The 115,343-nt window shown below is 70.9% G+C and carries 91 protein-coding genes, 5 tRNA genes and 2 pseudogenes (2 of these 98 only partly in view); 68 read left to right on the plus strand and 30 right to left on the minus strand.

The annotated features are described in order from the left end of the window. Positions 1 to 2,148 carry the 5' portion of a beta-N-acetylglucosaminidase domain-containing protein gene (locus OHT01_RS25920; RefSeq protein ID WP_328555519.1) on the minus strand. It extends 1,140 nt beyond the left edge of the window, so 2,148 of the gene's 3,288 nt are visible here — the first part of the coding sequence; the start codon lies at positions 2,146 to 2,148; the stop codon falls past the left edge of the window. 296 nt (positions 2,149 to 2,444) lie between these two features. Between OHT01_RS25920 and OHT01_RS25925 the strand changes: the two genes are divergently transcribed. From OHT01_RS25925 to OHT01_RS25935, 3 genes are read left to right on the plus strand one after another with little or no spacing between them, the layout of a single operon-like run. After that, the gene (locus tag OHT01_RS25925; protein ID WP_328555520.1) at positions 2,445 to 2,714 is read left to right on the plus strand and encodes a hypothetical protein; all 270 of its coding nucleotides are present in this window, start codon (positions 2,445 to 2,447) and stop codon (positions 2,712 to 2,714) included. Next, the gene (malQ, locus tag OHT01_RS25930; RefSeq protein WP_328555521.1) at positions 2,714 to 4,861 is read left to right on the plus strand and encodes a 4-alpha-glucanotransferase; all 2,148 of its coding nucleotides are present in this window, start codon (positions 2,714 to 2,716) and stop codon (positions 4,859 to 4,861) included. The genes OHT01_RS25925 and malQ overlap by 1 nt, the downstream gene beginning before the upstream one ends. A gap of 57 nt (positions 4,862 to 4,918) precedes the next feature. Continuing rightward, on the plus strand, positions 4,919 to 5,158 hold the full coding sequence (locus tag OHT01_RS25935; protein ID WP_328555522.1) for a hypothetical protein: 240 nt from the start codon (positions 4,919 to 4,921) through the stop codon (positions 5,156 to 5,158). Positions 5,159 to 5,271: 113 nt separating this feature from the next. On the opposite strand, the gene OHT01_RS25940 is transcribed toward OHT01_RS25935, so the two are convergent. Continuing rightward, positions 5,272 to 5,901 (minus strand): TetR/AcrR family transcriptional regulator, encoded by a 630-nt coding sequence (locus OHT01_RS25940; protein WP_328555523.1) that lies wholly within the window; start codon positions 5,899 to 5,901, stop codon positions 5,272 to 5,274. A 130-nt stretch (positions 5,902 to 6,031) separates the two neighbouring features. Between OHT01_RS25940 and OHT01_RS25945 the strand changes: the two genes are divergently transcribed. After that, positions 6,032 to 7,543 carry an FAD-dependent monooxygenase gene (locus OHT01_RS25945; protein WP_328555524.1) on the plus strand — a complete coding sequence of 504 codons (1,512 nt, stop codon included), beginning with the start codon at positions 6,032 to 6,034 and terminating at the stop codon, positions 7,541 to 7,543. Here the strand turns inward: OHT01_RS25945 and OHT01_RS25950 are convergent. Then, complete coding sequence (locus OHT01_RS25950) at positions 7,540 to 8,037, minus strand: MarR family winged helix-turn-helix transcriptional regulator (protein ID WP_328555525.1); 498 nt, start codon at positions 8,035 to 8,037, stop codon at positions 7,540 to 7,542. The two genes, OHT01_RS25945 and OHT01_RS25950, sit on opposite strands and share 4 nt — an antisense overlap. Before the next feature lie 123 nt (positions 8,038 to 8,160). On the opposite strand from OHT01_RS25950, the pseudogene OHT01_RS25955 reads away from it, so the two are divergent. Further along, positions 8,161 to 9,060: pseudogene (locus tag OHT01_RS25955) on the plus strand (EamA family transporter); the annotation flags it as partial. On the opposite strand, the gene OHT01_RS40185 reads toward OHT01_RS25955, so the two are convergent. Continuing rightward, entirely contained in the window at positions 9,030 to 9,560 is a 531-nt protein-coding gene (locus OHT01_RS40185) for a DUF1203 domain-containing protein (protein WP_405917115.1), read from the minus strand. The pseudogene OHT01_RS25955 and the gene OHT01_RS40185 overlap by 31 nt on opposite strands. Positions 9,561 to 9,672: 112 nt before the next feature. Here OHT01_RS40185 and pepN (OHT01_RS25970) point away from each other — a divergent pair, with 112 nt between their 5' ends. After that, on the plus strand, positions 9,673 to 12,261 hold the full coding sequence (pepN, locus tag OHT01_RS25970; protein WP_328555527.1) for an aminopeptidase N: 2,589 nt from the start codon (positions 9,673 to 9,675) through the stop codon (positions 12,259 to 12,261). Between the two features lie 138 nt (positions 12,262 to 12,399). Here pepN (OHT01_RS25970) and OHT01_RS25975 read toward each other — a convergent pair whose 3' ends face one another. From OHT01_RS25975 to OHT01_RS25985, 3 genes are all read right to left on the minus strand, one after another. Further along, positions 12,400 to 13,176 carry an SDR family NAD(P)-dependent oxidoreductase gene (locus OHT01_RS25975; RefSeq protein ID WP_328558264.1) on the minus strand — a complete coding sequence of 259 codons (777 nt, stop codon included), beginning with the start codon at positions 13,174 to 13,176 and terminating at the stop codon, positions 12,400 to 12,402. Between the two features lie 147 nt (positions 13,177 to 13,323). Further along, positions 13,324 to 14,823, minus strand: a complete 1,500-nt coding sequence (locus OHT01_RS25980; protein WP_443043549.1) for a sigma-70 family RNA polymerase sigma factor — start codon at positions 14,821 to 14,823, stop codon at positions 13,324 to 13,326. Between the two features lie 166 nt (positions 14,824 to 14,989). Further along, positions 14,990 to 16,006 (minus strand): aspartate-semialdehyde dehydrogenase, encoded by a 1,017-nt coding sequence (locus OHT01_RS25985; protein WP_328555529.1) that lies wholly within the window; start codon positions 16,004 to 16,006, stop codon positions 14,990 to 14,992. A 310-nt stretch (positions 16,007 to 16,316) separates the two neighbouring features. Here OHT01_RS25985 and OHT01_RS25990 point away from each other — a divergent pair, with 310 nt between their 5' ends. Then, on the plus strand, positions 16,317 to 16,838 hold the full coding sequence (locus tag OHT01_RS25990) for a sigma-70 family RNA polymerase sigma factor (protein WP_328555530.1): 522 nt from the start codon (positions 16,317 to 16,319) through the stop codon (positions 16,836 to 16,838). Position 16,839: 1 nt separating this feature from the next. Then, positions 16,840 to 17,688 carry a hypothetical protein gene (locus tag OHT01_RS25995; RefSeq protein ID WP_328555531.1) on the plus strand — a complete coding sequence of 283 codons (849 nt, stop codon included), beginning with the start codon at positions 16,840 to 16,842 and terminating at the stop codon, positions 17,686 to 17,688. A gap of 72 nt (positions 17,689 to 17,760) precedes the next feature. Here OHT01_RS25995 and OHT01_RS26000 read toward each other — a convergent pair whose 3' ends face one another. Both OHT01_RS26000 and OHT01_RS26005 read right to left on the minus strand, forming a co-directional pair. Next, positions 17,761 to 21,084: a S8 family serine peptidase gene (locus OHT01_RS26000; RefSeq protein ID WP_328555532.1), complete on the minus strand. Its 3,324-nt coding sequence runs from the start codon at positions 21,082 to 21,084 to the stop codon at positions 17,761 to 17,763. 246 nt (positions 21,085 to 21,330) lie between these two features. Then, a complete protein-coding gene (locus tag OHT01_RS26005; RefSeq protein ID WP_328555533.1) occupies positions 21,331 to 21,966 on the minus strand; it encodes a CGNR zinc finger domain-containing protein in 636 nt (211 codons plus the stop codon). A gap of 243 nt (positions 21,967 to 22,209) precedes the next feature. On the opposite strand from OHT01_RS26005, the gene OHT01_RS26010 reads away from it, so the two are divergent. The 3 genes from OHT01_RS26010 (at position 22,210) to OHT01_RS26020 (ending at position 26,407) form a co-directional block, all read left to right on the plus strand. Then, the gene (locus OHT01_RS26010; RefSeq protein WP_328555534.1) at positions 22,210 to 23,082 is read left to right on the plus strand and encodes a pyridoxamine 5'-phosphate oxidase family protein; all 873 of its coding nucleotides are present in this window, start codon (positions 22,210 to 22,212) and stop codon (positions 23,080 to 23,082) included. 258 nt (positions 23,083 to 23,340) lie between these two features. Then, positions 23,341 to 25,125, plus strand: coding sequence for a TIGR03767 family metallophosphoesterase (locus tag OHT01_RS26015; protein WP_328555535.1), 1,785 nt, complete (start codon positions 23,341 to 23,343; stop codon positions 25,123 to 25,125). 91 nt (positions 25,126 to 25,216) lie between these two features. Beyond that, the gene (locus OHT01_RS26020; protein ID WP_328555536.1) at positions 25,217 to 26,407 is read left to right on the plus strand and encodes a serine hydrolase domain-containing protein; all 1,191 of its coding nucleotides are present in this window, start codon (positions 25,217 to 25,219) and stop codon (positions 26,405 to 26,407) included. 31 nt (positions 26,408 to 26,438) lie between these two features. On the opposite strand, the gene OHT01_RS26025 is transcribed toward OHT01_RS26020, so the two are convergent. The 3 genes from OHT01_RS26025 to pepN (OHT01_RS26035) all read right to left on the minus strand — a co-directional run bounded on the left by OHT01_RS26025 (position 26,439) and on the right by pepN (OHT01_RS26035) (position 31,106). Next, positions 26,439 to 27,005 (minus strand): isochorismatase family protein, encoded by a 567-nt coding sequence (locus OHT01_RS26025; protein ID WP_328558265.1) that lies wholly within the window; start codon positions 27,003 to 27,005, stop codon positions 26,439 to 26,441. Between the two features lie 169 nt (positions 27,006 to 27,174). Further along, positions 27,175 to 28,215 carry a hypothetical protein gene (locus OHT01_RS26030; RefSeq protein ID WP_328555537.1) on the minus strand — a complete coding sequence of 347 codons (1,041 nt, stop codon included), beginning with the start codon at positions 28,213 to 28,215 and terminating at the stop codon, positions 27,175 to 27,177. Between the two features lie 284 nt (positions 28,216 to 28,499). After that, entirely contained in the window at positions 28,500 to 31,106 is a 2,607-nt protein-coding gene (gene pepN / locus OHT01_RS26035; RefSeq protein ID WP_328555538.1) for an aminopeptidase N, read from the minus strand. Positions 31,107 to 31,298: 192 nt separating this feature from the next. On the opposite strand from pepN (OHT01_RS26035), the gene OHT01_RS26040 reads away from it, so the two are divergent. After that, positions 31,299 to 31,967: a mycothiol-dependent nitroreductase Rv2466c family protein gene (locus tag OHT01_RS26040; RefSeq protein WP_328555539.1), complete on the plus strand. Its 669-nt coding sequence runs from the start codon at positions 31,299 to 31,301 to the stop codon at positions 31,965 to 31,967. Here OHT01_RS26040 and OHT01_RS26045 read toward each other — a convergent pair whose 3' ends face one another. Then, positions 31,968 to 32,171 (minus strand): hypothetical protein, encoded by a 204-nt coding sequence (locus OHT01_RS26045; RefSeq protein WP_328555540.1) that lies wholly within the window; start codon positions 32,169 to 32,171, stop codon positions 31,968 to 31,970. It lies immediately after the preceding gene. Positions 32,172 to 32,405: 234 nt separating this feature from the next. Here OHT01_RS26045 and OHT01_RS26050 point away from each other — a divergent pair, with 234 nt between their 5' ends. Next, complete coding sequence (locus tag OHT01_RS26050) at positions 32,406 to 33,032, plus strand: histidine phosphatase family protein (protein ID WP_328555541.1); 627 nt, start codon at positions 32,406 to 32,408, stop codon at positions 33,030 to 33,032. Between the two features lie 64 nt (positions 33,033 to 33,096). Here the strand turns inward: OHT01_RS26050 and OHT01_RS26055 are convergent, their stop codons facing one another. The 6 genes from OHT01_RS26055 to OHT01_RS26080 all read right to left on the minus strand — a co-directional run bounded on the left by OHT01_RS26055 (position 33,097) and on the right by OHT01_RS26080 (position 40,340). Further along, positions 33,097 to 33,987 (minus strand): TauD/TfdA dioxygenase family protein, encoded by an 891-nt coding sequence (locus tag OHT01_RS26055; protein WP_328555542.1) that lies wholly within the window; start codon positions 33,985 to 33,987, stop codon positions 33,097 to 33,099. Positions 33,988 to 34,080: 93 nt separating this feature from the next. Beyond that, positions 34,081 to 35,505 carry an LLM class flavin-dependent oxidoreductase gene (locus OHT01_RS26060; protein ID WP_328555543.1) on the minus strand — a complete coding sequence of 475 codons (1,425 nt, stop codon included), beginning with the start codon at positions 35,503 to 35,505 and terminating at the stop codon, positions 34,081 to 34,083. Further along, positions 35,502 to 36,359: an ABC transporter ATP-binding protein gene (locus OHT01_RS26065; protein WP_328555544.1), complete on the minus strand. Its 858-nt coding sequence runs from the start codon at positions 36,357 to 36,359 to the stop codon at positions 35,502 to 35,504. Before OHT01_RS26065 ends, OHT01_RS26060 begins: the two co-directional genes overlap by 4 nt. Then, on the minus strand, positions 36,335 to 37,210 hold the full coding sequence (locus tag OHT01_RS26070) for an ABC transporter permease (RefSeq protein ID WP_328558266.1): 876 nt from the start codon (positions 37,208 to 37,210) through the stop codon (positions 36,335 to 36,337). Before OHT01_RS26070 ends, OHT01_RS26065 begins: the two co-directional genes overlap by 25 nt. Positions 37,211 to 37,434: 224 nt before the next feature. Next, on the minus strand, positions 37,435 to 38,535 hold the full coding sequence (locus tag OHT01_RS26075; RefSeq protein WP_328555545.1) for an ABC transporter substrate-binding protein: 1,101 nt from the start codon (positions 38,533 to 38,535) through the stop codon (positions 37,435 to 37,437). Positions 38,536 to 39,143: 608 nt separating this feature from the next. After that, positions 39,144 to 40,340, minus strand: a complete 1,197-nt coding sequence (locus OHT01_RS26080) for an ROK family transcriptional regulator (RefSeq protein ID WP_328555546.1) — start codon at positions 40,338 to 40,340, stop codon at positions 39,144 to 39,146. Between the two features lie 603 nt (positions 40,341 to 40,943). On the opposite strand from OHT01_RS26080, the gene OHT01_RS26085 reads away from it, so the two are divergent. Next, complete coding sequence (locus OHT01_RS26085) at positions 40,944 to 41,528, plus strand: biotin transporter BioY (RefSeq protein WP_328555547.1); 585 nt, start codon at positions 40,944 to 40,946, stop codon at positions 41,526 to 41,528. A gap of 142 nt (positions 41,529 to 41,670) precedes the next feature. On the opposite strand, the gene OHT01_RS26090 is transcribed toward OHT01_RS26085, so the two are convergent. Further along, entirely contained in the window at positions 41,671 to 42,390 is a 720-nt protein-coding gene (locus tag OHT01_RS26090; RefSeq protein ID WP_328558267.1) for an LPXTG cell wall anchor domain-containing protein, read from the minus strand. Between the two features lie 231 nt (positions 42,391 to 42,621). Between OHT01_RS26090 and OHT01_RS26095 the strand changes: the two genes are divergently transcribed. Continuing rightward, entirely contained in the window at positions 42,622 to 45,243 is a 2,622-nt protein-coding gene (locus tag OHT01_RS26095; protein ID WP_328555548.1) for a serine/threonine-protein kinase, read from the plus strand. Between the two features lie 143 nt (positions 45,244 to 45,386). Here the strand turns inward: OHT01_RS26095 and OHT01_RS26100 are convergent, their stop codons facing one another. Then, positions 45,387 to 46,889, minus strand: a complete 1,503-nt coding sequence (locus tag OHT01_RS26100; protein WP_328555549.1) for an amino acid permease — start codon at positions 46,887 to 46,889, stop codon at positions 45,387 to 45,389. Positions 46,890 to 47,148: 259 nt separating this feature from the next. Here OHT01_RS26100 and OHT01_RS26105 point away from each other — a divergent pair, with 259 nt between their 5' ends. Next, on the plus strand, positions 47,149 to 47,637 hold the full coding sequence (locus tag OHT01_RS26105; protein ID WP_328555550.1) for a ribose-5-phosphate isomerase: 489 nt from the start codon (positions 47,149 to 47,151) through the stop codon (positions 47,635 to 47,637). Positions 47,638 to 47,691: 54 nt separating this feature from the next. Continuing rightward, positions 47,692 to 48,501 carry an Fpg/Nei family DNA glycosylase gene (locus OHT01_RS26110; protein ID WP_328555551.1) on the plus strand — a complete coding sequence of 270 codons (810 nt, stop codon included), beginning with the start codon at positions 47,692 to 47,694 and terminating at the stop codon, positions 48,499 to 48,501. Positions 48,502 to 48,604: 103 nt separating this feature from the next. Here OHT01_RS26110 and OHT01_RS26115 read toward each other — a convergent pair whose 3' ends face one another. Then, positions 48,605 to 49,834 (minus strand): GNAT family N-acetyltransferase, encoded by a 1,230-nt coding sequence (locus tag OHT01_RS26115; RefSeq protein ID WP_328555552.1) that lies wholly within the window; start codon positions 49,832 to 49,834, stop codon positions 48,605 to 48,607. Between the two features lie 171 nt (positions 49,835 to 50,005). On the opposite strand from OHT01_RS26115, the gene OHT01_RS26120 reads away from it, so the two are divergent. Together OHT01_RS26120 and OHT01_RS26125 are read left to right on the plus strand one after the other, a co-directional pair. Continuing rightward, positions 50,006 to 51,178 (plus strand): PP2C family protein-serine/threonine phosphatase, encoded by a 1,173-nt coding sequence (locus OHT01_RS26120; protein WP_328555553.1) that lies wholly within the window; start codon positions 50,006 to 50,008, stop codon positions 51,176 to 51,178. Between the two features lie 62 nt (positions 51,179 to 51,240). Further along, a complete protein-coding gene (locus tag OHT01_RS26125; protein ID WP_328555554.1) occupies positions 51,241 to 51,696 on the plus strand; it encodes an HD domain-containing protein in 456 nt (151 codons plus the stop codon). Between the two features lie 132 nt (positions 51,697 to 51,828). On the opposite strand, the gene OHT01_RS26130 is transcribed toward OHT01_RS26125, so the two are convergent. Then, positions 51,829 to 53,016: an acyltransferase family protein gene (locus OHT01_RS26130; protein ID WP_328555555.1), complete on the minus strand. Its 1,188-nt coding sequence runs from the start codon at positions 53,014 to 53,016 to the stop codon at positions 51,829 to 51,831. A 647-nt stretch (positions 53,017 to 53,663) separates the two neighbouring features. Here OHT01_RS26130 and OHT01_RS26135 point away from each other — a divergent pair. Continuing rightward, positions 53,664 to 53,858: a hypothetical protein gene (locus tag OHT01_RS26135; protein WP_328555556.1), complete on the plus strand. Its 195-nt coding sequence runs from the start codon at positions 53,664 to 53,666 to the stop codon at positions 53,856 to 53,858. Positions 53,859 to 54,294: 436 nt separating this feature from the next. Here OHT01_RS26135 and OHT01_RS26140 read toward each other — a convergent pair. Continuing rightward, a tRNA-Gly gene (locus OHT01_RS26140) sits at positions 54,295 to 54,368 on the minus strand. A 151-nt stretch (positions 54,369 to 54,519) separates the two neighbouring features. Between OHT01_RS26140 and OHT01_RS26145 the strand changes: the two genes are divergently transcribed. The 5 genes from OHT01_RS26145 to clpX all read left to right on the plus strand — a co-directional run bounded on the left by OHT01_RS26145 (position 54,520) and on the right by clpX (position 59,485). Beyond that, positions 54,520 to 54,596: transfer RNA gene (locus OHT01_RS26145), tRNA-Pro, on the plus strand. Between the two features lie 199 nt (positions 54,597 to 54,795). Continuing rightward, the gene (gene tig, locus OHT01_RS26150) at positions 54,796 to 56,175 is read left to right on the plus strand and encodes a trigger factor (RefSeq protein ID WP_328555557.1); all 1,380 of its coding nucleotides are present in this window, start codon (positions 54,796 to 54,798) and stop codon (positions 56,173 to 56,175) included. Positions 56,176 to 56,635: 460 nt separating this feature from the next. Continuing rightward, entirely contained in the window at positions 56,636 to 57,241 is a 606-nt protein-coding gene (locus OHT01_RS26155) for an ATP-dependent Clp protease proteolytic subunit (protein WP_328558268.1), read from the plus strand. A gap of 116 nt (positions 57,242 to 57,357) precedes the next feature. Next, entirely contained in the window at positions 57,358 to 58,038 is a 681-nt protein-coding gene (locus tag OHT01_RS26160; RefSeq protein WP_328555558.1) for an ATP-dependent Clp protease proteolytic subunit, read from the plus strand. Between the two features lie 160 nt (positions 58,039 to 58,198). Beyond that, complete coding sequence (clpX, locus tag OHT01_RS26165) at positions 58,199 to 59,485, plus strand: ATP-dependent Clp protease ATP-binding subunit ClpX (protein WP_328555559.1); 1,287 nt, start codon at positions 58,199 to 58,201, stop codon at positions 59,483 to 59,485. A gap of 86 nt (positions 59,486 to 59,571) precedes the next feature. On the opposite strand, the gene OHT01_RS26170 is transcribed toward clpX, so the two are convergent. Continuing rightward, positions 59,572 to 60,537, minus strand: a complete 966-nt coding sequence (locus tag OHT01_RS26170) for a hypothetical protein (RefSeq protein ID WP_328555560.1) — start codon at positions 60,535 to 60,537, stop codon at positions 59,572 to 59,574. Between the two features lie 136 nt (positions 60,538 to 60,673). On the opposite strand from OHT01_RS26170, the gene OHT01_RS26175 reads away from it, so the two are divergent. The 12 genes from OHT01_RS26175 (at position 60,674) to OHT01_RS26230 (ending at position 77,473) form a co-directional block, all read left to right on the plus strand. Further along, complete coding sequence (locus tag OHT01_RS26175; protein WP_328555561.1) at positions 60,674 to 63,325, plus strand: valine--tRNA ligase; 2,652 nt, start codon at positions 60,674 to 60,676, stop codon at positions 63,323 to 63,325. A gap of 311 nt (positions 63,326 to 63,636) precedes the next feature. Continuing rightward, on the plus strand, positions 63,637 to 65,175 hold the full coding sequence (folC, locus tag OHT01_RS26180; protein WP_328555562.1) for a bifunctional tetrahydrofolate synthase/dihydrofolate synthase: 1,539 nt from the start codon (positions 63,637 to 63,639) through the stop codon (positions 65,173 to 65,175). A 5-nt stretch (positions 65,176 to 65,180) separates the two neighbouring features. Continuing rightward, complete coding sequence (locus OHT01_RS26185; protein ID WP_328555563.1) at positions 65,181 to 65,558, plus strand: DUF4233 domain-containing protein; 378 nt, start codon at positions 65,181 to 65,183, stop codon at positions 65,556 to 65,558. Between the two features lie 255 nt (positions 65,559 to 65,813). Next, a complete protein-coding gene (gene ndk, locus OHT01_RS26190) occupies positions 65,814 to 66,227 on the plus strand; it encodes a nucleoside-diphosphate kinase (protein WP_059205347.1) in 414 nt (137 codons plus the stop codon). A gap of 440 nt (positions 66,228 to 66,667) precedes the next feature. Next, positions 66,668 to 67,687 carry a rod shape-determining protein gene (locus tag OHT01_RS26195; protein WP_328555564.1) on the plus strand — a complete coding sequence of 340 codons (1,020 nt, stop codon included), beginning with the start codon at positions 66,668 to 66,670 and terminating at the stop codon, positions 67,685 to 67,687. A gap of 216 nt (positions 67,688 to 67,903) precedes the next feature. Continuing rightward, complete coding sequence (gene mreC / locus OHT01_RS26200) at positions 67,904 to 68,842, plus strand: rod shape-determining protein MreC (RefSeq protein WP_328555565.1); 939 nt, start codon at positions 67,904 to 67,906, stop codon at positions 68,840 to 68,842. An 18-nt stretch (positions 68,843 to 68,860) separates the two neighbouring features. Continuing rightward, positions 68,861 to 69,535, plus strand: a complete 675-nt coding sequence (gene mreD, locus OHT01_RS26205) for a rod shape-determining protein MreD (protein ID WP_328555566.1) — start codon at positions 68,861 to 68,863, stop codon at positions 69,533 to 69,535. Between the two features lie 193 nt (positions 69,536 to 69,728). After that, positions 69,729 to 71,987: a penicillin-binding protein 2 gene (gene mrdA, locus OHT01_RS26210; protein WP_328555567.1), complete on the plus strand. Its 2,259-nt coding sequence runs from the start codon at positions 69,729 to 69,731 to the stop codon at positions 71,985 to 71,987. A gap of 34 nt (positions 71,988 to 72,021) precedes the next feature. Further along, a complete protein-coding gene (gene rodA, locus OHT01_RS26215) occupies positions 72,022 to 73,218 on the plus strand; it encodes a rod shape-determining protein RodA (RefSeq protein ID WP_328555568.1) in 1,197 nt (398 codons plus the stop codon). A gap of 138 nt (positions 73,219 to 73,356) precedes the next feature. Then, complete coding sequence (locus OHT01_RS26220) at positions 73,357 to 74,892, plus strand: CYTH and CHAD domain-containing protein (RefSeq protein WP_328555569.1); 1,536 nt, start codon at positions 73,357 to 73,359, stop codon at positions 74,890 to 74,892. 155 nt (positions 74,893 to 75,047) lie between these two features. Further along, positions 75,048 to 77,018 carry a TIGR03960 family B12-binding radical SAM protein gene (locus tag OHT01_RS26225; protein WP_328555570.1) on the plus strand — a complete coding sequence of 657 codons (1,971 nt, stop codon included), beginning with the start codon at positions 75,048 to 75,050 and terminating at the stop codon, positions 77,016 to 77,018. Between the two features lie 323 nt (positions 77,019 to 77,341). After that, positions 77,342 to 77,473, plus strand: a complete 132-nt coding sequence (locus OHT01_RS26230) for a hypothetical protein (RefSeq protein ID WP_328555571.1) — start codon at positions 77,342 to 77,344, stop codon at positions 77,471 to 77,473. Between the two features lie 118 nt (positions 77,474 to 77,591). Here OHT01_RS26230 and OHT01_RS26235 read toward each other — a convergent pair whose 3' ends face one another. Together OHT01_RS26235 and OHT01_RS26240 are read right to left on the minus strand one after the other, a co-directional pair. Next, positions 77,592 to 78,062: a VOC family protein gene (locus tag OHT01_RS26235; RefSeq protein ID WP_328555572.1), complete on the minus strand. Its 471-nt coding sequence runs from the start codon at positions 78,060 to 78,062 to the stop codon at positions 77,592 to 77,594. Positions 78,063 to 78,434: 372 nt separating this feature from the next. Next, the gene (locus OHT01_RS26240; protein ID WP_328555573.1) at positions 78,435 to 78,770 is read right to left on the minus strand and encodes a YnfA family protein; all 336 of its coding nucleotides are present in this window, start codon (positions 78,768 to 78,770) and stop codon (positions 78,435 to 78,437) included. A 500-nt stretch (positions 78,771 to 79,270) separates the two neighbouring features. Here OHT01_RS26240 and OHT01_RS26245 point away from each other — a divergent pair, with 500 nt between their 5' ends. From OHT01_RS26245 to OHT01_RS26255, 3 genes are all read left to right on the plus strand, one after another. Beyond that, entirely contained in the window at positions 79,271 to 80,263 is a 993-nt protein-coding gene (locus tag OHT01_RS26245) for a phospholipase D-like domain-containing protein (RefSeq protein WP_328555574.1), read from the plus strand. A gap of 89 nt (positions 80,264 to 80,352) precedes the next feature. Next, positions 80,353 to 80,444, plus strand: a tRNA-Ser gene (locus OHT01_RS26250). Between the two features lie 232 nt (positions 80,445 to 80,676). Continuing rightward, positions 80,677 to 81,129 (plus strand): barstar family protein, encoded by a 453-nt coding sequence (locus OHT01_RS26255; RefSeq protein ID WP_328555575.1) that lies wholly within the window; start codon positions 80,677 to 80,679, stop codon positions 81,127 to 81,129. 97 nt (positions 81,130 to 81,226) lie between these two features. Here the strand turns inward: OHT01_RS26255 and OHT01_RS26260 are convergent, their stop codons facing one another. Then, positions 81,227 to 82,102, minus strand: coding sequence for a hypothetical protein (locus tag OHT01_RS26260; protein WP_328555576.1), 876 nt, complete (start codon positions 82,100 to 82,102; stop codon positions 81,227 to 81,229). A gap of 575 nt (positions 82,103 to 82,677) precedes the next feature. Here OHT01_RS26260 and OHT01_RS26265 point away from each other — a divergent pair. The 17 genes from OHT01_RS26265 (at position 82,678) to OHT01_RS26345 (ending at position 107,179) form a co-directional block, all read left to right on the plus strand. Next, the gene (locus OHT01_RS26265; protein ID WP_328555577.1) at positions 82,678 to 83,793 is read left to right on the plus strand and encodes a tetratricopeptide repeat-containing glycosyltransferase; all 1,116 of its coding nucleotides are present in this window, start codon (positions 82,678 to 82,680) and stop codon (positions 83,791 to 83,793) included. 105 nt (positions 83,794 to 83,898) lie between these two features. After that, the gene (locus tag OHT01_RS26270; RefSeq protein ID WP_328555578.1) at positions 83,899 to 85,095 is read left to right on the plus strand and encodes a hypothetical protein; all 1,197 of its coding nucleotides are present in this window, start codon (positions 83,899 to 83,901) and stop codon (positions 85,093 to 85,095) included. A 48-nt stretch (positions 85,096 to 85,143) separates the two neighbouring features. Further along, positions 85,144 to 85,932 carry a TIGR03936 family radical SAM-associated protein gene (locus OHT01_RS26275; protein ID WP_328555579.1) on the plus strand — a complete coding sequence of 263 codons (789 nt, stop codon included), beginning with the start codon at positions 85,144 to 85,146 and terminating at the stop codon, positions 85,930 to 85,932. 261 nt (positions 85,933 to 86,193) lie between these two features. After that, a complete protein-coding gene (locus OHT01_RS26280) occupies positions 86,194 to 90,210 on the plus strand; it encodes an Rne/Rng family ribonuclease (RefSeq protein ID WP_328555580.1) in 4,017 nt (1,338 codons plus the stop codon). Between the two features lie 265 nt (positions 90,211 to 90,475). After that, positions 90,476 to 90,796 carry a 50S ribosomal protein L21 gene (gene rplU, locus OHT01_RS26285; RefSeq protein ID WP_164320786.1) on the plus strand — a complete coding sequence of 107 codons (321 nt, stop codon included), beginning with the start codon at positions 90,476 to 90,478 and terminating at the stop codon, positions 90,794 to 90,796. 16 nt (positions 90,797 to 90,812) lie between these two features. Then, entirely contained in the window at positions 90,813 to 91,067 is a 255-nt protein-coding gene (gene rpmA, locus OHT01_RS26290) for a 50S ribosomal protein L27 (RefSeq protein ID WP_037618784.1), read from the plus strand. Positions 91,068 to 91,292: 225 nt separating this feature from the next. Continuing rightward, the gene (gene obgE / locus OHT01_RS26295; RefSeq protein WP_328555581.1) at positions 91,293 to 92,729 is read left to right on the plus strand and encodes a GTPase ObgE; all 1,437 of its coding nucleotides are present in this window, start codon (positions 91,293 to 91,295) and stop codon (positions 92,727 to 92,729) included. A 329-nt stretch (positions 92,730 to 93,058) separates the two neighbouring features. Then, a complete protein-coding gene (locus tag OHT01_RS26300; protein WP_328555582.1) occupies positions 93,059 to 94,609 on the plus strand; it encodes an alkaline phosphatase D family protein in 1,551 nt (516 codons plus the stop codon). 189 nt (positions 94,610 to 94,798) lie between these two features. Beyond that, positions 94,799 to 95,986, plus strand: a complete 1,188-nt coding sequence (locus tag OHT01_RS26305) for a hypothetical protein (RefSeq protein ID WP_328555583.1) — start codon at positions 94,799 to 94,801, stop codon at positions 95,984 to 95,986. A 193-nt stretch (positions 95,987 to 96,179) separates the two neighbouring features. Then, a complete protein-coding gene (locus tag OHT01_RS26310) occupies positions 96,180 to 97,679 on the plus strand; it encodes a bifunctional cytidylyltransferase/SDR family oxidoreductase (RefSeq protein ID WP_328555584.1) in 1,500 nt (499 codons plus the stop codon). 168 nt (positions 97,680 to 97,847) lie between these two features. Further along, positions 97,848 to 99,950 carry a hypothetical protein gene (locus OHT01_RS26315; RefSeq protein WP_328555585.1) on the plus strand — a complete coding sequence of 701 codons (2,103 nt, stop codon included), beginning with the start codon at positions 97,848 to 97,850 and terminating at the stop codon, positions 99,948 to 99,950. 300 nt (positions 99,951 to 100,250) lie between these two features. Continuing rightward, complete coding sequence (locus OHT01_RS26320; protein WP_328558269.1) at positions 100,251 to 101,387, plus strand: glycosyltransferase family 2 protein; 1,137 nt, start codon at positions 100,251 to 100,253, stop codon at positions 101,385 to 101,387. 511 nt (positions 101,388 to 101,898) lie between these two features. Beyond that, positions 101,899 to 103,005: a glutamate 5-kinase gene (gene proB, locus OHT01_RS26325; protein ID WP_328555586.1), complete on the plus strand. Its 1,107-nt coding sequence runs from the start codon at positions 101,899 to 101,901 to the stop codon at positions 103,003 to 103,005. Between the two features lie 298 nt (positions 103,006 to 103,303). Next, complete coding sequence (locus tag OHT01_RS26330) at positions 103,304 to 103,759, plus strand: hypothetical protein (RefSeq protein ID WP_328558270.1); 456 nt, start codon at positions 103,304 to 103,306, stop codon at positions 103,757 to 103,759. Between the two features lie 61 nt (positions 103,760 to 103,820). Next, on the plus strand, positions 103,821 to 105,107 hold the full coding sequence (locus OHT01_RS26335) for a glutamate-5-semialdehyde dehydrogenase (protein ID WP_328555587.1): 1,287 nt from the start codon (positions 103,821 to 103,823) through the stop codon (positions 105,105 to 105,107). Positions 105,108 to 105,384: 277 nt separating this feature from the next. After that, entirely contained in the window at positions 105,385 to 105,987 is a 603-nt protein-coding gene (locus tag OHT01_RS26340) for an SCO2584 family spore wall biosynthesis protein (protein ID WP_443043441.1), read from the plus strand. Between the two features lie 124 nt (positions 105,988 to 106,111). Next, positions 106,112 to 107,179: an SCO2583 family membrane protein gene (locus OHT01_RS26345; protein WP_328555589.1), complete on the plus strand. Its 1,068-nt coding sequence runs from the start codon at positions 106,112 to 106,114 to the stop codon at positions 107,177 to 107,179. A 101-nt stretch (positions 107,180 to 107,280) separates the two neighbouring features. On the opposite strand, the gene OHT01_RS26350 is transcribed toward OHT01_RS26345, so the two are convergent. Next, positions 107,281 to 108,420 carry a M48 family metallopeptidase gene (locus OHT01_RS26350; protein ID WP_328555590.1) on the minus strand — a complete coding sequence of 380 codons (1,140 nt, stop codon included), beginning with the start codon at positions 108,418 to 108,420 and terminating at the stop codon, positions 107,281 to 107,283. Positions 108,421 to 108,490: 70 nt separating this feature from the next. On the opposite strand from OHT01_RS26350, the gene OHT01_RS26355 reads away from it, so the two are divergent. From OHT01_RS26355 to OHT01_RS26405, 11 genes and pseudogenes are all read left to right on the plus strand, one after another. Next, positions 108,491 to 108,682 (plus strand): hypothetical protein, encoded by a 192-nt coding sequence (locus OHT01_RS26355; protein WP_328558437.1) that lies wholly within the window; start codon positions 108,491 to 108,493, stop codon positions 108,680 to 108,682. A 244-nt stretch (positions 108,683 to 108,926) separates the two neighbouring features. After that, positions 108,927 to 109,088: a hypothetical protein gene (locus OHT01_RS26360; protein WP_261702681.1), complete on the plus strand. Its 162-nt coding sequence runs from the start codon at positions 108,927 to 108,929 to the stop codon at positions 109,086 to 109,088. Between the two features lie 69 nt (positions 109,089 to 109,157). After that, positions 109,158 to 109,886 (plus strand): nicotinate-nucleotide adenylyltransferase, encoded by a 729-nt coding sequence (gene nadD, locus OHT01_RS26365; RefSeq protein ID WP_328555591.1) that lies wholly within the window; start codon positions 109,158 to 109,160, stop codon positions 109,884 to 109,886. A 17-nt stretch (positions 109,887 to 109,903) separates the two neighbouring features. Then, positions 109,904 to 111,736 (plus strand): LCP family protein, encoded by a 1,833-nt coding sequence (locus OHT01_RS26370; protein WP_328555592.1) that lies wholly within the window; start codon positions 109,904 to 109,906, stop codon positions 111,734 to 111,736. Between the two features lie 112 nt (positions 111,737 to 111,848). Next, positions 111,849 to 112,292, plus strand: coding sequence for a ribosome silencing factor (gene rsfS, locus OHT01_RS26375; protein ID WP_328555593.1), 444 nt, complete (start codon positions 111,849 to 111,851; stop codon positions 112,290 to 112,292). After that, complete coding sequence (locus tag OHT01_RS26380) at positions 112,289 to 112,975, plus strand: histidine phosphatase family protein (RefSeq protein WP_328555594.1); 687 nt, start codon at positions 112,289 to 112,291, stop codon at positions 112,973 to 112,975. The genes rsfS and OHT01_RS26380 overlap by 4 nt, the downstream gene beginning before the upstream one ends. A gap of 117 nt (positions 112,976 to 113,092) precedes the next feature. After that, positions 113,093 to 113,165 (plus strand) — tRNA-Ala (locus OHT01_RS26385). Positions 113,166 to 113,401: 236 nt separating this feature from the next. Further along, positions 113,402 to 113,561, plus strand: a pseudogene (locus OHT01_RS26390) (MFS transporter); the annotation flags it as partial. Positions 113,562 to 113,630: 69 nt separating this feature from the next. Then, positions 113,631 to 113,804, plus strand: a complete 174-nt coding sequence (locus OHT01_RS26395; RefSeq protein WP_261702676.1) for a hypothetical protein — start codon at positions 113,631 to 113,633, stop codon at positions 113,802 to 113,804. Between the two features lie 3 nt (positions 113,805 to 113,807). After that, positions 113,808 to 114,041 (plus strand): hypothetical protein, encoded by a 234-nt coding sequence (locus OHT01_RS26400; protein WP_037618755.1) that lies wholly within the window; start codon positions 113,808 to 113,810, stop codon positions 114,039 to 114,041. Between the two features lie 432 nt (positions 114,042 to 114,473). After that, a tRNA-Ala gene (locus OHT01_RS26405) sits at positions 114,474 to 114,546 on the plus strand. A gap of 113 nt (positions 114,547 to 114,659) precedes the next feature. On the opposite strand, the gene OHT01_RS26410 is transcribed toward OHT01_RS26405, so the two are convergent. Then, positions 114,660 to 115,343 carry the end of an NADH-ubiquinone oxidoreductase-F iron-sulfur binding region domain-containing protein gene (locus OHT01_RS26410; RefSeq protein WP_328555595.1) on the minus strand. Its footprint extends 933 nt past the window's final position, so 684 of the gene's 1,617 nt are visible here — the last part of the coding sequence; its start codon lies beyond the right edge, outside the window — the gene reads right to left on this strand; the stop codon is at positions 114,660 to 114,662.

Here is a 115,343-nt window from a genome sequence, read left to right on the forward strand (position 1 = left end):
CCGGCCCGTGGACGGCTCGTTGTCGAGGCCCGCCCACTTCTGGTACGCCGTGCGGGCCCGCGTCAGGAACGGGTCGAGCACGCCCTCGCCGACCGTCACCCCGCTCGCCGCGAGTTCGGTGCGCAGCCGGTTCAGCGTGCGGTACGCCGTCCACGCCGTCGTCGCGTCACCGCTCGACTGGGCGTTCAGCAGCGCCACGGCCGTCTCGCCGGCCTCGCCGTAGCGCGCCAACTGCGTGATCCAGGGCTCCACTTCGGTGGCGATCGGATGCCCCGCCAACCGCTTCGGCGTCTCGCGCATCACGGTGAACGCGGCGCGCAGCCGCTGGGCCGCGCTCTCGTTCGCGGCCCGGTCCGTGGTCGTCCGCGCCTGCCAGAACGCCTCGATGAGCGGACGCAGATACGCCGACTCCTGGCCGCCCAGGACCGAGGACGCGTCGTTCCCGGCCAGCGCGCGCAGCGCGTCCGCGCTCCGCGCGTCGCCGTCCGCGAGGTCCTCGATCGCGGCCCCCCAGGACTCCTGGGGCCGGTAGTCCCGCGGGTTCCAGGCGTAGTCGGCCGCCGTGAACAGCGGGATGCGGGAGGCCTCGGGCTGCGGCATCGCGTTCGCCAGCAGCGCCGCCGAGCCGGTGGCCACCGCCGGTTCACGCCCCTGGTAGGGGCCGAGGAACACCCGGTCCTGCGCGTAGTCGTTGACGGGGTAGTTGTCCATCGTGACGAGCGGGTGGCTGCCGAACACCTCGCGGGTGCGCGCCAGTTCGCCGCCCGTGATCGTCTTCGGCACGACACCGACGCCCGTCCACGCGACCTCGACGCGCTCGTCCAGGGCGCTCGCCAACCGCCGCCGGTAGTCGGTCGAACCGTCCTCGTAGTACTCCGTCGGCATCAGGGAGAGCGCGGCCACCTCCGGGTGGCGGGCGGCGAGATGCCGGGCCACGGCGTTCGCCACCCGCGCCTGCGCCTTCGCCGCCGCCTCCGAGCCGGAGCCGAACGCGTCCGCGTCCGCCCCGCAGTGCCACTCGGTGTAGCTGACGTCCTGGAACTGCAGCTGGAACGCCCGGAAGCCCAGCGCCCACATGGCGTCGAGCTTGCGCGTCAGCGCCTTCACATCGGCGTCCGAGGAGAAGCACATCGCCTGCCCGGGAGCCACCGTCCAGGTCAGCGTGACGTGATTGCGGCGCGCCCGCTCCGCCAGGTCCCGGAAGTGCGCGCGCTCACCGGCCGGGTACGGCTCACGCCAGCGGGCCTGCCGGAAGAGGTCGTCGCCGGGCGCGTAGACGTAGCGGTTCTGCTTGGTCCGGCCCATGAAGTCGAGCTGCGCGAGGCGCTGTTCGGGGGTCCAGGGGCTCCCGTAGAACCCCTCGGTGATGCCGCGCACGGCGGTGCCGGGCCAGTCCCGGACGACGGCGCCGGCGATCCGGCCGTCGGCACCGAGAAGCTGACGCAGCGTCTGCACCGCGTGGTACAGCCCGTCCTCGCCTACTCCCGCGAGGGCGACGGTGTCGCGGCCGTCGGTACGGCCCACGGCCAGCCGGTAGCCGCCGGAGGGCAGATCGGCGCGGGGCGCGGCGCCGAGCGAGGTGAGCGCCCGTTCCAGGGAGCCCGACGCGACGCGCGCGCCGGAGAACGAACCCGCGCCCTGCCGACCGCTGTTCGCCGGATCCGTGCCCACCCGCACCACCAGCGCGTGCGCCGGTAGCGCGTCACCGTCGCGCGCCGTCGTGATCGTACGGGCGCCGGCTTGTCGGAGCAGTGCGCGCAACGCTTCGAGCGCGTACGGGTCGGGCGCGCTGTCCGGGGTGTCCGCGTCGACGCTCACGCCGGGGGCGTACGGGGTCACGGGTGTGCCGGGAGCGTACGAGCCGGCCGCGGAGGCGGAACGCGCGCCGCCGAACGGTCCGGGCGAGCCGGATGCCGCCGTACCGGTGACCAGGACGACCTCGTCCGTGACCGCGACCGGGGTGCCGGTCGCGCGCAGCGACTGCGGGCGGGGCCAGACGGCGGGTACCGCGCCGGTGGCGGGCTCCACGTCGTCCGCGGAGGCTGCCGGACCGTGCGGCGCCGCGACGGCCGCGGGAGCCGTGGCGAACGCGCTCGCGACCATGGCGAACGCGAGTACGGTCGCTCCTTTTCCACGCCCGAGTCGCACGGTTCCCCCTCGTAGCCGCCACCCCGGCTGCGGCGTCGGGGTGGCGTCGAGCCCACCATTCGGGTGGTGAAGGTGTCAACGAGAGTGGCCGATGTGCCGGGATTACCCCAGCCTGGAGGGGCGGCCCGGAGGTGTGGGACGGCGACAGAATGTGACCAGAAGCACGTTGTTCGTCCGTGTGCGTCTGCCGTCGCGCCCACGGGGTAGGGCTGCGGTGACCGCCAGGGCACCCGTTTCCGGCACGATCTGCCGGAATGCCCTCGGCCGCCGTACCCGACCTCGACAAGGAGGCCCCCGTGGCCGCATCGGCACACCTTCTCCTCTCGGCCCTGACCGAACGCGGGGCGGAGCCGTCCTTTCCCTCCCAGCGTGCGGGCCTGGCGTCCGTCGAGCCCGAGGGCGCCCGCCTGTCTCCGCTCGGCTCGGAAGGCGCCGCCGCCGAGGTGCCGCTGACCAGCGAGCCCCCGCTGCCCGACGCCGAACCGCTGACCAGTGAGCCGCCGCTCGCGGACGCCGCGCATCTGACGAGCGAGCCCACCTCGACCGGCGCCGCGTCGGGGGTCTGATGGCACCCAGTGGGCCCGCCGACCCGCCGCGGACGGCAGCGGAGCCGGCACCGCGGACACCCCTGTCCCGGCTCGCCGAACTGCACGGAGTCGCCTCCGCCTACAACCCGTCCCCGGACCGCACGGTCTCGGCCCCGGACGCCTCGCTCGTCGCGATCCTGGCGGCGCTCGGTGTCGACGCCGGCACCCCGGACGCCGTACGCGCAGCCCTCGCGCGCCACGAGGCCGGGACGGCCGGGCGGCTGCTGCCGGCGACCCTGGTGTGCTGGGGCGGCCTCGTCCCCGCGGAGCTCACCGCACTGCCGGAGGCCACCCGGCTGGTGATCACCACCGAGCAGGGCGAGACCCGGGACTCCGCGGACCACCTCCCGCCCGGCGTCCACACGCTGCACGCCACCGCCCCCGACGGGCGCGGCGCCGACGCGCACCTCGTCGTCGCCCCCACCCGGCTGCCCGCGCCACCCGGACGCACGTACGGCCTGCTCGTCCAGCTCTACTCCCTGCTCTCCCGGCATTCCTGGGGCATGGGCGACCTCGGCGACCTCGCCGAGCTGACCGCCTGGGCGGGCCGGGCGCTCGGCGCCGGATTCGTCCAGGTCAACCCGTTGCACGCGGCGGTGCCCGGTGACCCCACCGACCCCTCCCCGTACCGGCCCTCCTCCCGCCGCTTCCCCGACCCGGTGCACCTGCGCGTGGAGGACATCCCCGAGTACCCGTACACCGAGGACCGCGAACGGCTGCGTACGGTGCTGGAACGCGCCGACCGGTTGCGCGAATCCGTCCTGGACAAGGGCGCGTTGATCGACCGCGACGCCGTGTGGGAGCTCAAGCGCGAGGCGCTCGAATCGGTCCGCGCGGTGCCCCTCGGTCCCGGCCGGCAGGCCGCCTACGCCGACTTCCTCGCCGAGGAGGGGCAGGCGCTGGAGGACCACGCCACCTGGTGCGCGCTCGCCGAGGTGCACGGCTCCGACTGGCGGAGCTGGCCCGAGGCCCTGCGCGACCCCCGTTCGCCCGGGACGGCCCGGGCGCGCGGCGAACTGATGGACCGCGTCGACTTCCACAGCAGGCTCGCCTGGCTCACCGACGCCCAGCTCGCGCGCGCCCAGCGCTCCGCGCGCGACGCCGGCATGAGCGTCGGACTCGTGCACGACCTCGCCGTCGGCGTCCACCCCGACGGGGCCGACGCCTGGGCCCAGCAGGAGTACTTCGCGGCCGGCATGTCCGTCGGCGCGCCCCCCGACGCCTTCAACGCGCGCGGCCAGGACTGGGGCCTGCCGCCCTGGCGGCCCGACCGGCTCGCCGCCTCCGGGTACGCCCCCTACCGCCGCCTGCTGCGCGCGCTCCTGCGGCATGCGGGCGCCCTGCGCATCGACCACGTCATGGGCCTGTTCAGGCTCTGGTGGATCCCCGAGGGACAGCCGCCCACCGAGGGCTCGTACGTCCGCTACGACGCCGAGGCGATGCTCGCGATCCTGGTCCTGGAGGCCTCGCGGGCCGGCGCGCTGGTGATCGGCGAGGACCTCGGCACGGTCGGACCCGGTGTGCGCGAGACGCTCCAGGAACGCGGAGTGCTGGGCACCTCGGTGCTGTGGTTCGAACGGGACTGGGAGGGCGACGGCATGCCCCTGCCGCCCGAGAGCTGGCGAGCCGACTGCCTGGCCACCGCCACCACCCACGACCTGCCGCCCACCGCGTCCCGGCTCACCGGCGAACACGTCGAACTCCGCGACCGGCTCGGCCTGTTGACGGGCTCCCTCGACGAGGAGCGGGGGGCGGCCGCCGCCGACACCCGGGAGTGGCTGGCGCTGCTCTCCCGGCTCGGCCTGCTGCGCGGAGCGAACGGCGGAGGCCCCGCCCGGGCGGAGGAGGCCGAGATCCAGGCCGTGCACCGCTTCCTGCTGCGCACCCCGGCCCACCTGGTCGGTGTCTGGCTCCCGGACGCCGTCGGCGACCGCCGTCCGCAGAACCTCCCCGGCACCTGGGACCAGTACCCCAACTGGCGCCTGCCGGTCGCCGACGACGAGGGCCGCCCGGTGACCCTGGAGGAGCTGGCCGCCTCACCCCGGCTGCACGCCCTGATCGACGTGATGCGGGCGGAGAGCGGCCGGGCCGGAGCACCCGGAAGCCCCCCGCGCCGTGCCCCGTGACCTCCGTACGGCACCCCCGGGCGCGCGGCCCGCTCGGGGGTTCGCTACGTTTGCACCGTGGACAAGAAGAACGCTCTGCGCGCCGGTGCCCTGGCCGCCGGTACGACGCTGATGATGCTGCTCATGTCGTCCCCCGCGCTCGCGCTGACCCGCGACGACGGTGACGACCCCGGCTCCGGCCTGAGCGTGATCGAGACGCTCGGCCTCTATGTCGTGACGCCGATCGTGCTGTTCCTGGTCATCGCCGGCCTCGTGATGGTCCTGGACAAGTCCCACAAGCAGCCGAAGCAGGGCTGAGCCCCGCCTTCGCGCCAACTCTCCGTCGAGGGAGTCCCCGCACCCACCGGTGCGCGGACTCCCTCGACGCGTTTCCGAGTCCGCCGAGTCCGCCGCGTTCTCGCGGACGGGGGCTACGGGTGGGGCGCCGTCAGATACCGCTGCACCGTCGGGCCGAGCCACGCCACGATCTCCTCGCGGTGCAGCGCGACGGCCGGGGCCAGCCGCAGGATGTAGCGGGCGAGCGCGAGCCCGAGCAGCTGTGAGGCGCAGAGCGCGGCGCGGGCCGGAGCCTGTTCGGGGTCCGGGCAGGCGCGCCGGGCCACCGGCGCGAGCTGGTCCCTGAAGATGTTCTGCATCCGTTCGGCGCCGGCCTGGTTGGTCACGCCGACCCGGAGCATCGCGGTGAGGACCTCGTTCTCCTCCCACAGGTCGAGGAAGTGGCCCACCAGAACGTGTCCCACGTCGGCCGGGTCGAGAGCCGACGGATCGGGCAGCCGCAGATCGACGTCGAGCACGGCCGCGAACAGCCCCTCCTTCGAGCCGTAGTAGCGCATGACCATCGACGGGTCGATGCGCGCGTCCTTTGCGATGGCCCGGATCGTGGCACGCTCGTAGCCGTCCGCCGCGAAGCGCTCGCGGGCGGCGGTGAGGATCGCGCCGCGGGTGGCGTCGGAGCGGCGGGGCGCCACCGCGGGTGCCGCGCCGGACTCCGGGGGCGTGCCGGAGCCGGGGTGGGACTCGTGCTGTTCCTTGACTGGCATGCCAACGACCGTAGGCCAACACCTGTTGACAGTCCAGTGACACCCTCCTATGTTGGCAAACAGGCGTTGGCAAACAAGTGTTGGCCAACGAGCGTTGGCAACCAGGCGTTGGTGTCAAGAGGAGGCCGTCATGACCGGCAACACGCACGCGCACACGTCCGCCACCACCCCCCGCCAGGTCGTCGTGGTCGGCTCGGGCCCGACCGGCCTGCTGCTGGCCGGCGATCTCGCCGCCGCCGGTGTCCCGGTCGTCCTCGTCGAGAAGCGCCCCCGCGGCATCAGCAATCTCTCCCGCGCCTTCGTCCTGCACGCGCGCACCCTGGAGCAGCTCGACGCCCGCGGACTCGCCGACGGTCTGGAGAGCAAGGGGCGGGCCCTCGACCGTATTCGGCTCTTCGGCGGGCTGACGCTCGCACTGGACACGCTGCCCTCCCGTTTCAACCACCTGCTGGTGATTCCGCAGTACGAGGTGGAGGAGGCCTTGCAGCACCGGGCGGAGAAGGCCGGGGTGCGGTTCGTCTACGAGACGGAGGTGACCGGACTGCGGCAGGACGCGGACGGCGTGACGCTCGAAGTGCGGGGACCGGGCGGCGCGGCGGGTGAACTGGCGGCCGACTACGTCGTCGGGACGGACGGGATGCGCAGCGCGGTGCGGGAGGCGATCGGGCTGACCTTCCCCGGCAGGTCGGTCATCCGGTCCGTCGTGCTCGCGGACGTCCGGCTCGACGAGGAGCCGGAGTCGGTGCTGACCGCCAACGCCGTCGGTGACGCCTTCGCCTTCATCGCGCCCTTCGGTGACGGCTACTACCGCGTCATCGGCTGGCACCGCGGCCGAGACATCCCGGACAGCGAGCCGGTCGGACTCGACGAGGTCAAGGAGATCGCCCGGCTCGCCCTCGGGCACGACTACGGGATGCGCGACGCCCGCTGGATGTCCCGGTTCCACAGCGACGAACGCCAGGCGCCCGCCTACCGGGTGGGCCGTGTCTTCCTGGCGGGCGACGCCGCGCATGTGCACACCCCGGCCGGCGGTCAGGGCATGAACACCGGGCTCCAGGACGCGGCGAACCTCGGCTGGAAGCTGGCGGCCGTGTTCAACGGATGGTCCGGAGCAGCTCTGTTGGACACCTATCAGGCCGAACGCCACCCGGTCGGCGCGTCCGTGCTGCGCAGCAGCGGAGGCATCGTACGGCTCGCCATGGCCAAGCGTCCCTGGACCCGGGCGCTGCGCGCGGGAATCACCACGGTGCTCGGTCATGTCGGCCCCGCCCGTCGCCGGGCGGCCGGCCGCATCACGGGCATCGGGTACGCGTACGGGGCGCCGCGCGGCGCGCACCCCTTGACCGGCAACCGCGCCCCCGACCTCGCTCTGAGGAGCGGTCGGCTCTACGAGGCCCTGCGGGCCGGGAGGTTCGTCCTGATTGCCCCGGGGCCGTCCGGGACCGGGCAGGCAGGCCAGGCAGAGCAGGCAGAGCGGGCAGAGCGGGCGGGGGAGCGTGCGGGCCGTCTCACCGTGGAGCGCTGGGCGGGCGAGCGGCGCACGACGCTCCTGGTGCGGCCCGACGGATATGTGGCCTGGGCCGCCGAGTCCCCGGACCCGGCCGCGGTCGAGGCGGCCCTCACCGCCGCCGTGGGTTCTTAGGAGGCGGTGGCGGCCAGCAGCGGGCGCAGCAGGTCGGCCAGTTGGGCGGCCTGCTCGCCGTCGAGGGCCGAGAGCGCGGCCGTCTGGACGGCGAGCCCTGCCTCGACGGCCTCGTCGATCAGCCTCAGCCCCTCGTCCGTCAGGGTGACTCGGAGGCCGCGCCGGTCGTGCGGATCGGGGGAGCGGCGGAGCAGCCCGGCGCGCTCCAGCCTGTCCAGGCGCCCGGTCATCCCGCCCGTGGTCAGCATGAGCGTGGCCGAGAGTTCGCGGGGCGGGAGCGTGTACGGGGCGTCGGAGCGGCGCAGTGTCGCCAGCACGTCGAATTCCCCGCGCGAGATCCCGTATCGCGCGTACGCCTTCTCCATCCGGTCGCCCATGGTGCGCGCGAGCCGGAAGACGCGCCCGAAGACCTCCATCGCCGCGGTGTCGAGGTCCGGCCGGACGGCGGCCCACTGCTCGACGATCGCGTCGACGGGGTCCTCGGGGTTGCTCATGGGGGCGAGTATCCGCCGCGCCGCAGGTCGGTCGCAAGAAAGTGGCTCGGAGGGAAGCGGGTCGCCAGAAAGAGGCTTGACGATAAGTAGCTTATAGCTAAGCTACTTATCGCTGACCTACTCATGTCCGGCCTCCTCGAAACCGGGTGTCCCGTGGACGCGAAACGACCCGCCCTCATAGCCCTCACGGCGCTCGCCCCCATCTCCTGGGGCAGCACCTACGCCGTTACCACCGAGTTCCTCCCGCCCGACCGGCCGCTGCTCACGGCCGTGCTGCGCGCCCTGCCCGCCGGGCTGCTGCTCCTCGCGCTCGCGCGAGTGCTGCCGCGCGGAGTGTGGTGGGGGAAGGCGGCCGTGCTGGGCGCGCTGAACATCGGCGCGTTCTTCCCGCTGCTGTTCCTCTCCGCGTACCGGCTGCCCGGCGGAGCGGCGGCCGTGGTCGGGTCCACCGGGCCGTTGTTCGTGGCGGGTCTCTCGGTGGCGCTGCTCGGCGACCGGCCGACCCTCCGTACGCTCCTCACCGGTGTCACCGCGGCCCTCGGCGTCAGCCTCGTCGTCCTGAAGGCGGCGGGCGCCCTCGACCCCGTGGGTGTTCTCGCGGCGCTCGCCTCCACCGCGTCGATGTCCACCGGCACGGTGCTCACCCAGCGGTGGGGGCGGCCGGACGGAGTCGGTCCGCTGGCGCTGACGGCCTGGCAGCTCACCGCCGGAGGACTGCTGATCGCTCCGGTCGCACTTGTGGTCGAGGGTGCGCCGCCCGTGCTGGACGGCCGGGCGATCGGCGGCTACCTGTACCTCGCGCTGGCCAACACGGCGGTCGCGTACTGGCTGTGGTTCCGGGGCATCGGCCGGCTCACCGCCACCCAGGTGACGTTCCTCGGCCCGCTCTCGCCGCTGACCGCGGCCGTCATCGGCTGGGCCGCGCTGGGGCAGGCGCTGACACCGGTGCAGTCGGCGGGCATGGCGCTCGCGTTCGGGGCGACCGTGTCCGGTCAGTTCGGAGCCCGTACGGCCGCCGCCGGTCCCGCCCCGGCCTCGCGCGCGAACCCGCTCCGCCGCACCTCGTACAGGAAGCAGCCGTACTCCACCGCCCGTACATGGACCAGGGCCACCTCCGGGTCGTCGAACGCCGCGGTGAAGGCCTCGTCGAACACGGCCGGTTCGCCGACCAGTTGCCCGCCCAGGATGTGCCCCTCGGCCGAGTAGCGGCGGACCACGCGGTGGGCGTTCGTGAACGGGAGGGCGTCCGTGGCCGGGCCCGCGCATTCGTCCGCGTGGATGAAGACCGGGCCCTGCTCGTCGTACGCGCCCGGCTCGACGCCCCTCGCGGCGGCCCAGCGGCGCAGCGGGGCGTACGAGACCAGGGCGACGCGCTCGCCGGGCTCGCCGCGGCGCAGGCAACAGCGCAGCGGGGCGCCGCCCACCTCGTCGGTCAGCGGGGCGAGCGGACGGCCCGCGTCGTCGGTGGCGCGGAGCTCTTTCAGGACGTCCGGGGCAATGGGGTGTGCGGTGTACGTCGTCATACGTCCAGGCTCGTGCCCGCGCCCGCCCGGCACCGGCGGGAAACGGACATCGCGCTGTGCGAGGGTCCCGTGGAAGGATGACGCAACCCACACATAACGAGGAGATGACCGCGTGCCTGGCACAAACCTGACCCGCGAAGAGGCGCAGCAGCGCGCGAAACTGCTCACCGTTGACTCGTACGAGGTCGAACTCGACCTCTCCGGCGCGCAGGAGGGCGGCACCTACCGGTCCGTGACCACGGTGCGCTTCGACTCCGCCGAGACCGGCGCGGAGACGTTCATCGACCTGGTGGCCCCGGCCGTCCACGAGGTCACTCTCAACGGCGACCCGCTCGACGCGGCCGAGGTCTTCGAGGACTCGCGGATCGCGCTGTCCGGGCTCCTGGAGGGGCGCAACATCGTCCGTGTCGTCGCGGACTGCGCGTACACCAACACCGGTGAGGGACTGCACCGGTTCGTCGACCCCGTCGACCAGCAGGCCTACCTCTACACCCAGTTCGAGGTGCCGGACGCGCGCCGCGTCTTCGCGTCCTTCGAACAGCCCGACCTGAAGGCCACCTTCCAGTTCACCGTGAAGGCGCCGTCCGGCTGGACGGTCATCTCCAACTCGCCGACCCCGGAGCCCAAGGACGACGTCTGGGTCTTCGAGCCGACGCCGCGGATCTCCACGTACATCACCGCGCTGATCGTCGGCCCGTACCACTCGGTGCACAGCGTGTACGAGAAGGACGGACGGACCGTCCCGCTCGGCATCTACTGTCGCCCCTCGCTCGCCGAGTTCCTCGACTCGGACGCGATCTTCGAGGTCACCCGGCAGGGCTTCGACTGGTTCCAGGAGAAGTTCGACTACGCGTACCCGTTCGAGAAGTACGACCAGCTCTTCGTGCCCGAGTTCAACGCGGGCGCGATGGAGAACGCGGGCGCGGTCACCATCCGCGACCAGTACGTCTTCCGCTCCAAGGTCACCGACGCCGCCTACGAGCTGCGCGCCGAGACGATCCTGCACGAGCTGGCCCACATGTGGTTCGGCGACCTCGTGACGATGGAGTGGTGGAACGACCTCTGGCTGAACGAGTCGTTCGCCACCTACACCTCCATCGCCTGCCAGGCCTACCACCCCGACAGCCGGTGGCCGCACTCCTGGACCACCTTCGCCAACTCCATGAAGACCTGGGCGTACCGGCAGGACCAGCTCCCCTCCACCCACCCGATCATGGCCGAGATCCGCGACCTCGACGACGTGCTCGTCAACTTCGACGGCATCACGTACGCCAAGGGCGCCTCCGTCCTCAAGCAGCTCGTCGCCTATGTCGGCATGGACGAGTTCTTCAGCGGCGTCCAGGCCTACTTCAAGGCCCACGCGTTCGGGAACACCCAGCTTTCCGACCTGCTCGGCGCCCTGGAGGAGACCTCCGGACGCGACCTCGGGACCTGGGCGCAGAAGTGGCTCCAGACCGCCGGGATCAACATCCTGCGCCCGGAGATCGAGACCGACGCCGACGGTGTCATCACCTCCTTCGCCATCCGCCAGGAGGCCCCGGCCCTGCCCGCCGGCGCCCAGGGCGAGCCGACGCTGCGCCCGCACCGCATCGCGGTCGGCCTGTACGACTTCGACGGCGCCGAGGGCGGCAGCGGCAAGCTGGTGCGTGACGAGCGCCTCGAACTGGACGTGGACGGGGAGCTGACCGCCGTACCGGAGCTCGTCGGCAGGCGCCGCCCCGACGTGGTCCTGCTCAACGACGACGACCTGTCGTACGCCAAGGTCCGCCTCGACGAGGACTCGCTCGCGTTCGTCACCGAGCACCTCGGCGACTTCGAGTCCTCCCTGCCGCGCGCCCTGTGCTGGGCCTCGGCCTGGGACATGACCCGCGACGCCGAGCTCGCCACCCGCGACTACCTGGCGCTGGTGCTGTCCGGCATCGGCAAGGAGTCCGACATCGGTGTCGTGCAGTCACTGCACCGGCAGGTGAAGCTGGCGATCGAGCTGTACGCCGACCCGACCGCCCGCGAGGCCCTGCTGACCCGCTGGACCGACGCGACCCTCGCCCACCTGCGCTCGGCCGAGGCCGGCGGCGACCACCAGCTCGCCTGGGCGCGCGCCTTCGCGGCGACCGCGCGCACGCCGGAGCAGCTCGACCTCCTGGAGGCGCTGCTCGAAGGCCGCGAGACCATCGAGGGCCTGGCCGTCGACACCGAACTGCGCTGGGCGTTCGTGCAGCGGCTCGCGGCCGTCGGACGCTTCGACGACGCGGAGATCGCCGCCGAGTACGAGCGCGACAAGACGGCCGCCGGTGAGCGGCACGCGGCCACCGCCCGCGCCGCCCGTCCCACCGAGGAGGCGAAGGCGGAGGCATGGGCCGCGGTCGTCGAGTCCGACAAGCTCCCGAACGCCGTGCAGGAAGCGGTCATCGCGGGCTTCGTCCAGTCCGACCAGCGTGAGCTGCTCGCCCCGTACACGGACAAGTACTTCGCCGTGGTCAAGGAGATCTGGGACGCCCGCTCGCACGAGATCGCGCAGCAGATCGCGACCGGTCTCTACCCGGGCGTCCACGTCGCCGAGGAGACCCTCGCCAAGACGGACGCGTGGCTGGCCACGGCCGAGCCGAACGCCGCTCTGCGACGACTCGTCTCGGAGTCCCGCTCGGGTGTGGAGCGGGCCCTGAAGGCCCAGGCCGCGGACGCGCAGGCGCCGACGGCGTAGTCCCCTCACCCGGGTGAGGGGGCATCGTCCGGGCGCCGGCCTTCGTGCCGGCGCCCGGACCGTGGGCGGGACACCGGTTCGGTGTCCCGCCCACTGCCGTACGCCGTGGTTCCGCGCGTTCGGCCGTGTGCCCCGGGCTCAGTGGGGGACCATTCCGCCCGTCACGTTGACGAACGTGCCGGTGATGCCGCCCGCCAGGTCGGAGGCGAGGAACGCGGCGGTGGCGGCGATCTCGGCCAGGGTGGGGTTGCGGCGGGTCATGCGCATCCCCGCGAGGTTCGCGAGCAGCCCCTGGAGTGCCGCTTCGTCGAGGTCCATGGCGCTGTCGACCGCGAGCAGCTTCTCCCGGGTCAGGGTCTCGGGCACCCCCGCCGCCCACAGGCCCACCACCCGCAGTCCGCGCGGTCCCAGCTCCGCCGCCAGGTTCCGCACCAGCGTGTCGATCGCCGCGTCCGCGGGTCCGGTGCCGCCCATCATCGGACTGCCGTGCGCGGAGCCGCTGTCGAGCGTGAGCACCACGCCCGAGCCCGCCTCGGCCATGCGACGGGCGGCGGCGCGGGCGGTGATGAAGTTGGTGCGGACACCGGTCTCGACGGGCCGTACGAAGTCCTCGACCGGCAGGTCGAGCAGGGGAACGCCCTGCACATCGCCGCGCGTGACGAGGTTGAAGGAGACGTCGACGGCGTCCAGGGAGGCGATGTGCGTGGTGACCGCCGTCTCGTCCAGCGCGTCGAGCACCGCGGTCTCGGCGTGCCCGCCCGCCGCCGCGATGTCCGAGGCCACCGCGTCCAGTGTCTTCGCCGTGCGCCCCACCAGGTGCACCCGGGCACCCTCACGGGCGAAGGTGCGGGCGACGGCACCGCCGATGGATCCGCCGGCGCCGTAGATGACCGCGGTCTTGTCGGTGAGCAGCATGATGATCTCTCCTGAGGGTGTCCGGCCGTACGTGTCGGTCATGCAGACGTACAGGCCCGCCCCGACTCATCGGTCGGCCGCGTCGGCCCGGTTCGATCGGCCCGGTTCGATAGGCCTGGTTCGATCGGCCTGGTCCATCGGCCCGGCTCATCGGTCGGCCGGGAGCCGCAGCGGCAGTCCGAACGCCGGGAACAGGTGCGGTTCGAACGAGGTGATCTCCACGATGCGATCGCCCTCGACGCGCAGTACGTCGAGCACCTGGGCGCGGTACACGGTCGTACCCGGGCGGCGCACATAGCCCCCGGCCGCGAGTCCGCCGTTGGCGCGGGCGGGAAGGTGGCGCCAGTGGCCGAGGAACAGCGGGGACGCGGGGTCGAGGCTGATCCGCAGGAACTCGGTGATCGCGTCACGTCCGACGAACCAGAACGGGTTCGGCGGCATGGTGAGCTTGATGTCCTCGCTGAGCAGGCCGGTGAACGCGTCGAGGTCCAGGCGTTCGGCGGCGGCCATGTACCGCCCGAGGATCTCGCGCTCGCGCTCGTCCGGCTCGGCGGTCCAGTCCGTGCGGCGGGCGGGCAGGCGGTCGCGCAGGGTGGGCCGGGCGCGCTGCAGGGCGCTGTTGACCGAGGCGACCGTCATCTCCAGGGACTCGGCGGTCTCGGCGGCGGAGAACCCGAGAACGTCGCGCAGGACCAGGACGGCGCGCTGGCGGGCCGGCAGATGCTGGATGGCGGCCAGGAAGACGAGCTCCAGGGTCTCGCGGGAGACGGCAAGGGCGTCCGGCTGCTCCTCGGCCGAGGGCAGGTCCTCGTCGGGGTACGGCTGGAGCCAGGTGACGCGGGCCGGGGGTTCGGCCGTGCCGTGGTTCATGCCGGGGAGCGGCTCGTAGCGCTGGGGGCGGCGGGCCGTGCGCCGCTGGAAGTCCAGACAGGTGTTGGTGGCGATCCGGTACAGCCAGGTCCGCAGGCTCGCCCGCCCCGCGTAGCCCTCCCGCGCCCGCCAGGCCCGCAGGAAGGTCTCCTGGACGAGATCCTCGGCGTCGTCGTACGAGCCCGCCATGCGGTAGCAGTGCACGCGCAGCTCACGCCGGTACGGCTCGACGAGCGCGGCGAAGTCGCTCTCACCGAGCGAGGGGCGCGCCGCGGTGGAGTCCTCGGTGGCCGCTTCCCCGGCCGCGGTGGAGCCCGGCGGGGCCGCTACCCCGGCCGCGCCGGAGGTCGCCCCGGTGGCCGCTGCGGTGGCCGCTGCGTGGCCGCCGGTGGAGCCGCCTGGGGCCGCCGCCGGGTCGCCGGTGCGGTCCGCGGTGCCGCCTTCGGCGGCGGGAGCCGGTGCGCCCGCCGCTTTCGTCACGGCGGCGCGGGTGACGTAATCGTCCTTCGCGGTGTCCCGGGCGACCCGGGCGACGCGGCGCAGCCGTCCGACCGAGGAGGCCAGTTCGCTCACGCCGGAGTAGAAGACGGACGGCGGCTGCGGCACCAGCGCCTCGACCTGGCGCCCGACCTCCTCGATCAGCCCGCGCACGGTGTCGGCCGGCGCCGTCCGGCGGTCCCGGTACGCCTTCTGCCGGCAGGCGGCGGAGCAGTACAGGGAACTGCGCCCCGTACGCCCGGCCCGCTCGGGCAGCGGTTTTCCGCAACTGCGGCACACGGCATCGACGACCACGGGGACCTCCGGACTTTCGTCACGCGGGTACGACGTGACGCTATCCGCTGTCTCCCCCGGGACGCCGCCGAAGCGCCGCACCGGCCGAAACCCGAGGGGGCGGGGCACCGGCCGGTGCCCCGCCCCCTCGGACGCGCGGTGGATCCTGGCGTCAGCCCTTGAGCTCGGCCGCCACCAGCTCCGCGATCTGCACCGCGTTCAGCGCGGCGCCCTTGCGGAGGTTGTCGTTGGAGATGAACAGCGCGAGGCCGTTGTCGGCGGTCTCGTCCGGCCGGATGCGGCCGACGTACGAGGCGTCCTTGCCGGCGGCCTGGAGCGGGGTCGGGATGTCGGAGAGGGCGACGCCCGGGGCACCCGCGAGGAGCTCGGTGGCGCGCTCGGCGGAGAGCGGACGCGCGAAGCGGGCGTTCACCTGGAGGGAGTGTCCGGAGAAGACCGGGACACGCACGCAGGTGCCGGAGACCTTGAGGGCCGGGATCTCCAGGATCTTGCGGGACTCGTTGCGCAGCTTCTGCTCCTCGTCGGTCTCGTTCAGACCGTCGTCGACGATCGAGCCCGCGAGGGGGAGCACGTTGAAGGCGATGGGGCGCTTGTAGACCTGCGGCTCGGGGAAGTCGACCGCGTCGCCGTCGTGGGTCAGCTTGTCGGCGTCGCCGACGACCTTCAGTGCCTGGCCGTGCAGCTCCGCCACACCGGCGACACCCGAGCCGGACACCGCCTGGTAGGTGGCCACGACCAGTGCCTCCAGGCCCGCCTCCTCGTGCAGCGGCTTCAGGACCGGCATCGCGGCCATCGTCGTGCAGTTCGGGTTGGCGATGATGCCCTTGGGGCGGTCGGCGATCGCGTGCGGGTTCACCTCGGAGACGACGAGGGGGACCTCGGGGTCCTTGCGCCAGGCGGAGGAGTTGTCGATCACGACCGCGCCCTGCGAGGCGACCTTCTCGGCCAGCGCCTTGGAGGTGGCGCCGCCCGCGGAGAACAGCACGATGTCCAGGCCCGAGTAGTCCGCCGTGGAAGCGTCCTCCACCGTGACACCGTCGACGACCGTCCCCGCCGAACGGGCCGAGGCGAACAGGCGCAGCTCCTCGACCGGGAAGGCCCGCTCGACGAGGATCCTGCGCATGGCTGTGCCGACCATCCCGGTGGCTCCGACGATTCCGACCCTCACGGCGACTCCCTTAGCGTGCGTTTTACGTGGTCCAGCGCTTCCATCATGCGTCTGACCCGGGTCCGCGTGTCCAATCCTTTCGCCGAGCCGCTCGAAGCGTGGGACGCCGGGACCCGCACGGCCGGGCCCGATCCTGCGGTCGCCGGGCGCTCCCGTACGAAGAAATCGCCCGGTGACGGAGGGGCACCGCAAGCCGTACGGTGTGGGCGCCGTCAGGGATTCGGGCCGGTGTGACGTACGACTCGGCACGGGCCGAACGTTTTGACCCGCACCGGCGTCCTAGGGGAGACGCGGGAGGGGAGGGGGGGCTGTGCTGCGCAGAAAGCCACGTCGGGCGCCGGGGGTGGACGATCCCCTGGACGCGACTCAGGAACGCCGGGTGCGGGCCGTGCTCGCGCTCGGCGGCGTACCGCAGGCGGACCTGCCGGACGGGGTACAGCAGGTCCGGCTGCGGTTGCTGGAGCGTGCCGCCAAGGGGGACGAGGCGCCGCGCGATGTGTCGGCCTGGGCTGCGGTCGTCGCCTCGAACCTGGCGATGGACTGGCACCGGGCCAAGCGCCGGCAGGAGCGGCTGGGCGAACGCCTGGCCTCGCTGCGGCAGTTGGAGCAACCCTCCGACGAGGAGGCCAGCGTGCTCTCGCTGGCCGTCGCCCAGGGGCTGGACGAACTGCCCGACTCCCAGCGCCAGGTCCTCGTCCTGCGGTTCTACGCCGACCTGCCCGTGCGTGACATCGCCGACGAACTCGGCATACCCGAGGGCACGGTCAAGAGCAGGCTGCACACGGCGGTCCGCGCGCTGCGCGCCCGCCTGCACGAGGACGAGGTGGTGTGACGTGGCCGAGTACGAGGGTATCGACGCGCTGATGGCCGCGATCACGGACACCGCGCTGCCCGAAGGCGCCCGCGACGACATCGTGTTCATGGCCGAACACCGGTCGGCCGTCGCGGACGCGGACGTGCTCCGGGAGCAACTGATCATCATCGGCGACGCGCTGGCGGACGCCGGAGGGTCGACCGAGCCGGCCCGCGCGACCCGGAAGCCCGACGGGTCCAAGCAGGCCAAGGGGTTCAAGAGGCTCACGGAGTCCGGGCAGCACCAGCGGGCGCGGGGATCGCGGGCGTCCGGGGGCGGGCGTCCTGGGGGCGTCCCGAGGAAGCGCTCCCGGCGCCCCGGCGCCTTCGCCGTCGGCACCCTTGCGGCCGCCGGGGTGGCCGCGCTGGTCGTGGGGATGGGCTGGCTGGTCGCGCACGGCGGGGCGGGCCGCACGGACGTCTCGGGCTCCGCCGACGCCAAGGGGGCCCGCACCGGCGAGAGTTCGCAGAGTGCTCCCTCCCGCCCCGGCGAGGGTTCGCAGAGTGCACCCGGCTATATCGCCTGCTCCCGGCTCATCGCGGAGGGCACGGTCACCGAGGTGGCCGCCGTCCACGGCACCACCCAGGACCGGATCACCCTCGACGTCTACCACTACTACAAGCCGGCCACGGGCGCGAAGGAGGTCAGCTTCCTGATGGACAGGGACGTCGAACCGCGCCTGAGCCGGGGCGACGAGGTGCTGGTCGGCATCCCGCGGCACGCCACGACGCCCGACATCTGGTCCACGGGGGAGCGGGACATCGCCCGCGACCGGTCCTGGATCGTCAAGGCGCTGCCCGAGTCCCGGTCGACGAAGTGCGCGAGCTGACGAGGGCGGGCGTCCGTGTCCGGACGCCCGCCCCGTTCACCCGGACCGCTCGCGCGGCCGGCGGTCACACCGCTACGGCGTGACCTTCTCGATCTTCACGCTGCCGAGGCCCGCGACCGTGCCGCGCGCGTTCACCAGCTGGACCTGACCGAAGAACTCGCGTCCCTCGGGTGCCGCCGCGGCGGCGGTGACCGACCCGGACACCGTGGCCGAGGCGCCGGTGGCGAGCTTCACCGGGGTGGAGTCGTCGACCGAGACCGTGCCGAGCGCGGTCGAGAAGAACACGTCCCGGTAGTCGTACGCGGTCGAGCCCGACGGGACCGAGTAGCCGGCGACCTCGATGGTGTACGTCCCGGCGGCGGGGGAGGCGATGGAGACGGCCTCCTCGGAGTCGCCGTCCGCGGACTGTCCGACGACGGCCCCGGCGGCGTTGTACACCGTCAGGTCGAGGTCGGCCGCGGTGTCCGAGACGTTGCCGATGGCCACGTCGAGCGAGGCGGCGCCGGCGGGCACGTCGACCGTGGTGGTCTGCGTGACGCCCTCGGTGATGGTCGGCCGCGCGTTCTTGGAGGAACCGAGCGGGCCGCCCTTCAGCTTGCCGTCCAGCGCGGCGAAGTTGTTCGTCACCTTCCACGAGGCGGTGGCCGGGGTGCCGACCTTGGCCTCGGGGACGGTCACGACGGCCGGGTCGAAGGCCGCGCCGAGCACGGCGACATCGAGCTTGTACGGGTTGTCGAGCAGCGGCGACGTACGGCGCGCCTCGACCTCGACCTCCCAGACACCGGGCTGCGGGTCCGCGTACGAACGCACGTCGGGCTTGCAGCCGTTGCCGTCGAGGTAGTTGTTGTAGCAGTACGGGGTACCGGTGTTGTCGACCGGGACGCCGTACGGGTGGATCGCGATGAACCGGGTCTGGCTCTTGTCCTTCAGCCCGCCGATCGCGACCTCCAGGGACTTGGCGCCCTCGGGGACCGTGACGAAGTACGAGGTGGTGCTGTTGCGCTGCACCGAACCCGACGCGGCGTAGGTGTACTTGAGGGGAGCCGAGACCACGACGGTCGACAGGATCTGCTTGTCGACGCCGACGGTCCGCGGGTCGTCGACCTCCAGGATCGCGCTCTTGAGGCCGGCCGACTTCGGCGCGGCCTGGACCTTGACGGTCACCGGCTGGTTGAGCGGGAGGTTCACCTCGTCCTTGCCGAGGATCCGGAAGGTGTCGGAGGCGTTGTTCTCGAAGTACAGCTCGTGCCGGACCGGCCGGTCCGGGCCCGAGGTACGCGTGATGGTGACGTCGTACGTCTTGCGCTCGCCCGCCTTGAGACCGCCCTCGCGGTCGTACAGGCCGGTGCCGAAGCCCGGGGTCTTCAGCGCGTAGTCGATCGCGGTGTCGACGGGGGCCTTCACGGTGTAGTCGGCAGACGCGGCGTCGTGGCGGGCGGCGCCGTCCTTGATGGCGTCCCAGGCGTCACCGATGTTGATGAGGCCCGCACCCTCCTCGTACGCCTGGACGCCCTTGATGTGGTCGGCGGTCGACGTCAGCGCGGTGCGCAGCGTGGCCGGGCTGAGGGCGATGCCCTTCTGCTTGGCCGCGCTCAGCAGCAGCGCCGAGGCGCCCGCGGCCTGCGGGGACGCCATCGAGGTGCCCTGGAGCATCGAGTAGCCGGCCGGAAGGGTGTAGCCCGCCTCGGCGACCGGGGAGCCCGGCATCCAGGTCTGGGTGGAGTTGATGGACGCGCCGGGCGCGCTCAGTGTCGGCGTGAAGCCGCCGTCCTCACGCGGGCCGCGCGAGGAGAAGGGCAGCATCTGGTACTTCTTCTCCACCTGTGAGCCGTAGTTGGAGGCCCAGGTCTGCTTGGAGATGGTCGCGCCGACCGAGATGACCTTGTCGGCCAGGCCCGGGTCGCCGATGGTGTTCGCGCCGGGGCCGGAGTTGCCCGCGGAGATCACCAGTTGGACGCCGTAGGTGTCGATGAGACGCGTGTAGAGCTCGGAGCGCGCGTTGTTGCCGTCGTTGAGCGCGGGCAGACCGCCGATGGACATGTTGACGATGTCGACGCCGCGGTTGGCGACGAGGTCGATCATGCCCTCGGTGAGCGCGACGTTGGTGCAGCCGCCGGTCCAGGTGCAGGCGCGCGAGGAGACGATCTTCGCGCCGGGCGCGGCACCGCTCATCTTGCCGCCGAACAGGCCGTTCGCGGCGGTGATGCCCGCGACGTGGGTGCCGTGCTCGGCCTCGATGACGCCGATGTTGACGAAGTCGGCCTTCTTGCCGATCCAGGACCCGCCGTACGGGTCCATCGGCACGTCCTTGCGGATCTCGACGACGAACGGCTGCCGCTCGACGACGTCGGTCGCCGGGTTGTCGGTACCGAAGTAGCCGATCTGGAAGCCGTCCTTGTACGGCTTCATCGGCTTGTCGTCGGTGAAGTCGTTGTTGTTGTTCAGGTCCACGGTGACCGTGCCGGCCGCCGGGTCGTAGAGAACGCCCCAGGCGTCGGTGGTGTCACCGTCGCGGTTCGCGTCGCCCGCGGCGTCACCGCCCGCCGTCGCCGACTCCTTGAACGTGCTGATCTCGTACGAACCCGCGGGCGCCGTCCACGTCTTGCCGCTGTACGTGAAGGTGGGCCCGGCCACGGGGGTGATCATCGGACGCCAGGTGGCGTCGCTGTCGAGGATCGGGTCGGTCGAGGTGACCCAGTCGACGATCTTGCGCTCGCCGGTGGTGGTCTTCTGCAGCGCGGGGTGGCCCAGGTCGACACCGGAGTCCAGGATGCCGATGGTGACGCCCCGGCCGTCCGCCTTCGGGTGGTCCTTGACGAAGTCGACGGCGCCCGTCTCGAAGGACGGGTTGTAGGGGTTCTCGGCGGGGGTGTTCTTGCCGGGACCCGGGTAAGTGGCCGCCGTGGTCGCGTTGTTGCCGTGCTTGGCGGTGTCGGCGCTCGGGGTGGGGTCGTCCAGCGCGATCTCCTGGCGCAGGTCGATCCCGTGCACCGAGGGAAGCTTCACGGCGGCGGCGATGGCCGAGTCCGCCCTGCTCGTCGGGACGGTGGCCCGGACGTAGCCCAGCTTGTCGTAACTGCGGCCCACCGAGCCGCCCTTGACCGCGTCGAGCTCCTTGGCGACCTGCTCGGTCTGGCCGGGAGCCGTCGCGATCATCATCGTGACGTTCTTGTCGCCGTTGGCCTTGGCCTCGGCGAGGAGGTCGGCGTCGGTCGAACCGAGCTTGGCGGCGGCGGACTTGGTGCCGGGGTCGGCCGTGGGCGCGCCCGCGTCCGAGGAGAAGGCCATGGGTATCGGCCCGGCCGCGGAGAGCGCGGCCACCAGGCCCGCCGCCACGGCTATGCGGGCCACGCGTCTCGCGCCCGATATCGGGGCGCGCTGAGGGTCGGAGGTCATCTGCATCCCTTGTAGGTAAAGGAACGAGCGTGGAACAGCCGGTTCCGAAAACGGTTGATAACGGAACGGTCGTGTCAGTCCGATATGTGAACCCGGATGACCGCTCAGCTTTACCCAAGGGGCAGTTGTTTGGGGAGAGTTGACCGAGGCGGGATAGAGCCATGGCGTACTTCCGCCATGTGCCATGTCGGCGATGAAGCGCTATGAGCGGATATCCCGGACGGAGCGGATGTCTCTCTTGGTCGTTCAGCTCTCTTTTGTGCGCGCGTAGTGGCGGGACGCCTTCGCGCGGTTACCGCAGGCGGCCATCGAGCACCAGCGGCGGGTGCCGTTCCGTGAGGTGTCGAAGAAATGCAGGACGCACGCCTCGTGGGCGCAGCGGCGGATGCGGTCCGGAGCGTTGTCCAGCAGCTCCAGGTAGTCGCGCGCGGCGAGCCAGGCCGGCCCCCAGGAGGGGTCGTCGAACTCGGGTGTCGCGCCCGGCCCCCGGGCGGTCAGGGTCAGCCGGACGCGCCCGTGCGCGAGGACGGCGTCGACGCGGGCGGCGGCCTCCGCGGCGAACCGGGACCCGGCACGCGCCGGACCGTCGCCGCCTTCGGTGGTCCCGTGCCGCCCGTCGGTGTCCGGGGCGCCGTCCGGTCCGCCGGCCGGCCCGGGAGGTGTGTCGACCACGGCGCGCAGGGCGTCGCGGGCTTCGAGGGTGTGCCGCAGGACGGTGTCGTCGGCCGGGAAGGCGAGCCCGTTGCCCGCCAGCCATACGGCGAGGCCCTCGGTGTCGGCCAGCAGGTCCCGCACCGCGCCGTCCTGGATCCAGCGGGTGTTGAGCAGGTCCAGCGAGACCGGCTCGCCGGTGAGGGGGCGGGGGTCGGGGCGGGTGGGCATGGGTGGATCTCCCTTCGCTGCTAACCGCTCAAGAGTAGGTCACCGGTTGACCCTATGGGGTCTAACCCTTAATGTGAACTACACGGGTTATGTTGGCAAGGGTCGACTCCTTCTGGAGACGGCCGACGGCACCCGTCCGGAGATCCTCGCGGCGACCTGCGCCGAGGAGGCGCCGGTACCGGGCGTGTCCGCGCCGACCTGCGGTTTCTTCCGGCACTCTGCTTCCGGCACTGAGGAGCGGTCATGACGTATCACTCGGGCTCGCGGGCCGTCCAGGACCGCGTCGGCGTCCGCGACCTCGCCGACCACGTGGGCCGGGCGATCGGCTCGGGCATCCGCCCGGTGGTCGCCGCGTTCCTCGAACAGCAGCCGATGCTGGTCGTCGGCGCCGCGGTCCCGGCGGGCGGACCCGTGTGGGCCTCGCTGCTCACCGGGAGACCCGGCTTCGTGCGTGCCACCGGGCCCCGGCAGGTCTCGGTCGCGGGCGGGCTCCCCGCCGGCGATCCGCTCACGGCCGCGCTCGCCACCGCGGGCACTCCCGTCGGAGCCGTCGCGCTCGACCCGCGCACCCGCCGCCGTATGCGCCTGGGCGGCCTGGTCCGGCCGACCCCGCGCGGCTTCGCGGTCGAGGCCGACCGGGTCTTCGCCAACTGCCCCAAGTACCTCCAGAAGCGGGAGGCGTACGAAACGGTGGCGGACCGCGTGCCGGGCGCTCCCCGGCACGGCGGCGGACTCACGCCATCCCAGCGGGAGTTCGTCCGGGCCGCCGACACGTTCTTCCTCGCCACGGTCCACGCGCACGGCGCCGACGCGAGCCATCGCGGTGGCAACCCCGGTTTCGTGCACGTCGATCCGGACGGCGGACTGAACTGGCGCGACTATCCCGGGAACTCCATGTTCCTGAGCCTCGGCAACCTCGCCACCGACCCGCGCGCCGGTCTGCTCTTCCTGGACTGGACCTCGGGAGCGGTACTCCAGCTGACCGGCACGGCCCGCACGGAGTTCGCCCCCGACGGGGAACGGACCCTCCGGTTCACCCCGGCCGAAGCCGTCGAGACGCCCGCCGCCAGCCCCCTGCGCTGGTCCCCGCCCGCGTACTCGCCTGCCAACCCCTGAACAGGCGGGCGCCGGGCCCGGAACACCTCCCCTACCCCGCGAGATGAACACGGAGTGACCGCCCACCGGCCGTTCGGACAGGACTCCATGGACGCCCAGGGTGCGCCAAGATCCACGTACGGTGATCGGCGTCGCCCGTTGCCGTCCAGTTAACGTGCAGGTCATCCCCAATGCCAACGATCCAGTATGAGCGGGGAGTTCGCGTGTCGAGCGCCCCGCGGCCACTGTCGACGCGTTCGTACTCGGGGAGACCGCGCCATGCCGCGCACACGCTCTGTCGCCGCCGTACCCGCCCTCAACCGCCGCACCCTGCTGGCCGCCACCGGAGCGGTGTCCCTCTCCGCGGGGATCGGCCTCGCCCTGCGCCCGCAGTCCCCGGCGCACGCCGTGACGCCGGGCCAGGCGCCCGTCGCCGACTCCGTCGCCCACTCCCAGGACCGGTCGGCCGCCACCGGTCTCAAGGGCCCGGCCACGGCCGCCCCCTACACCCGCGGCACGACACTGAGCAGCGTCGCCGCCCCGCACTCCGGCTCCGCCGGGTACCGCCGGCTCGGCGACGGCGCCGGCTGGAAGCGGGTCGTGCGCGACGAACTGGCCGCGGGCAGAACGGGCCGCGCCGACCGGCGCACCGCGCTCGCCGCCTTCGTACAGCTCACCGACCTGCATCTGACCGACGCCCAGCACCCGCTGCGCCTGGAGTACCTGCGCGCCCAGAACAAGAGCGCCTGGCGTCCCCAGGAGACGCTGACCGTCGCGGGCGCCGTCTCGCTGGTCGAGCGCGTCAACTCCCTCCACGGGGCCCCCGTCACCGGCTCGCCGCTGCACTTCGTCATGACCACCGGGGACAACACCGACAACAACTCCAAGACCGAACTGGAGTGGTTCCTGAAGGTGATGAGCGGAGGGCGCATCACCCCCAACAGCGGTGACCCGCGGCACTACGAGGGCGTCCAGGCCAGCGCCCTGAAGACCTACTGGCAGCCCGACGCCGCCCTGCGCGACGCCGACAAGCAGCTCGGCTTCCCGCGCATCCAGGGCTTCCTGGAGGCCGCGATCAGCGAAGTGCGCAGCCCCGGCCTGAGCCTGCCCTGGTACTCCACCGTCGGCAACCACGACGCGCTTCCGCTCGGCTGCTACGGATCGCGCGGCGACTCCTACCTCACCGAGTTCGCCGTCGGCGGCAAGAAGCTGATGTCCCTGGGCTCCGCGGAGTGCGTCGCGCTCGCCAAGACCATCAAGGACGGCAGCAGCCCCAAGGGCGCCGCCTTCCACGACCTGCTCAAGGCGCACACCCGGCAGATGCGCTCGGTCACGCCCGACGAGAAGCGCGCCCCCTTCACGCCCGCCGAGTACGTCAAGGCGCACCTCGACCCGGCCTACACCGGACCGGGCCCGATCGGGCACGGCTACTCCTCCGCGAACCTCTCCGCGGGCACGCAGTACTACACGTTCCGCATCGCCGAGGACGTCATCGGCGTCAGCCTCGACACCACCGACCCCGGCGGCCACTACGAAGGCTCCATCGGCACCGCGCAACTGCGCTGGCTGGAGAAGACGCTGCGCGAGAACAAGGACTCGTACGTCGTCGTCTTCAGCCACCACACCAGCAAGACGATGCGCAACACCCACGCCGATCCCGCCCACCCGGCCGAGAAGCGGCACGGCGGGAGCGAGGTCGTCGCCCTCCTCGCGAGCTTCGCCAACACCCTGGCCTGGGTGAACGGCCACACCCACAAGAACGAGATCGTCCCGCACGCCGCATCCGGCAACCGGTCCTTCTGGGAGATCAGCACCGCCTCCCACGTCGACTTCCCCCAACTCGCCCGTGTCATCGAGCTGGTGGACAACAAGGACGGCACGCTCTCCCTGTTCACCACCCTCGTCGAGTCCGCGGCCCCGCACGCCACCGACTTCTCCGACCTCACCCAGACGGGCCTCGCGGCGCTCTACCGCGAGCTCTCCTTCAACGCGCCCGGCGCCCGGACCGACCTCTCCGGCACCTCGCGCGACCGCAACACCGAGCTGATCCTGAAGAAGGGCTGAAAACGGCCCAACCCGCACTGTCCGGGCAACCCGGCGATGTGCCCTCGTGTCCGTCCCGTTGACCGAGTCCAACGGGTGAGATGGGGAAGACATGAGGGTACGTACGGGACTGGTGGGGGCGACCGCCGTGGCGGTCGCGGTGACGCTGGCGGGACCCGCCGCGGCGGCGCCCGCGAGGAGCGACCACTCGCCGACCCGGCAGGCCATGGAGGCGGCCGTCCGCGACGGTGTGCCCGGGGTGACGGCGACCGCCGTGGACCGGCACGGGGCGTGGTCCGCCACGACGGGCGTCGGCGACCTGCGGACCGGCGCCCCGCGCTCCGCGGCCGACCGCTACCGCGTCGGCAGCATCACCAAGACCTTCGTCTCCACCGTCCTGCTCCAACTGGAGGCGGAGGGACGGCTGTCACTGGACGACACGGTGGACCACTGGCTGCCCGGGGTGGTGCGGGGCAACGGCAACGACGGCACCCGGATCACCGTCCGCCAGCTCCTCAACCACACCAGCGGGCTCTTCAACTACACGACCGACGAGGACTTCCTCGCCACCCACTTCTTCAAGGACGGATTCCTCCGGCACCGCTACGACACGGTGACTCCCGAACAGATCCTCGCCGTCGCCCTGTCCCACAAGCCGGACTTCGCACCCGGCACGTCCTGGAACTACTCGAACACGAACTACGTCGTGGCCGGCATGGTGATCGAGAAGGTCACCGGCCGCTCCTACGCCTCGGAGATCCGCGACCGGATCATCAAACCCCTTGATCTGGGCGCCACTTCGGTCCCCGGTACCCGGGTGACCGTTCCGCGGCCCAGCAGCAGGGCGTACTCCAAGCTGGCCGCGACGGCGACGGGACCGACGTACGACGTCACCGCGCTGAACCCCTCCATGGCCTCCTCCGCGGGGGAGATGATCTCCGACAGCGCCGACCTGAACCGCTTCTACTCGGCTCTCCTGCGAGGCAGGCTGCTGCCGCGCAAGCAGCTCACGGAGATGCGGACGACGGTCGGCATCGACGGTGCCCCGGACATGCGCTACGGGCTCGGCCTCCTGGAGCTGAAGCTGAGCTGCGGCGTCCAGGTCTGGGGCCACGACGGCGGCATCCACGGCTCGTCGTCCTTCGCGGTCACCACGGCGGACGGCCGCCACTCCCTCGCCCTCAACTTCAACGGGGACTGGACCGGGGACAGCGAAGCGGTGGTGGAGGCGGAGTTCTGCGGGAAGTCGCCGGCCCAGCCCCTGGACGTGCCGCCCCCGCCGTCCACGGCCGGCCGACTCTAGGCGCCTCCGCCGGAATCGACCGGGGAGGCCGTCAGTCCGCGGCTCTCGCCGCGAAGCTCACCTTCGCCGTCTCGACGGTGTCCCCGCGCCGGCCGGGCGCGCTCTGCCACTTCCAGTACAGGTTGGTGTGGGCGATGACCTCGGCCGGTGTGGGGGCGCCGTACGCCGTCAGGTCCTCCGTGGTGTGGGCGTCCCCGACCAGGGTCACGTCGTACCCGCGGGTGAAGGCGCCGTGCAGGGTGGAGCGGACACAGGCGTCGGTCTGGGCACCGGTGACCAGCACATGGCCGACGGCGCGCTCGGCGAGCAGGTCCTCCAGCTCGGTGGCCTCGAAGGAGTCGCCGTAGTTCTTGTGGACGAGGGGCTCCGCGTCCTGGCGGACCAGCTCCGGCACGTACTGCCAGGACGCGCTGTCCCGCTTCATCGCGTCGTCGGAGTGCTGCACCCAGATCACCGGCACCGCCTCGGCGCGCGCCCGGGCGACGAGCGTGTCGATGTTCGCGATCACACCGGGGAGGTCATGGGCGCCGTCCACGGCTCCGTGCTGCATGTCGATCACCAGCAGCGCGGTGTTCGGGCGATCGGGCAGGGTCGTCATCAGGGTCTCCTGTCTCTCGTCCTGCTCGTCACGGCAGGCGCGTCCGGTCACGGGTCCTCCAGCTCGCCCCACAGTAGATCGGGGCACTGACAACGCCACCGGAACAACGGGAGGGGGCCACCGGAACGCCCCGTGGACCCCCTCCCTCCCCCTGGCACCACCCGGTCCGTCACGACCGGGGCAGCACCATGACGTACGCCGCCGGATCGCGGTCGTTCGAGGCCATCAGCGCGGTGCGCACGACCGCGGCCTGCTGTTCCATAGCGTCCCGGAGCCCCCGCGGGGTGACGCGCACGACCGTGATGCCCAGCCGCTCCAGATGCTCGCGCTTGCGGGCGTACTCGGAGCGGGCGGCGTCCGCGTCCTGACACGGGGCGCGGGTGTCCAGCTCGACCGCCACCGCCTGCCCGGGCCAGTACGCGTCCACACCGCCGAGGTGGGGACCGCCCGGCAGCCGCAGGTCGACGTTCCAGACCGGGTCGGGCAGTCCGTGCTCGTAGACCATCCGGTACAGGCGGTTCTCCGCCGTCGTCCTGCCCGCCGCCACCAGTGAGTCCACGGCGTCCGCCACGTGCGGGCGGCCGAGCAGCCGTGCCGCCGTCAGCTCCTCCACGACCGAGCGCGGTTCGCAGTGACCGCGGCGCACCGCCTCCGCCAGCAGTTCGCGCACGGCCGCGGCGTCGCCCAGCTCCGCGACGGCGTCGGCCAGCGCGCGGGCCACGGGCGCGACCGGGACACCGGCCACGAACGTGGGGTCCGGCAGCGTGGTGGTGCGCACGATACGGACGCAGCCGGTCGAACGGAGCCGCCGCAGCCGGGGGACCAGTACGTCGATCGTGTCGAGGGAGACCAGCGGCGGGGCGGAGCCGAAGCCGTGCAGGGCCAGCGCCGCCAGGCCGGTGATCAGGGCGTCCGTCGGGGGCCGGGAGGCGCGCGGTACGCCGGAGCCCGGCTGGGCGGGGATGCCGGCCGTCGTGCGGGCGGTGTAGAGCAGCGCCGCGTGCAGCCGTTCCTCGGGCGTGGGCGGCCCGGGACGCAGGAGGATGACGCCCGGAAGGATCCGCTGCCAGGGCCCGTCGGGCCGGCACCGCTCGGTGGTGTCCGCCGTGGTCACGCCGTGACCGCGCAACTGGGCGGTGGTCAGGACCCGGTGCCGTACGGGGGACAGGTGGCCGAGGAGGCGCGGGGAGAGCGGGGTGCTGTGGTTCATGAACCGGGGTTTCCCGCCGGGGAGCCGTCTTCTAACCGCTGTTACCCGCCCGTGGGCAAATCGGGACAAGCGGACCCCGAGGTACGGGCGTTCGGGCACCGGAAGACGCTGGTCCGAAGGGTGGTTAATAGGGGTTACGGCTCTGAATACCTGCATTTCGTAACCGACGCGCGCAGGTGATCGGTTCACCGGCTCGCGTATCGGATCAGCCCACCGCGGAGAGGGCACCGGCCGCGGACGGCGCCGGTGCCCTCTGGGGTGGTCCGCGTGGAGGCGGGCGGCTGTCAGCCCGCCGCGGCGATGTCGCAGGCCTGCCCGCGCAGCGCCCGCGCCAGATCGTCCCGCGCCTCCAGCACCAGCCGGCGCAGCGCGGGCGGCGCGTCCTCGTGCGCCGCCAGCCAGGCGTCCGTCGCCTCCAAGGTGTCCGGGGAGTCCTGGAGCAAGGGGAACAGGCCGCTGACCACGTCCATGCCGATCTGGATGGACCGCTCGTCCCAGACGCGGCCGATCACGGCGAAGTACTTGGCGGTGTACGGCGCGAGCAGGTCCCGCCGGGACGGCTGGGCGAAACCGGCGATGGTCGCCTCGACCAGGGCGTTGGACAGCGCGTCGGACTCCACGACGGCCGCCCAGGCCTGGGCCTTGACCGCCGCCGAGGGGCGGGCGGCGAGACAGCGGACCTGGTGCCGCTTGCCGGACGCCGTGTCGTCGCGGGCGAGTTCGGCCGCGAGGACGGACTCGTCGGCGGCCCCCCGAGCGGCCAGCGGCTCCAGGAACGCCCAGCGCAGCTCCTGGTCGACCTCCAGTCCGTCGATCTTGGCCGTTCCCTCCAACAGGCCCTGGAGGAGCTGGAGATCGGCCTCTGTGGTGGCGACATGGGCGAAGAAGCGGGCCCAGGCGAGCTGGTGCTGGCCGCCCGGCTCGGCGAGCCGGAGCTCCTTCAGCGCGCCCTCGGCGAGCAGTCGTCCGCCCTGCGCGCGCCACTCGGGGGCCACGTAGTGGACGAGCGCGGAGTTCGCCCAGGCGTGCAGCATCTGGAGCACGCCGATGTCGGACTCGCGGCCCGCGAAACGCAGCACCAGACCGATGAAGTCCCGGGCCGGCACGATCGCGTCGCGCGTCAGATTCCACAGCGCGGACCAGCACAGGGCGCGGGCGAGCGGGTCGGCCATCTCGCCGAGCGCCTCCCGCAGCGTGGCCAGCGAGCCCTCGTCGAAGCGGATCTTGCAGTACGTCAGGTCGTCGTCGTTGACGAGGACGAGCTCGGGGGCCTCCGCGCCGACGAGTTCGGCGACGACCGTGCGCGGCCCGTCCACGTCCACCTCGGCGCGCGCGTAGCGGACGAGCGAGCCGTCCCCTCCCTCGCCCAGCGTCCGGCGCCGGTACAGGCCCACGGCCACCCGGTGCGGGCGCAGTTCGGGATGGGACTCGGCGGCCTCCTGGACGACCGCCAACTCGGTGACGCGTCCTTCGGAGCTCAGGATCACCTGCGGGGTGAGGGAGTTGACGCCCGCCGTCTCCAGCCAGGACCGGGACCAGGCGGCCATGTCCCGGCCGCTGGTCTCCGCCAGCACCGAAAGGAGGTCGTCCAGGCGCGTGTTGCCGTACGCGTTCCGCTTGAAGTAGCGGCGGGCGCCCTCCAGGAAGGCGTCCTGTCCGACGTAGGCCACCAACTGCTTCAGGACGGAGGCGCCCTTGGCGTAGGTGATGCCGTCGAAGTTCAGCTTGGCGTCCTGCAGATCGCGGATGTCGGCCGTGATCGGGTGCGTGGACGGCAGCTGGTCCGCGCGGTACGCCCAGGCCTTGCGGCGGTTGGCGAAGGTGATCCAGGCGTCGGTGAAGCGGGTCGCGCCGACGTTCGCGAACGTGCCCATGAAGTCGGCGAAGGACTCCTTGAGCCACAGGTCGTCCCACCACACCATGGTGACCAGGTCGCCGAACCACATGTGCGCCATCTCGTGCAGGATGACGTTCGCCCGCGCCTCGTACGACGTCTGCGTCACCTTGCCGCGGAAGATGTACTCCTCGCGGAAGGTGACCAGCCCCGGGTTCTCCATCGCGCCGAGGTTGTACTCGGGCACGAACGCCTGGTCGTACTTCCCGAACGGGTACGGGTAGTCGAAGTGGTCGTGGAAGAAGTCCAGGCCCTGCTTGGTCACCAGGAACACGTCGTCGGCGTCGAAGTGGGGGGCCAGGCCCTTGCGGCACATCGCGCCGAGCGGGATCTCCAGCTTCGTACCGTCGTCGAAGGTGCGGGAGTAGGAGTCCGTCACGTAGTGGTACGGGCCCGCCACGACCGCCGTGATGTACGTCGGGATCGGCTTCGTCTCGGCGAACCTCCAGACACCGTCCGTGAGCTCACCGGCGCCGTTGCTCCAGGCCGTCCAGCCCTCGGGGGCCTGCACCTCGAAGCGGTACGGCGCCTTGAGGTCGGGCTGCTCGAAGTTCGCGAAGACGCGGCGGGCGTCGGCGGGCTCGTACTGCGTGTACAGATACACCTCGCCGTCCTCCGGGTCGACGAAGCGGTGCATGCCCTCGCCGGTGCGGGAGTACGCGCACTGGGCGTCCACCACGAGCTCGTTCTCGGCCGCGAGGTCCTCCAGCCGGATCCGGGAGCCGTCGAAGACCTCGCCCGGGTCGAGGTCCCGGCCGTTGAGTGAGACGGCCGTCACACGCGGGGCGATCAGGTCGGCGAAGCTCGCCGCGCCCGGCTCGGCGCAGCGGAAGCGGAGCGTGGTGACCGAGCGGAAGGTGCGGGGCTCGCCGGCCGCCCGGCCGGGCTCCGTCTCCCCGACGGCCGAGCGCAGGTCGAGGAAGACGTCGTAGCTGTCGACGGACAGCAGTGCCGCCCGCTCCTGGGCCTCGTCGCGGGACAGGTTCTCACCGGGCACGGCGGCACTCCCTCATGGCGTCATAGACATGTGCGAACAGGGCCGATCCTGCCATGTGCTCCTTACGGCGGGCGCTGCGACGGCGCAGACACAGGGGAATCCCTCGGACCCGCCGGAATCGCACGGACACGCGGGAATGACGCGGGCGCGTGCCGGTGTTGCCACGGGAAACACCGCGTTCCGAGGAGAGCCATGCCCGAGCAGACCGCTCAGACCAGTTCCGGCAAGACCCCCGTCGACTTCTGGTTCGACCCGCTGTGCCCCTGGGCCTGGATGACCTCGCGATGGGTGCTGGAAGTGGAGAAGGTCCGCGACATCGAGGTCCGCTGGCACATCATGAGCCTCGCCGTACTGAACGAGCCCAAGCTGGACGAGCTTCCCGACCACTACCGCGAGATGCTCGCGACCACGGCGTGGCAGTCCGTCCGGGTGGTCACCGCCGCCTGGCAGAAGCACGGCGACGACGTCCTCGGCCCGCTGTACACCGCGCTCGGCACCCGCTTCCACAACGACGGCGCGGGCCCGACCAAGGAGGCGATAGCCGGCGCCCTCGAAGAGGTCGGCCTGCCCGCCGACCTGATCGACTACGCCGACCAGGACGACTTCGAGTTCGACGCCGAGCTGCGCGCCTCCCACAAGGAGGGCATCGAGAAGGTCGGCCAGGACGTCGGCACCCCGGTCATCGCCGTCCCCGGCGCCGACGGCGAGCAGCTCGCGTTCTTCGGCCCGGTCGTCACCCCGGCCCCCAAGGGCGAGGAGGCCGCCAAACTCTGGGACGGCACGCTCCTGGTCGCCTCGGTGCCGGGCTTCTACGAGATCAAGCGCACGCGTACGGCGGGACCGGACTTCAGCAACCTGTAGTCACGTGGCCTTGGGCTCGGGGAAGTTGTCGCCGTCGCGCCAGTTGCTCCAGCGCTGGAAGCGGCGGCATCCCGGACGGGTGCAGCGGTGGTAGGCGGCCGGGTCGTCCACCCGCCTGATCCGTCGCACCAGGTCCTTCTCGTCCTTGGTGAGCTTGCGGAACGTCTGCAATGGTCCTCCGCAGTTCGGGCAGCGCACATCCACGGCGACACCTCCGTGTGAGAACGGTCCGCGCGAGCACGGACGGGACAGGGCGAGAAGCATCCGGGTGCCGAACGCCGGCCCCGCGAGCGTATGCGCTCACGGGGCCGGCGGTGGGCGGGAAACGGTCACCGGCCCGTACGCCCGGTTCTTCGGCGAACCGGAGCGGCGCGGCCTGCTCCCGGGTCCGCTCGCGGCGCACACACGGGCCCGCCTCGACCTGGATACTGCGGCGTCATGAGTACAACGAGCCGCAGTACGACCCTCCTCCTGGCCCGGCACGGCCAGACCGTCCGGCACGCGGAGAACCGCTACGCCGGCGTGAGCGACATCTCCCTCACCGACGAGGGCCGAGCCCAGGCGGAAGCCCTCGGCCGCTGGATCGTCGCGCACCCGGTCGACGCGATCTGGACCTCGACCATGACCCGTGCCGTCGCCACCGCCGAACCCGCGTGCCGCGCCCTCGGACTCGCCGCACAGCGTGAACCAGCCCTGCGCGAATGCGACTTCGGGGTACTGGAGGGCCGTACGCTCGCCGAGTTCGAGGCCGAGAACCCCGCCCGCGCCAAGGCGTACCGGGCCGATCCGGTGTCGTACCCCTTCCCGGAGGCGGAGGACCCGCGCACCGCCGCGGCCCGGGGAACGCGCGCCCTGCGCCGCATCGCCGCGGCCCACCGGGGCGAACGGGTGCTGGTCGTCGCGCACAACACCCTGCTGCGCCTCGTGCTCTGCTCCATGCTGTCCGTACCGCTGGGCGAGTACCGCCGGGTCCTGCCGAGCCTGCCCAACGCGGCGATCACCGAACTCCGGCTGGAGGACGGATCGGCCGCCCTGCTCTCGCTCAACGTGCCGTGCGCGCCGTGACGGGAGGGCCCCCGCGCGTGCCGCGCGGGGGCCCTCCTCGTGACGCCGTGCGTCACACGAGCGGTCAGGCCACCGAGGTGTAGTGCGAGGCGTCGCCCGTGATCGAGTGGCTCTCCTTGCCCTCGATCCCGACCGGCACGTCACCGGCGACCGTCACACGGTGCAGACGGCGCGGCAGTCCGTCGTAGTTGTCGATCGCGTAGTGCTGGGTGATCCGGTTGTCGAACAGGACCAGCTGGTTCGGGGACCAGCGCCAGCGCAGGACGTTCTCGGGCCGGGTGACGTACGCCTGCAGCAGGTCCAGGATCTTGCGGGACTCGCCCACCGACAGCCCGGCGATCCGCTGCGCGAACCCGCCGATGAACAGGCCGCGTTCACCGGTCAGCGGATGGACCCGGACGACCGGGTGGACGGTGCGGAACTTGATGGACGTGAACTGGGCACGCTGCGCGGCCTGTTCCTCGTCGATGCTCTCGTCCGGCACCGCGTAGTCGTAGTCGTTGGTGTGCTCGGCCCAGAGGGTGTCGGCGAGCGCGCGGAGCGGCTCGGGCAGATCGCGGTAGGCGGCCGCGGAGTTGGCGATGAGCGTCTCCCCGCCGTACGGCGGGACGGTGATGCTGCGCAGGGTGCTGGCCTGCGGCGGGTTGAGCACGAAGGTCACGTCGGTGTGCCAGTGATTGGCGCGGCCCCGCTCGCTGTCGACGGGCAGTACGTTCGGGGCGCCGTCCACGGCGGGCACGGTCGGGTGCGCGGTGGTGAGGTCACCGAAGTGGCGGGCGAAGGCCTGCTGGCCCTCGTCGTCCAGGTCGACGTCGTCGAAGACCAGCGCCTTGTGCTGGTTGAGGGCGGTACGCAGTGCGCCGGCGGTGATGTCGTCGAGGGGCTTGGAGATGTCGACGCCGGAGACACGGGCACCGATGTGCGCGGTGACCTTCTGGATCTCGATGTCTGCCATGGGGTGCGGGTCCTTTCGGATCGGCTGATCGGGCAGGGAACAGGTGCAGGTGCAGGTGCAGGAGCTGGTTGCGGGAAAGTGGTGGGCGCGGGTTCAGGCGAGGGCGGATACGGACGCGGACGCGGGTTCGGGTTTCGGGCCGGACCCGGCCTCTGGTCCGGAGGCGAAGGCGGGCGCGGAGTCAGGAGACGGGATCGCGTACTGGTTGGCCGGGCGCGGAAGGCCGTAGCGCTCCCGCAGGGTCTGCCGGGGCCCGTACTCCCGGCGGAGCAGACCGCGGTCGCGCAGGATCGGCACCACGTGGTCCACGAAGAGGTCGAGGCCGGACGGCAGCACGGCGGGCATGATGTTGAAGCCGTCGGCGGCGCCCTGCCGGAACCACTCCTCGATCGCGTCGGCGACCTGTTCGGGCGTGCCGGCGAAGGTCAGATGGCCCCGCCCGCCGCCGAGCCGGCCGATCAGCTCGCGGACGGTGAGCCGCTCGCGCCGGGCGAGCTCCACCACGAGGGTGTAGCGGCTCTTGGCCCCCTCGATCGCGCTCTCCGGCGGCAGGTCGGCGGGCAGCCGCGCGTCGAGGCGGAGAGTCCCCGGCTCCAGATGGAGCAGGTGCTCCAGCCGGTTCACCCCGTGCTCGTACACGATGTGGTCCTCCAGGACCCGTTCGTTGGCGCGTGCCTCCGCCTCGGTCGAGCCGATGACCGGGACGATGCCGGGCAGGACCTTGATGTGGTCCGGGTCCCGGCCGGCCCGCGCGGTACGGGACTTGAGGTCGGCGTAGAAGTCCTGGGCGTCCGCGAGGGTCTGCTGGGCGGTGAACACGGCCTCCGCGTAACGGGCCGCGAACCGCTTGCCGTCCTCCGACGAGCCCGCCTGCACGAGGAGCGGGTAACCCTGCGGTGTGCGGGGCACGTTGAGAGGGCCCTCCACACTGAAGTACGTCCCCTTGTGGCGCGCGGGATGGATCTTGCCGGGGTCGCCCCAGACACCGGCCGCCTTGTCGGCGACGACCAGGTCGTCCTCCCAGCTGTCCCAGAGCTTGAGCGCCACGTCCAGGAACTCGGCGGCGCGCTCGTAGCGGGTGGCGTGCGCCGGCTCCTCGTCGAGACCGAAGTTGCGGGCGGCCTCCGCCCCCGCGGTGGTGACGATGTTCCAGCCCGCGCGGCCGCCGCTGATGTGGTCGAGGGAGGCGAACCTGCGGGCCAGGTTGTAGGGGGAGTTGTAGGACGTGGAGGCGGTGGCGATCAGGCCGATGTGTTCGGTGGCGGTGGCCAGCGCGGTGAGCAGGGTGATGGGTTCGAGGGATCCGGACGGGCGTTGGCCCACGCTGTTGAACAGGACCGGGCCGTCCGCGAGGAAGAGGGAGTCGAAGGTGCCGCGTTCGGCGATCCGGGCGAGGCGGACGTAGTGGGCCGTCTCGACATGGGCGTACGGGTCGCTCTCCGGCAGCCGCCAGGAGGCCTCGTGGTGGCCGGTGTTCATCAGGAAGGCGTTGAGATGGAGTCGGCGCGGGCTGGTCACGGGTGCTTCTCCTCCTGGCGCGCGGGCAGGTCGGTTCCGGCGGCACCGGTCACCGCGGCGTCCGCCTCCGCGGCGGGGTGTGCCGCCGGCCGGCCGGGCTCCGCCGTTTCCGGTGTCCCTGTCACGTCCTCGGTCACCCCGAGGGCGCTCAGCAGACGTTCGCGGTACTCGCCGAGCAGCGGATCGCGGTACGAGCGGGGATGCGGGCGGTCGATGGCCAGGTCGAGGCCGATGCGGCCGTGTTCGAGCACGAGCACCCGGTCGGCCAGCACGATCGCCTCGTCCACGTCGTGCGTCACCAGCAGCACGGACGGCCGGTGGCGTTCCCACAGTTCGCGCAGCAGCACATGCATCCGGATCCGGGTGAGCGCGTCCAGGGCCCCGAACGGCTCGTCGGCGAGGAGCAGTTCGGGCTCCCGCACGAGCGACCGGGCCAGGGCGGCACGTTGCGCCTCCCCGCCGGACAGCTCGTTGGGCCAGGCCCGTTCGCGGCCCGCGAGTCCCACCTCGGCGAGGGCGGAGCGACCCTTCCCGGCCGCCTCCCGGCCCTCCGTACCGAGCAGGACGTTGTCGAGGACGCGGCGCCAGGGCAGCAGCCGGGAGTCCTGGAAGACGACGGACACCCGCTCCGGGGCGGTGAGCCGCCCGCTCCCGGCGACGCCGTGATCCAGGCCGGCGATGGCACGGAGCAGTGTGCTCTTCCCGGAGCCGCTGTGCCCGAGCAGGGCGGTGAACTGGCCCGCCGGGAGGTCGAGATCGATGCCGTCGAGGACCGTACGGCCCTCGAACGAGCGGGTGAGACCGCGTAGTTGCACCGCATGGCGGTCGGTCAGTTGCTGAGTGAGCGTCGCCACGACAGCACCTTTCGCTCGATGAGACGAACCGCGCTGTCGGAGATGAGCCCGAAGATGCCGTAGATCAGCAGGCCGACGAGGATGATGTCGGTCCGGCCGTAGTTCTGGGCCTGGAACATCATGTAGCCGAGGCCGCTGGTGGCGTTGATCTGCTCCAGGACGACCAGCGAGAGCCAGGAGCCGGTCACCCCGAGCCGCAGTCCCACGAAGAAGCCGGGCAGCGCGCCGGGGATCACGATCTCCCGCACGAAACGGATCCTCGACAGGCCCTGGACCTCGGCGAGTTCCACGTACCGGTGGTCGATGCCGGACAGGGCGGAGTGCAGGTTCAGGTAGATCGGGATGTAGACGACGATCGCGATGATGGCGATCTTGAACGTCTCGCCGATACCGAGCCAGAGGATGAACAGCGGGATCAGACCGAGGGTCGGGATCGCCCTGTTGAGCTGCACGGTCCCGTCGATCAGCGCCTCCCCGACCCGGCTGAGCCCGGACGCCAGCGCGAGGACGACGCCGGCGGTCAGGCCGAGCGCGAACCCGTATCCCGCGCGCTCCAGGGAGGTCAGCACATCGGTGGGCAGGGTGCCGTCGGTCCACAGATGGCCGGTCGTCCGCAGGACCGTCCAGGGCGCGGGAATCGCGCCGGGATCCAGTTGTCCGGCGGCGGACGCGACGGCCCACAGGGCGAAGAACAGCGCCGGACCGATGAGCCGCGAGGCGGGCAGCCGCTTACCGGGCGCGAGACTCCGGCGCCGGGGCCGCGGACGCCCGCGGGCCTTGCGGCCCTCCGCCCCGCCCTCGGCCGCTCCGGTCCCGACGGCGCCGTCCTCGACAGCCGCGGTTCCGGCCACCCCGGCCCCGGCCGGCACGGTCGGTGCCGGCTCGGTGCCGGTTTCGGCCGCGATCCCGGTGTCGATCCCGGTGTCGATCCCGGCCGTGACCCCGGCGTCGCCGGTCGAGGTGGGGGGCGTGCCGGTCGCGGTGTCGGCCCCGGTGGCGGCCGAAGCAGTGGGGGAGGGCGCGGCCCCGGTGGAGGCCGTCCTGTCAGCGGTCGTGGTCCTGGTCGTCATGGCCGTCACCTCCGGTATTCCGCGGGTACGGACCTGGCCGCGATGGCCTCGAAACGCCGGTCGAAGAGCGAGTCGACCTTGAACCCCTTCACGAAGCCGCCCGCCGCCAGCAGATCGGCGGTCTCCTGCTCCCACTTGACGGCCTCGTCCCAACTCGGCGGGAACAACGGCTTGTTGGCGAGTTCGGTGATCGACTTGGCCTGCGCGAGCGTCAGGTTCTGCGTCTTGACGTAGAACTCCTCGTTCCAGGCGTCGGGGTGCTCGTACGCCCACACCTGGCCCTTGGCCCAGCGCGGGATGTACGCGGCGACCGCGGCCGCCTTCGCGCGGTCGGCAAGCACCGAGGTGGGCGCCCACAGCAGGTTGAGCAGGTCCACCACGTCGGTGGCGATGGTGTGGGCGCCCTTGGACCCGTACTGCTTGAGGTAGGCCGGGCTCTGGCTGTTGGCGAGCGGGGCGATGTCCACCTGGCCCGCCTGGAGCGCGGTGAGGAACTGGTTGCTGGTCAGCGGTACGAGGGTCACGTCGCCGTAGGCGATCCCGGCCTGCTTGAGGGCGCGCAGCAGGACGACACCCTGTGCCTGGCCCTGCGAGAAGGCCAGCTTCTTGCCCTTGAAGTCCCCCACGTTCCGGATGTCGCTGCCCGGCTTGGTGGCGAACAGGTAGTTGGGCTTGCGGGTGATGTTGATCGCGACGATCTTCGCGTCGAAGCCCTGGAAGTGCGCCTGGATCGGCGGGATGCCCGCATTGTTCCCGACGTCCAGGGACTTGGCGCGGAAGGCGTTGATGACATCGGGACCCGCGCCGATGTTCACCCAGTCGGAGACGGTGAACGGCAGCCCGCCCAGCCCCGCCAGCTTGAGCTGGAGTTCCTGGACTCCCTGGTACGAGGCGATCGAGAGCTTGGTGCCCCGCGGCACCTTGCCGGAGAGGGGCGTCGATATGTCCGCGCCCGACTGGGCGTCGGCCGTACTGGCGCCGGCGCAACCGCTCAGCCCGGCCGCGGCGGCCGCACCGAGCAGGGAGGACAGGAACACGCGCCGGTCGACACCGGACCCGGTGGCGGGCGAGGAGGACAAGCCGGGCAAGGAGGAGAGAGGTGGCATGGAAGGACTCCGGGGATTCCAAGTGGCGGGAGGGCGCGCGGAGTTCCGGGCAGGGCGAAGCCGGAAGGAAGAGGACACGCGCCGAAAGAGCGGGACACACACGCCGGGGGCGTGGCTGAAGGGAAGATCCGGCCAGGGGCGACGGCCGCCGGGCGGCCGGGTGACGACCCGGCGCCCCGACGAACAGAGGCCCCGGCGACCTGACGGCACCACCGCGCGACGGCACGACCACGTGACGGCGCACCGGCGGCCGAGTCACCTCGGCGCGAACGTCCACCGAGTGGCCCTCGGCGCGAACGGCTGCCGAGTGGCCTCGGCGCGAAAGCCGCCGGGTGGACCCCAGTGCGAAAGCTGCCGGGCGGACCTCAGCGTCCCGACGGGCGGGCGTTCCAGCGGGGCCGGTGAAAAAGTGTCAGCAACAACGTGTGCGTGCGACCCGCATCAGGTCGACCACACGGCACTTGGTGAGGGGAATCTGCACCCGCGCGCTGCTCATGCCCTTGATGCTCCTGTCCGGGAACGAGGCCTGTCAACATTCCGACTTTCTGAATTAATTCGCTCCCGGTGGGGAGCCCGGACGGCGGGAGCGGACCGCCGGCCGAGGGCGTTCACCGGGCGGTCAAGCACGCGGAACCCAGCGGATCGCGGTACAGGACGTCGAGCGCCACCGACCCGCCCGCCACGGCCAGCACCGAGTCCGGGAAGCTGGTGGGGAGGACCGCGGACGCCCGCTCCGGGCCCACCGCCTCGCGCAGCGCTCCGAGGCAGTCCTCCCGGTACACGGCACCGATCTCGGTGACGACGACGGTCTCCGGATTGAGCACGTCGAGCAGCAGCCGTACCGCCCGCCCGGTCATCCGGGAGCGCTCCATCAGCAGCCGTACGGCCGCCGGGTCGCCCTCGGCCGCGACGGTGAGCACATGCTGGGGGTTCGAGCCGTCGATGACACCCAGCTCCCGGGCCCGCCGGCACAGGGTCCGTTCGCTCAGTTCGGCCTGGAGGCACCCGGTCCGTCCGCACTCGCAGCGCTCCGATCCGCCTGTCAGGGGGAGATGGGCGATGGCACCGGCCTGCGAGCGGGGCCCGTAGTGCACCTGGTCGTGCGTGGCGAAGGCGGCGTCCACCACGTTGCCGGCGAAGAGATGCAGCACGCTCCGGCTTCCCCGGGCCCGGCCGAACAGCCGCTCCCCGTTGACCAACGCCCGTGCGTGGCCGTCCACATGGACCGGCAGCCCCGTGCGCGCCCCGACGGCCTCCCGGACGGCGACGTCGCGCCAGCCCAGCAGCGTGTGCTCCACGATCGTGCCGGAGTCCGGGTCGACCCAGCCGCCGGCCGCCACCCCGATGCCCAGGGGTGTCCGGCCGCGGGCTCCGGCGAGGAGGGCGGCGATCCCGTCCGCGGCGTTCGCGAGGACGAGGCCCGGCTCGGTGCGGTCGTGCCGCAGCCGCTTCTCGGCGAGGACACGCCCGCGCAGGTCCAGCAGCGCGACGGTCGTGTACGGCACGGCCACGTGTACCCCGCCGACCACGAACCGGGAGTGGTCCAGGTCGATCGGGAGATGCGGCCGCCCGACCCCGCCCGACCTGTGGGGCGCGGCGGCCTCCCGGATCAGGCCGCGTTCGGTGAACCGGGCGCAGTAGTCGGTCACCGACGCCGGGGAGAGCCCGGTCAGCCGGGAGATGGTGCTGCGGGCGACCGGCCCGTGCTCCAGCACCGACCGCAGGATCACGCTGGCGCTGGCCCGGCGCCGGTCGAGTACGGGGGAGGGCGGGGACGTCGAAGGGGGTGCCACGGTACTGGCCATGGGGTTCTTCCTCGGGAGCTGGTCCGGTACTGCGCCGTCACGTACGCCACGTCACCTCGGGTGGGACGAGCGTCTGGTGTGGTCCGCTGTGGTCGCGTCTCGGCGAGCCGGATCCGCTCCGCCCCGCCTCAGGACGGACGGCGACAGGTGGCAGTGCCCTGGCGTCGCAGGTCGACATAGCGACGCGACGAGAAGTTCAGGGCCTGGGGAACCATGGGGTGAAGGGTAGGGGTTGGCCGGACGGCCTGCCAGGTACGCCCAAGGACCGGACAGCCCTGGCCCGTTCCCCTTCCGGCCCGCCTCCGGCCCGGCCCGTACCGCTTGGCGGAGGCCGGGCGCCGCGAAACGCTCTTTGGTGAGTTTCCACAGTCCGGCCCCGAACCGCCCCGTAGCGGAAACGACTTCACCTCAGTGACCAGCATCACCTTCGGGCGGGTGTACCGGGCACTCTTTGTAAGGAGCCCACCAAGCTCGTGATCCGCGCTTTGTCGAGCACTGACGGTGATCGCCCGTATCCCCCTGGGATAGCGTCGCCGTGTCCCGACCTGTCCTCCCCCGAGCTCCCCGCGAGCCAAGGGGGTAACCCCGTTCGCCGGAGTCCTCATGAGCACCGCTGTCGCCACGCCCTCCCGACCCGGCGAGGTCCTCGCCGACCTTCTTCCGGCTTCCCGCGTCCGCGACGCAGCCCTCGTGCTCGGCGGTGCCGCGCTCACCGGCCTCGCCGCCCAGATCTCGCTGCCCGTCCCGGGTTCCCCGGTGCCGGTGACCGGCCAGACCTTCGCCGCGCTGCTCGTCGGCACGGCGCTCGGCGCGCGTCGGGGCTTCCTGTCGCTCGCGGTGTACGCGCTGGTCGGCATGGTCGGCGTCCCGTGGTTCGCGGACGGCGGCTCCGGTGCCGCGGCACCGTCCTTCGGCTACATCCTCGGCATGCTGCTCGCGTCCACCGTCGTGGGCGCCCTGGCCCGCCGCGGCGCCGACCGCTCCGTCCTGCGCATGGCGGGCACGATGCTGCTCGGCGAGGCGATCGTCTACGCGGTCGGCGTTCCGTACCTGGCCCTGGCCACCGGCATGTCGGCGAGCGCGGCCGTCGCGGCCGGCCTCACCCCGTTCCTGATAGGTGACGTCCTCAAGGCCGCCCTGGCGATGGGCGTCCTGCCCACGGCGTGGAAGCTCGTCGACAAGAAGTGACACCCACGTCGCCGACGTGACCGGGCCGGCGGCCCGATGACACTCGCGTCCGTGCCGTTGTCGTTCCGTGCGAGAGGCTCGCCCGGTCGTGTTCCGACCGGGCGAGCCTCTTCGTTCTCCGGACCGCTGTCGCGTCCCGCGGTCAGCGTTCCTGCCGGGGCCTGCGGCTGACCCACCACAGTCCTGCCGCCCCGGCCGACATCAGTGCGGCGCCCGCCATGCCGAGCGGCAGGGCGTCGGTTCCGGCCCCGGTCTTCGGCAACTGGTCGCCGCCCGGTGCCACGGGTTTGTTGTCCGTGCCCAGCAGCAGTGGGGTGGCCGGGGCGTCCGGCGACGGGTTCGTCGTACCGAACGGAACGGGACCCTGCTGCCAGTACGTCTTCTTCCCGTCGCTCGTCTGGACCGGAAGGCAGATCTTTCCGGTCCTGCTCGGATCGAACGTCGCGTCGACGTCGTACGATTTCGACTTGCCCGCCGCGAGATTCCCGGTGGAACAGATGAAACCGCTGTTCGATCCCGTGGGGAGATCCTTTTCCGCCATGGCGGCGCAGCCTTTGACGTTCTTGACCTTCAGGCCGTCGAAGCCGACCACCAGCAGCCTGATATCGCCGCTTTCCTTGGTCCCTTCGTTCTTTACCGTGGCGGTAATCGCCGTCTTCTGAGTACTGTTGTCCACCGAGATTTTCTCCGGCAGCAGCGTGGTCACCCGCACGCCCGCCGGCGGCTTGTCCATCGCCTTTCCGCCCTTGCCGCTCCCCGGTCCCTGGTCGTCCGCGACGGCGGTGTGGGAAAGGATCATCACGGTCGAGAAGCAGGCCGTGAGCAGCGATCCCGTAATGGTCGTCGTCCGACGAGAACTCATGTTCGCCCCCCTTGGCTGCGCCTGAATTCGCAGTACTTGAAGAGGTACCACAAGATTTCTCCGCACTATGCTGGTACGGCCTGAAGTGTGACCATTGTGTTTCCGCTGTGACGGACGAATGTGGCTGATGTTGAGGGGGTGCAGAGATTGTCGGCGAACGTACAGGGCGGTGTTCCGGGACTATTGGTGACCGGACGTTATCGACTGGTCGAGAGTATTGGTCAGGGGGGAATGGGGCGGGTGTGGCGAGCCGCCGACGAAATGCTCGACCGGCAGGTCGCGGTCAAGGAAATGCGCATAGACGGACTCGATCCCGAGGACACCCGCACGCGCCGGGAACGCACGCTGCGCGAGGCGAGGGCGACGGCGCGGATCGACCATCCCCATGTCGTCCGCATCTACGACGTGGTGGACGCGGGCGAGCGGCTGTGGATCGTCATGGAGCTCGTCGCGGGCCGCTCCCTCGAACGGATCGTGGTCGAGGACGGGCCGCTGGACGTGCGCGAGGCGGCCCGGGTCGGACTCGAACTGGTCGGGGCGCTGCGCCAGGTGCATGCCCAGGGAGTGCTGCACCGCGACATCAAGCCGGGCAACGTCCTGGTCGAGCGCGCCGCACGCCGGCGTGTGGTCCTCACCGACTTCGGGATCGCCGCGCTCCAGGACGCCGAGGCGCTCACGATGGCCGGGATGCTCGTCGGGTCCCCCGACTACATGGCGCCCGAGCGGATCTCCGGCCGCCCGCAGGGCCCGCCCTCCGACGTGTGGTCCCTCGGCGCCACGCTCTGCGCGGCCCTCGGCGGCCGCTCCCCGTTCTCCCGCTCCACCACCCTCGCGACCCTGCACGCGGTTCTCTACGAGGAGCCTGAACTCCCGTCTGGCGCAGGTGAGTTACGAGAGATACTGGCCGCCCTCCTGGAGAAGGACCCGACCACGCGACCCGATCTGGAGGAACTCGAGGCGGGACTTGGGGAACTCGTCGGTCCGCCGGTGAGGAGCACCCGGAGTCCCGCCGGACCGGCGACCGGCGGGTCCGCGTACGAGGTCGCCGCCCGGGTCGAGTCCGAGACCGTGCGTGAGCCCCTTCCCGGGGGTCCCGCGCACCCACCCGTCCCAGAACCCGAGCACGCGCCGCGGCCCACCCCGGAGCAGGGCCACGCTCCGGGCCGAGTTCCGGCCCAGGACCCGGGCCTCGCTCCGGGCCAGGATCCGGGCCGTATTCCGGGCCAGGACCCGGTCCTCGCTCCGGGCCACGCTCCGGGCCGTGTTCCGGGCCAGGATCCGGTCCTCGCTCCGGACTGTGTTCCGGCCCGGGACCCGGCCCAGGACCCGGGCCAGGACCTGGCCCAGGATCCGGGCCCCCTTCCGGACCAGGATCCGGGCCCCCTTCCGGACCGTGAGGCAGACAGCGAGCCGGATCCCGGGCAGCGGTCCGGGAGCGCGTCCGAGCGGACCCCCGCGTCCGATCCTGCTCCGGCGCACGGTCCGACCCCGGTGCGCGAGCCCGTCGCCGCCCGCGATCCGCGACGGCCGGGACCGGCACCTTTCGCCGACCGCCGACCCGAGCCCGCCCCCGATCCCCAACCTCGGCCCGAGCCCGCCCCCGATCCCGAGCGCCGGCCGCGACCCCAGCCCGAGCCCGAACCTGCCTCCGATCCCCAACCTCGGCCCGAGCCCCAAGCTCGACCCCAACCCCAACCCCAGCCTCAAGCTCGACGCCAACCCCAATCCCAACCCGAGCCCGACCCGGAACCCGACCCGGAACCCCACCCGGAATCCCGCCCGGAACCCCGCCCCGACCTCGAAGTCCGCCCCGAACCCGGAATCGAGCCGGAGTACTACTCCGTGCACGACGCCGTTCCGGTCCGGCGTACTTCGCCCCGGAAGAGCCCGCCCGACTTCCGGATGGACTCTCGGGCGCGCTCCCCGGAGTACTCCGGGGGCTCCGGACCCGAAGCCGCCGCCCGGGGTTCCGAGGCGTCGTCGACAGCCAACGCCTCCACCGAAGTCCCCTCCGAGGCGCGCACGGAGCCCGGCTCGCGGACCCCGTCCGAACCGCGGGCGGAGTCCGGCTCGCGTCTCGCCTCTCAACTGCCCACGGCACCCGTGCCCGTAGCCCCGCCCCCAGGTGAACTCCCGGGCCCCGCCGTACCGTCCGGCTCCGAGAACGGGCGGAGCGCGAGCGAGGGCGGGCGGAAGAGGCGGGGCCGGAACGAGGGCCGGAGGCGGGGCCGGGACGGACGGCGTATCGGATTCGCCGCCGCCGGGGTCGTCGCGGCGGGAGCGGTCGCCTGGATCGTCGTCGCGACGACCGGCGGATCGCCCGGCGGCAGTACCGGGGCCGCCGCGGGGCCGTCCGCGTCGAAGACCGCCACCACCGGCGGCCTCTCGTCCGCGTCACCCACCGTCGAGGGCACCTCACGCCCGCCCAGCCTGCCCCCGGGTGCGCACCGGGAGGCCGGCGGATACGCGTGGGTGACGCCCAGGGGCTGGCGGAGAGATCTGCAGACCGGCTCCGAGGTGCACTACACCGCGCCGGACGGGGCCCAGGAACTCGTGGCCAAGTCCTCCCTCGCCAAGGGGAATCTGATGGACACCTGGACGACCTCCGAGCAGAACGCCCACCAGGGGCAGGACTACCGGAAGATCCGGCTGGAGGAGACGACGTTCCGGGGCCGGACCGCGATCGTCTGGGAGTACACCTTCACGCTCAAGGGGGTGCACTGGCACGCACGGCTGCTCGGCTTCGACGCCGAGGGAACGTCGTACCAGATCAACACCTGGTACCACCAGGACACCGAGGGCCAGGCGCTCAAGGTCTACGACCGGGTCGAGAACAGCTTCACCGTGCTGTGAGCCGCCGGCCGCCGTCCCGGCTCACCGGAAGGCGGGGTGAAGCAGGGGTGGAGCAGGGGGAAGCAGGGGGGAAGCAGGGGTACGGAGAGGGGCCCGGGGCGGACACGCCACGGGCCCCTCCTCGCTCAGGCTTCGGCGGCGGGTCAGGCGCCGACCTCGGCCTGGGTCCTGTCGTCGCGCTCCTCGTCGCGAGCCCCGCTCGCGAGTGGCCGCGCCGACGGCCGGGCGCCCGCCCCGGTCTTCTGCCGGACGAACGCGATGACCAGCACGATCGCCGCGACGAGCAGCGAGAGCAGTACGGTCTCCCGGCCGTCGTGCTCGGTGTCGGTCAGCATGTAGCCGAGCACGAAGACGATCATCGCGGCGGTCGCCCAGGTCAGGTACGGGTAGAGCCACATCCGCACCACGAGCTTCTCCGGCGCCTCACGCTGGATGATCTTCCGCATCCGGAGCTGCGAGAAGCAGATGGCGAGCCACACGAACAGGGCGACCGCACCGGAGGAGTTGACCAGGAAGAGGAAGACCGAGTCCGGGAACTTGTAGTTGAAGAAGACGGCCACGAAGCCGAACACGACCGAGACGACGATGGCGGTCATCGGCACACCGCGCCGCGTGGTCCTGGCGAACGCCTTCGGCGCGTCGCCGCGCTGACCGAGCGAGAAGGCCATCCGGGAGGCGGTGTAGAGGCCGGAGTTGAGGCAGGACAGCACGGACGTCAGCACGATGACGTTCATGATCTGACCGGCGTGCGCGATGCCGAGGGAGTCAAGGGCGGCGACGTACGAGCCCTTGTCCTTGATGGACGGGTCGTTCCACGGCAGCAGGGCGACGACGACGAGGATCGAGCCCAGGTAGAAGACGGCGATACGCCAGATGATGCTGTTCGTCGACTTGGTGACGGCCCGCTGCGGGTCCTCGGACTCGCCTGCCGCGAGGGTCGCGATCTCGCTGCCCATGAAGGAGAAGACGACCAGCAGCACACCGGTGAGGATCGTGCCGGGACCGTGCGGCAGGAAGCCGCCGTGGTCGGTCAGATTGCCCAGGCCCGCCTTCGGGGCGTCCACACCCGGCAGCACCCCGAAGATCGCGAGTGCGCCGACCAGGATGAACGCGCCGATCGCCACGACCTTGATCCCGGCGAACCAGAACTCGAACTCGCCGTACGAGCCGACCGATACCAGGTTGGTGGCCGTGAGCACCACCATCACGATGAGCGCCCAGCCCCACTGCGGTACGCCGGGCATCCACCCTTCGAGGATCTTGGCGCCGGCGGTGGCCTCCACGGCCAGCACCACCACCCAGAAGAACCAGTACAGCCAGCCGATCGAGAAGCCGGCCCAGCGGCCGAGCGCCCGGTCGGCGTGCGCGGAGAACGAGCCCGACGTCGGGTTGGCGGCGGACATCTCGCCGAGCATCCGCATCACCAGCACCACGAGCGTGCCGACGAGCGCGTACGAGAGAAGGATGCCGGGGCCCGCCGTGGCGATGCCGGTACTGGAGCCGACGAAGAGCCCGGCGCCGATGACGCCGCCGATCGCGATCATCGACAGATGACGGTTCTTGAGCCCGGCCTGGAGGCCGCCACCGGGTTCTCCGGGGCCTCCGGGGGCCTGTGCGGCCTTCGTGGGGGTCGGCTGCGAGGTCATGAGGGGGATTCCTTTGCGCCGGATGAGCAGATTCCCGTACAGAGCGCCCAACCCGTACGAGCGGTGTACGGGGCGCGCTCTGATCCATCGTGTGGACCGGCGTACGAGTTGGTCCAGTGAAACGGAGGCAAAGGAATTCGTGAACCTTTGAATCCAGATCGTTACTTGAGGTTTCCTTGAGGTTCTATAGGATTGCTCGTGTTTTTCCAGCGCCTGCCCCGGCGAGGCCGATCGGAAACCGTCGTGTCACACTCGAACCATGCGCGTGTATCTCGGCTCCGATCATGCCGGTCTCGAACTGAAGAACCACCTCGTCGAGTGGCTCAAGGCCGCCGGCCACGAGCCCGTCGACTGCGGGCCCCACATCTATGACGCCCAGGACGACTACCCGCCGTTCTGCCTCCGCGCGGCGGAGCGCACCGTGGCCGACCCGGACGCCCTCGGCGTCGTGATCGGCGGCTCGGGCAACGGCGAGCAGATCGCCGCGAACAAGGTCGCCGGCGTACGGGCCGTACTCGCCTGGAGCGAGGAGACCGCGGCGCTGGGCCGCGAGCACAACAACGCCAACGTCATCTCCGTGGGCGCCCGTATGCACACCCAGGAGGAGGCGACGAAGTTCGTCGAGACCTTCCTCGGCACTCCCTTCACCGGCGAGGAGCGCCACGTCCGCCGCATCGAGATGCTCGCGGACTACGAGAAGACTCGGGAACTCCCGCCGATCCCCGCCCATCACCCGCAGCAGCCGTAGGCGACGGCACCGCCCGTCCGACTGGTCGTCGGACGACAGACAGCAGGAGGAGCGGTGCCCGAGGGGCACACCATTCACCGGCTCGCGGAGGACTGCCTCGCCGCGTTCGGTGGCCGCGGCGTCCGTGTCACCAGCCCCCAGGGCAAGTTCGGTGACGCCGCGGCCCTCCTCGACGGATCGGTGCTGACGGCGGCCCAGGCCCACGGCAAGCACCTGTTCCTCGGTTTCCGCCCGTCGCAGTGGATCCACATCCACCTGGGCCTCTTCGGCAAGGTCGGCTTCGGCGGCATGCCCGCCCCGCCGCCCACCGACACCGTCCGCCTGCGCCTCGCGAACGACACCGCGTACGTCGATCTGCGCGGCCCCACCACCTGCGCCCTGATCACGGACGACGAGAAGCGCGCGGTACACGACCGCCTCGGCCCGGACCCGCTGCGCCCGGACGCGGACCCCTCGGCGGCTTACCGCCGGGTCTCCCGCAGCCGTACGACCATCGCCGCGCTGCTCATGGACCAGAAGGTCATCGCGGGCGTGGGCAATGTCTACCGCGCGGAGGTCCTCTTCCGGCACGGCATCGATCCGTACCGCACCGGAAGGGAACTCGGCGCGAGGGAGTGGGACGCGATCTGGTCCGACCTCGTGGATCTCATGCGTGAGGGCGTCCGCAACAACCGCATCGACACGGTCCGTCCGGAACACACCCCGGAGGCGATGGGCCGCCCGCCGCGCGTGGACGACCACGGCGGCGAGGTCTACGTGTACCGCAGGGCCGATCTGCCCTGTCACATCTGTGGCGGCGAGATCCGCACCGCCGATCTCGCCGCCCGCAACCTCTTCTGGTGCCCGACCTGCCAGCAGGCCTGAGCAACGGGCTGCCAACAGGCCTGGGTCCGGGCCGAGTCGGGACCGCCGCGGGCGGGACGGCCATCCCGTTCCGGAACCCGGCGGGCGGGACGGCCACCCGGTCCTAGAACCCGTGCGGCAGCCAGGGGGCGACCGTCGAGGCGAACGCCGACGAAGCCTCCGCCAGCGCGCCCTGCCGCAGTTCACGCACCAGGCCGCCCGCCGCGAGCGAGGCCAGCGACACCCCGCCGAGATAGACGACGCCCAACTCCCGTACGGACAGGGCGAGATCCGGGGAGTCCTCGGTCCGGACGCACGACGCCCCCTTCGCGTCGCCGGTGAGCCGCCAACGCCCCTCGTTCCAGGGGCAGAAGGAGTCCTCGACCTCGAACACCACGTCCACCGGGGTCTGGTAGGTACGTGCCTCCAGCGCGGCCCCGACGTCGACGAGCCGTACGTGCAGCGCGTCCTTCATCTGCAGCCGGCAGCGGCGGATGTCGGAGACCATGTGCTGCCAGGCCTCGTCCACGGGGCGGCCCCGCGTCTGCAGAGTGGTCGTCAGGTCGATGTCGAAGAGGAACCGCCACAGCGCGGCCCGCGCCGCCGGGTCCACTCCCTCCAGATCCACCATCATCACCGCCCCGTTGTGCCCGGACGGGCCCCAGTCCGGCTTCACCCGGAAACGCGTGTATCCGACGACCTCGCCGTCCCGCTCCGCCACCACGCACTGCAGAGGTGACGCGCCGTTCCGCTCGGCCTCCGGGTCGAGCGTCCCGAGCCGCTGCCATCCGGGCTGCCGGGCCAGCATCCCGGGACGCTCGGGGACGAGCCGCGCGTACACCGCCTCGCACGCGTCCAGCACCTCCTCGGGCACCGCGTAGCGCAGCCGTACGTCGTCGGTCCCGGGCGGCACGGACAGACGCACGCGGCTCGTGTCGATCTCCGCGCGGATCTGCAGGGTCCCGATGCCGTAGCCGAACCGCCCGTAGATCGCCGGTTCCGACGCGGTGAGGACGGCGAGCGGCTCGCTCCAGGCACGGATGTCGTCCAGTTGCCGGCGCATCATCGCGGTGAGCACCCCGCGCCGCCGGTGGGTGGCCGCGACGCTCACCGCGGTGATCCCGGCCGCCGGTACCGACGCGCCGCCCGGGACCGTGACACGGAAGGAGAAGGCCCCCGCGGTACCCACACACTCCTCGCCGTCCCACACCCCGAGCGAACGGTCGTACTCTGTGAGCGCGTTCCACAGTTCGCGTTCCTCGGACGACTCCGCCACACCTCCGAACGCGCGGATCAGGTTGTCGTACCACTTGTCCCAGTCGGCCTGCCGCAGCACCCGAACGTCAGTCGTCATAGCCCATCCCTACCAGGGCAATGCGGTACGAGCGAAGGATTTTCGCCCGGCCGCCACGGCCCCGGACCGGAACGTGCCTGTGCAGTTCTCTGTGAAGTTGAGCGCTCGGAGGGGGGACAAGTGGGACCTCCCGTGCCAAGCACCTGGTCCGATGGATAGGGTCCCGAACTAATGGCAGCAGGACGACAGCGGCGCGCGGAAGCCGACACGTTCACGGCCCGGTTGAAGAAGCAGTGGCACCGGGCCCGAACAGGGCTGCGCAGATCCGCCGTCGACTACTTCCGCGGGGACGGTTCGGACTGGATCGCGCTGGCCGGACTGCTGATCACGATCCCGGTGATCGCCTCCACGACCCTGGTGAACTCGGTGTGGTGCTCGCCCTCCGCCCTGGTCCTGCCGATCGTGGCCGGCGGCCTGCTGCTCCGGCCCGCCAGCCTGCTCGGGCTGTACGCGGCCGCCGCCACCGCGCTGATAGTGGAGTCCGTGAAGCTCGGCCCGTACACGGAGGGTCCGTCCCGGGTCACCCCGGGCGTGGTCCTCGTGGTCGCGGCCTGCGGCTTCTTCGGACTGCTGATCGCACAGTTCCGCAGCCGGGTGGGCGTGCCCTGGCGGCGCGGCGGCACCATGCTCTTCGACCTGCGCGAACGTATCCGGGTGCAGAGCAAGCTGCCGAAGCTCCCGCTCGGCTGGCACCGTGAGATGGCGCTGCGCCCGGCGGGCGGGCAGTCCTTCTCCGGGGACTTCGTCGTGGCCGCGCGGACGAACGGCGGCCGGACCCTCGAAGTCGTCCTCACCGACGTGTCCGGCAAGGGGATGGACGCGGGTTCACGCGCCCTGCTGCTGTCCGGAGCCTTCGGCGGCCTCCTCGGTTCACTGCCGCCGCACGCCTTCCTGCCCGCCGCGAACGGCTATCTGCTGCGCCAGGACTGGGACGAGGGCTTCGCCACCTCGATCCATCTGGTGCTCGACCTCGACTCGGGCGACTACGAACTCTTCTCCGCCGGACACCCGCCGGGCCTTCAGCTCAGCGCGGGCAGCGGCCGCTGGGAGGAGAAGGCGGCGGAAGGTCCCCTGCTGGGCGTGTACGACGGAGCCCAGTTCGACCCGGTCAAGGGCTCGCTGCGGCCCGGAGACGTGCTGATGCTCTTCACGGACGGTCTGGTCGAAACCGCCGACCGGGACATCGTCGAGGGCATCGACCGGCTCACCGGCGAGGCCGACCGCTATGTCGCCGGCGGCTTCCACGGCGCCGCCTGGCATCTCATCGAGGCGGTGGCCAGGGACGTCAACGACGACCGGGCCCTGCTGCTCATCTGCCGCGAGGGTCTGACACCGGTACGCTGACCGCGCCCCACGGATTTCGGCAACGCGGCGGCAGCGGCTCGTACCGAGGAGACACTGATCGCGTGACGCAACCTCTCCTGACCCTGGCCGAAGTCGAGGCGCTCGCCCGCACGGCGCACGCCGCCCAGACCGACAAGGCCGGCCGGCCGTACACCGAGCACCTGCAAGCCGTGGCGGACGGCGTCCGCGAACGCGGCGGTGACGACGACCAGATAGCGGCGGCCTGGCTGCACGACGCCGTCGAGGACGACGCCCTCTCCGAGGACTGGCTGAACGAAGCCGCGCTGACCGCCGGTACGAAGGACATCGTGCTGGCACTCACCAAACAGGACGGCGAGTCCCCGGAGTCGTACGCGCGGCGCATCCGCACCACCCGGGGCGCCCTGCTGGTCAAGGCGTCCGACCTGGCGCACAACGCCGACCCGAGCCGACTCGCGGTCCTCGACGAGCACACCCGGGCCCGCCTGACCAAGAAGTACGCGACGATGCGCACCCTGCTGGGACTGCCGCCGAGCTGAACACCGGTGGCAGTCCGCCGCCAGGGGCCCCTACGGTCACGGCCATACGTAAGGGGCGGCCCCGGATATCCGGGCCCGCCCCTTATTTCATCCTGCTTCGTCCTGCTTCTTGCGTCCGCACCGGTCGGCCGGTCAGGCGTTGGCCTTCGCCCGATCCCGGGCGATGTCCGCGGCGTCCCGTTTGAACGCCCACGCCATCTTCGGTTCCATCGCGAAGTGGAAGAGCCGCTGGACGGGCCGCGTGCACAGGACGGTGACGAGCGCGGCGGCGGCGACCGTCACGAAGAGCTCACCGAGCGGCTTGTGCAGCCACCCGTGGTCGAACCAGCCCCAGTAGTCGGACCCCTTGACCACGAAGCCGTGCAGCAGATAGCCGTACAGCGTGCCCGCGCCCAGCGCCGTGAACCAGAACGTGCGCCGCGGCACCCAGGCGAAGAAGCACGCGGTGAGCACCAGGGAGCAGCCGTAGAGCGCGAGCGTCATGACGACACCGGCCCACCAGGGGGCGCCCAACTCCTGCGCGCTGTCGCGGTGGTAGAACCAGGCGGTGTTCATCCGGGGCACCGCCCAGTAGCCCACGGCCAGCGCCGCGGCGAGGACCGGCACCGACAGGATGCGCACCTCGCGGCGGCGCACCAGCTGGAAGTGCTCGGGCTTCATGCACAGGCCGAGGACGAAGAACGGCAGGAACTGCAGCACCCGCTGGAGGTCCAGGTCGTCACCGATGTCGGGTGAGACGGACGCGAGCAGCGCGCAGCACAGGGCCACCGGAAGGGGCCAGCGGACCAGCTTCCACAGGGGGGTCGTCAGCCGCCAGACGAAGAGCGCGACCAGGAACCAGGTCAGGTACCAGGGATCGAGCAGGCTGATGTCCTGGCCGGAGTCGCCTCCGACCCAGCGGTCGAAGAGGGAGTACGCCGTCTCGAACAGGACATACGGGACGGCGACGCCGGTGACCAGTCGCTTCAGGCGGTCGGGGCGCATGTCGAAACTGCGGGAGAAGTAGCCGGAGATGATGATGAAGGCCGGCATGTGGAAGGTGTACACGACCGTGTACAGCGCTTCCAGGACGCGGCTCTGGCCCTTCAGCGGCTCCCACGAGTGCCCCATGGCCACGAGCACGATCGCCAGGTACTTGGCGTTGTCGAAGAAGGCGTCGCGCCGCTGGGCGGGCTTGTCGCCCGGCGCGGCGCCGGCGGTGTCGGCGGTGGCAACCGCGGAGGTCCGGGGCGGGCGAGGGGCCGGTACCCCGTCCGCCGGCTGCTGTGCCGGCGGGAGCGGTGATCTGTGGTGGCCCTGGGCTCGGAGCGAGTTGGTCACAGGCCCTCCCGCCAAGAACTCCGGGAGACGGTCCTGGACCTCGCTGCGCGTACGGGGGGCGTGGCGGCGTGGAACATCTGAGGCACCCTAGCGTCGTCTGTGCGTTCTCGTAAAACGCGCGATCTCATATCTTCTTATCGCCTGCGCCTACCCTCGATTTGGAGATGTGTGCCTGCCGGTCCGCAAGAGTTTCCGTATATCGATTCGCTTACTGGCTACGGTCGTTCTGTCCTACTTCATACTGACTAAGCGGTGCATAACGCCCGCGGGCGACACCTACACTATGTCCGGTTGAATGGGCTTTGGTCACCAGTGTTCCATGCCCGCCGTGTGACCTGTGACAACAATTCGAATTACCTGCGAACGGGATGTGTGGACATGGCAACGGTCGCCATGAATTCACTGTGCGGGCACACCCTCCAATTGCGTTACGGGGCGCCGCGGTTGACGTGTTCCGCGGGGCCGGGGGAGGGGTGTGCCGTGTCGTGCCGGTCGGTCCCCGGTCGGTTCACGGGTCCGGTCCTGCCCGACGATGCGTCACCTGTCGCATACGAGTGGCCGGTTGGTGGCACGATGGTTCTGGCGGGGGTGTGCGGGGCTGCACCTCCGGGCCGGGAGAGCGGACCGACCGTAGGGTGTGATCAGTTGTGGCCATTTCGCTGTCAGTGGTGCTGCTGTTGGCGATCATCCTCGTGGTACTGATCCGAGGAGGATCGATCAAGGCGGGACCTGCCATCGTCGCGGTGCTCTTCGGCTTCTTCCTCGCGTCGACCGGCATGGCGCCGTCCATCAGCCGGTTCCTCGACTCGATAGCGCAGACCATCAACTCGATCAGCTTCTGAACGGGACGCGGCGAGCGCCGCCCACCGCCGGATCGAGGACGTGCGCGGGGGCGCGCTCCGCCCTGCGCCGAACGCCCGCCACCGCCTCGACGCGCCGGTCACGGAGATCTGGGCGCCCGGAGCCTCGGGGTGCCCGCACGGGTATGCCGGGGCCCGGAGCGGCCGAGGGGCGACGCCGGCCGCGTCCGAATCGTCCGCCGGGCCGTCCGCGTCACCAGGACTCGGCCCGCAGGAACAGCGTGATCACCTCCGCGAGGAACCAGACGGAGAACACCAGACACGCAAGCCACAGTCCCCACAGGACCCAGCGGACCTCTCGTCGTGTACGCACGGCCGGATCATCCCCCGTACGGCGGCCCGGGCCCAGAGGTGGAACCCCCGGAAAACGACAAGGGCCAGGCGGAGGAATTAACCTCCGGCCTGGCCCTACGTCATATGGAGCGGGCGACGGGAATCGAACCCGCGTAGCTAGTTTGGAAGACTAGTGCTCTACCATTGAGCTACGCCCGCACAGGACGCGCCGCAGGTCAGTGACCCCGGCACAGAATGCATCGTAGCGGGTCGACCGCCCACATCGCACACCCCGTTCCCGCCCGCGTCGGCGCTCCCGAAATGCGGCCGCCGTGCCGCCTGCGGGCATGTACCCTACGTGTCGCACCGACGGGGTGTGGCGCAGCTTGGTAGCGCGTCCGCTTTGGGAGCGGAAGGCCGTGGGTTCAAATCCCGCCACCCCGACCACCGGCAGGACCCTCAGGGCTCGGCCCGGACAAGATCACCTTTTGGGGCGTGTACCGCCTGCGGTTACTATGCAAGCTGCGTGCCCGTATGTCTGCAGTCGTTACGTCTCTCAAGGGCCGCGAATCCGCCCAGGCTCTGCCCGACCGGCAGCAGCACGCAGCAGAACCCCCCAAGAAGTCAGCCACAAGGAGACCGAACCGTGAAGAGCGCCGTGGAGACCCTGAACCCGACTCGGGTTCGGCTCACTGTCGAGGTGCCCTTCGAGGAGCTCAAGGACAGCCTCGACGCGGCGTACAAGAAGATCAACCAGCAGGTCACGGTGAAGGGGTTCCGGAAGGGCAAGATCCCGGCGCGCATCATCGACCAGCGGTTCGGTCGAGGCGCCGTGCTCGAAGAGGCCGTCAACGACGCGCTCCCGAAGTTCTACACCGAAGCGGTCAACGAGGCTGAGCTGAATGTCCTCGGACAGCCTGAGGTCGACATCACCGAGCTGAAGGACGGCGAGACGCTGAACTTCACCGCCGAGGTCGACATCCGTCCGGCCATCGAGATCCCGGACTACTCCGGCATCGAGGTCGAGGTCGACGCCATCGAGGTCAGCGACGAGGACGTCGAGAAGGCCGTTTCCGACCTGCGCGAGCGCTTCGCCTCGACCTCCCCGGTCGAGCGCGCGGCCCAGGACGACGACGTCGTCACCCTCGACCTCGAGGCCAAGGTCGACGGCGAGATCCTGGAGGACGGTGTCGCCAGCGGTGTCTCGTACACCATCGGCTCGGGCGAACTGCTCGACGGCATCGACGAGGCCGTGAAGGGCCTGGAGGCCGGTGGCGAGGCCACCTTCACCTCCGAGCTCAAGGGCGGCTCCGCCACGGGCAAGGAGGCCGAGGTCACCGTCAAGGTCACCCAGGTCGCCGCTCGTGAACTGCCCGAGCTGGACGACGAGTTCGCGCAGCTCGCCTCCGAGTTCGACACCCTCGACGAGCTCAAGGCGGACAGCCGCAAGCGCCTCGAGAACATGAAGCAGTTCGACCAGGCCACGCAGGCCCAGGAGCGCGTCCTGGAGAAGCTGCTGGAGCTCGTCGAGGTGCCCGTCCCCGAGAAGCTGCTCGAGGACGAGATCAACACCCGTAAGCACAACCTCGAGCACCACCAGCTCGGCCAGATGGGTCTCGACCTCGCGAAGTACCTGGAGATCCAGGGCAAGACCGAGGAAGAGTTCGACGCCGAGACCAAGGAAGCCGCGGTCAAGGGCATCAAGACGCAGTTCGTCCTCGACGAGCTCGTCAACAAGGAGAAGCTGAACGTCAACCAGGAGGAGCTCACCGAGCACCTCATGCGGCGCGCGGCCTCCTCCGGCATGTCCCCCGACCAGTTCGCCCAGGCCGTCGTCGAGGGCGGCCAGGTCCCGATGCTGGTCGGCGAGGTCGCCCGCGGCAAGGCCCTCGCGGTCGTCGTCGAGGCCGCCACGGTCAAGGACACCAACGGCGAGGTCGTCGACCTCGACGACGAGGAGGACGAGACGGCCGCGACCGCCGGCGACTCCGAGGCCGCCGAGGCCGAGGAGACCCCCGAGGCCTGATCGCCTCGCTTGTACGCCTGACGGGCCCCTGGGGATTTCATGTCTCCGGGGGCCCGTCCGCTTTGGGGGCGCGAGGAACCGCGCGAGCAGCCGCCACCCGGCCGCGGTCGCGTTCCTGGGCCCCCGGTACCCCATGGGGCGGCGTTTCGGGGGTGCGCGGCACCGGCCCGCGCCGGTGACGCGGCCGGCTCCGGCGGGCCGGGCACAGAGGCGCCCAGCCCCTTGAGGAGCGGCCCCGGGAGCCCGGTCGGGCCCGCGCGGCACATGCGCTCACAGCGAACAGTTCCCTCTGCGGGATTCCCCGGAGGGACCCGCGCGTTAGGGTCCATGAATACGAGGGCAGGGGAGTCTCCGGACGCCGTCGAGAGGCGGCGCGGAACCCGGGGTCCCAGGCCCTGCAGAAGACGTGAGACGGCCCGGCGCCGTCGCAAGACGAGCAGGTGGATACGTGACGAATCTGATGCCCACAGCTGCCGGCGACCCTATCGGTGGTGGCCTCGGCGACCAGGTCTACAACCGACTGCTCGGCGAGCGGATCATCTTCCTCGGCCAGGCGGTCGACGATGACATCGCCAACAAGATCACGGCGCAGCTGCTGCTCCTTGCCGCCGACCCGGACAAGGACATCTACCTCTACATCAACAGCCCCGGCGGATCGATCACGGCCGGCATGGCGATCTACGACACCATGCAGTTCATCAAGAACGACGTGGTGACGATCGCCATGGGCATGGCGGCCTCGATGGGTCAGTTCCTGCTCAGCGCGGGCACCCCCGGCAAGCGCTTCGCCCTGCCGAACGCCGAGATCCTGATCCACCAGCCCTCCGCGGGTCTCGCGGGCTCCGCGTCGGACATCAAGATCCACGCCGAGCGGCTGCTGCACACCAAGAAGCGGATGGCCGAGCTGACCTCGTTCCACACCGGTCAGACGGTCGAGCAGATCACTCGTGACTCGGACCGCGACCGTTGGTTCGACCCGATCGAGGCCAAGGAGTACGGCCTCATCGACGACATCGTGCCCACCGCTGCCGGTATGCCGGGCGGTGGCGGCACCGGGGCGTCGTAAGCCCCTCCAGCGCCCCCGAGGGCGACGCGGGGCCCCTTCCCGCCCCCGGGTGGCACCGGGCCCCCAGCGTGCTCTCAGCCGACCGCTCAGCCCTTTCAGGTTTTTCAGGAGACACAGTGAACGACTTCCCCGGCAGCGGCCTCTTCGCCCGCACGCAGGCCGAGTACACCGGTCCTCGCGCGGAGTCCCGCTACGTCATCCCGCGCTTCGTCGAGCGCACCTCGCAGGGCGTGCGTGAGTACGACCCGTACGCGAAGCTGTTCGAGGAGCGCGTGATCTTCCTCGGCGTGCAGATCGACGACGCCTCCGCCAACGACGTCATGGCGCAGCTGCTGTGCCTGGAGTCGATGGACCCAGACCGTGACATCTCGGTCTACATCAACAGCCCCGGTGGCTCGTTCACGGCCCTCACGGCCATTTACGACACGATGCAGTTCGTGAAGCCGGACGTTCAGACGGTCTGCATGGGTCAGGCCGCCTCGGCCGCCGCGATCCTGCTGGCCGCCGGCACACCGGGGAAGCGCATGGCACTTCCGAACGCCCGTGTGCTGATCCACCAGCCGTACAGCGAGACCGGCCGCGGGCAGGTCTCGGACCTCGAGATCGCGGCGAACGAAATCCTCCGGATGCGCGCGCAGCTGGAAGACATGCTGGCCAAGCACTCGACCACGCCGATCGAGAAGATCCGCGAGGACATCGAGCGCGACAAGATCCTCACGGCCGAGGACGCCCTCGCGTACGGCCTGATCGACCAGATCATTTCCACTCGGAAAATGAACAACTCCTCGGTCGTGTGACGTATCGCTGTATCGTCTGCCGCTCCTTGGCTCGGTCCACGACAAAGTGAACCGCGCCAAGGGGGGCCCGGACGAGGGGCTCGGCAAGGTACCGTCGGACATAAGGCAGCACCAGGAGCCGCTGGACCTAGGCGTCTCCCAGGCGAAGGGGAAGCACACCGTGGCACGCATCGGTGACGGCGGCGATCTGCTCAAGTGCTCGTTCTGTGGCAAGAGCCAGAAGCAGGTCAAGAAGCTCATCGCAGGCCCCGGTGTGTACATCTGCGACGAGTGCATCGATCTCTGCAACGAGATCATCGAGGAAGAACTCGCGGAGACGAGCGAGGTGCGCTGGGAGGAACTCCCCAAGCCCCGCGAGATCTACGAGTTCCTCGAGGGGTACGTGGTCGGGCAGGAGTCGGCCAAGAAGGCCCTCTCGGTCGCGGTGTACAACCACTACAAGCGCGTCCAGGCCGGTGAGAACAGCACGGGCCAGAACCGCGAGGACGCCATCGAGTTGGCGAAGTCCAACATCCTCCTGCTGGGCCCCACGGGCTCCGGCAAGACGCTCCTCGCCCAGACCCTCGCGCGCATGCTGAACGTTCCGTTCGCCATCGCCGACGCGACGGCGCTGACGGAGGCGGGGTACGTCGGCGAGGACGTCGAGAACATCCTGCTGAAGCTGATCCAGGCCGCCGACTACGACGTCAAGAAGGCCGAGACCGGGATCATCTACATCGACGAGATCGACAAGGTCGCCCGTAAGAGCGAGAACCCGTCGATCACGCGCGATGTGTCCGGCGAGGGTGTGCAGCAGGCGCTCCTGAAGATCCTCGAGGGCACGACGGCCTCGGTGCCGCCCCAGGGCGGACGCAAGCACCCGCACCAGGAGTTCATCCAGATCGACACGACGAACGTCCTGTTCATCGTGGGCGGCGCCTTCTCCGGTCTGGAGAAGCTCATCGAGTCCCGGGCCGGCGCGAAGGGCATCGGCTTCGGCGCGACGATCCGCTCGAAGCGGGAGCTGGAGTCCAAGGACCAGTTCGCGGCCGTCATGCCGGAGGACCTGGTCAAGTTCGGCATGATCCCCGAGTTCATCGGCCGTCTCCCGGTCATCACCTCGGTCCACAACCTGGACCGCGAGGCGCTCCTCCAGATCCTGGTCGAGCCGCGCAACGCCCTGGTGAAGCAGTACCAGCGCCTCTTCGAACTCGACGGCGTGGAGCTGGACTTCGAGCGCGAGGCCCTGGAGGCCATCGCCGACCAGGCCATCCTCCGCCAGACCGGCGCCCGTGGCCTGCGCGCCATCATGGAGGAAGTCCTCCAGGCCGTGATGTACGAGGTCCCGTCCCGCAAGGACGTCGCCCGCGTGGTCATCACCGCCGACGTGGTCCTGCGCAACGTCAACCCGACCCTGATCCCGCGCGACGCCCGGGGCCGGGGGCCGGGGGAGCAGAAGACGGCGTAGCGACACCCACAGGACGAAGGGGCGCCCGGCGAGCAATCGCCGGGCGCCCCTTGTCTTCCGTGTTCACCGCAGACGGTCGGCTCAGGTCAGGAGACCGGGACCCGGACGTCCTTGCGGAGCTTCGCGGCGATCTCGGCAGCCGCCTCGGGGGTGCTGCCCTTGCCGGCCATCATGCCGGCGAGGTCGATCGGCATCACGAATCCGAGCGTGCTGTGGTCGCCCCAGATGCAGACCGGCATCGTGAGCGACTTGGGGCCCGCGCCGCTCTTGATCTTGACTTCCTGGCACTTGAGGACGGCACCGTCGAGCGCGCTCGGCGTGTACGCCTTCGGGCTGCCGATGAGCTCGCCGTCCTTGGTGCCTTCCTTCTCCTGGTTCGTCTTCATGTCGGCGAACATGTTGTCGACGGCCGTCGCCGGGTCGCCGATGGTTCCCCAGACGCCGCCGAAGGAGATCTGCTTCGCCGTCAGCGGGTTGCTCGCGTCGCCCGACTGGTACGTCGCGTTGACGTCCTTGGGGTTCTTCACGCCCCAGCCCTCGGCGTCCTGCAGGTCCTTCTTGGTCATGCCGCCACCGGTGTCGCCCGCCTGGGTGGACTTCTTGTACTCGCCGCCGAGAACCGTCGCCGGCGTAGTCAGCTTGTGGGGGCCGTCGTCGGCGACGGTGCTTGTGGTGCTGGCGCCGAACAGGAGGTACGCCCCCACCGCGATGGCCGCCACCACGGCGACGGCGCCGACTATCAGGGCCGTCCGCTTCTTGCCGCCGGACGGTTCGGGCGGCATCGGGACGGTGCCGTAAGGGGGTTGCTGGCCGTACGGCGGCTGGCCGTAGGCGGGCGGCTGGCCGTACGGGGGAGTCTGCGGCGGGACACCCTGGGGAGCCTGCTGGGGGTAGCCGTAGCCGGGCTGCGCGGGGGGAGCCTGGGGCGGGTAACCGTAACCGGGCTGCGGGGCCGGCGGCTGCTGCCCGTAAGGGCCCGGCTGGCCCGGCTGACCGTACGGTCCGGGCTGCTCGGGCTGCCCGCCGTACGGGCCCGGCTGGTTGTAGCTCATTTCTGGGTTCCCCTCCAGATACTTATGTGTTCCGAACATCCTGGCGCACAGGTCACGCCCCCAAGCCGCCGGGGGCCGCACCGTTACGAAGTAATCGCGTTTCGGGACAGGGGCGTGACGCCTCTAAACTGACCCCGTGACCGAAAACGCTCAGCAGCAGCCACCAGAGCCCAACCCCGAACTGCCGACCCAGTACGCGCCGGCCGATGTAGAGGGGCCGCTGTACGAGCGCTGGGTAGAACGCGGTTACTTCGAGGCGGACGCGAAGAGCGAGAAGCCTCCGTTCACGGTCGTCATCCCGCCCCCGAACGTCACGGGCAGCCTGCACCTCGGGCACGCCTTCGAGCACACCCTCATCGACGCCCTCACCCGCCGCAAGCGCATGCAGGGCTTCGAGACGCTCTGGCAGCCGGGCATGGACCACGCCGGCATCGCCACCCAGAACGTCGTCGAGCGGGAGCTGGGCAAGGAGGGCAAGTCGCGGCACGACCTCGGCCGTGAGGCGTTCGTCGAGCGCGTCTGGCAGTGGAAGGACGAGTCCGGCGGGCAGATCTCCGGCCAGATGCGCCGCCTCGGCGACGGCGTCGCCTGGTCGCGTGAGCGCTTCACCATGGACGAGGGCCTGTCCCAGTCCGTCCAGACCATCTTCAAGAAGCTCTACGGCGACGAGCTGATCTACCGCGCCGAGCGCATCATCAACTGGTGCCCGCGCTGCCTCACCGCGATCTCCGACATCGAGGTCGAGTACCAGGACGACGACGGCGAACTGGTCTCCATGAAGTACGGGGAGGGGGACGAGTCCATCGTCGTCGCCACCACCCGTGCCGAGACGATGCTCGGCGACACCGCCGTCGCCGTCCACCCGGAGGACGAGCGCTACAAGCACCTCGTCGGCAAGCTCATCAGGCTGCCGCTGACCGACCGTTCCATCCCGGTCGTCGCGGACGAGCACGTCGACCCCGAGTTCGGCACCGGCGCCGTCAAGGTGACGCCCGCCCATGACCCGAACGACTTCGAGATCGGGCAGCGCCACAACCTGCCCAACATCGCCGTCATGGACGAGCACGCGGTCATCACGGTCCCGGGCCCCTTCCAGGGCCTGGACCGTCTGGAGGCCCGTTCCGCCATCGTCGGCGCCCTGCGCGCCGAGGGCCGGATCGTCGCCGAGAAGCGGCCCTACAGCCACTCCGTCGGCCACTGCTCGCGCTGCAAGACCACCATCGAGCCGCGCCTGTCGATGCAGTGGTGGGTCAAGGTCGGTCCGCTGGCGAAGGCCGCGGGCGACGCCGTCCGCGACGGCCGCGTCAAGATCCACCCGCAGGAGATGGAGAAGCGGTACTTCGACTGGGTCGACAACCTCCACGACTGGTGCATCTCGCGGCAGTTGTGGTGGGGTCACCGCATCCCGGTCTGGTACGGCCCGAACGGCGAGATCGTCTGTGTCGGTCCCGACGACGAGGCCCCGACGGGCGAGGGCTGGCACCAGGACACCGACGTCCTCGACACCTGGTTCTCCTCCGGCCTGTGGCCGTTCTCCACGCTCGGCTGGCCCGAACAGACCGAGAGCCTCGCGAAGTTCTACCCGAACTCCGTCCTGGTCACCGGCTACGACATCCTCTTCTTCTGGGTCGCCCGGATGATGATGTTCGGCCTGTACGCGATGGACGGCACCCCGCCGTTCCACACCGTCGCCCTGCACGGCATGGTCCGCGACCAGTTCGGCAAGAAGATGTCCAAGTCCTTCGGGAACGCGGTCGATCCGCTGGACTGGATGGACAAGTACGGCAGTGACGCCCTGCGGTTCACGCTCGCGCGCGGTGCCAACCCCGGTGTCGACGTGCCGATCGGCGAGGACTGGGTCCAGGGTTCGCGCAACTTCGCCAACAAGATCTGGAACGCCACCCGTTTCGCGCTGATGAACGGCGCGACGGTCGACGGCGACCTCCCGCCCGTCGAGGAGCTGTCGGCCACCGACCGCTGGATCCTGTCCCGGCTGAACGCCACGGTCGCCGAAGTCGACGCCCTGTACGACGACTTCCAGTTCGCCAAGCTGTCGGACGCGCTGTTCCACTTCGCGTGGGACGAGGTCTTCGACTGGTACGTCGAGCTGTCCAAGACGACGTTCATGGCGGGCGGCGAACCCGCGAAGGTCTCCGGCCGGGTCCTCGGCGAGGTCCTGGACGTGACGCTGCGACTGCTGCACCCGATCGTCCCGTTCGTGACGGAGACCCTCTGGACCACCCTCACGGGCGGCGAGTCGGTCGTCATCGCGGACTGGCCGAAGGCCGTCTCCGTCCCCGGCGCCGACGCGGCGGGCGGCTTCCGTGACACCGGCGCCGAGCAGGAGATCGAGAAGCTCCAGCAGGTCATCACGGAGGTCCGCCGCTTCCGTGCCGACCAGGGCCTCCAGCCGGGCCAGCGGGTCCCGGCCCGGCTGACCCTCGACGGGACCGCGCTGGCCCCCCACGAGGCGGCCATCCGCCAGCTCCTGCGTCTCCAGCCGGAGGGCGAGAGCTTCTCGGCCACGGCGACGCTGCCGGTCGCCGGCGCCACGGTCGCGCTCGACCTGTCGGGCACGATCGACATCGCCGCGGAGCGCAAGCGTCTGGCCAAGGACCTCGCCGCCGCCGAGAAGGAGAAGGCCCAGGCGAACGGCAAGCTCGGCAACGAGGCGTTCCTCGCCAAGGCTCCGGACAACGTCGTGGACAAGATCCGCGGCCGGCTCGCCAAGGCGGACGAGGACATCGCCCGCATCCAGGAGCAACTGGAGCGGCTGCCGGAGGCGTAGCTCCCGCCCCAGCGAAAGCGAAGGCCCCCGGACCCCACGGTCCGGGGGCCTTCGGCGGTACACGGCCGGCTTCCCGTCCCGTCACGGGGGCGCTGCCCCCGGCCCCCGCTCCTCGATCGCCGGAGGGGCTGAATCCCTCCGTCCGGCGCTGGAGAGTTCCAGCCCGTCCGGCGCCTGAGGACGAGGCCGTCAGGCCGGAGCGGGCGTTGGGGGGCGGAGCCCCGGGTACGGGACGGGTAGGGGCGGAGGGGGCGAAACCCCCACACGGCCCCACACGCCCGCACACCCCGCCGTCTCCGTAGACTGGCCCCGTGAGTGACCTCCCCCCGCACGACAGCAGCGCGTCCGACGACTCGGAACACCCCGACCCGCACGGCCTCTTCGACGAGATCGTGGCGAACGAGACCGAACGCGACCCCGACCTCGCGGTGATCGAGGCCGGCAGCCGCACCCTGCGGACCCAGGGCACCGGCGGCCCGGAGGCCGACGTCCCCGGGCGCCCCTCCGACCCCGAGGTCGACAAGGCGCTGCGCGAGGTGGAGGCCGAGCTCGCCACCCGCTGGGGCGAGACCAAGCTGGAGCCCTCCGTCACCCGGATCGCGGCGCTGATGGACGTCCTGGGGGAGCCGCAGCGCGCGTACCCCTCGATCCACATCACGGGCACGAACGGCAAGACCTCCACCGCCCGCATGATCGAGGCGCTCCTCGGCGCCTTCGACCTGCGGACCGGGCGCTACACCAGCCCCCACGTGCAGTCGATCACCGAGCGGATCAGCCTGGACGGGGCGCCGGTCTCCGCCGAGCGGTTCATCGAGACGTACAACGACATCAAGCCCTACGTCGAGATGATCGACGGGCAGCAGGAGTACCGGCTGTCCTTCTTCGAGGTGCTCACCGCGATGGCGTACGCCGCCTTCGCCGACGCGCCCGTGGACGTGGCCGTCGTCGAGGTCGGGATGGGCGGTAGCTGGGACGCCACCAACGTGATCGACGGGGACGTCGCCGTGGTGACCCCCATCGACCTCGACCACACCGACCGGCTCGGCGGGACGCCGGGCGAGATCGCCGTCGAGAAGGCGGGCATCGTCAAGCAGGACGCCACCGTCATCCTCGCCCAGCAGCCGGTCGACGCGGCCCAGGTGCTGCTGAAGAAGGCCGTCGAGGTCGACGCGACGGTGGCCCGCGAGGGACTCGAATTCGGTGTCGTGGGGCGCCAGATCGCCGTCGGCGGGCAACTGCTCACGCTGCGCGGCCTCGGCGGCGAGTACGAAGAGGTCTTCCTGCCGCTGCACGGCGCCTACCAGGCGCACAACGCCGCCGTGGCGCTCGCCGCGGTCGAGGCGTTCTTCGGGGTCGGCTCGGCACACACCCAGCGGCTCGACATCGACACCGTGCGCAAGGCGTTCGCCGCGGTCACCTCGCCGGGCCGCCTGGAGATCGTGCGGCGCTCGCCCACGGTCGTGCTCGACGCCGCGCACAACCCGGCGGGCGCCCGTGCCACCGCCGAGGCGGTCAGCGAGGTGTTCGACTTCAGTCGGCTCATCGGGGTGGTCGGCGCGAGCGGCGACAAGAACGTACGGGGGCTGCTCGAGGCCTTCGAGCCGATCTTCGCCGAGGTCGTCGTCACCCAGAACTCCAGCCATCGCGCGATGGACACGGACGAACTGGCCGGGATCGCCGTCGAGGTCTTCGGCGAGGACCGGGTCCAGGTCGAGCCGCGGCTCGACGACGCGCTGGAGGCCGCGATCACGCTCGCCGAGGAAGAGGGCGAGTACGCGGGCGGGGGCGTGCTGGTCACCGGATCCGTCATCACGGTCGGCGAGGTCCGGCTGCTTCTGGGGAGGGGCTGACTCTCGTGCGTACGCTCTGTGCTTCCACGCTGATCGGCGAGTTCTTCGTCATCGGCTTCGCCGGACTCGTCGCCATGAAGGAACCCGATCTGTCCACGGCCACGGTCTGGACGGTCTGCGGGGTCCTGATGGCGCTGAGCGTGCTGCTGTGCGGCATGATCACGCGGCCCGGCGGGGTCCAGCTCGGCTGGGCGCTGCAGATCCTGCTGATCGCCGGCGGTTTCGTCGTTCCGTCGATGTTCGTCCTGGGCGTGGCGTTCGCCGCCCTGTGGTGGGCCTCGGTCCACTACGGCCGGAAGATCGACGAGGCCAAGGCCAGGTTCGCCACCCAGGCGCAACAGCAGTCCCCGACCGTCCCCGAGCCGGGCGGCAACCCGGCCTAGCCCCGCCGTCGCCCCGAGCCGGGCGGCAACCCGGCCTGGACCGGACCCGGCGCGGACGTCCGGGGCAGTGCCGCGCCGTGCCATGCCGTGCGAGGCCTGGCACGGCTCCCGGCAGTCCGGGCCGGGGCCCGTGTCCATGCCCCGTGTCGGCGGACGGAGGCGCGTGCCGCTATCACCTGACACTGTGTGACGGCCACCCGGACACGCCCTGTAACCTCGGTCATCCGCACAAGTGTGACCCGAAGGAGCCATCCCGTGAGCCAGCGCACCCTCGTCCTTCTCAAGCCCGACGCCGTCCGTCGCGGCCTGACCGGCGAGATCATCAGCCGTATCGAGCGCAAGGCCGGCTGGCAGATCACCGCGCTGGAACTGCGGACCCTGGACCAGGACACGCTGGAGCAGCACTACGGCGAGCACAAGGGCAAGCCCTTCTACGAGCCGCTGGTGGAGTTCATGGCCTCCGGCCCGGTCGTGGCGCTGATCGTCGAGGGCGAGCGGGTCATCGAGGGCGTGCGCGCCCTGGCCGGCCCGACCGACCCGATCGCCGCCGCCCCCGGTTCCATCCGCGGTGACTTCGGCGTCATCGTCCGCGAGAACCTGATCCACGCCTCCGACTCCGAGGAGTCCGCCGAGCGTGAGGTGAAGATCTTCTTCCCCGGCCGCGCCTGACCGTACGGACGGCGCCCCCGCGTGCGCGCCCCCGCGCACACGGACGGTCACCGGTCCGCGTACGGACGGTCGCGCCCGAGGTCGCGCGCGGTCCCGGTGCGGCCGACCGGGCGATCCGGGAGAGTCGTCGGGCAGCGCATTTCAAAGAAATTTTCTGAGACGGCGTCAGAGCCGCTCCGACAGTCTGACCTGGGACGGCCGTGAAAAATCCGGCCGTCCCGTGGCATATGCGTGCTGATCGGGGGAACGCGTGACCCCGATGGCCCGTCTCCACAAGCGAGTCGGCTCGTCATCTGCTGACAATGGCGAAGACCCTCGCGCAGTGTTCGTGCAGGCGCGTCTACGATGGAAGCGTTCACGTCGCTGCACCAACCTCGCCGTCCTAAAAAGCCGTCAAAGCTCCACTTGGGAAGGCCAGACGAATCCTGATGGGGAACTCAATGTCGTTCATCGGCCGTGACATGGCTGTCGACCTCGGGACCGCCAACACGCTGGTGTACGTCAGGGGTCGCGGGATCGTACTCAACGAGCCGTCCGTCGTCGCGATCAACACCAACACCGGCGGGATCCTCGCGGTGGGCGCGGAAGCCAAGAAGATGATCGGGCGGACGCCGGGCAACATCGTCGCCGTGCGCCCCATGAAGGACGGCGTCATCGCCGACTTCGAGATCACCGAGCGCATGCTCCGCTACTTCATCCTGAAGATCCACAAGCGGCGCTACCTCGCCCGCCCCCGTGTCGTCGTCTGCGTGCCCTCCGGTATCACGGGTGTCGAGCGCCGTGCCGTCATCGAGGCGTCGTCCCAGGCCGGCGCCCGCCAGGTGCACATCATCGAGGAGCCGATGGCCGCGGCCATCGGAGCCGGCCTGCCGGTCCACGAGGCCACGGGCAACATGGTGGTGGACATCGGCGGCGGCACCACGGAGGTCGCGGTCATCTCGCTCGGCGGCATCGTCACCGCCCAGTCCATCCGCGTCGCGGGCGACGAACTGGACAACGCGATCATCCAGTACATCAAGAAGGAGTACAGCCTCCTCCTCGGTGAGCGGACGGCCGAGCAGATCAAGCTCACGATCGGTTCCGCGTACCAGCTCGACACCGAGGAACACACCGAGATCCGCGGCCGGGACCTGGTCTCCGGACTGCCCAAGACGGTCGTCATCTCGGCGTCGGAGGTCCGCAAGGCGATCGAGGAGCCGGTCAACGCGATCGTCGACGCCGTGAAGACGACGCTCGACAAGTGCCCGCCCGAGCTCTCCGGTGACGTGATGGACCGCGGAATCGTCCTGACCGGTGGCGGAGCCCTGCTGCGCGGCCTGGACGAGCGACTGCGCCGTGAGACCGGCATGCCGATCCACATCGCGGAGGACCCGCTGGACAGCGTGGCGCTCGGCTCCGGCAAGTGCGTCGAGGAGTTCGAGGCGCTCCAGCAGGTTCTGGACGCCCAGCCCCGCAGATGAAGTAACACTTCGATTCCGCCGTACGAGATCACCCCTCCTCGTGCGGCGGATCGTTGGTATGGAGGCATAAACTCCTGCGACATAGAGCCACAACCTCCCCCATAACAGTCAGCCCGCCACACCCCCCACCCCAGCCTCATCGCACCGTGGGCATCCGTTCGGCCCAGGGTGCGCCCCTGTTGACCCAATACGACGAGGAAGGCACGGCCGCCGCACGTGAGGGACACACGAGAGAGCCGGCTGCTCCTGGTGCTGCTGATCGCCATCGCGTTCGCACTGATCACGGTGGACATCCGCGGCGGGCAGGACTCACCGGTCGACGGTGCCCGCCAGGCCGCCGCGACGGTCTTCGGCCCGATCGAGAACGGGGTGTCGTCCGCGGTCGACCCCGTCGGCAACGCGATCTCCGCGGTCCGCGACTCGGGCGGACGGCATGACCGGATCGCCCAACTGGAGCACGACAACGCGGCGTTGAAGGCGAGGCTCGGCAGCGGCGACCGCAACCGCAGCCGGCTCAAGCAGCTCGACAAGATGATCAAGGTGGCGGGTGAGGGCCAGTACGGCATCAAGGGCGCCGAAGTGATCGCCATAGGAGCGGCCCAGGGCTTCTCCTGGACCGTCACCATCGACGTGGGCGCCCGGGACGGCATCCAGCGCGACATGACCGTCCTGAACGGCGCCGGGCTGGTCGGCCGGGTCACCACCGTCGGCCCGGACACCGCGACCGTGCTGCTCGCCAACGACCCCGACTTCACCGTCGGCACCCGCATGGAGTCGACCGACGAACTCGGCTTCGCCTCGGGGCAGGGCGACCGCCCGCTGCGCGTCGAACTCCTCAACGCCAAGGCGAAGATCAAGAAGGGCGACCGGCTGGTCACCTTCGGCTCGCAGGCCGACAAGCCGTTCGTGCCCGGCGTGCCCGTCGGTGTCGTCTCCCGGGTCGACCCGTCCGGCGGCGACCTGACCCGCACGGTCTACGTCACGCCGTTCGTCTCGTTCACCAGACTCGACATCGTCGGTGTCGTCGTCTCGGCTCCCAAGCACGACCCACGTGACACCGTGCTGCCGCCGAAACCCAGACCGACGCCCACGCCGACCGTGACCGTGACGGTCACCCCCTCGGCCAGCGCCCCCGTTCTCGGCCAGCAGCAGTAGCAGGAGGAGCCGAATCCCATGCGTTTCAACCGGATGCTGCTCTCCGTCACCCTGGTGGTCGTCGCCCTGGTGATCCAGGTGAGCGTTCTTGCCCGACTCCATCTCCCGGGCGCCGTCCCGGACCTGGTGCTGCTGACCGTGCTCGCCCTCGCCATGGTCTACGGCCATGTCGGCGGCGCGCTCATCGGCTTCGGCGCCGGTCTGCTCTCCGACCTCGCCCCGCCCGCCGACCACGCCGCCGGGCGCTACGCCCTCGTGCTCTGCGTCATCGGCTATCTCGCGGGCCTGGCCAAACCGGAGAACGGCCGGCTCAAGTCGGCCACCGGACCCATGGCCGTCGTCGTCGCCGCCGCGATCGGCTCCACCCTGCTGTACGCGAGCGTCGGCGCCCTCGTCGGCGACACCGCCGCCCGGCAGGTCGGGCTCTCCAGCCTGCTCTTCACCGCCGCCCTCTACGACCTGCTGCTCGCGCCCTTCGTCGTCCCGGTGCTGATGGCGCTGGCCCGGCGTGCCGAGAACGATCCGCTCGCCGACGGCGGTTCGGCGTCCAAGACGGCCGACGTCGCCTCGGGCTGGCTGTCCTCCGGCGGCACCGGACTGCGCATCGGCAGCCAGCGCGGCGGACTGCGGGTGAAGGCGGCCAAGGCACGCGTCGCCCGCGCCGGACGCATCAAGGGGGTCAAGCGGCTGTGACGACAACGACGAGCACCGTCCGGCGGACACCTCAAGCGCCGCACGGGTCAAGTGACTTGACCGACCGTGGGGGCACCGCGCACAGGTTCGCCGTGTACTCGTATGACTCGTACACACACTGAGAGGGGGAGGCAGCTCCAGTGACCGCCCACCCGTCGCCCACCACCAGCCTTCCAGCGGACGGGCCGCGCCCATGACCAATATTCCCGAGACCGGCCGGACCCCACGGGTCCAGATCCGGCTCGTCGTCATCCAGATTCTCGTGCTCTCCCTCCTCGGCACCCTCGGCGGACGCCTCTGGTTCCTCCAGATCCGCAACGGCCAGCAGTACGCCAAGGAAGCCTCCGGCAACCACGTCCAGCAGGTCGTCCAGCCCGCCGTGCGCGGCTCGATCCTCGACGCGCGGGGCGTTCCGATCGCCGACAACGAGACCCGGCTCGTGGTCTCCGCCTCGCGCACCGACCTGCTGAAGATGCCGGACGACGGGAAGGCCGTCCTCACCAAGCTCGCCGGCGTGCTGGGCCTCAAGCCCCAGGACGTCATCCAGAAGGTCCGCCTCTGCGACGCCAAGACGCCGCAGCCGTGCTGGAACGGCTCGCCCTACCAGCCGATCCCCATCACCGACAAGGCCACCGCGCGCCAGGCACTGCAGATCCGCGAACGCTCCGAGGACTTCCCCGGCATCACCGCCGAGCCGGAGGCCGTGCGCCGCTACGCCGCCCCCGGCAAGTCCAACGCCGCGCAGGTGCTCGGCTACCTCTCGCCCGTCACCGACGACGAGATCACCAAGGCCAAGGACACCGACTCGCCCTACCTCCGCTCCGACCAGGTAGGCCGCTCCGGCCTGGAGCGCGAGTACGACAAGGCGCTGCGCGGCAAGGCCGGCGTGACCCGCTACGAGGTCGACAACCTCGGCCGCGTCATCGGCAAGGCCAAGAGCGACAAGGCCGAGCCCGGCGCCAACCTCGTCACCAGCATCGACGCCCGCGTCCAGCGTGTCGCCGAGTACGAACTGAACGACGCGATGAAGGTCGCCCGGACCCAGTTCGACAAGATCACCGGCGAGAACTACAAGGCCGACTCCGGCGCGGTCGTGGTGATGGAGGCCAAGACCGGCCGCGTCGTCGCCATGGCGTCCCAGCCGACGTACGACCCGAACGCCTGGGTCGGCGGCATCTCCGGCAAGGACTACACCGCGCTCACCGGCAAGAAGTCCAACTACCCGCTGCTGAACCGCGCCATACAGGGTCAGTCGGCGCCCGGTTCGACGTTCAAGGTGGTCTCCACCGCCGCCGCGGTCCAGGCCGGTTACGCCTTCGACGGCCACTACCCCTGCACCAGCTCCTACTCCGTCGGCAGCCAGGTCTTCAAGAACTTCGAGGGGGAGAGCTTCGGCCCCATCTCGCTCGGCCGGGCCCTGGAGGTCTCCTGCGACACCGTCTTCTACGGACTCGCCGACAACGAGTGGAAGAAGGACGGCGGCATCAACCCGAAGAAGACCCCCAAGGACTACTTCTATAAGACCGCCCACCAGTTCGGACTCGGCAAGGCGACCGGCATCGACCTCCCCAACGAGGTCACCGGCCGCATCCCGGACCGCCAGTGGAAGCTGAACTACTGGAAGGCCAACAAGGTCGCCTGGTGCAAGAGCGGCAAGAAGGGCGGCACCTACGTCCAGCGGATCGAGTACGAGAACTGCCTCGAAGGCAACAAGATGCGCGAGGGCGACTCGATCAACTACTCCATCGGACAGGGTGACACCCTCCTCACCCCGATCCAGGAAGCCGCCATGTACTCCGCGGTCTCCAACGGCGGCACCCTGTACGCCCCGACCATCGGCAAGGCCATCGTCAGCGCCGACGGCAGGACCGTCCAGGACATCAAGCCGAAGGTGAACGGCAGGCTCCCGGTCAGCAAGGCGACGCTCAAGGGCATGAACGAGGCCTTCGCGGGCGTCGTGACCCGCGGTACCGCCGCCTGGAAGTTCGGCGGCTGGCCGCAGGACAAGATCCCGCTGCACGCCAAGACCGGTACCGCCGAGGTCTACGGCAAGCAGACCACGTCCTGGCTCGCCACGTACTCCAAGGACTACACGATCATCATGACGATCTCCCAGGCCGGTACGGGCTCGGGAGCGTCCGGTGAGGCCGTGCGCAAGATCTACAACGCGCTCTACGGTGTGTCCGCGGACGGCGCCATCGACAAGAAGAAGGCCCTCCTGCCCACCCCGCAGAAGAGCCTGCCGAAGATCCAGACCGACGGCTCGATCGACGCCCCGGCCATCTCCAAGGACCCGGCCAAGGACCAGCAGGCCAGCCAGGCCCCCAAGGACGGCACCACCGACCCGAACCTGCCCGCCGGCACCACCGCCTCACCCAGCGCCGGCAACCGCGTCACCCGAAGGCGTACGTCCCGCCCGCCCAGGAGGCGGGGGAAGAGGATCCTGACATGACGACGGCGGCGAACACAGTGCTGAGGATCCTGACATGACCGGAGCCAACAACTTCTCCGTCTCCGGGTACGGACCCGAGCGCGCGGGCTGGACACGTGTGTTCGCCCGCGACTCGCTCGCCCGCCGGCTCGACTGGCCGATACTGCTGTCGGCCGTCGCGCTCTCGCTGATCGGCTCGGCCCTCGTCTACTCGGCGACCCGCAACCGCACCGAGATCAACCAGGGCGACCCGTACTACTTCCTCATCCGCCATCTGATGAACACCGGCATCGGCATCGGCCTGATGATCGGCACGATCTGGCTCGGCCACCGCACCCTGCGCACGGCCGTGCCGATCCTGTACGGGTTCTCGGTCTTCATGATCCTGCTCGTGCTGACCCCGCTCGGCGCGACGATCAACGGCCAGCGCAACTGGCTCGTCGCGGGCGGCCTGTCGCTCCAGCCCGCCGAGTTCATCAAGATCACGATCATCCTGGGCATGGCGATGCTGCTCGCCTCACGGGTGGACGCGGGCGACAAGCCGTACCCCGACCACCGCACGGTGCTCCAGGCACTGGGCCTCGCCGCCGTCCCGATGATGATCGTGATGCTGATGCCCGACCTCGGCACCATCATGGTCGCGGTCGTCATCGTGCTCGGCGTGCTGCTCTCCTCCGGCGCCTCCAACCGCTGGGTGTTCGGCCTCATCAGCGCGGGCGCCATCGGCGCCGTGGCCGTCTGGCGGCTGCACATCCTCGACGAGTACCAGATCAACCGCTTCGCGGCCTTCGCCAACCCCGACCTCGACCCGGCCGGCGTCGGCTACAACACCAACCAGGCCCGTATCGCCATCGGCTCCGGCGGTCTCTTCGGCACCGGCCTCGGCCACGGCTCCCAGACGACCGGCCAGTTCGTGCCCGAGCAGCAGACGGACTTCGTCTTCACGGTCGCCGGCGAGGAACTGGGCTTCGTGGGCGCGGGCCTGATCCTGCTCCTCCTCGGCGTGGTCCTGTGGCGGGCCTGCCGCATCGCCCGCGAGACGACCGAGCTGTACGGCACGATCGTCGCCGCCGGGATCATCGCCTGGTTCGCCTTCCAGGCCTTCGAGAACATCGGCATGACCCTCGGCATCATGCCGGTCGCCGGTCTACCCCTGCCCTTCGTGTCCTACGGAGGATCATCGATGTTCGCGGTCTGGGTCGCGGTGGGCCTCCTGCAGTCGATCAGAGTGCAGCGCCCGATGTCGGCCTAGCCCTGGCCCAGCCCCGAGTCCGGGTGTCGCCCCGAGGAACATGAGGTGACACCCGGACCAACGGGAAAGGCGCCCCCTGGCCGAGCCGGGGCCGATTGGGTACTGCCCACGGCCCCCAAACGCGTCTAGATTCGGTTCATGGCGGACACGAAGCGCGAGATCGAGCGCAAGTACGAAGGTCCCGCTGCCGACGGCGGCACCGACCTGCCAGATCTGAGCGGCGTCTCCGGAGTCGCCGGTGTCGTCGACAAGGGCGTCGCCGAACTCGACGCCACCTACTACGACACCCCCGACCAGCGCCTCGCCGCCGCCTCCCTCACCCTGCGCCGCCGCACCGGCGGCGACGACGCCGGCTGGCACCTCAAACTCCCCGTCTCCGAGGGCGTACGCGACGAGATCCGCGCCCCGCTCTCCGACACCGTGCCCCGCGCGCTGTCCGGCCTCGTCCGCTCCCGCGTGCGCGACGCCGAACTCGTCCCCCTCGTACGCCTGCGGTCGGCCCGCGACATCCGCCACCTCGTCGACGGCTCAGGCGCCCTGCTCGCCGAGGTCAGCCTCGACCGGGTCCGCGCGGAACGCCTCAGCGGAGGCAAGGGCACCGCCGAATGGACCGAGATCGAGGTCGAACTCGCCGACGACGGCGACCCGGCCTTCCTCGACAAGGTGGAGAAGAGACTCCGCAAGGCCGGCCTGAACCGCTCCGCCTCCTCCTCCAAACTGGCGAAGGCGCTGGACGAGACCGGCAGACGCGCCCGGAAACCCGCCGGGAAGCCCGCCGGGAAGCCCGCCCCCGGGACAGAACCGGTCACCGCGGGCGACCACGTCCTCGCCTACCTCCGCGCCCAGTACGACGCCCTGGTCGAACTCGATCCGGCCGTGCGCCGCGACGTCCACGACTCCGTGCACAGCATGCGCGTCGCCACCCGCCGGATGCGCAGCACCTTCCGCTCGTACGGGAAGATCCTCGACCGCGCCGTCACCGACCCGATCGGCGACGAGCTGAAGTGGCTGGCCGGAGAGCTCGGCGTCGACCGCGACCAGGAAGTCCTCACCGAACGCCTCACCGAGGCCCTCGGTGGGCTGCCCCGCACCCTGCTCTCCGGACCCGTCCGCACCCGGCTGCGCACCTGGGCGCACGCCCGGCACGGCGGCTCCCGGCGCCGCCTGATCGCCGTCCTGGACGGAAAACGCTACCTGGCGCTGCTGACCGCGCTCGACGCGCTCGTCACCGACCCGCCGCTGCTCAAGGCGGCCGCCGGCGACCCCGCGAAGGCCATCGCCAAGTCCGTACGCAAGGACTTCGGCAAGGTCTCCGGCCTCGTCGTTGAGGCCCTCGACCGTCCACCGGGCGCCGAGCGCGACCAGACGATGCACGACGCCCGCAAGAAGGCCAAGCGCACCCGCTACGCCGCCGAGGCCGCCACCCCGGCCCTGGGCGCACCCGCCGCCGCCCTGGTCAAGTCGATGAAGTCGCTGCAGAGCCTGCTCGGCGACCACCAGGACAGCGTGATGACCCGCGAGGCACTGCGGGAACTGGCGGCCCTGGCGCACGCGGCGGGCGAGAGCTCCTTCACCTACGGGGTGCTGTACGGGCGGGAGGAACAGCGCGCGGCGGCCGCCGAGGCGGCGCTTCCGGGGGCCTGGGGGGCCATCGAGGCACAGGCGGCGGTCTGACGGCCCTCACCGGCCGGTGAGGGCCCACGGGGCCGACGGTGCCACCGTGGTCCGGGAGGCGCTGGAGGCCCGATGTCCGTCCGGCGGTGCGGCGGGTGCCTCCGGTCGCGTTACGCTAGATGGTCACCCCCCATCAGCTCACGAAGGTTCGCGAGATGCCTGCCGAAACCGCCGTGTCGGTCTTCCCACAGCTCGAAGCTCTGCTCCCGCATGTGCAGAAGCCGATCCAGTACGTCGGCGGAGAGCTCAATTCCACGGTCAAGCCCTGGGACACCTGTGACGTCCGCTGGGCGCTCATGTACCCCGACGCGTACGAGGTCGGCCTGCCCAACCAGGGCGTCATGATCCTCTACGAGGTGCTGAACGAGCGCGAGGGCGTCCTCGCCGAGCGCACGTACAGCGTCTGGCCGGACCTCGAGGAGCTGATGCGCGAGCACCGGGTCCCGCAGTTCACGGTGGACAGCCACCGCCCGGTGAAGGCCTTCGACGTGTTCGGCCTGTCCTTCTCCACGGAGCTGGGCTACACCAACATGCTGACCGCCCTGGACCTGGCCGGCATTCCCCTGGAGTCCAAGGACCGCACGCTGGACGACCCGATCGTCCTCGCGGGCGGCCACGCGGCCTTCAACCCCGAGCCGATCGCCGACTTCATCGACGCGGCGATCATCGGCGACGGCGAGCAGGCCGTTCTCGACATGACGGAGATCATCCGCGCCTGGAAGGCGGAGGGCCGCCCCGGAGGCCGCGAGGAGGTCCTCTTCCGCCTCGCGAAGACGGGCAACGTCTACATCCCGGCCTTTTACGACGTCGAGTACCTCCCCGACGGCCGGATCGCCCGCGTGGTCCCGAACAAGTCGGGCGTCCCGTGGCGCGTCTCCAAGCACACGGTGATGGACCTCGACGAGTGGCCCTACCCCAAGCAGCCCCTGGTCCCCCTCGCGGAGACGGTCCACGAGCGCATGTCGGTGGAGATCTTCCGCGGCTGTACGCGCGGCTGCCGCTTCTGCCAGGCGGGCATGATCACCCGCCCGGTGCGCGAGCGCTCCATCACCGGCATCGGCGAGATGGTGGAGAAGGGCCTCAAGGCGACGGGCTTCGAGGAGGTCGGCCTGCTCTCCCTGTCCTCCGCCGACCACTCGGAGATCGGCGACATCGCCAAGGGCCTCGCGGACCGCTACGAGGAGGACAAGATCGGCCTGTCCCTCCCCTCCACCCGCGTGGACGCCTTCAACGTCGACCTGGCCAACGAGCTGACCCGCAACGGCCGCCGCTCGGGCCTGACCTTCGCCCCCGAGGGCGGCTCCGAGCGCATGCGCAAGGTCATCAACAAGATGGTCTCGGAAGAGGACCTCATCCGGACCGTCTCCACCGCCTACGGCAACGGCTGGCGCCAGGTGAAGCTGTACTTCATGTGCGGCCTGCCGACGGAGACGGACGAGGACGTCATGCAGATCGCCGACATGGCGATGAACGTGATCGCCGAGGGCCGCAAGGTCTCCGGCCAGAACGACATCCGCTGCACGGTGTCCATCGGCGGCTTCGTCCCCAAGCCCCACACCCCGTTCCAGTGGGCGCCGCAGCTCTCCGCCGAGGACACGGACGCCCGCCTCACGAAGCTCCGCGACAAGATCCGCGGCGACAAGAAGTACGGCCGCTCGATCGGCTTCCGCTACCACGACGGCAAGCCCGGCATCGTCGAGGGCCTGCTCTCCCGCGGCGACCGGCGCATCGGCTCCGTCATCCGCGCGGTCTACGAGGACGGCGGCCGCTTCGACGGCTGGCGCGAGCACTTCTCGTACCAGCGCTGGATGCGCTGCGCCGAGAAGACCCTCCCCGACTTCGGCGTGGACGTCGACTGGTACACCACCCGCGAGCGCACCTACGAGGAGGTCCTGCCCTGGGACCACCTCGACTCGGGCCTCGACAAGGACTGGCTCTGGGAGGACTGGCAGGACTCCCTCGACGAAACCGAGGTCGAGGACTGCCGCTGGACCCCGTGCTTCGACTGCGGGGTGTGCCCCCAGATGGACACGAGTATCCAAATCGGCCCCACGGGCAAGAAGTTGCTGCCCCTGACGGTCAAGAACGCGGGTGCGACGCCGGCATCGAGCGGTCACTCTCACTGACGTGAGCGGGCACTCGATCGGGTGATTGAGGTGCTGGCGGGGTGAGCGGGGACGAGGGGGCCGCGGCGTTGGCTGCGGTAGGTACTTCGGGCCCTCGCCCCTCGGCGCCGGCGGCGCCCTCCCGGACGTCGTTGCCGGGCCCTGGAGCTCCACCACTGGTTCCAGGCGCCTCACAAGTGCGGCGCTCGGCCGGTCCGCGCGCCACCGCTCGTGTCCCCGCACCGCTGACGGTTCTTTGCGTGTCTGTGTGTCGCGAGCCCCCTTTCTCACCGGGAAATGGAGACGACGCGTTCCCCGCCTTTGCCCTGGCCGGCCTGGCCGGCGTGGCCGCCACGATCGGACTGCTCTTCGTCACCCTGCGCTGGATCACCAAGAACCGGGAACTCCGACAATCACAGGTCAAGACCGCTACGGCCGACCGCCCAGCCGGGCAGACCTCAGCAACCACCCCGTGATCGTCCACGATTCCGCGTCGAGGGGTCCGAGGTCGGGCCGAGTCCCTCCCTGTTCGGGAGGGACTCTCGGCGGGGTGGTCGGCCGTACGGCGACGCCGCACGGGCGGAACGCGGTGGGTCAGGCCGGGGAGCCGGCGTCCTGCGCGGAGGCTGCGAAGGCCTCGGGGCCCTGCTCCACCGCCGCCGGGTCCATCCACATGACCTGCCAGCCGTGGCCGTCGAGGTCGTAGAAGCTGCGTGAGTACATGAAGCCGTAGTCCTCGGCGCCGTCCACCTCGGTGCCGCCCGCCGCGAGCGCGGCGGCGCTGACCGTATCGACCTCGTCGCGGGACGACACGCTGAAGGAGTACAGCGCCAGCGTGTGCGTGGTGGGGTCGGCCATCGGCAGTTTCGCGAACTCCGCGAACTTCTCGCGGCTGAGCAGCATGACGAAGGCGTGCTCGCCGACCAGCATGCAGGCGGCGGTCTCGTCGGTGAACTTCGGGTTGAAACTGAACCCGAGCTCGGCGAAGAACGCCTTGCTGCGCTTGAGATCCGCTACGGGGATGTTCACGAAGAGCATGCGGCCTGCGTGTGCGGGAGTGGTCATGGCGGGTCTCCAGTCGGTGGCTCGATGGCGTACGTCCTGGTAGACCGGCGCAGCCGGCAGAACTCATCGGCGGATCCCGGCCGGTTCGCGGCCGCAGTGTCGATCAAGTCCATGGCCGACGGGATCCGGGCCGGACGCGATCCGATTCGGACGGGACCCAGGGGGAGCGCGGGCGGTGTGCTGACCGAACCGTCAGCGCGTCAGAGTCACCAGTCCCAGCATCACCAACCCGACCCCGTCGCAGGGAGTGCCGGAGCGTCCGCACCCCGATCCGTGCCGGTGACCGTTCCGTGCGGTGCGTGGCCCGGGCGATGGGGCCGATCGGCATCGGGACGACGGCACCGCTCACCACCGGTCGGCGGCCCCGTGGCTTCAGTGGCTGCGCGGGGCGTACATGATCACGGCCATCCCGGCGAGGCAGATCGAGGCGCCGATGATGTCCCAGCGATCGGGGCGGTAGCCGTCGGCGATCACGCCCCAGGCGATCGATCCGGCGACGAAGATCCCGCCGTAGGCGGCGAGGATACGGCCGAAGTTGTCGTCGTTCTGGAAGGTGGCCACGACCCCGTACAGGCCGAGCGCGACGACGCCCGCACCGATCCAGATCCAGCCCCTGTGTTCCCGGATGCCCTGCCACACGAGCCAGGCTCCGCCGATCTCGAACAGAGCGGCGACGACGAACAGGGCAAGGGAACGAGCTACGACCATGGCTGTGGACCTTACCGACGGCTGGAGTTCGTGACGTAGTTCGTGGTGCGCACGGGTTCCGCGTCCGCCGTACGTGGTCTGCCGTCTGCCGTCTGCCGTCTGCCGTCTGCCGTTCGTCGTTCGTCGTTCGTCGTCCGTGGTCCGGCGTACCCGCTCCCGGTCGATTGCAGCGTGAGGCCCGCGGGTTCAGGCCCGCGCGTGGCGTCGGGAGCCGGGAGGGGAGGCGAAGGTGTCCCGTTGCCGTGATGCCGTGATGCCGCTATCCGGGGTCACTGGAGGTGCTACGGGAGGCGCCAAGAGGGGCGCTACGAAGATTTTGCGATCGCGCGGGGATCGCATGAACCGGTTCCCATCTGTGCGTAGTCCCCTTTGTCCGCCTGGGCGGGCGACCGGTAACTGCGTGTTCACCCACCTTCCCTTCCACGGCTGTCTACGCGCGTGGTGTCATGCACACGCCCACAATCCCCCCGGGTGGGCGTCAACTCGGTTAGGAGTCACGCATGTTGTGGAAGGTCCTCGGTCGCGCCGGTGTCACGTTGGCGGTCGGCACCGCCGTACTCGCCACCGCCGTCCCCGCGAACGCCGCGAGCTACACGGCGTTCGCCTTCTCGCAGAGCACCAGCCAGCCCACCATCTACGGCTTCATCAACTCGGCCACCACCTCGCTCGACATGACCATGTACGAGCTGGAGGACACCACCGCCGTCAACGACCTCATAGCCCTGGAGAACAAGGGCGTCACGGTACGGGTGATCCTGGACAGCGCGCACAAGTCCGCCAACCAGTCGGCGTACAACTCCCTGACGAGCGCGGGCGCGGGAGTGGCCTGGTCGTCGTCCACCTTCGTCTACACCCACCAGAAGACCATCACGGTGGACGGCACGAAGTCGCTGATCCTCACCGGCAACCTCACCTCCCAGTACTACCCGACCGGGCGTGACTACGGCGTGTTCGACGACGACAGCCGCGACGTCGCCTCGATCGAGAAGGTCTTCAACGCCGACTACGCCGGCACCGCGATCACCCCGACGGACGGCGACCATCTGCTCTGGTCGCCCACCGACTCGCGCAGCCGCCTGGTGTCCGTGATCAACAGCGCCACCAAGACGCTCGACGTCGAGGAACTGGAGTTCAGCGACACCACGGTGGTCAACGCCATCGTGGCCAGGGCGAAGGCGGGTGTCGCCGTACGGGTGGTGCTGGAGAGCCCCTCCAGCTACTCCAGCCAGGTGTCCGCGATCAAGGCGGCGGGCGGCACCGTCGTCGGATACTCCGACCCCAACGGCTTCTACATACACGCCAAGGCGATGGTCGCGGACTACGGCCTGTCCACCCAGGAGGTGGAGGCGGGTTCCATGAACATCAGCAGCAACTCGCTGAGCAACAACCGGGAACTGGGCCTCATCCTCACGGGCACGGGGGTGGCCCAGTCCGTCGCCTCCACCATCGAGACCACCTTCAGCAGCGACTACGCGGGCGGCACCGCCGCCTAGAACCGGCTGGGAGGGCGCCGTTCGCCGCCACACCTCTCCAGTCGGCTCAAGTCGACGCCCCATTGTTCATCCGGATGCCCGACGTACCGGCCGACGTTACGGTGGACCTTGTTCAGGTGCGCAGGCTGCGGTTACTTCTCCTGTTCGGAGAGCGACGCGGGTTCGAATCCCGCCGCCGGCCCCGGCCGGTGTCGTCCAGCGGCCCAGGACGCTACGTCGTCGTCGCCGCCGCCGCCGCCGACTCTGATCTCTGAACGTCCGGACCCGAGCCGTCCACCACGGAACACCCGGGTGGGCGGCTCAGTCCTGCCGGAAGGGGACGCTCCCAAGTCCCGCTCCGGGAGGGCGCCGAGCCCGGTCCGTTGTGGTGTACTCGTCCGGCGATCATCACAAGACTGCGTGCGGGGGACTTGGTGAGCACCGAGGACGAGATGCTTGACGCGTGGGTGGACGTCGAGGAACGGCTGCCCTGGTTGCCGCTCGACCCCTATTTCGTCGGCGAGGAACGGCACGGCCTCCTGGTGGAGGAACTGGAACGGTCCGGCTTCGACGTGCTGGAGATCGACCTGGCGAAGGTGCGCGAGGAGCGGCAGCTCAACTCCGCGCTGGGCCGGGCGCTGGTCAAGCCGGAGGAGTACTCCGACAACTGGGACGCGCTGCGCGACCTGCTCCAGCAGCGCGGTGAGAGCAGTCCGTGGCTCATCGCCCTCGTGTTCACGGCGGCCCACTCGTTCCTTCGCGCGGACGTGCACGGATTCGTACGGTCCGTGTCGGTGCTGCACAGCCTGGCCGAGGAGCTGTCGAGCCTCGACGAACCGTACGGACAGCTGGAGTCGTTCTACGTGGGGGACTGGACCGAGGCCTGACCCGGCGGTCGTCCGCCGGGCCGGGCTCGCCACGACGGTCAGCGCCCGGCTAGCGTGCCGGTCGTGCGCCGTCGTCGACTCGTACGCCGTCGTCGATTCATACGCCGCCGTTGACGGAGGCGACCGTCGGCTGCCGGGAGACCAGGATCCAGGGCTTGGGGCGGCCTGTGCGGTCGGCGCAGTTCAGGGTCGCGGGGTGGGTCGTGGTGAACGCGACGCAGGCGGCCTCCCAGATCTGACCCGTGGTGGTGATGACGTCGAACTTGATGCGCTTCACGGCGGTGGTCCGGTTGTGCGCGTTGACGGTGACGTCGCAGGGGAGGCCTGCCGCCCCGCCGGCGGGATAGTCGGGACGGCCGCTGAGGTCGGTCCACAGGAAGTCCTCCTTCTCGCCGGTCCGCTGGTCCCGGATACCCGCGTAGGTGCTTCCGCCGGTCAGTGCGACACGGATCTCGAAGTCCTCCGACTCCTGCGCGGCGTCGATGCCGAGACACGGGCCAGGCGCCCCCGGAGGGCCGGTCAGGCCGCTCGCGCCCGCCGCGCCGGTCGCGCCCTGGGGACCCGTGGCTCCAGCTAGGCCCGGCGACCCCACCTCACCTGTCGGTCCCGTGGCTCCCGTCGCTCCCGCCGTGCCCGGCGACCCGTCCTCTCCGGTCACGCCGGGCGGTCCCTGAGGGCCGGTGGGACCCGTCGCACCGGTTTCGCCCCGGGGGCCTCGCGGGCCCCTGCACGCGTTCCAGTGGTCGCCGGGTTCGCCCGGGAGAGCCTGGGGCCTGTGGTGGTGGGCGGGTCGGCACCTGTCGCCGTCCGGGGCCGCCGGTGCCCGCTCGGAGGCGCTTCGGTCCGCGGGCGTCGCGGAGCCCACCACTCCCGACGCCATCACCAGCGCCAGCGAGGCGACGACGCCGGCCCTCTTGAGTCGGCCGCGGGCCGGCGGGCCCAGCAGATGGACGGTCCTGGACTCGGGATTCATACGGGGGTGCTCCTTGAATCGATCGGTGGGGAATTCCCCGACGCCGATCGCGAGCTTGACCCGCGGATGCCGGTCGAACTGTCCTATTACGCCGAAACGCGCCCTATTAATCATCAAATCAGCCCAATTGGAGGCGACCTGATGGGGTAATTGCCTGCTTTTGGTTCGAAGTTGGACTTGCTGCAGGGAGTCGGGGTCGGTGCGGCTCGGTGTTCTCCGGGCGGAACGGCCCTGTTCGGCACCCGTGGCCCCAGGGTCTCCCCGGGGCCCGGTGGGACCGGTTGGGCCGGTGACGCCCGGGTCTCCCTGTGTCCCCGTGGCACGCAGAGGTGATCGCGAGATTGACCCGCTGGCGCCGGCTGGAGCGGCACATTTGGTCGAAACGCACACTGTTTATCATCAAACTAGATCGACAATGGACGACTTTATGGGCCAATTAGCTTTAATGGGTGCGGAGTTGGACTCACCTGCGGCCGATCGGGCGCTGTTCGGTTCGGTGCCCCGTGTGGAGCGTCCCCGGCGGGCCGGCGTGTGCCACATTGGCCGCCGTGAAACCGCAGACCATCTGCCTCTGCATGATCGTCAGGAATGAGTCGCGGGTCATCGAACGATGCCTCGGCTCGGTCCGCCATCTGATCGACACCTGGGTGATCTCCGACACCGGCTCGACGGACGGCACCCAGGACCTGATCCGCACGGCACTCGCGGGTGTCCCGGGCGAACTCCACGACGACCCCTGGGTCGACTTCGGCCACAACCGCACCCGGAACATCCGGCACGCCCGCGGGAAGGCCGACTTCCTCCTCACCGTCGACGCCGACCACGTCCTGCGGCAGGACGCCCCCCTGCCCCGGCTGACGGCGACCTCGTACATGCTGCGCTACGACACTCCGGGCACCCAGCACCGCTTCAAGCACCTGATGCGGGGCGACCGGGCCTGGCGCTACGAGGGCGTCACCCACGAGTACCCGTGCACCGACGAGCCCGACGCCCAGGAGAACCTGGACGCGCTGGTGATCGAGGACCACGCCGACGGCGGCTGCCGGGCCGACAAGTTCGAACGCGACGCCCGTCTGCTGCGGGGCGAGTTGGAGCGCGACCCCGCCAACACCCGCACCGTCTTCTACCTCGCCAACACCGAACGCGACCTCGGGCACGCCGAGGAGGCGATCGCGCTGTACGAGCGGCGCGCGGCGATGGGCGGCTGGCCGGAGGAGGTCTACTGCTCGCTGCTGGAGGCCGGTCTCCTCAAGGCCGAGAGGACCGGGGACTGGCCGGGGGCGATGGACGCGTTCTCGCGCGCCTGGGAGGCGCGCCCGCAGCGGCTCGAAGCCTGCTACGAACTGGCCTCCCGGCTGCGGGTGCAGGGCCGTCACCACACCGCCCACGCGCTGCTCGGTGCCGCGCTGGACCGGCCCGAACCCGACGACCTGCTCTTCACCAGGAGCTGGGTGTACCGCTGGGGCCTGCTGTTCGAGTACGCGATCACCGCGTACTGGGTGGGCGATCACGTCGGCGCGGTCCAGGCCTGCGACCGGCTGCTGGCCCTGCCCGACCTGCCCGAGGCGATCCGGCGCCAGACCGGGATCAACCGCGAGTACTCGGTCCAGCGCCTGGCCACCGTTCCGCCGCCGGCCTCCGTGTCCGGCGACCCGAAGACCTCCGGGGCGGGCAGCGCCGCGAAGAGGTAGTGCATCACGCCGTGCCGGGCGGGCTCGTGCGGCCGTGGCGGGAAGTCCTGCCACTGGGTGCCGTTCTGTCGCATCCATCCCGGAGGCCGGTGCGTCTACGCAGGTATGGATCTGGAAAAGCCTTCCCCCGGGCGGCCCGGCACGCAGGCCGAGGGATGCCTCGCCGTGGCGATCCGCATTCCGGTGCGGATCGTCGTGCTCGTCCTCGTCGTCCCCGTACGGATGGTGTGGGACGCGCTCGTCGTCGGCGGAAGGTTTCTTCGGGACACGCTGCTGCGGCCGGTGGGGCGGGCGCTCGGGCGGGCGCTCGGATGGGTGGCGCGGGCGCTGTTCGTCTGGCCCTGGGTCGCGCTGTGGCGGTACGTCGTCCGGCCGGTCGGCACAGCGCTGGCGTGGCTGGGACGGGTGCTGCTCGTCGTGCCCGCGGTGTGGTTCCACCGCACGGTCCTGACCCCGCTCGGCCACGCGATCGCCTGGGCGGCCCGGGGGATCGGCGCCGGGCTCGCCCTGCTGTTCACGGGCTCGGCCGCCGTGGTCGTCCGGATCGCCGGCGTCGTCGTGACCGTGCTCGACCAGGTGTACGTGCGGCTGCTCACGCCGATCGGCCGCGCGGTCGCCCGGCTGCTCAGGGGCACCGGCCGGGCCCTCGCCGCCATCGGGGCCGGGGCGTACGCCGTCGTGGCCTGGCTGGCGCGGTACCTGCTCGTCGTCCCGGCCCGGTGGCTCCACACCTGGGTCCTCACGCCCGTCGGCAGGGCGATCGTCCTGCTGGCCGAGGGGGTCGCCCGGATCGTGGGGATGATCTTCGTGGGTATCGGACTCGCGCTCTACTGGACCGCGCGGGTCCTGCTGGTGCTGCCCGCGCTCGCGGTGTGGCGCTGGATCGTCGTGCCGGTCGGGCGGGCCCTGGCCGTGGTCGCCCGGGAGATCGGCGAGGCCCTCGGGCACGCGTGGCGGGTCGCCGGGCACATCTCGCTCGCCGTCGGACGGTTCCTCGCGCGTCTCCTTCGGTGGACCTTCGTGGAACCGGCGCGCTGGGCCTACCGCACCGTGCTGACACCGGTCGGTCACACCGTGCGCGACCTGGTGCTGAAGCCCGCCGCCGAGGTGGCGCGCGGGATCGGGCGGGCGACCCGGCAGGCCCTCGACGCCGCCCGGGACGGCGCCCGGCAGGCCCGCGCCGACTTCCGGCGGATGCTCTTCGGGGCGCCCCCGGAACCCGAGCCGGTCGCCCGGCGGGAACCAGCGGCCGGTGAGACACGTACTCTAGGTAGCAGTACGACCGCACTCATGAAGGACTGAGCGACACTGGGCAAGCGACAGCCCGAAGGCCCGCCGCCCGCACCCGCGGTGCAGCGCATCCGACTGCGCTACACCAAGCGCGGCCGCCTTCGGTTCACCAGCCACCGTGACTTCCAGCGCGCCTTCGAGCGTGCCCTGCGCCGTGCCGCCGTACCCATGGCGTACTCGGCGGGGTTCACGCCGCATCCGAAGGTGTCGTACGCCAATGCCGCACCCACCGGCACGGGCAGCGAGGCGGAGTACCTGGAGATCGCGCTCACCGACCGGCGCGACCCCGAGAAGCTGCGCGAGCTCCTCGACGAGTCGATGCCCCAGGGCCTCGACATCATCGAGGCGGTCGAAGCCCGCGTCTCGGGTCTCGCCGACCGGCTCACCGCGTCCGTGTGGGAGCTGCGCCTCGAAGGCGTGGACCCGGCGGAGGCGGAGCGCGCGGTGGAGGCCTTCAACGCGGCCGAGACCGTCGAGGTCAGCCGCAAGGCCAAGAACGGCATGCGGACGTTCGATGCCCGCGGTGCCGTGGCAAGCCTTGGGACAACCCCTGAGACGCACAGTCCACAGGCTGATAGGCCGACCGACCAGCCCTGTGCGATACTGCGGCTGGTTGTTCGGCACGTGACGCCTGCCGTTCGACCCGACGACGTCCTGTCCGGTCTTCGCGCCGTGGCCGACCTGGCGCCGCCGGTCGCCGCTGCGGTGACCAGGCTGGCGCAGGGGCTGTTCGATGAAGAGACCGGCACGGTGACCGACCCGCTCGCGCCCGACCGCGAGGCAGTCGCAGCCGCCCCAGCCGATCACGCGGGGGCCGCCGAAACTGCCGCCGCGAAGGCGTCGGCGTAAGGAAGGTCCCGCGTAAGGACAGATGTCGTAGCGCCGCCCTCGTATCCGGGAGCCACCTGGGTCGGGCAGCGTACCGACCAGAAGACTTTCGCCAGGCCGTACGCACTCATGGCGTACGGAACCGGCGAGACAGGACACAGAGAGCTCCCGTGCGGCGCCCGCGCCCCGGACGGCGGCACCGCGCATCGCGCGAGCCGCGGACGTCACCGGCCCTGCCGGACCAGGCGCGGCGCCCGGGAGCCTGACGGGAGATCCACCCGCATGCTCGAGCCGACCGAACCCACCGAGGGTTCCGACACCAACAACACCCCCAGCGACACCCTGCCGCCGCGGCGCCGCCGCCGTGCGGCGTCGCGTCCCGCCGGTCCGCCGGCCGCCGCCTCCGGGGCCGCGGCCGAGACCACCGCGTCGGCCATACCGGCCGTGGCGTCCGCCGATCTCACGGCGGAGGAGGCCCCCGCACGGACCGCGACCTCGGTGAACACCGAGGCCGACGAGACGGACGAGGCCGACGAGGTTGTCGAGACGGCCGCGGTCGAAGAGGCCGAGGAGACTCCGGCCGAGGCCGCCGTCGCCACGGAAACCGACGAAGCCGCACCGCGCCGTACGCGTCGCCGTGCCACCCGCCGTGCCTCCGCCCCCGCCGGCGCGCCCACCGGGGCCCCGGCCGCCGAGGTCGCCGAGACGGTGGTGCCCGCCGCCGAACCCGAGGCCGAGCCCGTCGAGGAGGCCCCGGCCGCGGTCGAGGAGACCGCGCCCGCCGGCCGTACCCGCCGCCGTGCCACCCGCCGGGTCTCCGCGCCCACCGGCGCCCCCGCCGCGGCCGAGGCCGTCGAGGCCGTGACGACCGTCGCCGAGCCGGTGGCCGCCCCCGTCGAGGCCGAGGCCCCCGTGGCCGAACCCGTCACCGAAGAGGCCGCCCCGCGCCGTGCCACCCGCCGTCGCGCCACCCGGCGCGTCTCCGCGCCAGCCGGCGCGCCCGAGGGCGACACCGCCGACGAGCGTGTGGAGGCGCCCGTGACCAGCGAGAACACGCCCGAGGAGGCCGCGCGTCCGGAGGCCGTCGAGGCTGAGGCCGCGCAGAGCGAGGAGGGCGGCCCGCGCCGCTCCCGTCGCCGCGCCACCCGCAAGGCCGCCGTCGGTTTCTCGGCGCCCGCGCCGAAGGAGACCGAGGAGTCCTCGCGGCGCCCCGGCCGTCCGGCCGTCGCCGTCTTCCAGGCGCCGGTGTTCACCGAGCCGATGTTCCAGACGCCCGAGCGGGCCGCCGCCGCGGCTGCCGCCGAGGCCGCCGAGGAAGCCGCCGAGACCGTCCGGACCCCCGAGCCGGCCGAGGCCGTCGAGGAACCGACCGCCGGGCGCCGGCGCCGCCGTCGCCGGGGCGTCGAGGACGAGCCGGTGACCGTGGCCGCCGAGCCCGAGGAGCCCGAGGAGCCCGAGGCGGCCGCCGAGGACACCGAGGACGCGGAGGACGCCGATGAGGCCGAGGACGCGGTCGAGGGTGACGAGGGCGAGGAGGAGTCCGCGGGCTCCCGTCGCCGTCGTCGTCGGGGTGGCCGTCGCCGTCGCCGTGGCGAGTCCGCCGACTCGGACAGCGAGGCCGGCGAGGACGAGTACGCCGCCGAGCAGGCCGCGCAGGACGCCGAGGACACCGCTGAGCAGGCCGAGGAGGACGCCGAGGAGGCCGACGAGCGCGAGGAGGCCGGCGGCTCCAGCAGCAGCCGTCGCCGTCGCCGTCGCCGTCGTCGCGCCGGTGACTCCGGTGGCGACGCCGAGCCCAGCGAGAACGACCCCGAGCGCACCGTCGTCAAGGTCCGCGAGCCGCGCGGCCGGCGCGAGGAGCAGCAGCCTTCGGACGAGGTGCAGTCCATCAAGGGCTCGACCCGTCTGGAAGCCAAGAAGCAGCGCCGCCGCGAAGGACGCGAGCAGGGCCGTCGCCGGGTTCCGATCATCACGGAGGCCGAGTTCCTGGCCCGCCGCGAGGCCGTCGAGCGGGTGATGGTCGTCCGCCAGAGCGGCGAGCGCACCCAGATCGGCGTCCTCGAGGACAACGTGCTCGTCGAGCACTACGTCAACAAGGAGCAGGCGACCTCGTACGTCGGCAACGTCTACCTGGGCAAGGTCCAGAACGTGCTGCCGTCGATGGAGGCTGCCTTCATCGACATCGGCAAGGGCCGCAACGCGGTCCTGTACGCCGGTGAGGTCAACTTCGAGGCGCTCGGCATGGCCAACGGGCCGCGCCGCATCGAGTCCGCCCTCAAGTCCGGCCAGTCGGTCCTCGTGCAGGTCACCAAGGACCCGATCGGCCACAAGGGCGCGCGTCTGACCAGCCAGGTCTCCCTGCCGGGCCGCTACCTCGTGTACGTGCCCGAGGGCTCGATGACCGGCATCAGCCGCAAGCTGCCCGACACCGAGCGCGCGCGCCTGAAGACCATCCTCAAGAAGATCGTCCCCGAGGACGCGGGTGTCATCGTGCGCACCGCCGCCGAGGGCGCGAGCGAGGACGAGTTGCGCCGTGACGTCGAGCGTCTGCAGTCGCAGTGGGAGGACATCCAGAAGAAGGCGAAGAGCGGCAACGCTCCGACCCTGCTCTACGGCGAGCCGGACATGACCGTCCGTGTCGTCCGCGACATCTTCAACGAGGACTTCACCAAGGTCATCGTCAGCGGTGACGAGGCGTGGGAGACCATCCACGGCTACGTCTCCCACGTGGCGCCCGACCTGACCGGCCGGCTGTCGAGGTGGACCTCCGAGGTCGACGTCTTCGCCACGTACCGGATCGACGAGCAGCTCATGAAGGCACTGGACCGCAAGGTCTGGCTGCCCAGCGGCGGTTCGCTGGTGATCGACAAGACCGAGGCCATGATCGTGGTCGACGTCAACACCGGAAAGTTCACCGGTCAGGGCGGCAACCTCGAGGAGACCGTCACCAGGAACAACCTGGAGGCGGCCGAGGAGATCGTGCGCCAGCTGCGGCTGCGCGACCTCGGCGGCATCGTCGTCATCGACTTCATCGACATGGTCCTGGAGTCCAACCGCGACCTGGTGCTGCGGCGCCTGCTCGAATGCCTGGGACGCGACCGTACGAAGCACCAGGTGGCCGAGGTGACCTCGCTGGGCCTCGTGCAGATGACCCGCAAGCGGGTCGGCCAGGGCCTGCTGGAGTCCTTCTCCGAGACCTGTGTCCACTGCAACGGCCGCGGTGTCATCGTGCACATGGAGCAGCCGACGTCCGTCGGTGGCGGCGGCAAGCGCAAGAAGCGCGGCCGTGGCGGTGCCGAGCAGGTCCACGACCACGACCACGAGCACGAGTTCACGCACGAGTCGGAAGAGGAGCCGGAGACCGAGACCGAGGCCGAGGTGGCCGCCGAGGTCGCCGCGCCGGTCGCGCTCGTCGAGACCGAGTTCCAGCCGGACGAGGAGTTCTACGGCAGTGCCGCCGAGGCGGAGGCCGCGGCCACCCGGGGCCGTTCGCGGCGCCGGGCCCCCCGTCGCGCGTCCGCCCCGGCGGGTGCGCCGAAGACGGAGGAGCGCGCTCCCCGGAGCAGGCGCGAGGAGCGGGCCGAGCGGGCTGCCGCCCGGTCCCGTGAGGCAGCCGAGGCCGAGCCGTTCGCGGCCGAGGACCCGGTCGTCGAGGAGCCCGTGTCCGAGCAGCCGGTCGCCGAGCCGGTGGTCGAGGCTCCGGTCGAGACCGCTCCGGCCCCCGTGGCCGCCGAGGTTCCGGCCGAGGCCGCTCCCCAGGGCCGTACGCGCCGTCGCGCGACCCGGAAGGTGTCGGCTCCGGCCGGTTCGCCCAGGACGGCCGAGGAGACCGTGGTGACGGTCACGGAGCCGGTCGCGGCGCCCGTCGCCGAGGCCGCGCCCGAGGTCGCTCCGACGCCCGAGCCGGTGGCCGAGGCCGCCGCCGAGAGCGCCGCGCCGGCCCGTCCGCGTCGCCGTGCCGTGCGCAAGGCCACCGCGCCCACCGCGTCCGCGGAGGCGGCCGTCGTGGTCGTCCCGTCGGTCGCCGCGGAGCCGGTCGCCGAGCCCGAGGCCGCCGAGGCGGACGTCGACGCGGAGGCCCCGGCCGCCACGAAGACGGCCGCCCGCAAGACGGCCAAGAAGGTGACGGCGAAGAAGGCCGCCGCCAAGAAGACCGTCGCGGCCAAGAAGACGGTCGCCAAGAAGACCACGGCCAAGAAGACGACCGCGAAGAAGGCGGCCGTCAAGTCCACGGCGAAGAAGACCGCGGCGGCTGAGCAGACGCTCTCCACCGTCACGGCGTCCACCGACGAGAGCTGAGGCTCCACGCGTCGTCCCCGGCCCCGCACACGCGGGGCCGGGGACGACGCGTGACCGGTGGCACACCCGCGGGGCCCGGCCTGGTTTGACCCTTTCGGCCGTGGCCCCGTAACCTTGACCGTCGGCGTGTCTCCTGACGCGCCGCACCCCCGTAAACCTCTTCCTCCCGGTGTCGGAGCCTCGTGCTCCGCGTTCCGGGAGAGGCCGCTCGCGCGAGTCGGCGGCTGGACTGCGGGGTCCCGTTCCGAGCGAAAGAGAGATCCGCGTGTACGCCATCGTGCGCAGCGGTGGTCGCCAGCACAAGGTTGCTGTCGGCGACATCGTTGAGGTTGACAAGATTCCCACCGCCAAGGTTGGCGACACGGTCGAGCTCTCGACCCTGCTCGTTGTCGACGGCGAAGCCGTGACGAGCGACCCCTGGGTCCTTGCCGGCATCAAGGTCCAGGCCGAGATCGTGGACCACCACAAGGGTGTGAAGATCGACATCCTTCGCTACAAGAACAAGACCGGCTACCGCCGTCGTCAGGGCCACCGCCAGCAGTACACGGCGATCAAGGTCACTGAGATCCCCGCGGCTGCGAAGTAAGGGTAGGGACTGAGACATGGCACACAAGAAGGGCGCATCGTCCACTCGGAACGGTCGCGACTCCAACGCTCAGCGGCTCGGTGTGAAGCGCTTCGGCGGTCAGACCGTCAACGCCGGTGAGATCCTGGTCCGCCAGCGTGGCACCCACTTCCACCCCGGCGTCAGCGTCGGCCGTGGCAAGGACGACACGCTGTTCGCGCTGGCCGCCGGTGCGGTCGAGTTCGGCACGCACCGTGGCCGCAAGGTCGTGAACATCGTTCCGGTCGCCTGATCGAGTCCCGTCGAGGCTGATCCGGTTCCACGCGGACCGGGTCGGGTGCCTCGGGGCCCAGGCTCCGTAGAACAGAGTTCCTCGCGAGGCGGACCTCACTTCCCCCACGGGAAGAGGGTCCGCCTTTCGCGTGTTACGCAAGAGACATTCCCGTACGTACTGAAGTATCCGAAGTACGTACGCACTGAAGTAACCGATGTAACCGAAGTGCTGGAGGCACCCCACATGACCACCTTCGTGGACCGCGTCGAGCTGCATGTCGCCGCGGGTAGCGGAGGTCACGGCTGTGCCTCCGTACACCGGGAGAAGTTCAAGCCGCTAGGCGGCCCGGACGGTGGCAACGGCGGCCGTGGCGGTGACGTGATGCTGGTCGTCGACCAGTCCGTCACCACGCTGCTCGACTATCACCACTCACCTCATCGCAAGGCCACCAGCGGCAAGCCCGGCGAGGGCGGCAACCGCTCCGGCAAGGATGGCCAGGACCTGATCCTGCCCGTGCCGGACGGCACGGTCGTGCTCGACAAGGCGGGCAACGTCCTCGCGGACCTCGTCGGCCAGGGCACCTTGTACGTCGCCGCCGAGGGCGGTCGCGGCGGCCTCGGCAACGCGGCGCTGTCCTCGGCCCGCCGCAAGGCGCCCGGCTTCGCGCTGCTCGGCGTGCCCGGCGGCCTCCAGGACATCGTCCTGGAGCTGAAGACCGTCGCCGACGTCGCCCTGGTGGGCTACCCGAGCGCCGGCAAGTCCTCGCTCATCTCGGTCCTGTCCGCCGCCAAGCCGAAGATCGCGGACTACCCGTTCACGACCCTCGTCCCGAACCTGGGCGTGGTGACCGCGGGCGAGAACGTCTACACCATCGCGGACGTGCCCGGTCTCATCCCCGGCGCGAGCCAGGGCAAGGGCCTCGGCCTGGAGTTCCTGCGCCATGTGGAGCGGTGCAGCGTGCTCGTCCACGTCCTGGACACGGCCACCCTCGAATCCGAGCGCGACCCGGTCTCCGACCTCGACATCATCGAGGAGGAGCTGAAGCAGTACGGCGGTCTGGACAACCGTCCGCGCATGGTCGTCCTCAACAAGATCGACGTGCCGGACGGCAAGGACCTGGCGGAGATGGTCCGCCCCGACCTGGAGCGTCGCGGCTACCGCGTCTTCGAGGTGTCCGCGGTCGCCCACACGGGCCTGAAGGAACTGTCCTTCGCGCTCGCCGAGATGGTCGCCGCCGCACGCGCCGCGAAGCCCAAGGAGGAGGCGACCCGTATCGTCATCCGCCCGAAGGCGGTCGACGACGCCGGCTTCACCGTGGTGCAGGAGGAGGACGGCCTCTTCCGCGTGCGCGGCGAGAAGCCCGAACGCTGGGTGCGCCAGACCGACTTCAACAACGACGAGGCCGTCGGCTACCTCGCCGACCGGCTCAACCGTCTCGGTGTCGAGGCGCAGCTGATGAAGGCGGGCGCCCGCTCGGGCGACGGCGTCGCCATCGGCCCCGAGGAGAACGCGGTCGTCTTCGACTGGGAGCCGACGGTCATGGCCGGTGCGGAGATGCTCGGCCGCCGTGGCGAGGACCACCGCCTCGACGAGCCCCGCCCCGCCGCCCAGCGCCGCCGCGACAAGCAGGCGGAGCGGGACGAGTCGGAGAAGGAGTACGACGACTTCGAGCCGTTCTAGGGCTGTTCCGGGCCTCGCTTCGGCGGTGACCCGAAGGCCGGGCCGGAAGTCGTAGCGGGCGCGGAGAGGATCTTCCTCTCCGCGCCCGACGCGTTTTCGGCGCCCGGAGCCGATGCCCCCGGGCCGATGGGCCCGAGATGACGTGCCCGGGCCGGCGTTCGTTCCTCGCCCGCCGCGGGCCCTTCGTCATGGGAATTGAACCGTCACGGCGAGTCGTTCGTTGCTCGTGCATTTGTCATGCATACGATGCGCCTTGTTCAAGAGGCGGGCTGCCGTGCCGTGCGAGCTTCCTGGTGTCCAAGAGGCAACCGACGCAAGGGAGTTCGCCGATGTCCGGAGCAGTCTCACGCGATCGCCGCCGCTTTCTCACCGCCTCGGCCGCCGTGCTCGGCGCCGCCGCCTCCGCCCAGCTCTGGTTGCCCGGTACCGCCCGCGCGGCCGAAACCCCCCTGCCCGACGGTGTGTTCAGCCTCGGTATCGCCTCCGGGGACCCGCTGCCGGACGCCGTCGTGCTGTGGACCCGGCTCGCCCCCGACCCGCTGAACGGCGGCGGGATGCCCGACCGCGCGGTGCCGGTCGAGTGGGAGATCGCCGAGGACGCCCGCTTCCGCAAACCCGTCCGCCGCGGCACCGCCCAGGCGCGTCCCGAGTACGGCCACAGCGTGCACGTCGATGTCCGCGGGCTGCGCCCGGACCGCGCGTACTGGTACCGCTTCCGCGCCGACGGCCAGGTCTCGCCGACCGGCCGCACCCGCACCGCGCCGCACCCCGCCCGCGCGGGCGGCTCGCTCCGCGTCGCGCTCGCCTCCTGCCAGAACTGGCAGAACGGCTACTTCACCCCGTACGCCGACATGCTCGGCCAGGACCCCGACGTCGTCCTGTTCGTCGGCGACTACATCTACGAGTCCTCGCCGTCGGCGACGGCCGTGCGCCGGCACGAGGGCACGGGGGAGCCGTACACCCTCGTCCAGTACCGCAACCGGTACGCCCAGTACCGCAGCGACCCGCACCTCGCGGCGATGCACGCGAACGCCCCCTGGGTGGTCACCTTCGACGACCACGAGGTCGACAACGACTTCGCCGGGGAGGTCCCGCAGGACCCGGGCAAACAGACCCACGACGCGTTCGTGGCCCGGCTGACCGCCGCCTACCAGGCGTACTACGAGCACATGCCGGTCCGGGCCACCGCGATCCCGGACGGGCCGCACATCCGGATGTACCGGCGGCTCGACTTCGGGCGCCTCGCCCGGCTGAACGTCCTCGACACCCGCCAGTTCCGCAGCGACCAGGCGATCGGCCAGGAGGGTGCCGGGGATCCCTCGCTCACCATGCTCGGCGCCGGGCAGAAGGACTGGCTGCTCCGCGGCCTGCACCACTCGCCGGCCCGCTGGAACCTCGTCGCCTCGCAGATCATGATGGCGGAGACCGACCTCCAGGTGGGCGACGGCAAGCTCTGGTACTACGACGCCTGGGACGGATACCAGGCCGAACGCAACGCCCTCATGGGGGAGTTCGCCACCGTCCGCAACCCCGTCGTCCTCAGCGGCGACCGGCACCTCACGATGATCAGCGACCTCAAGGCGGACTTCGCCGACCCGGACTCCGACGCCGTGGGCGCCGAGTTCGTCGGGACGTCGATCTCCAGCGGCGGCGACCAGGACCAGAGCGCCTTCCACCAGGAGTGGGACGCGCGGATGCCGGACAACCCGCACTGGAAGTTCATCGACGCCCACCGCGGCTACCACCTCTTCGACATCCGGCGGGACGGCATCGACGCCCAGGTGCGCGCCCCGGAGACGGTGCTGAAGCCGGACGCCGCCTCCAGCACCCTGGCCCGCCTGCGGGTGGAGGCCGGGGAGCCGGGCGTGCGGCTCGTGTGATCCGGGCGCGGCGGCCCACCGGCGTACGGCCTCGCCCTGCCGTGCCCCGTCCCGCCATGCCCTGTCCCGCCATGCCGCGCCGCGCCCGCCCCGCTGCGCGCCGTCCCCGAGCGGAGAACCCCGGGACTCACTGGAGTCCCAGGGCATTCTCAGGTTGTGCTCAGCAACCGTCCTTAACGTCCTCTCACCATGGAGACCGACTGTTCGACACCTGACACCACAGCCCCCGTCACGGTCGCGCCGCTGCCCGTCGGAACCCGGCTGCTGCACATCGGCCCGCACAAGACCGGGACCACCTCGATCCAGGGCGCGCTGTTCGCCGCGAAGGACGCGATGGCCGCCCACGGCGTCGACTTCCCCGCGCACAGCAGGCACCCGATGGAAGCCGCCCTGGCGGTGTGCGCCCGGCCCGGCATGATGGGCGACGTCCGGCCGGCCGAGCGGCACTGGCAGCGGCTCGTCGACGCGGTGCGCGCCACCGGCGGGCGCACCTCGCTGATCAGCAGCGAGTTCTTCGCGGACGCCCCCGACGACCGGACGATCCGGCGGATCGCCGACGCCCTCGGCCGCGAGCGGGTGCATGTCCTGGTCACGCTGCGCCCGCTGGCGAAGATCATGCCCTCGCAGTGGCAGCAGTACGTCCAGAACGGCCTGCGCATGGGGTACGAGGACTGGCTCGACCACATGCTGCGCCGGGCTCCGTACGAGAAGCCCAACCCCAGCTTCTGGCGACGGCACCGGCACGACCGGCTCGTCGAGCGCTGGTCGCGGGTCGTGGGCGCCGGGAACACCACGGTCGTGGTGGCCGACGACCGCGACCGGAGTGGTCTGATGCGGACCTTCGAGGCGCTGCTCGGGCTGCCCGGCGGTCTTCTGGCGGAGGTCCCGGACACCGCCAACCGCTCCCTCACCCTGGCCGAGACCGAAATGCTGCGGATGCTCAACGTGGAATTCCGCGGCAATGGACTTCCGGACGAGATCTATTCGAAGCTCGTGCGCAACGGGGCTGTCCCGCGAATGAAGAATTCCTGCCGTCCGGCACCGGACGACGTCCCGATCAGTACCCCGGTGTGGGCTCTGGAAGCGGCCGCGGACATCGGCGCGGAAATGGCCGGTCGGATCGGTGCCATGGGCGTACGGGTTCTGGGCGACCCGGCGTCGCTGTCCGCCGTACCCCCGCAGACGCGCCCCGGCACCACGCCGGCCACACCGCGGATCGCTCCCGAGGCCGCCGCCCAGGCACTGTACGGAGCGCTCGCCGTGGCGGCCTCCGAGCCCGGGGGCGCCGCCGGGATCCGCTCGGTTCACCAGACGCCGTCGGGGGAACTCGTCCGTGTGCTGGGTCACCGAGTACTCAGGCGGGTGAGACGAAGGTGAGAATCGCGCGTGAGGCGTGTGCAGTTACTCACAGCAAATCAGGACAATGCGTCCCGGCGTCCTCGAAGTCGCCCGTGCGCAAGGTGAATATCCGGTTGCACGCACATATGCGGTGGGCGGCGCTCACCTTGCACGGCAGTAACCGTAGGTGGGACCATTCCAAGGTTCCCTGTCGTCCCAAGGTAGGTCACCTGTGTCTGAGCACTTTGCCAAGCCCCGTACCACCGCAGTGATTCTGGCCGGCGGCACCGGTCAGCGGGTGGGTCTGTCGATTCCGAAGCAACTGCTGAAGATCGCCGGCAAGGCGGTCATCGAGCACACGCTGACCACCTTCGAGCAGGCCGATTCGATCGACGACATCATCGTGCTCATGGCCCCGGGCTATGTGCCGGACGTCGAGAAGATCGTCGCGAAGGCGGGCTTCACGAAGGTGAGTCGTGTCATCGAGGGCGGCTCGACGCGGAACGAGACGACCGAGCGCGCCATCGCCGCACTCGGCGAGGGCCTGGCCGAGGGCGAGGACGCGAACGTCCTGTTCCACGACGCCGTGCGTCCGCTGCTGTCCGAGCGCGTCATAGACGACTGCGTCACGGCCCTGGAGCGCTACCAGGCCGTCGACGTCGCCATCCCGTCCGCGGACACGATCATCGTGACCCGCACCCACGGCGAGGACGGCGAGTTCATCACCGAGATCCCGGACCGCTCCCGGCTGCGCCGCGGCCAGACGCCCCAGGCGTTCAAGCTGTCCACCATCCGCCGCGCCTACCAGGTCGCGGCCGGTGACCCCAACTTCCAGGCCACGGACGACTGTTCGGTCGTGCTCAGGTACCTGCCGGACGTGCCGATCCACGTCGTCGCGGGCGACGAGTACAACATGAAGGTCACCCAGCCCGTCGACGTCTTCATCGCCGACAAGCTCTTCCAACTCGCCTCCACCGCCGCGCCCGAGCAGGCCGACGAGGCCGCGTACCGCGAACTGCTCACCGGCAAGACCCTTGTCGTCTTCGGTGGTTCGTACGGCATCGGCAAGGACATAGCCGAGCTCGCCGGGGCCTACGGCGCGAAGGCGTACGCGCTCGGCCGCTCCACCACCGGCACGCACGTCGAGAACCCCGAGGAGGTCGACGACGCGCTCTCCACGGCGTACGCGGAGACCGGGCGCATCGACTACGTCATCAACACCGCGGGCGTGCTGCGCATCGGCAAGCTGGCCGAGACCGACAACGCGACCATCGAGGAAGCGCTGAAGGTCAACTACCTGGCCCCGGTGCAGATCGCCCGCTCCTCCTACAAGTATCTGGCGGAGAGCAAGGGCCAGTTGCTGCTCTACACCTCCAGCAGCTACACCCGCGGCCGCGCCGAGTACAGCCTCTACTCCTCGACGAAGGCCGCCATGGTGAACCTCACCCAGGCGCTGTCCGACGAGTGGGCCGGCGACGGCATCCGCGTCAACTGCATCAACCCCGAGCGCACCGCGACGCCCATGCGCACCAAGGCGTTCGGCCAGGAGCCCGCGGGTTCGCTGCTGTCCTCCGAGGCCGTGGCGCGCACCTCGCTGGACGTCCTGCTCTCCGAGCTCACCGGTCACGTCATCGACGTCCGCCAGCAGGACCCCACGGCGGGCGCGGGCCGCGCCTCCGGTTTCGAGGCGGCTCTGGCCAGCGTCCTGGACCGCCAGGACGGCGTGGCATAATCAAAAACGAATAGTCTTTCGGAATTCAGGCCTTTGTGTATGTGTGTTCGCCGCGCATTCGCAAGGGCCTGAATCCGTGAATTTCACTTTCTCGCTTTTGGTCCACCTTGGTATCAAAAGAACTTTTGGTATCAAACCGGCACTCACCCCTCAAGAGCAGGTTTCTCCGTGATTTCCACCGCTATTCGCGTTGCCCGGGTGGGCAGCGCGGCCGAGCTGGCGGCGGCGGCCCTCATGATGCTGGGCTTCCCCTGTCTGATGCTCGCCGCGCTCCTGCCGAGCGTCGGCGCCTTCGCGGCCGCGGCCGCCATGACGTACCTGGCGGACCACTATCTGCACCGACGGGGCAGCTATCTGGTCAACCGCCTCAGCAAGGTGCGGGCCGGTCTGTCCATCAGGTTCCTGATCCGGCAGCTGCTGCTCGTCCTGCTCCTGGCGCGGCTCGACCTGTCCAACAGCCTGGTCTTCTACGCGGCCATCGCGTGCTTCCTGGCCTTCTACGGCTTCCAGGCACCGCACGGCGCGCTGATCACGCTGATACGGCTGCGCCGCAGGATGCCCGTCGCCACCCGCAACGTCGACCTGCGTTCGCGGGTGCGCATCCCGGACGCGCCGCCGCGGGGGCTGCTCTCCCGGTCCGCCGAGAAGATGCTCCACTTCGACCTGGTGGCCGTCGCCGGCCTCCTGGTCACCGGGGCGACCGACAACAAGGTCTACGGCTTCGCGGGCGTCGCCGTGTCGCTGCTGCTGGCCTTCGGTTACGTCGCGGCTCTCGTCCCGTTCGTGCGCGGCCGGAAGGTCCCGCCGAGCGCCGAGAAGGTCCTGGCCGTCGTCGACGACTGGCTGCGCGAGTACCGTCCGGAGACCGTGCTCTACTTCTCCGGTTCCAAGGACTCCGCGTACCAGGTCAACATGTGGCTGGAGACGATGGAGCAGCTGGACACCCGGCCGCTGATCATCCTCCGCGAGCGGGCGATCCTGGAGCGCATGGCGCCCACCACGGTGCCGGTCATCTGCGTGCCCGGAGGGGTGCACCTGATGAACATGGACCTGTCGACGGTGCGCGTCGCGCTCTACGCGGCGAACGTCGGCAAGAACATCCACATGCTGCGCGTGCCCACCATCCAGCACGTCTTCATAGGCCACGGCGACAGCGACAAGCTGGCCAGCGTCAACCCGTTCAGCAAGGTGTACGACGAGGTGTGGACCGCGGGCCGCGCGGGCCGCGACCGCTACGCGATAGCCGACGTCGGCGTCCGCGACGAGGACATCGTCGAGGTCGGCCGTCCGCAGCTGGCCCCGATCCAGACCTGGCAGGGCGTTCCCGAGGGCCGCATACCGACCGTGCTGTACGCCCCCACCTGGGAGGGCTGGGACGACAACCCCGGCAACACCTCGATCCTGCTCGCGGGCGAGAACATCGTGCGCACCCTGCTGGAGGCCGAGCCGCCGGTCCGGGTCCTCTACAAGCCGCACCCGTTCACCGGAACCCGCAGTGGGGCGGCCAAGGCCGCGCACGAGCGGATCACCGCGCTGGTGGAGGCCGCGGGCGCCGGGCGCGCCGTCAACCCGCAGTTCGTGTCCGACACCGCCGCGCAGACGGCGGCCGGGGAGGAGCTGGCCCGCATCGAGGCCCGTATCGCCTCCCTGACCGGCTCCGACGAGGCGGGCGACGAGGCCGAGGCCACCCGCGACGGCCTGGTCGACGTGGCCCAGCACGCCGAGGTCGCCCGGCTGCGCGCCGAGTGGAACGACGCCTACTGGCGTTCCTTCAGCGCCGCCGAGCACCGTGTCATCACGGGTGCCGAACCGCGCCTGTACGACTGCTTCAACGTCTCCGACGCGATGGTCTCGGACATCTCCAGTGTGGTCTCCGACTTCATCGCGAGCGGCAAGCCGTACGCCGTCACGGACTCCGCGGAGCTCGGCGCCGAGGAGTTCAAGCGCCAGAACACCGCGGTCCGCGCCGCCGTGATCCTGTCCAACTCGGCCGCCGAGCTCGGCGAGCTGCTCGAAGCGGTGGCCGACCCGGCCGAGGACGCGCAGGCCGCCGGCCGGCGGGAGCTCAAGAACTACCTGCTCGGCCCGGACGAGCCGCCCTCGATCGACCAGTTCAACTCCGCGGTGCGGGAGCTGACCCGACAGGCCGAGCGGCGCAACCAGGGCCAGGAGAGCGTCACTTCGGCCGACGTCGTGGACGTGGACCTGGCGAGCGCGGTCCCCGGCCAGCGGGCGGCCGGCGAGACGGACGGAGCCGCGGTCACCGGCTGATCCGGTCCGCAAGCACACACGGGCATGGTCCCGGGGAATTTTCCCGGAGACCATGCCCGTTTCTTACGGAAATCACCTTTTCTCTTACGTCGCTCTGCGAGTGTTCACAGGTAAGTCACCCGACGTTTCCTGTGACCTGAGTCACTAAATGAGTGGATCCGGGCAACCGGCTCGTACTTCCAGTCGTCTCCTAGGTAGCGATTGAGGTGATAAGGGGGAAATGTTCTTGTGACACTTCCCGAACGAGGGGGAAACGTGACGCAACCTGATGTGACCGTTGTCATCGGGGCGTACGAAGCGATGCCGTACCTGGTCAAGTGCCTGGAATCCTTGGAGAACCAGACGCTCGGCCCCGAACGCATCGAGGTCATCGCCGTCGACGACGGGTCGACGGACGGCACGGGGGAGTACCTGGAGGAGTTCGCCGAACGGGCGGCCATGCCCGTGACCGTGATCAGACAGGCCAATTCGGGCGGCCCCAGCGGCCCGCGCAACGTCGGACTGGGCAAGGCGCGGGGGCGCTACGTCTTCTTCCTCGACGCCGACGACTACTTCGGGGCCGAGGCCCTGGAGCGCATGGTCGCCATGGCCGACGAACAGCGCACGGACGTCGTGCTCGGCAAGGTCGTCGGGGTCAACAGGACGGCCCCGAAGACGATGTGGGGCAAGACCCTGCCCCGTACCGACGTCTTCTCCTCGAACATCAAGTTCACGCTCAGCGCGCAGAAGCTCTTCCGCCGTGACCTGCTCACCCGGCACGGCATGGTCTTCGACGAGTCGCTGAAGACCGGCGAGGACGCGCTGTTCACGATGGAGGCCTATCTCCGCGCCGACGGCGTCTCCGTGATCGCCGACTACGACTGCTACCACCTGGTCGGCCGTGACGACGGCAAGCACGCGACCAAGAGCGGCGGCTACAGCCTGCGCTTCGACTCGGCCCGCGCCCTCATGGGCCTGATAGCCGAATACGTACCCGCCGGCCCGCGCCGCGACAGCCTGATGGTCCGGCCGTTCCTGATCACGCTGCTCCCGCAGTTCGGCCCGGGTCTCCTGAAGCAGAGCGAGCAGGTGCGCAGCCACAAACTCGAGCTGGCCAAGCCGCTGATGGACGCCTACTGGCACGACGGCGTCGCCGCCCGGCTCAAGGTCCACGAGCGGCTGCGGCTGCACCTGGTGGCCCGCGGCAGGGCCGATCTCCTGCTGGAGGTCGTGGAGTTCGTCAAGGCCAAGAAGAACCCGGGGATAGTGCTGGAGTCCCGGGGCCGCAAGGTCTACCTCGCCTATCCGCACTTCCGTGACGAGGCCGCGGGCATCCCGGACAGCTACTACGTCCCCACGACCCGGGAAACGGTCACCATCGAGGGCTTCAAGCCCCGGCCGGCACCCTTCCGGCGGCTGCGCAGGGTGGCCCGGCGACTGCTCGGGGCGCGGCGCTGAGCCCGGTTCCCCGGAGCGAGCCCCGGGCGGCCCGTCCCGCGGACGGCCGCCCGGCGGTGTCTTCCGGTGTACTGACGGCCCGACCGCGGTGCCTTGCACGAGAGGCGGCCCACCGCGCCGGCCGGTGGACCGTCCGGGCGTGCCGGCCGGTCCAGGGGCGGACGCAGGGACGCGCTGCGGTCGAGCACCGCGGACACGCACTCCCGCACGGCGGGCTCGATCGGCCTCGGCCGCGCGGGGCGTGCTTCAGGCCGGTCTGCGCGCCGGTACCCCGGACGATCGCGGCGGCCACCTCGGTACGGATGCCGTTGGAGACGGCCTCGGCGCGACCTTTCGTGCGTAAGCGGCTCGTGATCAGGCAACTACCGGGCGCCGTCCGTCTGCTGGACCCGCACCCCGGCCCCTTTCCCCTTCGCGTAGATTGCGGGTCGGGGCACCCGGACCGACGCGAGGGGACACACAGCAGGTGGCAGGGGCGAGGCAGACCGAGACGGGAACCGGCAGGGATGCCGTGGCGCAGGCCCACAGGATCGTCGTGAAGGTGGGTTCCTCGTCGCTCACGACCGCCTCCGGCGGCCTCGACGCGGACCGGGTCGACGCCCTCGTGGACGTCCTCGCCAAGGTGCGCGGCGGCGGCGAGAAGGAGATCGTCCTCGTCTCGTCCGGCGCCATCGCCGCCGGTCTCGCGCCGCTCGGACTCCGCCGCCGCCCCAAGGACCTCGCCCGCCAGCAGGCCGCCGCCAGCGTCGGCCAGGGGCTCCTGGTGGCCCGTTACACCGCCTCCTTCGCCCGCTACGGCCTGCGGGTCGGACAGGTGCTCCTCACCGCCGACGACACCAGCCGGCGCGCCCACCACCGCAACGCCTCACGCACCCTCGACAAGCTCCTCGCGATGGGCGCCCTGCCGGTCGTCAACGAGAACGACACGGTGGCCACGGACGAGATCCGCTTCGGCGACAACGACCGGCTCGCCGCCCTCGTCGCCCATCTCGTCCGCGCGGATCTGCTCGTCCTGCTCTCCGATGTGGACGGGGTCTACGACGGCGACCCCAGCAGGCCCGGTACCTCGCGGATCGCGCAGGTGCGGGAGCCCGCGGACCTCGCGGGCGTCGAGATCGGCAGCTCCGGCAAGGCCGGGGTCGGCACCGGCGGCATGGTCACCAAGGTCGAGGCCGCCAGGATCGCCGCCGCGGCCGGCATCCCGGTGGTGCTCACCAGCGCGATCCACGCCGCCGACGCCCTCGCCGGGCGGGACACGGGAACCTACTTCCACGCCACCGGCAAGCGCTCGGCCGACCGGCTGCTGTGGCTCCAGCACGCCTCCGCCCCGCAGGGCGCGCTCACCCTGGACGACGGCGCCGTACGCGCGGTCGTCCAGCGGCGCACCTCGCTGCTGCCCGCGGGTATCGCCGCCGTCGAGGGCGAGTTCACGGCGGGCGACCCGGTCGAACTGCGCGACAGCACGGGCCGCGCGGTCGCACGGGGACTGGTGAACTTCGACGCCAAGGAGATCCCCCAGCTGATCGGCCGCTCCACCCGGGAGCTGGCGCGGGAACTGGGCCCCGCGTACGAGCGCGAGGTCGTGCACCGCGACGACCTCGTCCTGCTGAATCCATAGAACACGCGTTCGCCCTCCGGTGTCCGTGAACGGGCGTTCCGGCACCCGTGTCCATGAGACGCGCGTCCCGTCCTCCGGGACGTCCCGGAGTCCTCATCCGTCAGACGTCGACTCCGGCGCCCCAGGAGCACCACCGAAACGGCTGTCCAGTACACCCGTAAACGGCCGATTCCCCCGCCCCCACCGGGGGACGTTCCGTAAAACCGCCACACGGCGGCTTCTCACCTGCTCAACTTTGTGGCAGGGAGAGTCCGGGATTCGGTACGACCATCGGGTAAAGGAGGCCGTCGTGAGACGAGTGCGCCCTGGGGCGGCGTCCCGCGGTGGTCCCGCCTCCCGCGCGATGGGTGAGGAGCGGGCCCTGACCAGTGTCGCGGCCGGCGACACCTACGAGGGCGAGCAGCCCGCCGACCAGCCCCGGCTGTGGCACGTCACGCTGAGCGTGTCCGGCGGTGAGGCCCCGCTGACCGAGGTCAGGCGCGGTCTCGAACAGCTCGCGCACGACCACCCCTTCCTGCTGACCAGCCGCTACGCCAACGACCACGCGGAGATCCGCTACTGGGAGGAGGCCCGCGACCTGCACGACGCGGCGGCCGTCGCGCTGCGCCTGTGGGGCGAGCACCGACAGACGGCGAAACTCCCGCCCTGGGAGATCGTCGGCCTGGAGGTCATCGACCGCGAGACGTACCACCAGCGGATCGCCGAGGGGTTCGGACCGCTGCCCGCGACACCCGTCGGAGTTCACCCCTTTTGAGCCTGTCTCGCCGAATGGGACAGCCGCTGGACGGGCCCGCCGGGCGCACTACCCTTCCCCCATGACCACGCTCTCGCCGTACGACTCGATGTCCCCGGTGGCCCAGGCCGCCTATCGCGCGAAGTCCGCCGCCGCCGACCTGGCGCCGCTGCCCCGGGCCGAGAAGGACGACGCGCTGCTCGCGATCGCCGACGCGCTGGAAGTCCGTACGAGCGAGATCGTCGCCGCCAACGCCAAGGACATCGCGAAGGCCCGCGAGGCCGGGACCAGCGAGAGCGTCATCGACCGGCTCACGCTCACCCCCGAGCGCGTGCGCGCGATCGCCTCCGACGTCCGGGACGTGGTGGCGCTGCCCGATCCGGTCGGCGAGGTCGTCCGCGGCTCGACCCTCCCGAACGGCATCGACCTGCGCCAGGTCCGCGTCCCCCTCGGCGTCGTCGGCATCATCTACGAGGCCCGCCCGAACGTGACCGTCGACGCGGCCGCGCTGTGCCTGAAGTCCGGCAACGCGGTCCTGCTGCGCGGCTCGTCCTCCGCCTACGAGTCGAACACGGCGCTGGTCCGGGTCCTGCGTGACGCCGTGGGCGGCGCCGGACTGCCCGCCGACGCCGTCCAGCTCGTGCCCGGAGAGGGCCGCGAATCGGTCCGCGAGCTGATGCGCGCCCGCGGTCTGGTCGACGTCCTGATCCCGCGCGGCGGCGCGTCCCTGATCCGCACGGTCGTCCAGGAGTCCATCGTCCCGGTCATCGAGACCGGCACCGGCAACTGCCACGTCTACGTCGACGCCGAGGCCGACATCGACATGGCCGTCGACATCCTGATCAACTCCAAGGCCCAGCGGCCCAGCGTCTGCAACTCCGCCGAGACCCTCCTGGTCCACCAGGACATCGCCGACCGTTTCCTGCCACGCGCCCTGGACGCCCTCGCGGAGGCCGGGGTCACCGTGCACGCCGACGATCGCGTCCTCGCCTACGCCAAGGACTCCAAGGCCACCGTCGTGGAGGCCACGGCGGAGGACTGGGACACCGAGTATCTGTCCTACGACATCGCCGCGGCCGTCGTGGACTCCCTCGACCGGGCCGTGACGCACATCCGGCTGTGGAGCTCCGGCCACACCGAGGCGATCGTCACCAACTCCCAGCAGGCGGCCCGCCGCTTCACCCAGCTGGTCGACTCCACGACGGTCGCGGTGAACGCCTCGACGCGCTTCACCGACGGCGGCCAGTTCGGTTTCGGCGCCGAGATCGGCATCTCCACGCAGAAGCTCCACGCGCGGGGTCCGATGGGGCTGCCGGAGCTCACGAGCACGAAGTACATCGTCACGGGCGACGGCCACATCCGCCGCTGAGACGCCCGCAGGGGCCGTCGGGTGCCCGGGGTGCCCGGGGTGCCCGGGTCCCCGACGGCCCGCAGGCGGGCCTGTAGGCGCGTACAAGGGCGTACGGGGTGCACCCTCGCGCCGTACGCGGAGGGCGCGCGCGGGAGCGTACGGGTGGCCCGGTACCGGGCGCCGGGGCGTGCGGCGGGCGGTTCACGGCCCGCGGTCCGCTGAGGCGCGGTCTCGTCAGGCGGATGAATTTCCATACCGTCTGCCCAAATTGACCCCCCAGGTCTACTCTGGATCCGTGCCGGAGGACGTGGGGGGCACGCCGTTCCCTGACGGCTGGGAGCCCGACGACGACCACGACCGCGGGGGCGCGGACGAAGAGTTCGCCTCCGTGGTCTTCGACGAGGACTTCGTACGGGCGGCGGTGATCCATGAACCGACCGCCGTGGAGCGGCTGCTGGCGGCGGCCCAGGCTCGTGCGGAGGCCTCCGAGGCCGAGGCGCGCCGGGCGCACGCCCGGGGCGCACGCGGCGACGACTACGAGGACGGCTTCGGCCCCGACGGCGACTTCGCCCACGACAGCGACCTGGACGACCTCGACGACTCCGAGGCACTGGCAGGCCGCTACGGCGTACCGGGGATGTACGGCCGGCCCTTCGGGAAGCAGACCCGCTGGCACCGCCCCGTCGCCTGGATCCTCGCCCTCGTCATGGGTATCGGCATGGTCGCCCTCGCCTTCACGGCGGTCTACCGGGGCGCTTCCTCCGGCGGTCAGGAACAGGTCCCCTCGCCCGCCTCCTCCGGCCTCGAACAGGGCCGGGAGAAGGTCACCGGCACAGGACCCTCGGCCTCGGCCGACTATTCCCAGCCGGCGGTGTCGGCGGTACCGCGGACGCCCTGAGACCGGTCTCCCCGCCGGGGCACGCGCGATCGGCTACGCAACGTGACCGCCCTGGTGGGAACCTGTCAGAACTTGTCGCGTACCACAGCGTTTACCGGGGCTCCCGGAGACCTACTCTGAATGTATGGGCGGGCCTGGAGACCCACCTGAGGGGACACCCGAGGGTGCTCCCGCTGGTGGAGAGGACGAGTACCGATCCGTCGTCTTCGACGAGTCGTTCGTCCGTGCTGCCCGTCTCCAGGAGTTCTCCGCCCAGGAACGCATGGCCGACCACAGCCCGGCCGTACGGCGTCGGCCGCCCCTTCAGCGCGGGCTGTCCCGGCAGGCGCTCATCCTCGTCCTGCTGATAGCCATAGCCTTCGGCACCGCGATCTACATGGGCGTACGCCACCCGTACCAGACCCCCACCACCCAGCCGGCCGAACCGCTGCGGATGACTGTCATCCCCCTCGCCCCGCAGACCGCCGTGCCCGGCGTCACGAGCACCGACGAGCTGTACGCCGACAGCCCGGCCGCGCAGTTCCGCACCGGCGCCGACGGCATCACCATGCCCGCCGTCCGGCGCACCGCGCACTTCTCCGACAGCCAGGTCGTCAGCGCCCTGACCACGGCCAAGGACTACCTCGTCGAGTCGTCCCTCGACCCGAGCGTCCTGACCGGAGGCGCCACCCGGCCGGTACGGATCCTGCTCGACCCGCGCCTGCTCGACCAGTTCGACCAGAGCTTCGACCACCCGGTCGCCGACGGACGGCACGCCCCGACCGGCTGGCTGGTCCGCTTCGACGCGACCCGGGCGCAGCTCGCCGACAAGAGGATCCGGGTGCAGGGCACCCTCCAGGCCGCCGAGTTCGACGCGAACACCCTGGAGGTCGTCGCCGACCACACCTTCGTCTACGCGCTGAAGCCGACCGGCGCGAACGCCCAGGCCAAGGCGTCCCTGTTCACCGTCCGGCGCGAGCTGACCTTCCGTTTCGACCGCGACGACCTGCGCATGCACCAGGCCGAGCTGGCGGTGTCGTACGTCCAGGCCGGCCCGCTCGCCTGCTCCGACGACTCGATGAGCCGGCTCCGGCCGCTGCTCGCGGGCCAGACGGCCAAGGCCGGCGGTCCGGCCGGCACCGACCCGTACGCCACCGGCAGCGCGACCGCGCTGTGCGGCTCGCTGGCCAGGAGCGCGCAGCCGAAGGTGTAGCCGCGCGGCCGGCCCGCCGGACCGTCAGTTCCTCCGACCGTCAGCCGGCCGGACCACCGGGTGGCGCCGCGGGGTCGGCGCGGCGGCACCCGGCGGGCGGATCAGTCCCGGCCGTCGGTGTCCTCGTCGTCGGAGCGGGTCCCACCCGACGCCTCCTCGGTACCGGTGGCACCGGCGGCACCGTCGTCCTTCGGTGCTCCGCCCGTGAAGCCCCCGAACCCGCGCCGTACCCGGCCCCCGAGGTCGCCCGCGCCGCCCGCGATGTCGCTGACCAGCTTCATCAGCGGATCCTTGGAGTTCTTCATGTCGCTGGCGTAGCTGGCCGCCGACTGCCGGAAGGAGTCCGACACCGAGGTGTCCTTGTCCGCGTCGCGCCGCGGGTAGTGGCCGTCCATGATCCGCTGGTAGTCGCGGGACTCCGCCCACTTCTTCAGCTCGGCCGCGCGGACCGCGGTGAAGGGGTGCGTCCGCGGCAGCACGTTGAGGATCTTGAGCACGGAGTCCCGCAGGTCGCCGGCCGACTCGTACTCCTCGGCCTGCTCCAGGAACGCGTCCACGTTCATCTCGTGCAGATGATTGCCGCCCGCGATCTTCATCAGACCGCGCATCGAGGCCCGCAGGTCCTGGCCGACCAGGAGCCCAGCACGGTCAGCGGACAGCTCCGACTTGCGGAACCACTCGCGCAGCGCGGTCACGATCGCCATGATCGCGAGGTTCCCGAGCGGGATCCAGGCGACCCGGACCGCGAGGTTGGTGAGGAACAGCAGGATCGTGCGGTAGACGGCGTGACCGGACAGCGCGTGACCGGCCTCGTGGCCGATGACCGCCCGCATCTCCTCCTCGTCCAGCAGCTCGACGAGCCCGGTCGTCACCACGATGATCGGATCGTCCAGGCCGATGCACATCGCGTTCGGCTGCGGGTCCTGGTTCACGTACATCGGCGGGACCTTCTCCAGGTCCAGGATGTAACAGGCGTCCCGCAGCATGTCGTTGAGGTGCGCGAACTGGGCGTCCGAGACGCGCACCGAGTCGGACAGGAAGAGCAGTCGCAGGCTGCGCTCGGGCAGCAGGCCGCTCAGTGCCTTGAAGACCGTGTCGAAGCCGCTGAGCTTGCGCAGGGCCACCAGGGCCGAGCGGTCCGCCGGGTGTTCGTACGCCCGGGAGGAGATCCCCTCGAAGCGCCTGCGCTGCCTGCTCGGCACTTTCTCGTGGCCGTTCCGGTCGTGGCCGTCGTCGGACATGTGTTCCCCCATGTGCGTCTGAGTGCCCTATGTGCCCCCAAGGCAGAGTCCAGCCTAGGCGGAGATACCGTTGACGGGCAGTACAGAGAAGGAGTCGTACGACATGGAGCACATCCCCGCGGCCTCATGGCTCACGGAAGCCGCCGACGCGGCAGGCAAGCAGGGCCCGGGCGATCTGCTCCGCGTCGTGCTGATCGTCATGGTCATCGGCGTGGTCCTGGCCGCCTGGTTCCTGCTGCGGGGCTACAAGCGCGACGACTGAGCGGCGCCCGGGGGAGCGACCGGATCACCGGGCGCATCGAGGACCGGACGGCCGACCCGATCGCCGGGCGGGTCCCGGCGGACGTCCGGCCGGGGTGGTCACGGCAACCGGCGTCCCCAACGGCGGAGTCGGCGTGTTCACGGCCGAGGGGCCCGCATACGATGGGCCGACGTCTTCATCCCGCCCTCTCCCACGCCCGACTCCGTTCGAGCGGGGGGACACCCATCGGATAGGTCCTGCCGAGATGAGCTTCCAGCACACCGCCGCACAGTTGGTCACCGTCGCCGCCGAGGGCGAGAACGGCGGCAACCACGAAAGCCTCAGCCCGTACCTGACCGGCGGCGGGGCCCTGTTCATCCTGCTCCTGCTGCTGTGGATCACCACGCGCTTCAACCGCGACCGCTGAGCCCCGCGGGGCCCGATCGGGGCCCCTGTCGGCCGGAGCCCGACGGCCGGGCCGGTAGGGTCTGCACGCATGGGAGAGCAGGACATGCCTACCGGTCCGGCGAGTGACACGGAGAGCGCCGTCGGCGGCGCCGCGGGCAGTGCGAGCGGCACGGCCGCGGGCACTGCCAGGCGTCTGACGCCCGGCCCCGGCAAAGGTCCCTCGAATCCGGGCAAGCGCCGCCTCGGCGTCATGGGCGGCACCTTCGACCCGATCCATCACGGGCACCTGGTCGCGGCCAGCGAGGTCGCCGCGCAGTTCCATCTCGACCAGGTGGTGTTCGTACCGACCGGGCAGCCCTGGCAGAAGACCGACCGCAGGGTCACCCCGGCCGAGGACCGCTATCTGATGACGGTCATCGCGACCGCCGAGAACCCCCAGTTCTCGGTCAGCCGGATCGACATCGACCGCGGCGGCCCGACCTACACGACGGACACGCTGCGCGACCTGCGCTCGCTCAATCCGGACGCGGACCTCTTCTTCATCACCGGCGCCGACGCGCTCGGCCAGATCCTCACCTGGCGCTACACGGAAGAACTGTTCTCCCTCGCGCACTTCATCGGGGTCACCCGGCCCGGTCACCCGCTGACCGACCCGGGACTCCCGGAGGGCGGTGTCTCGCTCGTCGAGGTTCCCGCGCTCGCCATCTCGTCCACAGACTGCCGTGCGAGAGTCGCCAAGGGCGACCCCGTCTGGTACCTGGTGCCGGACGGTGTGGTGCGCTACATCGACAAGCGTGAGCTGTACCGCGGCCAGTGAGCCGAGAGGGGCACCCGGTGAACGACCGATACGACGGATACACGGGCGGCGAACCGTACGAACTCGTCGGCTACGACGAGTTCGGGCAGCCTGTGTACCGACAGGTCCCGCAGCAGCCCGCCCAGGGGTACGACGGCTACGACGCCCAGCAGCAGGGCTACGGCTACGACCCCTACGCGACGGGCCGTCAAGAACCTGTCCAGCCCTACGACACGGGCCGGCAGCCACCGGTGTCGCCCTATGACACGGGACAGAACCGAACCGTGTCCCCCTATGACACGGGTCAGCACGAGACCGTGTCGCCCTATGACACCGGCCGGCAGCCGTCCTTCGACCCGTTCGGCTCCGGGGCGCCCCGGAACGGCGGGACCGGGACCACGCCGACGCCGTACGACCCCTACGGACGGACCACCGACGCCCCGGGCGCCGCGAGCACCGGCCGGCAGCCCCGGGTCGCCGAGCAGACCGCCTACATCCCGCAGCAGGCCGGACCGCAGCAGGCCGGACCGGCGCAGGCCGGACCGGCGCAGGCCGGACCGGAGCAGGACGGCGCTCCCCGGGCCGACCGGGACTACCGCACCGAGCAGTTCGCCTTCGTCGAGGAGCAGGAAGCCGAGTCCGAGGACGTCATCGACTGGCTGAAGTTCACCGAGAACCGCACCGAGCGCCGCGAGGAGGCCAAGCGCCGCGCCCGCAGCCGGGTCGTCGCCCTGGTCGTGGTCGTCGCCCTCGTCGCGGTCGGTGGAGCGGGCTACCTCTGGTACGCGGGCAAGCTGCCCGGCACCGCCCCGGGCGCCAAGCCGGGCGTCACGACGGCCGTCACCGCCCAGAAGCGCGACGTGATCGTCGTCCACCTGCACAACACCAAGGGCGGCGGCACCTCCACGGCCCTGCTCGTCGACAACACCACCACCCGGCGGGGCACCACCGTCCTGTTGCCCAACTCCCTCGCCCTGACGGACGACGACGGCTCCACGACCACACTCGCCAAATCCGTCGACGGCGACGGCTCGTCCGGGACGCGGGACGCGATCGACACCGTGCTCGGTACGAACATCCAGGGCACCTGGCGGCTCGACACCCCCTACCTGAACAACCTCGTCGAGCTCGTCGGCAACATCGAGGTCACCACCAACACCGACGTGCCGGACCCCGACTCCAAGAAGAAGAGCGATCCCCCGCTCGTCAGGAAGGGCACGGACCAGACCCTCAGCGGCAAGATGGCCGTCGCCTACGCGACCTACCGGGCCTCCGGCGAGGCCCAGGACGCGCAGCTCGAGCGGTTCGGACAGGTCATGCAGGGGGTGATGCGCAAGCTGTCCTCGGACAAGCAGGCCGCGACGACCACCGTGCAGACCCTGGCCCAGATCCTCGACCCGTCCCTGACCGACCAGGACCTCGGCGCCTTCCTCGCCAAGCTCGCCGACCTCGCCAAGGGCGGTGACTACAAGACCGCGCTGCTGCCCGTGCAGCAGGACGGCACCCTGAACGAGAGCACCTCCAGCAGTGTGATCAAGGAGGTCCTCGGCGGTACGGCGAAGAGCCCCGACGCCGGCGCCGCGGTCCGCGTGGGAATCAAGAACGCCACCGGCGACAAGGCGGCCACCAGCCAGGCCCGCGTCGTCCTGGTCAACGGCGGCTACACCTACCTGGACTCGGGCACCGGCGCCGCCCAGAGCGTGTCGCAGATCACCTACAGCAACCCTGCCAAGAAGAACGACGCCATCGAAGTCGCCAAGACCCTGGGTCTGCCCACCGGCACGGTGAAGAAGGGCACGGTCACCACCAACGCGGACGTGTCCGTCGTCCTGGGCCAGGACTACAAGGTCAGCAGCGGCCCGAAGGGGTGACCGGCGCCACGCCCCGGGGTCACCCGGGGCGTGGCCGGAGAAACGCGTGGGGTGTCCTCGGCGGTCCGTGAGACCCTTGGGTCATAACCGACCGCCGACGGAAAGCCGCGTAGTGACCGCCACGGACCGCTCCATCGAGCTCATCAACACCGCCGCACAGGCGGCTGCCGACAAGCTCGCGCACGACATCATCGCCTACGACGTCAGCGATGTGCTCTCCATCACCGACGCCTTCCTGCTGGCGTCCGCGCCCAACGACCGCCAGGTCAAGTCGATCGTCGACGAGATCGAGGAGCGCCTGAACAAGGAGCTCGGCACCAAGCCGGTGCGCCGCGAGGGCGACCGCGAGGCACGCTGGGTGCTGCTCGACTACGTCGACATCGTGGTGCACGTCCAGCACAGCGAGGAGCGCGTCTTCTACGCCCTGGAGCGGCTCTGGAAGGACTGCCCCGAGCTGGACCTGCCCGAAGAGGCCAAGGCGACCCGTGGCAAGGGCGCCGAGCACGCCAAGTTCCAGACCGAGGAGGACTCCGCCGACCTGGGGGAGCTGCGGTGAGCGCCGAGGTCCGCAGGACGCCGGGCGCGAGGGACGACGGGAAGCCGGGCAGGGGCCGTCGCGTCATCCTGTGGCGGCACGGCCAGACCTCCTGGAACGTGGACCGCCGCTTCCAGGGCTCGACGGACGTCGAGCTGACCGAGACGGGCGTCGGGCAGGCCCGGCGTGCCGCCCGGCTGCTCGCCTCGCTGAGGCCCGACGCCGTCGTCGCCTCGGACCTCAAGCGCGCCGCCGCCACGGCGGCCGAGCTGGCCGAGCTCACCGGCCTCACCGTCACCCACGAGGAGGGCCTGCGCGAGACCTACGCGGGCGTCTGGCAGGGGCTGACGCATGAGGAGATCATCGCCCGCCACGGCGAGGAGTACGCCGCGTGGAAGCGCGGCGAGCCGGTGCGTCGCGGCGGGGGCGAGTTGGAGACCGAGGTCGCCGACCGCGCCGCCCCCGTGGTGCTGCGGCACATGGAGAAGCTCCCCGACGACGGCACCCTCGTGGTCGTCAGCCACGGCGGCACGATCCGCACCACCATCGGCCGTCTGCTCGGCCTGGAGTCCCACCACTGGGAGAGCCTCGGAGGCCTTTCCAACTGCTGCTGGTCCGTCCTCGGCGAGGGCGCCCGCGGCTGGCGGCTCCTGGAACACAACGCCGGCACGCTGCCGGAGCCGGTGCTCGGCGACGACGACTGACGGGCACCGGGCGGCCCTCCGTCCGGTCGCACGGGCCGGGCGGGACCGGATTTCACTTTCCGGCAGGTCGCAGGCTAAAGTTCTTCTTGTTCGGCCCGCAGGGCGGGAAGAACGCAAGGGGCTATAGCTCAGTTGGTAGAGCGCCTGCATGGCATGCAGGAGGTCAGGAGTTCAATTCTCCTTAGCTCCACAGATCGACTCTCTCTTGAGTTGTTCGGACATTGTTGATGAAAGATCCCGTTCCCGTCAGGGAGCGGGATCTTTCGTTGTTCCTCCCTGAGTTGAGAGCCTCGGGTGTGCGGAACGCGGCGCGGCGGGCGCAGTTGGCGGCCGGGGCGACGGTGGGCGCCCGAGGCGGCCGCCGAGGGGCGTGCCGCGGCTGACGGCCCGCCGGTACCGGGTCACCGCGCTCTCGCCCGGTGGGCGGGTGCCGTGGCCTTCGGCACACTCTTCTTGGATCGGCTTGAGTCACTTGGGGTCCCCGAGGCGTATACCTTTGCGGACGCGCTCCTGGCGTGCGTGTATGCGCCGGCCGCGACAGCCGCGCTGGGGGCCTGTGTCCGGACTGGTACGAAGGCGTCGCTGACCGTATTGCTCCGGCCGTGGCAGAATCAAACGGCCGGAAGGGGGCGCGGCCCGACGGGAGGGAGTAGCGATGCCTGCCAGCATCCTCGAGGAGGTCGACGATCTCCTCGAAGTGGCACTGAACCGTAAGAAAGCCACCCTCCTCGACTGCCCTTCCTGCGGATCGGTCCACGTTGCCCAGGTTCTCGGTGACAACGGTGGAATCTCCTACGTGTGCACGGCCTGCGGCCACAGCTGGAGCTGATTGATGGGTGCGCACAGGCGGAAATGCGATTGGTGCGGCAGTGGTACGCCGATCGTCCGCGACATGGAGCCGGTCAACCACGACTACCAGTACTGGTGTGAGGAATGCGCGCGGGCGCTGATCATAAAAGGCGACCCGATCGAGACGTACCGCGAGCTGGAGGGTGAGCCGATCTACGCACGGCTCCTCGACGAGCACTGCACCCTCAAGCGGTTCTACTCGTTCGCGACGGCCTGACCCGAGGGCGGCCGTCGGCGCGCGGCCGATCCCGGGGCTGGCCGGCGGCGTCAATCCCGCGCCGTTCCGGCGCAGTTCACCCCTGCCCGGCCTCCGCCGGCACCCGGCACGTCCCGCACGCCCCTGAAGGGCGCCTCAGCCGCCCAGGAGCGCACGCTCCGCACGGCGGAGGGCAATCACCCCGCCGCGCGGCCCGTGAGGCCCTCCAGGGCCGCGAGGCGCCGCGGACGCACTCCGGGACCCGTTCGGCGCAACCGGCGTATCACGGCGGGCGCGAGGGCTGAACAAAGACTATTTAATGCGACATGAGACCTGAATCGGGACAGACGGGAAACGATTTGGTGATGGACCAGGGGGACCGTGTAATGTTGGCGTCGCCGCCGGGGAAACCGGGCGACACGGTCAGTACGCGGTCTCACCGCGTGGCCACAAGGGGCTATAGCTCAGTTGGTAGAGCGCCTGCATGGCATGCAGGAGGTCAGGAGTTCAATTCTCCTTAGCTCCACAGACGTTGAGAGCGGGCCACCCGATCAGGGTGGTCCGCTTCTTCGTGGTCGGGTGTCCTGACGGAACCTGCCGAAGGCGGGCCACCGGTTTCCGGTGGCCCGCTTCTTCGTGTCAGCGGCCGCTGCCGAGCGCGCGGCGACCGCGCCCCTGGGAGAGGACCGGCAGGTTGCGTGCGGGGGCGGAGGACCTGGTGTCCTCCTCCAGACGCAGGGCGAGCGCCGGGCAGCGACGCACCGCGCGCAGTGCCTTCGCCTCGGCGTACGCGGGCACCGGGGCCTGCGCGACGGTCGGGAAGCCGTCGGCGCCCAGTTCGAAGACCTCGGGGAGGAGATCGGCGCACAGGCCGTGCCCGCGGCACAGCGTCCAGTCCACGAAGATCTTCTGGCGGCTGGGACCCGCCTCCTGCTCGCCGGGGCCGCTCAGGATGCCCATGGGTACCTGACCGTCCTCGAAGAGCGGCAGAACGCCCTCCACGGGCCTTCCGCAGCCGTTTCCGAGGACATGCGCGGCCAGGTCGTCCGTGAACGCCTTCAGGGTCGACTCGATGAACATCGCCGAACCGTCCGGGTGGGAGCAGGCACCGCGCCGCTTCACGGACTTGGCGACCTGCTTCACGGCCTCCAGCGCCGCCGGGCCGCCGCCGTTGAGGATGTCCGCCAGACCGCGCGCCGCGGCGGGCAGCCCCAGGTAGCAGGGACCGCACTGACCCGCGCTCTCGTCGGCCAGCCACTGCGCCACGCGCAGCGACTCGCCGAGGGGGCAGGTCTCCTGGGTGATGGGGAGGATCGCGCCGGC

Origin of the sequence: Streptomyces sp. NBC_00358 (assembly GCF_036099295.1) — a bacterium.
Taxonomy (GTDB): domain Bacteria; phylum Actinomycetota; class Actinomycetes; order Streptomycetales; family Streptomycetaceae; genus Streptomyces.

Excerpts from the sequence above, each read along its gene's own strand:
- OHT01_RS25945 (WP_328555524.1), top strand. The coding sequence starts at position 6,032 with ATGACCGGCAACACGCACGCGCACACGTCCGCCACCACCCCCCGCCAG.
- OHT01_RS26260 (WP_328555576.1), bottom strand. The coding sequence starts at position 82,102 with ATGAATCCCGAGTCCAGGACCGTCCATCTGCTGGGCCCGCCGGCCCGC.
- OHT01_RS26320 (WP_328558269.1), top strand. The coding sequence starts at position 100,251 with ATGCCGTACCTGGTCAAGTGCCTGGAATCCTTGGAGAACCAGACGCTC.
- OHT01_RS40185 (WP_405917115.1), bottom strand. The coding sequence starts at position 9,560 with ATGACGACGTACACCGCACACCCCATTGCCCCGGACGTCCTGAAAGAG.
- OHT01_RS25940 (WP_328555523.1), bottom strand. The coding sequence starts at position 5,901 with ATGCCAGTCAAGGAACAGCACGAGTCCCACCCCGGCTCCGGCACGCCC.
- OHT01_RS26075 (WP_328555545.1), bottom strand. The coding sequence starts at position 38,535 with ATGCCACCTCTCTCCTCCTTGCCCGGCTTGTCCTCCTCGCCCGCCACC.
- obgE (WP_328555581.1), top strand. The coding sequence starts at position 91,293 with ATGACCACCTTCGTGGACCGCGTCGAGCTGCATGTCGCCGCGGGTAGC.
- OHT01_RS26225 (WP_328555570.1), top strand. The coding sequence starts at position 75,048 with ATGCCTGCCGAAACCGCCGTGTCGGTCTTCCCACAGCTCGAAGCTCTG.
- mreD (WP_328555566.1), top strand. The coding sequence starts at position 68,861 with ATGCGTTTCAACCGGATGCTGCTCTCCGTCACCCTGGTGGTCGTCGCC.
- OHT01_RS25975 (WP_328558264.1), bottom strand. The coding sequence starts at position 13,176 with ATGCTGCTCACCGACAAGACCGCGGTCATCTACGGCGCCGGCGGATCC.
- OHT01_RS26305 (WP_328555583.1), top strand. The coding sequence starts at position 94,799 with ATGGAGACCGACTGTTCGACACCTGACACCACAGCCCCCGTCACGGTC.
- OHT01_RS26010 (WP_328555534.1), top strand. The coding sequence starts at position 22,210 with ATGACGTATCACTCGGGCTCGCGGGCCGTCCAGGACCGCGTCGGCGTC.
- OHT01_RS26265 (WP_328555577.1), top strand. The coding sequence starts at position 82,678 with ATGATCGTCAGGAATGAGTCGCGGGTCATCGAACGATGCCTCGGCTCG.
- OHT01_RS26170 (WP_328555560.1), bottom strand. The coding sequence starts at position 60,537 with ATGAGCTACAACCAGCCGGGCCCGTACGGCGGGCAGCCCGAGCAGCCC.
- OHT01_RS26100 (WP_328555549.1), bottom strand. The coding sequence starts at position 46,889 with ATGACCTCGCAGCCGACCCCCACGAAGGCCGCACAGGCCCCCGGAGGC.
- OHT01_RS26155 (WP_328558268.1), top strand. The coding sequence starts at position 56,636 with ATGCCCACAGCTGCCGGCGACCCTATCGGTGGTGGCCTCGGCGACCAG.
- rpmA (WP_037618784.1), top strand. The coding sequence starts at position 90,813 with ATGGCACACAAGAAGGGCGCATCGTCCACTCGGAACGGTCGCGACTCC.
- OHT01_RS26055 (WP_328555542.1), bottom strand. The coding sequence starts at position 33,987 with ATGGCAGACATCGAGATCCAGAAGGTCACCGCGCACATCGGTGCCCGT.
- OHT01_RS26020 (WP_328555536.1), top strand. The coding sequence starts at position 25,217 with ATGAGGGTACGTACGGGACTGGTGGGGGCGACCGCCGTGGCGGTCGCG.
- OHT01_RS26395 (WP_261702676.1), top strand. The coding sequence starts at position 113,631 with ATGCCTGCCAGCATCCTCGAGGAGGTCGACGATCTCCTCGAAGTGGCA.
- OHT01_RS26000 (WP_328555532.1), bottom strand. The coding sequence starts at position 21,084 with ATGACCTCCGACCCTCAGCGCGCCCCGATATCGGGCGCGAGACGCGTG.
- OHT01_RS26085 (WP_328555547.1), top strand. The coding sequence starts at position 40,944 with ATGAGCACCGCTGTCGCCACGCCCTCCCGACCCGGCGAGGTCCTCGCC.
- OHT01_RS26360 (WP_261702681.1), top strand. The coding sequence starts at position 108,927 with ATGAGCTTCCAGCACACCGCCGCACAGTTGGTCACCGTCGCCGCCGAG.
- OHT01_RS26220 (WP_328555569.1), top strand. The coding sequence starts at position 73,357 with ATGGCGGACACGAAGCGCGAGATCGAGCGCAAGTACGAAGGTCCCGCT.
- OHT01_RS26350 (WP_328555590.1), bottom strand. The coding sequence starts at position 108,420 with ATGTCCGACGACGGCCACGACCGGAACGGCCACGAGAAAGTGCCGAGC.
- OHT01_RS26050 (WP_328555541.1), top strand. The coding sequence starts at position 32,406 with ATGAGTACAACGAGCCGCAGTACGACCCTCCTCCTGGCCCGGCACGGC.
- mrdA (WP_328555567.1), top strand. The coding sequence starts at position 69,729 with ATGACCAATATTCCCGAGACCGGCCGGACCCCACGGGTCCAGATCCGG.
- OHT01_RS26270 (WP_328555578.1), top strand. The coding sequence starts at position 83,899 with ATGGATCTGGAAAAGCCTTCCCCCGGGCGGCCCGGCACGCAGGCCGAG.
- OHT01_RS26120 (WP_328555553.1), top strand. The coding sequence starts at position 50,006 with ATGGCAGCAGGACGACAGCGGCGCGCGGAAGCCGACACGTTCACGGCC.
- OHT01_RS25950 (WP_328555525.1), bottom strand. The coding sequence starts at position 8,037 with ATGAGCAACCCCGAGGACCCCGTCGACGCGATCGTCGAGCAGTGGGCC.
- OHT01_RS26280 (WP_328555580.1), top strand. The coding sequence starts at position 86,194 with ATGCTCGAGCCGACCGAACCCACCGAGGGTTCCGACACCAACAACACC.
- OHT01_RS26300 (WP_328555582.1), top strand. The coding sequence starts at position 93,059 with ATGTCCGGAGCAGTCTCACGCGATCGCCGCCGCTTTCTCACCGCCTCG.
- OHT01_RS26025 (WP_328558265.1), bottom strand. The coding sequence starts at position 27,005 with ATGACGACCCTGCCCGATCGCCCGAACACCGCGCTGCTGGTGATCGAC.
- OHT01_RS26080 (WP_328555546.1), bottom strand. The coding sequence starts at position 40,340 with ATGGCCAGTACCGTGGCACCCCCTTCGACGTCCCCGCCCTCCCCCGTA.
- OHT01_RS26245 (WP_328555574.1), top strand. The coding sequence starts at position 79,271 with ATGTTGTGGAAGGTCCTCGGTCGCGCCGGTGTCACGTTGGCGGTCGGC.
- rodA (WP_328555568.1), top strand. The coding sequence starts at position 72,022 with ATGACCGGAGCCAACAACTTCTCCGTCTCCGGGTACGGACCCGAGCGC.
- OHT01_RS26345 (WP_328555589.1), top strand. The coding sequence starts at position 106,112 with ATGGGCGGGCCTGGAGACCCACCTGAGGGGACACCCGAGGGTGCTCCC.
- OHT01_RS26335 (WP_328555587.1), top strand. The coding sequence starts at position 103,821 with ATGACCACGCTCTCGCCGTACGACTCGATGTCCCCGGTGGCCCAGGCC.
- OHT01_RS26090 (WP_328558267.1), bottom strand. The coding sequence starts at position 42,390 with ATGAGTTCTCGTCGGACGACGACCATTACGGGATCGCTGCTCACGGCC.
- OHT01_RS26005 (WP_328555533.1), bottom strand. The coding sequence starts at position 21,966 with ATGCCCACCCGCCCCGACCCCCGCCCCCTCACCGGCGAGCCGGTCTCG.
- OHT01_RS26115 (WP_328555552.1), bottom strand. The coding sequence starts at position 49,834 with ATGACGACTGACGTTCGGGTGCTGCGGCAGGCCGACTGGGACAAGTGG.
- nadD (WP_328555591.1), top strand. The coding sequence starts at position 109,158 with ATGGGAGAGCAGGACATGCCTACCGGTCCGGCGAGTGACACGGAGAGC.
- OHT01_RS26040 (WP_328555539.1), top strand. The coding sequence starts at position 31,299 with ATGCCCGAGCAGACCGCTCAGACCAGTTCCGGCAAGACCCCCGTCGAC.
- OHT01_RS26030 (WP_328555537.1), bottom strand. The coding sequence starts at position 28,215 with ATGAACCACAGCACCCCGCTCTCCCCGCGCCTCCTCGGCCACCTGTCC.
- OHT01_RS26235 (WP_328555572.1), bottom strand. The coding sequence starts at position 78,062 with ATGACCACTCCCGCACACGCAGGCCGCATGCTCTTCGTGAACATCCCC.
- OHT01_RS26195 (WP_328555564.1), top strand. The coding sequence starts at position 66,668 with ATGTCGTTCATCGGCCGTGACATGGCTGTCGACCTCGGGACCGCCAAC.
- OHT01_RS26240 (WP_328555573.1), bottom strand. The coding sequence starts at position 78,770 with ATGGTCGTAGCTCGTTCCCTTGCCCTGTTCGTCGTCGCCGCTCTGTTC.
- OHT01_RS26400 (WP_037618755.1), top strand. The coding sequence starts at position 113,808 with ATGGGTGCGCACAGGCGGAAATGCGATTGGTGCGGCAGTGGTACGCCG.
- malQ (WP_328555521.1), top strand. The coding sequence starts at position 2,714 with ATGGCACCCAGTGGGCCCGCCGACCCGCCGCGGACGGCAGCGGAGCCG.
- OHT01_RS26095 (WP_328555548.1), top strand. The coding sequence starts at position 42,622 with ATGGGGCGGGTGTGGCGAGCCGCCGACGAAATGCTCGACCGGCAGGTC.
- OHT01_RS26105 (WP_328555550.1), top strand. The coding sequence starts at position 47,149 with ATGCGCGTGTATCTCGGCTCCGATCATGCCGGTCTCGAACTGAAGAAC.
- OHT01_RS26015 (WP_328555535.1), top strand. The coding sequence starts at position 23,341 with ATGCCGCGCACACGCTCTGTCGCCGCCGTACCCGCCCTCAACCGCCGC.